100 protein-coding genes and 1 tRNA gene (1 of these 101 running past the window's edge) are annotated in these 112,787 nt (G+C 70.3%); 49 read left to right on the forward strand and 52 right to left on the reverse strand.

What is annotated here, in order from left to right; genetic code table 11:
• The first annotated feature begins 517 nt into the window (after positions 1-517).
• Positions 518-1,627 carry a DUF2235 domain-containing protein gene (locus DRV85_RS14745; RefSeq protein ID WP_113290247.1) on the forward strand — a complete coding sequence of 370 codons (1,110 nt, stop codon included), beginning with the start codon at positions 518-520 and terminating at the stop codon, positions 1,625-1,627.
• A 3-nt stretch (positions 1,628-1,630) separates the two neighbouring features.
• On the opposite strand, the gene DRV85_RS14750 is transcribed toward DRV85_RS14745, so the two are convergent.
• Positions 1,631-2,329, reverse strand: coding sequence for a M48 family metalloprotease (locus tag DRV85_RS14750; RefSeq protein ID WP_113290248.1), 699 nt, complete (start codon positions 2,327-2,329; stop codon positions 1,631-1,633).
• A gap of 137 nt (positions 2,330-2,466) precedes the next feature.
• Between DRV85_RS14750 and DRV85_RS14755 the strand changes: the two genes are divergently transcribed.
• Positions 2,467-2,934 carry a GyrI-like domain-containing protein gene (locus tag DRV85_RS14755; RefSeq protein ID WP_113290249.1) on the forward strand — a complete coding sequence of 156 codons (468 nt, stop codon included), beginning with the start codon at positions 2,467-2,469 and terminating at the stop codon, positions 2,932-2,934.
• A 1-nt stretch (position 2,935) separates the two neighbouring features.
• Here DRV85_RS14755 and DRV85_RS14760 read toward each other — a convergent pair whose 3' ends face one another.
• From DRV85_RS14760 to DRV85_RS14785, 6 genes are all read right to left on the reverse strand, one after another.
• Positions 2,936-3,538, reverse strand: a complete 603-nt coding sequence (locus DRV85_RS14760) for a DedA family protein (RefSeq protein ID WP_113290250.1) — start codon at positions 3,536-3,538, stop codon at positions 2,936-2,938.
• A complete protein-coding gene (locus DRV85_RS14765) occupies positions 3,535-3,882 on the reverse strand; it encodes a hypothetical protein (RefSeq protein ID WP_113290251.1) in 348 nt (115 codons plus the stop codon). The genes DRV85_RS14760 and DRV85_RS14765 overlap by 4 nt, the downstream gene beginning before the upstream one ends.
• Positions 3,883-3,905: 23 nt before the next feature.
• The gene (locus DRV85_RS14770; RefSeq protein WP_113290252.1) at positions 3,906-5,090 is read right to left on the reverse strand and encodes a vWA domain-containing protein; all 1,185 of its coding nucleotides are present in this window, start codon (positions 5,088-5,090) and stop codon (positions 3,906-3,908) included.
• A gap of 4 nt (positions 5,091-5,094) precedes the next feature.
• The gene (locus DRV85_RS14775) at positions 5,095-5,262 is read right to left on the reverse strand and encodes an apolipoprotein acyltransferase (RefSeq protein WP_113290253.1); all 168 of its coding nucleotides are present in this window, start codon (positions 5,260-5,262) and stop codon (positions 5,095-5,097) included.
• 5 nt (positions 5,263-5,267) lie between these two features.
• Complete coding sequence (locus DRV85_RS14780; protein WP_113290254.1) at positions 5,268-6,680, reverse strand: DUF2927 domain-containing protein; 1,413 nt, start codon at positions 6,678-6,680, stop codon at positions 5,268-5,270.
• 192 nt (positions 6,681-6,872) lie between these two features.
• Positions 6,873-7,712 carry an AAA family ATPase gene (locus DRV85_RS14785; RefSeq protein ID WP_113290255.1) on the reverse strand — a complete coding sequence of 280 codons (840 nt, stop codon included), beginning with the start codon at positions 7,710-7,712 and terminating at the stop codon, positions 6,873-6,875.
• Between the two features lie 275 nt (positions 7,713-7,987).
• Here DRV85_RS14785 and dksA point away from each other — a divergent pair, with 275 nt between their 5' ends.
• Both dksA and DRV85_RS14795 read left to right on the forward strand, forming a co-directional pair.
• The gene (dksA, locus tag DRV85_RS14790; protein WP_113290365.1) at positions 7,988-8,410 is read left to right on the forward strand and encodes an RNA polymerase-binding protein DksA; all 423 of its coding nucleotides are present in this window, start codon (positions 7,988-7,990) and stop codon (positions 8,408-8,410) included.
• 79 nt (positions 8,411-8,489) lie between these two features.
• A complete protein-coding gene (locus DRV85_RS14795; protein ID WP_113290256.1) occupies positions 8,490-9,665 on the forward strand; it encodes an FAD-dependent monooxygenase in 1,176 nt (391 codons plus the stop codon).
• A gap of 22 nt (positions 9,666-9,687) precedes the next feature.
• Here the strand turns inward: DRV85_RS14795 and DRV85_RS14800 are convergent, their stop codons facing one another.
• From DRV85_RS14800 to DRV85_RS14825, 6 genes are all read right to left on the reverse strand, one after another.
• Complete coding sequence (locus DRV85_RS14800) at positions 9,688-10,920, reverse strand: efflux RND transporter periplasmic adaptor subunit (protein ID WP_113290257.1); 1,233 nt, start codon at positions 10,918-10,920, stop codon at positions 9,688-9,690.
• A 4-nt stretch (positions 10,921-10,924) separates the two neighbouring features.
• Positions 10,925-13,288, reverse strand: a complete 2,364-nt coding sequence (locus DRV85_RS14805) for an ABC transporter permease (protein ID WP_233495534.1) — start codon at positions 13,286-13,288, stop codon at positions 10,925-10,927.
• A complete protein-coding gene (locus tag DRV85_RS14810; RefSeq protein WP_113290258.1) occupies positions 13,285-13,473 on the reverse strand; it encodes a hypothetical protein in 189 nt (62 codons plus the stop codon). The genes DRV85_RS14805 and DRV85_RS14810 overlap by 4 nt, the downstream gene beginning before the upstream one ends.
• On the reverse strand, positions 13,467-14,174 hold the full coding sequence (locus DRV85_RS14815) for an ABC transporter ATP-binding protein (RefSeq protein ID WP_113290259.1): 708 nt from the start codon (positions 14,172-14,174) through the stop codon (positions 13,467-13,469). Before DRV85_RS14815 ends, DRV85_RS14810 begins: the two co-directional genes overlap by 7 nt.
• A gap of 67 nt (positions 14,175-14,241) precedes the next feature.
• Entirely contained in the window at positions 14,242-15,024 is a 783-nt protein-coding gene (gene xth, locus DRV85_RS14820; RefSeq protein ID WP_113290260.1) for an exodeoxyribonuclease III, read from the reverse strand.
• Between the two features lie 9 nt (positions 15,025-15,033).
• Positions 15,034-16,710, reverse strand: a complete 1,677-nt coding sequence (locus DRV85_RS14825; protein WP_113290261.1) for an NAD+ synthase — start codon at positions 16,708-16,710, stop codon at positions 15,034-15,036.
• A 152-nt stretch (positions 16,711-16,862) separates the two neighbouring features.
• Here DRV85_RS14825 and DRV85_RS14830 point away from each other — a divergent pair, with 152 nt between their 5' ends.
• From DRV85_RS14830 to DRV85_RS14840, 3 genes are all read left to right on the forward strand, one after another.
• The gene (locus tag DRV85_RS14830; protein WP_113290367.1) at positions 16,863-18,335 is read left to right on the forward strand and encodes an MORN repeat-containing protein; all 1,473 of its coding nucleotides are present in this window, start codon (positions 16,863-16,865) and stop codon (positions 18,333-18,335) included.
• A gap of 56 nt (positions 18,336-18,391) precedes the next feature.
• Positions 18,392-19,612 carry a PhnD/SsuA/transferrin family substrate-binding protein gene (locus tag DRV85_RS19710; RefSeq protein WP_275401726.1) on the forward strand — a complete coding sequence of 407 codons (1,221 nt, stop codon included), beginning with the start codon at positions 18,392-18,394 and terminating at the stop codon, positions 19,610-19,612.
• Between the two features lie 140 nt (positions 19,613-19,752).
• Complete coding sequence (locus DRV85_RS14840; protein ID WP_113290262.1) at positions 19,753-20,223, forward strand: DsrE family protein; 471 nt, start codon at positions 19,753-19,755, stop codon at positions 20,221-20,223.
• 36 nt (positions 20,224-20,259) lie between these two features.
• Here the strand turns inward: DRV85_RS14840 and DRV85_RS14845 are convergent, their stop codons facing one another.
• Both DRV85_RS14845 and DRV85_RS14850 read right to left on the reverse strand, forming a co-directional pair.
• A complete protein-coding gene (locus tag DRV85_RS14845; RefSeq protein ID WP_199525961.1) occupies positions 20,260-21,786 on the reverse strand; it encodes a cryptochrome/photolyase family protein in 1,527 nt (508 codons plus the stop codon).
• On the reverse strand, positions 21,783-22,448 hold the full coding sequence (locus DRV85_RS14850; protein WP_113290368.1) for an SDR family NAD(P)-dependent oxidoreductase: 666 nt from the start codon (positions 22,446-22,448) through the stop codon (positions 21,783-21,785). The genes DRV85_RS14845 and DRV85_RS14850 overlap by 4 nt, the downstream gene beginning before the upstream one ends.
• 279 nt (positions 22,449-22,727) lie before the next feature.
• Between DRV85_RS14850 and DRV85_RS14855 the strand changes: the two genes are divergently transcribed.
• The gene (locus DRV85_RS14855; protein WP_113290264.1) at positions 22,728-24,296 is read left to right on the forward strand and encodes a 2-isopropylmalate synthase; all 1,569 of its coding nucleotides are present in this window, start codon (positions 22,728-22,730) and stop codon (positions 24,294-24,296) included.
• 233 nt (positions 24,297-24,529) lie between these two features.
• Here the strand turns inward: DRV85_RS14855 and DRV85_RS14860 are convergent, their stop codons facing one another.
• Positions 24,530-25,003, reverse strand: a complete 474-nt coding sequence (locus DRV85_RS14860; RefSeq protein ID WP_113290265.1) for an RrF2 family transcriptional regulator — start codon at positions 25,001-25,003, stop codon at positions 24,530-24,532.
• 163 nt (positions 25,004-25,166) lie between these two features.
• Here DRV85_RS14860 and DRV85_RS14865 point away from each other — a divergent pair, with 163 nt between their 5' ends.
• The 7 genes from DRV85_RS14865 to DRV85_RS14890 are packed head-to-tail and all read left to right on the forward strand — an operon-like array spanning position 25,167 to position 33,821.
• Positions 25,167-27,383 (forward strand): NosR/NirI family protein, encoded by a 2,217-nt coding sequence (locus DRV85_RS14865; RefSeq protein ID WP_113290266.1) that lies wholly within the window; start codon positions 25,167-25,169, stop codon positions 27,381-27,383.
• A complete protein-coding gene (nosZ, locus tag DRV85_RS19225; protein ID WP_158540170.1) occupies positions 27,376-29,319 on the forward strand; it encodes a TAT-dependent nitrous-oxide reductase in 1,944 nt (647 codons plus the stop codon). The genes DRV85_RS14865 and nosZ overlap by 8 nt, the downstream gene beginning before the upstream one ends.
• A gap of 2 nt (positions 29,320-29,321) precedes the next feature.
• On the forward strand, positions 29,322-30,659 hold the full coding sequence (locus DRV85_RS14870) for a nitrous oxide reductase family maturation protein NosD (protein WP_199525963.1): 1,338 nt from the start codon (positions 29,322-29,324) through the stop codon (positions 30,657-30,659).
• Positions 30,628-31,521 carry an ABC transporter ATP-binding protein gene (locus DRV85_RS14875; RefSeq protein ID WP_113290268.1) on the forward strand — a complete coding sequence of 298 codons (894 nt, stop codon included), beginning with the start codon at positions 30,628-30,630 and terminating at the stop codon, positions 31,519-31,521. The genes DRV85_RS14870 and DRV85_RS14875 overlap by 32 nt, the downstream gene beginning before the upstream one ends.
• A complete protein-coding gene (locus tag DRV85_RS14880; RefSeq protein WP_113290269.1) occupies positions 31,518-32,339 on the forward strand; it encodes an ABC transporter permease in 822 nt (273 codons plus the stop codon). Before DRV85_RS14875 ends, DRV85_RS14880 begins: the two co-directional genes overlap by 4 nt.
• Entirely contained in the window at positions 32,336-32,905 is a 570-nt protein-coding gene (locus DRV85_RS14885; RefSeq protein WP_113290270.1) for a nitrous oxide reductase accessory protein NosL, read from the forward strand. Before DRV85_RS14880 ends, DRV85_RS14885 begins: the two co-directional genes overlap by 4 nt.
• A gap of 1 nt (position 32,906) precedes the next feature.
• Positions 32,907-33,821, forward strand: a complete 915-nt coding sequence (locus tag DRV85_RS14890) for an FAD:protein FMN transferase (RefSeq protein WP_199525965.1) — start codon at positions 32,907-32,909, stop codon at positions 33,819-33,821.
• Between the two features lie 27 nt (positions 33,822-33,848).
• On the opposite strand, the gene cydX is transcribed toward DRV85_RS14890, so the two are convergent.
• The 7 genes from cydX to DRV85_RS14925 form a co-directional block, all read right to left on the reverse strand.
• Complete coding sequence (gene cydX, locus DRV85_RS14895; protein ID WP_113290271.1) at positions 33,849-33,977, reverse strand: cytochrome bd-I oxidase subunit CydX; 129 nt, start codon at positions 33,975-33,977, stop codon at positions 33,849-33,851.
• Positions 33,978-33,989: 12 nt separating this feature from the next.
• Positions 33,990-35,150 carry a cytochrome d ubiquinol oxidase subunit II gene (gene cydB / locus DRV85_RS14900; RefSeq protein WP_113290272.1) on the reverse strand — a complete coding sequence of 387 codons (1,161 nt, stop codon included), beginning with the start codon at positions 35,148-35,150 and terminating at the stop codon, positions 33,990-33,992.
• A 5-nt stretch (positions 35,151-35,155) separates the two neighbouring features.
• Positions 35,156-36,766: a cytochrome ubiquinol oxidase subunit I gene (locus tag DRV85_RS14905; RefSeq protein ID WP_113290273.1), complete on the reverse strand. Its 1,611-nt coding sequence runs from the start codon at positions 36,764-36,766 to the stop codon at positions 35,156-35,158.
• Between the two features lie 96 nt (positions 36,767-36,862).
• A complete protein-coding gene (gene cydC / locus DRV85_RS14910) occupies positions 36,863-38,536 on the reverse strand; it encodes a thiol reductant ABC exporter subunit CydC (protein WP_113290274.1) in 1,674 nt (557 codons plus the stop codon).
• Positions 38,533-40,188 carry a thiol reductant ABC exporter subunit CydD gene (cydD, locus tag DRV85_RS14915; protein WP_113290275.1) on the reverse strand — a complete coding sequence of 552 codons (1,656 nt, stop codon included), beginning with the start codon at positions 40,186-40,188 and terminating at the stop codon, positions 38,533-38,535. Before cydD ends, cydC begins: the two co-directional genes overlap by 4 nt.
• An 84-nt stretch (positions 40,189-40,272) precedes the next feature.
• Positions 40,273-43,323 carry an efflux RND transporter permease subunit gene (locus DRV85_RS14920; RefSeq protein WP_158540171.1) on the reverse strand — a complete coding sequence of 1,017 codons (3,051 nt, stop codon included), beginning with the start codon at positions 43,321-43,323 and terminating at the stop codon, positions 40,273-40,275.
• Entirely contained in the window at positions 43,320-44,408 is a 1,089-nt protein-coding gene (locus DRV85_RS14925) for an efflux RND transporter periplasmic adaptor subunit (protein WP_113290277.1), read from the reverse strand. Before DRV85_RS14925 ends, DRV85_RS14920 begins: the two co-directional genes overlap by 4 nt.
• A 280-nt stretch (positions 44,409-44,688) precedes the next feature.
• Between DRV85_RS14925 and DRV85_RS14930 the strand changes: the two genes are divergently transcribed.
• On the forward strand, positions 44,689-45,504 hold the full coding sequence (locus tag DRV85_RS14930) for a formate/nitrite transporter family protein (protein WP_113290278.1): 816 nt from the start codon (positions 44,689-44,691) through the stop codon (positions 45,502-45,504).
• Between the two features lie 100 nt (positions 45,505-45,604).
• On the opposite strand, the gene DRV85_RS14935 is transcribed toward DRV85_RS14930, so the two are convergent.
• The 4 genes from DRV85_RS14935 to DRV85_RS14950 all read right to left on the reverse strand — a co-directional run bounded on the left by DRV85_RS14935 (position 45,605) and on the right by DRV85_RS14950 (position 47,821).
• The gene (locus DRV85_RS14935) at positions 45,605-46,348 is read right to left on the reverse strand and encodes a ZIP family metal transporter (RefSeq protein ID WP_113290279.1); all 744 of its coding nucleotides are present in this window, start codon (positions 46,346-46,348) and stop codon (positions 45,605-45,607) included.
• A gap of 72 nt (positions 46,349-46,420) precedes the next feature.
• Complete coding sequence (locus DRV85_RS14940) at positions 46,421-46,885, reverse strand: sll1863 family stress response protein (RefSeq protein WP_113290280.1); 465 nt, start codon at positions 46,883-46,885, stop codon at positions 46,421-46,423.
• 14 nt (positions 46,886-46,899) lie between these two features.
• Positions 46,900-47,202, reverse strand: a complete 303-nt coding sequence (locus tag DRV85_RS14945; protein WP_113290281.1) for a sll1863 family stress response protein — start codon at positions 47,200-47,202, stop codon at positions 46,900-46,902.
• Between the two features lie 118 nt (positions 47,203-47,320).
• A complete protein-coding gene (locus tag DRV85_RS14950) occupies positions 47,321-47,821 on the reverse strand; it encodes an alpha/beta fold hydrolase (RefSeq protein WP_113290282.1) in 501 nt (166 codons plus the stop codon).
• A 383-nt stretch (positions 47,822-48,204) separates the two neighbouring features.
• On the opposite strand from DRV85_RS14950, the gene atpD reads away from it, so the two are divergent.
• Genes atpD through DRV85_RS15000 form a run of 9 tightly spaced genes read left to right on the forward strand, consistent with a single transcriptional unit; the run spans position 48,205 to position 54,795 of the window.
• Positions 48,205-49,620, forward strand: a complete 1,416-nt coding sequence (gene atpD, locus DRV85_RS14960) for a F0F1 ATP synthase subunit beta (protein ID WP_113290284.1) — start codon at positions 48,205-48,207, stop codon at positions 49,618-49,620.
• A complete protein-coding gene (locus DRV85_RS14965) occupies positions 49,617-50,006 on the forward strand; it encodes a F0F1 ATP synthase subunit epsilon (protein WP_113290285.1) in 390 nt (129 codons plus the stop codon). The genes atpD and DRV85_RS14965 overlap by 4 nt, the downstream gene beginning before the upstream one ends.
• Complete coding sequence (locus DRV85_RS14970; protein ID WP_113290286.1) at positions 50,003-50,302, forward strand: AtpZ/AtpI family protein; 300 nt, start codon at positions 50,003-50,005, stop codon at positions 50,300-50,302. Before DRV85_RS14965 ends, DRV85_RS14970 begins: the two co-directional genes overlap by 4 nt.
• Positions 50,295-50,585 carry an N-ATPase subunit AtpR gene (locus tag DRV85_RS14975; protein WP_113290287.1) on the forward strand — a complete coding sequence of 97 codons (291 nt, stop codon included), beginning with the start codon at positions 50,295-50,297 and terminating at the stop codon, positions 50,583-50,585. The genes DRV85_RS14970 and DRV85_RS14975 overlap by 8 nt, the downstream gene beginning before the upstream one ends.
• 4 nt (positions 50,586-50,589) lie before the next feature.
• Complete coding sequence (locus DRV85_RS14980; protein ID WP_113290288.1) at positions 50,590-51,282, forward strand: F0F1 ATP synthase subunit A; 693 nt, start codon at positions 50,590-50,592, stop codon at positions 51,280-51,282.
• 3 nt (positions 51,283-51,285) lie between these two features.
• Positions 51,286-51,570: a F0F1 ATP synthase subunit C gene (locus tag DRV85_RS14985; RefSeq protein WP_113290289.1), complete on the forward strand. Its 285-nt coding sequence runs from the start codon at positions 51,286-51,288 to the stop codon at positions 51,568-51,570.
• A gap of 3 nt (positions 51,571-51,573) precedes the next feature.
• The gene (locus DRV85_RS14990) at positions 51,574-52,350 is read left to right on the forward strand and encodes a F0F1 ATP synthase subunit delta (protein ID WP_113290290.1); all 777 of its coding nucleotides are present in this window, start codon (positions 51,574-51,576) and stop codon (positions 52,348-52,350) included.
• 2 nt (positions 52,351-52,352) lie between these two features.
• The gene (locus DRV85_RS14995; RefSeq protein WP_113290291.1) at positions 52,353-53,918 is read left to right on the forward strand and encodes a F0F1 ATP synthase subunit alpha; all 1,566 of its coding nucleotides are present in this window, start codon (positions 52,353-52,355) and stop codon (positions 53,916-53,918) included.
• Positions 53,905-54,795 (forward strand): F0F1 ATP synthase subunit gamma, encoded by an 891-nt coding sequence (locus DRV85_RS15000; protein ID WP_113290292.1) that lies wholly within the window; start codon positions 53,905-53,907, stop codon positions 54,793-54,795. Before DRV85_RS14995 ends, DRV85_RS15000 begins: the two co-directional genes overlap by 14 nt.
• Positions 54,796-54,858: 63 nt before the next feature.
• Here the strand turns inward: DRV85_RS15000 and DRV85_RS15005 are convergent, their stop codons facing one another.
• The 6 genes from DRV85_RS15005 to DRV85_RS15030 are packed head-to-tail and all read right to left on the reverse strand — an operon-like array spanning position 54,859 to position 62,061.
• Positions 54,859-55,797 (reverse strand): tripartite tricarboxylate transporter substrate-binding protein, encoded by a 939-nt coding sequence (locus DRV85_RS15005; RefSeq protein WP_113290293.1) that lies wholly within the window; start codon positions 55,795-55,797, stop codon positions 54,859-54,861.
• Between the two features lie 55 nt (positions 55,798-55,852).
• Complete coding sequence (locus DRV85_RS15010; RefSeq protein ID WP_199525967.1) at positions 55,853-56,344, reverse strand: flavin reductase family protein; 492 nt, start codon at positions 56,342-56,344, stop codon at positions 55,853-55,855.
• A 5-nt stretch (positions 56,345-56,349) separates the two neighbouring features.
• The gene (locus DRV85_RS15015; protein WP_113290295.1) at positions 56,350-57,684 is read right to left on the reverse strand and encodes a glutamine synthetase family protein; all 1,335 of its coding nucleotides are present in this window, start codon (positions 57,682-57,684) and stop codon (positions 56,350-56,352) included.
• Complete coding sequence (locus tag DRV85_RS15020) at positions 57,681-59,681, reverse strand: alpha/beta fold hydrolase (protein WP_147238862.1); 2,001 nt, start codon at positions 59,679-59,681, stop codon at positions 57,681-57,683. The genes DRV85_RS15015 and DRV85_RS15020 overlap by 4 nt, the downstream gene beginning before the upstream one ends.
• Positions 59,681-60,976, reverse strand: coding sequence for an acyl-CoA dehydrogenase family protein (locus DRV85_RS15025; RefSeq protein WP_113290297.1), 1,296 nt, complete (start codon positions 60,974-60,976; stop codon positions 59,681-59,683). Before DRV85_RS15025 ends, DRV85_RS15020 begins: the two co-directional genes overlap by 1 nt.
• A gap of 38 nt (positions 60,977-61,014) precedes the next feature.
• Positions 61,015-62,061 carry a 2,5-dihydroxypyridine 5,6-dioxygenase NicX family protein gene (locus DRV85_RS15030; protein WP_113290298.1) on the reverse strand — a complete coding sequence of 349 codons (1,047 nt, stop codon included), beginning with the start codon at positions 62,059-62,061 and terminating at the stop codon, positions 61,015-61,017.
• 206 nt (positions 62,062-62,267) lie between these two features.
• Here DRV85_RS15030 and DRV85_RS15035 point away from each other — a divergent pair, with 206 nt between their 5' ends.
• On the forward strand, positions 62,268-62,603 hold the full coding sequence (locus DRV85_RS15035; RefSeq protein ID WP_147238863.1) for a hypothetical protein: 336 nt from the start codon (positions 62,268-62,270) through the stop codon (positions 62,601-62,603).
• A gap of 27 nt (positions 62,604-62,630) precedes the next feature.
• Here the strand turns inward: DRV85_RS15035 and DRV85_RS15040 are convergent, their stop codons facing one another.
• From DRV85_RS15040 to DRV85_RS15050, 3 genes are all read right to left on the reverse strand, one after another.
• Entirely contained in the window at positions 62,631-64,259 is a 1,629-nt protein-coding gene (locus DRV85_RS15040) for a hypothetical protein (protein ID WP_113290300.1), read from the reverse strand.
• 81 nt (positions 64,260-64,340) lie between these two features.
• Positions 64,341-64,886 (reverse strand): hypothetical protein, encoded by a 546-nt coding sequence (locus tag DRV85_RS15045; RefSeq protein WP_113290301.1) that lies wholly within the window; start codon positions 64,884-64,886, stop codon positions 64,341-64,343.
• A 125-nt stretch (positions 64,887-65,011) separates the two neighbouring features.
• Positions 65,012-65,587 (reverse strand): hypothetical protein, encoded by a 576-nt coding sequence (locus tag DRV85_RS15050; protein WP_113290302.1) that lies wholly within the window; start codon positions 65,585-65,587, stop codon positions 65,012-65,014.
• A 595-nt stretch (positions 65,588-66,182) separates the two neighbouring features.
• Between DRV85_RS15050 and DRV85_RS15055 the strand changes: the two genes are divergently transcribed.
• From DRV85_RS15055 to DRV85_RS15070, 4 genes are all read left to right on the forward strand, one after another.
• Positions 66,183-67,880, forward strand: coding sequence for a hypothetical protein (locus DRV85_RS15055; RefSeq protein WP_113290303.1), 1,698 nt, complete (start codon positions 66,183-66,185; stop codon positions 67,878-67,880).
• 11 nt (positions 67,881-67,891) lie between these two features.
• The gene (locus DRV85_RS15060) at positions 67,892-68,224 is read left to right on the forward strand and encodes a hypothetical protein (protein WP_113290304.1); all 333 of its coding nucleotides are present in this window, start codon (positions 67,892-67,894) and stop codon (positions 68,222-68,224) included.
• An 80-nt stretch (positions 68,225-68,304) separates the two neighbouring features.
• Complete coding sequence (locus DRV85_RS15065; RefSeq protein ID WP_113290305.1) at positions 68,305-70,479, forward strand: malate synthase G; 2,175 nt, start codon at positions 68,305-68,307, stop codon at positions 70,477-70,479.
• A gap of 190 nt (positions 70,480-70,669) precedes the next feature.
• The gene (locus DRV85_RS15070; RefSeq protein ID WP_113290306.1) at positions 70,670-71,701 is read left to right on the forward strand and encodes an AI-2E family transporter; all 1,032 of its coding nucleotides are present in this window, start codon (positions 70,670-70,672) and stop codon (positions 71,699-71,701) included.
• A 6-nt stretch (positions 71,702-71,707) separates the two neighbouring features.
• Here DRV85_RS15070 and DRV85_RS15075 read toward each other — a convergent pair whose 3' ends face one another.
• The gene (locus DRV85_RS15075) at positions 71,708-72,979 is read right to left on the reverse strand and encodes a hemolysin family protein (protein WP_113290307.1); all 1,272 of its coding nucleotides are present in this window, start codon (positions 72,977-72,979) and stop codon (positions 71,708-71,710) included.
• Between the two features lie 231 nt (positions 72,980-73,210).
• Between DRV85_RS15075 and DRV85_RS15080 the strand changes: the two genes are divergently transcribed.
• Genes DRV85_RS15080 through DRV85_RS15095 form a run of 4 tightly spaced genes read left to right on the forward strand, consistent with a single transcriptional unit; the run spans position 73,211 to position 80,664 of the window.
• A complete protein-coding gene (locus tag DRV85_RS15080) occupies positions 73,211-75,457 on the forward strand; it encodes an acyl-CoA dehydrogenase (RefSeq protein ID WP_113290308.1) in 2,247 nt (748 codons plus the stop codon).
• Positions 75,454-76,737 (forward strand): acetyl-CoA C-acetyltransferase, encoded by a 1,284-nt coding sequence (locus DRV85_RS15085; RefSeq protein ID WP_113290309.1) that lies wholly within the window; start codon positions 75,454-75,456, stop codon positions 76,735-76,737. The genes DRV85_RS15080 and DRV85_RS15085 overlap by 4 nt, the downstream gene beginning before the upstream one ends.
• Positions 76,734-78,812 (forward strand): 3-hydroxyacyl-CoA dehydrogenase NAD-binding domain-containing protein, encoded by a 2,079-nt coding sequence (locus tag DRV85_RS15090; protein ID WP_113290310.1) that lies wholly within the window; start codon positions 76,734-76,736, stop codon positions 78,810-78,812. The genes DRV85_RS15085 and DRV85_RS15090 overlap by 4 nt, the downstream gene beginning before the upstream one ends.
• The gene (locus DRV85_RS15095) at positions 78,805-80,664 is read left to right on the forward strand and encodes an acetyl-CoA hydrolase/transferase C-terminal domain-containing protein (RefSeq protein WP_233495536.1); all 1,860 of its coding nucleotides are present in this window, start codon (positions 78,805-78,807) and stop codon (positions 80,662-80,664) included. Before DRV85_RS15090 ends, DRV85_RS15095 begins: the two co-directional genes overlap by 8 nt.
• Positions 80,665-80,933: 269 nt before the next feature.
• Here the strand turns inward: DRV85_RS15095 and DRV85_RS15100 are convergent.
• The 6 genes from DRV85_RS15100 to DRV85_RS15125 form a co-directional block, all read right to left on the reverse strand.
• Positions 80,934-81,008 (reverse strand) — tRNA-Glu (locus DRV85_RS15100).
• 87 nt (positions 81,009-81,095) lie between these two features.
• The gene (gene recJ, locus DRV85_RS15105; RefSeq protein WP_113290312.1) at positions 81,096-82,859 is read right to left on the reverse strand and encodes a single-stranded-DNA-specific exonuclease RecJ; all 1,764 of its coding nucleotides are present in this window, start codon (positions 82,857-82,859) and stop codon (positions 81,096-81,098) included.
• Between the two features lie 90 nt (positions 82,860-82,949).
• On the reverse strand, positions 82,950-83,918 hold the full coding sequence (gene glpX, locus DRV85_RS15110) for a class II fructose-bisphosphatase (RefSeq protein WP_113290313.1): 969 nt from the start codon (positions 83,916-83,918) through the stop codon (positions 82,950-82,952).
• A 145-nt stretch (positions 83,919-84,063) separates the two neighbouring features.
• A complete protein-coding gene (locus tag DRV85_RS15115; protein ID WP_113290314.1) occupies positions 84,064-85,377 on the reverse strand; it encodes a TRAP transporter large permease in 1,314 nt (437 codons plus the stop codon).
• Complete coding sequence (locus DRV85_RS15120) at positions 85,374-85,883, reverse strand: TRAP transporter small permease (protein WP_113290315.1); 510 nt, start codon at positions 85,881-85,883, stop codon at positions 85,374-85,376. Before DRV85_RS15120 ends, DRV85_RS15115 begins: the two co-directional genes overlap by 4 nt.
• An 83-nt stretch (positions 85,884-85,966) precedes the next feature.
• A complete protein-coding gene (locus DRV85_RS15125) occupies positions 85,967-86,986 on the reverse strand; it encodes a TRAP transporter substrate-binding protein (RefSeq protein ID WP_113290316.1) in 1,020 nt (339 codons plus the stop codon).
• Positions 86,987-87,185: 199 nt separating this feature from the next.
• On the opposite strand from DRV85_RS15125, the gene DRV85_RS15130 reads away from it, so the two are divergent.
• Entirely contained in the window at positions 87,186-88,451 is a 1,266-nt protein-coding gene (locus DRV85_RS15130; protein ID WP_113290317.1) for a cytochrome P450, read from the forward strand.
• A gap of 73 nt (positions 88,452-88,524) precedes the next feature.
• Here the strand turns inward: DRV85_RS15130 and DRV85_RS15135 are convergent, their stop codons facing one another.
• Positions 88,525-89,037, reverse strand: coding sequence for a MarR family winged helix-turn-helix transcriptional regulator (locus DRV85_RS15135; RefSeq protein WP_113290318.1), 513 nt, complete (start codon positions 89,035-89,037; stop codon positions 88,525-88,527).
• A gap of 73 nt (positions 89,038-89,110) precedes the next feature.
• Between DRV85_RS15135 and DRV85_RS15140 the strand changes: the two genes are divergently transcribed.
• From DRV85_RS15140 to DRV85_RS15175, 8 genes are all read left to right on the forward strand, one after another.
• A complete protein-coding gene (locus DRV85_RS15140) occupies positions 89,111-90,070 on the forward strand; it encodes a PDR/VanB family oxidoreductase (RefSeq protein ID WP_113290319.1) in 960 nt (319 codons plus the stop codon).
• A 103-nt stretch (positions 90,071-90,173) separates the two neighbouring features.
• A complete protein-coding gene (locus DRV85_RS15145) occupies positions 90,174-91,523 on the forward strand; it encodes an aromatic ring-hydroxylating dioxygenase subunit alpha (protein WP_199525974.1) in 1,350 nt (449 codons plus the stop codon).
• The gene (locus tag DRV85_RS15150) at positions 91,520-91,999 is read left to right on the forward strand and encodes an aromatic-ring-hydroxylating dioxygenase subunit beta (protein WP_113290320.1); all 480 of its coding nucleotides are present in this window, start codon (positions 91,520-91,522) and stop codon (positions 91,997-91,999) included. The genes DRV85_RS15145 and DRV85_RS15150 overlap by 4 nt, the downstream gene beginning before the upstream one ends.
• Positions 91,996-93,624 (forward strand): AMP-binding protein, encoded by a 1,629-nt coding sequence (locus DRV85_RS15155; protein WP_113290321.1) that lies wholly within the window; start codon positions 91,996-91,998, stop codon positions 93,622-93,624. The genes DRV85_RS15150 and DRV85_RS15155 overlap by 4 nt, the downstream gene beginning before the upstream one ends.
• Positions 93,621-94,784, forward strand: coding sequence for a thiolase family protein (locus tag DRV85_RS15160; RefSeq protein ID WP_113290322.1), 1,164 nt, complete (start codon positions 93,621-93,623; stop codon positions 94,782-94,784). Before DRV85_RS15155 ends, DRV85_RS15160 begins: the two co-directional genes overlap by 4 nt.
• Positions 94,781-96,028, forward strand: a complete 1,248-nt coding sequence (locus DRV85_RS15165) for an SDR family NAD(P)-dependent oxidoreductase (RefSeq protein WP_113290323.1) — start codon at positions 94,781-94,783, stop codon at positions 96,026-96,028. The genes DRV85_RS15160 and DRV85_RS15165 overlap by 4 nt, the downstream gene beginning before the upstream one ends.
• Positions 96,029-96,125: 97 nt before the next feature.
• Entirely contained in the window at positions 96,126-96,905 is a 780-nt protein-coding gene (locus DRV85_RS15170) for a cyclase family protein (protein WP_113290324.1), read from the forward strand.
• Complete coding sequence (locus DRV85_RS15175) at positions 96,902-97,627, forward strand: SDR family NAD(P)-dependent oxidoreductase (RefSeq protein WP_113290325.1); 726 nt, start codon at positions 96,902-96,904, stop codon at positions 97,625-97,627. The genes DRV85_RS15170 and DRV85_RS15175 overlap by 4 nt, the downstream gene beginning before the upstream one ends.
• Positions 97,628-97,916: 289 nt before the next feature.
• Here the strand turns inward: DRV85_RS15175 and DRV85_RS15180 are convergent, their stop codons facing one another.
• Positions 97,917-98,426, reverse strand: coding sequence for a flavin reductase family protein (locus DRV85_RS15180; protein ID WP_113290326.1), 510 nt, complete (start codon positions 98,424-98,426; stop codon positions 97,917-97,919).
• Positions 98,427-98,493: 67 nt separating this feature from the next.
• On the reverse strand, positions 98,494-98,931 hold the full coding sequence (gene dtd, locus DRV85_RS15185) for a D-aminoacyl-tRNA deacylase (RefSeq protein WP_113290327.1): 438 nt from the start codon (positions 98,929-98,931) through the stop codon (positions 98,494-98,496).
• A gap of 150 nt (positions 98,932-99,081) precedes the next feature.
• Here dtd and DRV85_RS15190 point away from each other — a divergent pair, with 150 nt between their 5' ends.
• Positions 99,082-99,501, forward strand: coding sequence for an Hsp20/alpha crystallin family protein (locus DRV85_RS15190; RefSeq protein ID WP_113290328.1), 420 nt, complete (start codon positions 99,082-99,084; stop codon positions 99,499-99,501).
• A 33-nt stretch (positions 99,502-99,534) separates the two neighbouring features.
• On the opposite strand, the gene DRV85_RS15195 is transcribed toward DRV85_RS15190, so the two are convergent.
• The 3 genes from DRV85_RS15195 to DRV85_RS15205 all read right to left on the reverse strand — a co-directional run bounded on the left by DRV85_RS15195 (position 99,535) and on the right by DRV85_RS15205 (position 102,952).
• Positions 99,535-100,710, reverse strand: coding sequence for a TFIIB-type zinc finger domain-containing protein (locus DRV85_RS15195; RefSeq protein ID WP_113290329.1), 1,176 nt, complete (start codon positions 100,708-100,710; stop codon positions 99,535-99,537).
• 52 nt (positions 100,711-100,762) lie between these two features.
• A complete protein-coding gene (locus DRV85_RS15200) occupies positions 100,763-101,875 on the reverse strand; it encodes an SPFH domain-containing protein (protein ID WP_113290330.1) in 1,113 nt (370 codons plus the stop codon).
• An 84-nt stretch (positions 101,876-101,959) separates the two neighbouring features.
• Positions 101,960-102,952, reverse strand: coding sequence for a zinc-binding alcohol dehydrogenase family protein (locus DRV85_RS15205; RefSeq protein ID WP_158540172.1), 993 nt, complete (start codon positions 102,950-102,952; stop codon positions 101,960-101,962).
• A gap of 253 nt (positions 102,953-103,205) precedes the next feature.
• Here DRV85_RS15205 and DRV85_RS15210 point away from each other — a divergent pair, with 253 nt between their 5' ends.
• From DRV85_RS15210 to DRV85_RS15230, 5 genes are all read left to right on the forward strand, one after another.
• Positions 103,206-104,279, forward strand: coding sequence for an ABC transporter ATP-binding protein (locus tag DRV85_RS15210; protein ID WP_113290332.1), 1,074 nt, complete (start codon positions 103,206-103,208; stop codon positions 104,277-104,279).
• Between the two features lie 37 nt (positions 104,280-104,316).
• Complete coding sequence (locus DRV85_RS15215; protein WP_233495540.1) at positions 104,317-105,231, forward strand: ABC transporter permease; 915 nt, start codon at positions 104,317-104,319, stop codon at positions 105,229-105,231.
• The gene (locus tag DRV85_RS15220) at positions 105,224-106,030 is read left to right on the forward strand and encodes an ABC transporter permease (RefSeq protein WP_113290334.1); all 807 of its coding nucleotides are present in this window, start codon (positions 105,224-105,226) and stop codon (positions 106,028-106,030) included. The genes DRV85_RS15215 and DRV85_RS15220 overlap by 8 nt, the downstream gene beginning before the upstream one ends.
• Before the next feature lie 18 nt (positions 106,031-106,048).
• Positions 106,049-107,068 carry an ABC transporter substrate-binding protein gene (locus DRV85_RS15225; protein ID WP_113290335.1) on the forward strand — a complete coding sequence of 340 codons (1,020 nt, stop codon included), beginning with the start codon at positions 106,049-106,051 and terminating at the stop codon, positions 107,066-107,068.
• 78 nt (positions 107,069-107,146) lie between these two features.
• Entirely contained in the window at positions 107,147-108,811 is a 1,665-nt protein-coding gene (locus DRV85_RS15230) for an amidohydrolase (protein ID WP_113290336.1), read from the forward strand.
• A gap of 73 nt (positions 108,812-108,884) precedes the next feature.
• On the opposite strand, the gene DRV85_RS15235 is transcribed toward DRV85_RS15230, so the two are convergent.
• The 3 genes from DRV85_RS15235 to DRV85_RS15245 form a co-directional block, all read right to left on the reverse strand.
• Entirely contained in the window at positions 108,885-110,114 is a 1,230-nt protein-coding gene (locus tag DRV85_RS15235) for a lytic murein transglycosylase (protein ID WP_113290337.1), read from the reverse strand.
• Between the two features lie 130 nt (positions 110,115-110,244).
• The gene (locus DRV85_RS15240; RefSeq protein ID WP_113290338.1) at positions 110,245-111,672 is read right to left on the reverse strand and encodes a pyridoxal phosphate-dependent decarboxylase family protein; all 1,428 of its coding nucleotides are present in this window, start codon (positions 111,670-111,672) and stop codon (positions 110,245-110,247) included.
• Between the two features lie 72 nt (positions 111,673-111,744).
• On the reverse strand, positions 111,745-112,787 hold the 3' portion of the coding sequence (locus DRV85_RS15245; protein WP_113290339.1) for an ABC1 kinase family protein. The gene runs 295 nt beyond the window's last position; 1,043 of the gene's 1,338 nt are visible here — the last part of the coding sequence; the start codon falls outside the window, past its right edge; its stop codon occupies positions 111,745-111,747.

A 112,787-nucleotide genomic window follows, 5' to 3' on the forward strand; every position in this document is an offset into this window, starting at 1 on the left:
CCGCTCATACGCCGCCGCATCCACATGCGCGCGCGCGACCGTCTCGGCGCCGGGCGGGCGCCCCCGGACGGGTGTCTGATCGGTTTCGGTGCTGTCCCTCATGCGAGCCTCCTCTCCGTCGCCATCCGGCCTGTGTCGCCGGGTCGGACCGTTGGTGCGGACTCTAGCAGAAATGGAAAATCAACAAACAACCAATTGAAATAAATCAATTTTGCTGAAAAGTAATTTGCGAGTAATTGCCGTTCTTGTAAATTTTCCGGGGCAGGCAGACCGGTGCGCCTTGCGTTGGTGGATCCGCCTGTCAATTCGCGTCTCGCCGCGCGCCGTGCCGCGGTGTGCGACGGCATACCGAGCGCTGCGCGCCCACGGGCCTGATGATGCGACAAAAGCGCACGCCCCGCGCCGGGACGTGACGCAGCGTCACGGCGCCCGAGCGTCAGACGCGAAGCGATTCGAGGCCGATTGCCGGGCGTGCCGCCGCCGCGCTATCCTCTCGGCCGCGCGGGGAGGCGCCGGGATGAAGCGCATCGCGATCCTCTGCGACGGCACCTGGAACCGGCTCGACGCGCGCCGGCCCACCAACGTCGTGCGCCTGGCCCGCGCGATCCCGCCCACGGCGGCCGACGGCGTGCCGCAGCTGACCTTCTACCTGCCGGGCGTGGGCACCGGCGCGGGCTCGAGCGCCGCGGCGCGCTGGCTCGACGTGCTGCTGGGCGGGGCCTTCGGCTGGGGCCTCGACGGGATCATGGCAAAGGCCTATCGTGACCTCGTCTTCGCCTACGAGCCGGGCGACGCGCTCTACATCTTCGGGTTTTCGCGGGGCGCCTACACCGCCCGGTCCTTCGCGGGACTGCTGCGCTCGGCGGGCATTCCGGACCGCGCGCGCACGGACATGATTCCGCAGGCGCTGAAGCTCTACCGTGCCCGCGGCGCCAGAACCCATCCGAACAGCGAAACCAGCATGGCCGCGCGCGTCGCCATGGGGTCGGTGGTGGCGACGAGTCCCGAAGAGCGCGCCTGGCGCCGCGCGCGGGGGCATCCCGAGGTGCCGCTCCTCTCGGTCGCCTATCTGGGGGTCTGGGATACCGTGGGCGCGCTCGGCCTGCCGGGCGTGCTGGGCAGCCTCGCGCGGGCGGTGAACGCGCATTATGCCTTTCACGACACCGACCTTTCGCGGATGGTCGCCGCCGCGCGGCATGCCGTGGCGCTCGACGAGCGGCGGCGGCTCTTCCCGCCCACGCTCTGGAGCAATCTGGACGCGCTGAGCGCCCGCGCCGGGGCGGCGCGCTATCGCCAGCACTGGTTCGCCGGCGATCACGGGATGATCGGCGGCGGCAGCGAGCGGGTGCCGGACCTTGGCCCGCTTACCCTGCGCTGGATCGCGGAAGGCGCCGCCGATGCGGGCCTCGACATCGACACGGATCAGTTCGCAGAGGGCGATGCGCTGGCGGGGCCGGTGAATCTCGGCACGCCGCCGGGGCCGGCCAACGCCTTCGGCCTCCTGCTCTCGGACCGCGCGGGGCCGGAGCGCGCGCAGGATGTGGCGCCGGAGGTCGTCACCCGCATCCGCGAACGCGGCGACTATCAGCCCGGCAGCCTGCTGCGGATCTGGGACTCGCTGATCTGAGTCTCAGGTCGGGGCGCCCAGCCGGGCCCAGCGCGCCTCGAGCCGTTCGAGCGCGGCGATCCGGTCGCTCGTCTTGGGGTGGCTCATCAGCCAGGCGGGCAGGACGCCCGCGCGCGCCTCGGTCAGCTTTTCGAGCTTCTCGAACATGGCCTTCTGCGGCCCGATTCCGATGCCCGCCTTGGTGAGCAGCGCGGCTGCGTAGGCGTCGGCCTCGTATTCGTCCGAGCGCGAGAGCCGCGCGGCCAGCAGCGTGGCCACCCCGTTGGCGATCCAGACGCCGATGCCAGGCAGAAAGCGCGACAGAACCATCGCGAGCGCCGTGCGCAGCGCGTTCTGCCCGGAGAAGTCGATCATGCGCCGCCGCGCGTGGCCAAGGGCGACGTGGCCCAGCTCGTGCGCGATCACGCTGGCCATCTCTTCGGCCGAGACCTCTCCGGTCTGGTATTTCCGGTAGAAGCCCCGGGTAATGAAGATGCGGCCGTCCGGCGCGGCGAGGCCGTTGACCGGGTCGATCTCGTAGATGTTCACCCGGATACGGTCCACGTCGAGCGCCTGCGCCATGCGATCGGTCAGCCGCTTGAGCCGCGGATCGGCCAGCTCGGTCGAGCGCTCGTCGAGTTCGCGCTTCGTCCGCCAGACGGAGAAGCGATACATCACCAGCGCGTAGAGCACGGCGAGCAGGATCGGCGTGACCTTGATCATGGCGATCAATATGGGGCGGCACGGCGAGCCGGGCAATGGCGCCGCAGGCCCGCGGGCGTCTTGACGCAGAACAATGACACCGCACGCGCCGCGGCCTAGGCTGCGCATCGAAACGGGCCGCGATTGGAGGCGCAGCGATGCCTGACTACGATGTGACCGAGGCCGTGCCGCGGCCCTATCTCTACGTCGAACGCAGCTGCGGCATGGACCCTTCCGAGATCTCGGCCGCGATGGGCAGCGCCTTCGGCGAGGTGATGGGGGTCATGCAGCGCGAAGGTATCGCGCCCGCGGGTCCGCCCCTGTCGGTCTACTATGACTACGACCCCGCGCGCCTGTCCTTCCGCGCCGGAGTCTTCGTCTCGGAGGAGGATGCGGCGCGGCCGGCCGAGGGCGTCTCGTCCGACCGGACGCCGGGCGGCAAGGCGCTGCATTTCACCCATGTCGGCCCCTACGCGACGCTGCGCGACGACTACGGCGAGATGATGGCCTGGGTGGAGCGGCAGGGCCTCACGCTCGTCGCGCCGACCTGGGAGGTCTATGTGGACGACCCGGAGACCGTGCCGGAGGCGGAGCTTCGAACCGAGGTCTGGTCGGCGCTGGGCTGAGTCACTTGCGCCGCTGATCCCGGCGCAGCGCCGCGCGCAGCCAGAGGCCGAGGCCGATCGCGACGACGGCGCCGGCGATGATGCCGCTCACGTCCGCCGCGATCTCTGCCACCGCGTCGAGGTATTCGGCGAAGGCGCGGCCGAGGCCGACGTAGATCGCGACCCAGATGATTTCGCCGGCCACGGACCAGAGGGTGAATCGTCCGCGGTGCATCTCGGCCGCGCCGGCGGCGAGGTTGACCCACGGCCCCAGCGGGCTGACGAGCCAGCGGCTGAAGAACACGCCTGCGCCGCCGCGCTCCTCGATCAGGCCACGGGCCCGGGCGAGCGCGGCCGCGCGGCGCGGTTTCGCGGCGATGCGCGGCGCGAGCGCCGCCCCCGCCCGCCAGCCCAGCGAATAGCCCGCCTGATCGCCCAGCACCGCGCCGGCCAGCGCGCCCGCCGCCACCGCCCAGAGTGCCAGATCGCCCGTCGCGGTGAAGGCCCCGCCGGTTAGCATCACCAGCGAGGCGGGCACCGGGAGCGCGAGGCAACTCAGGAAGGTGGTGAGCGCGATCACCGCCACGCCCCAGTCCGCGACCAGCCCGGGAAGCCAATCGGTCATCGCGCTACGCCCTGCGCCTCGATCAGCGCGCGCGCCTCTTCCAGAACCACCTCGACCGGAACGCCGCGCTGCCGCGCGATTTCCTTCAGTGTCGGGCGCGCATCCGGGCGTTCCGGTGCGCCCAGCGCATCCATCACCACGTCGGGGGGAATCTCCCAAGCGTGAGCGATGTAGCGCGGCGTCATCCACGGCTCCAGCGGTTGCTGCCGGTGCGCGGGATCGGCCCAGTAGAGCGAGAAGGCGACGAAGCGCGCGGCGAAGAAGGCGATGACCGCCAACGCGATCACGAAGCCCGCGCAGGCCAGCGGATGGCGCCTCCAGAGATGTCGGATCTTGGTGCGCATGTGCGGGCTCCCTGTCGGGGATGTTAGCGGGCGAGTTCCCGCACGCCGCGCTCGATCCCTTCGAGCGTCATGGGCACCATCCGATCCTCGAAGATCTCGCGGATCATCTGGATCGACTGCGTGTATGGCCAGTGCTTCTCCGGCACCGGGTTGATCCAAAGGTTGTCGGGCCACTGCTCGCGCGCGCGGGTGAGCCAGACCTGCCCTGCCTCGGCGTTCCAGTGCTCGTTCGCGCCGCCGGGAAAGGCGATCTCGTAGGGCGACATGCTGGCGTCGCCCACGAAGATGCACTTGTAGTCCGGCCCGTAGGTGTGCAGCACGTCCCAGGTGGGCGTCACCTCGTCCCACCGCCTGCGGTTGTCGCGCCAGACGCCTTCGTAGAGGCAGTTGTGGAAGTAGTAGTATTCGAGGTGCTTGAACTCCGCCCGCGCGGCGGAAAAGAGCTCTTCCACGACCTTCACATGCGGGTCCATGCTGCCGCCCACGTCGAGAAAGAGCAGCACCTTCACCGCGTTGCGCCGCTCCGGCCGGGTCTTCACGTCGAGATAGCCGTGCTCGGCGGTGGAACGGATCGTGCCGTCGAGGTCGAGCTCCTCGTGCGCGCCGTCGCGCGCCCATTGCCGCAGCCGCTTGAGCGCGAGCTTGATGTTGCGCGTGCCGAGCTCCACCGAGTCGTCGAGGTTGCGGAACTCGCGCTTGTCCCAGACCTTCACGGCGCGCTGGTGACGGCTTTCGTCCTGCCCGATGCGCACGCCCTCGGGGTTGTAGCCGTAGGCGCCGAAGGGCGAGGTGCCCGCGGTGCCGATCCATTTCGAGCCGCCCTGGTGGCGCTTTTCCTGCTCCTTCAGCCGCTCGCGCAGCGTCTCCATGAGCTTGTCGAAGCCGCCGAGGGACTCGATCTCGGCCTTTTCCGCTTCGGAGAGGTGCTTTTCGGCCATCTTCTCAAGCCACTCGCGCGGGAGCTCCATCCGCTCCAGCATCTCGCCCACGCTGACCTGTTCGAGTCCCGAGAAGGCCTGCGCGAAGGCGCGGTCGAACTTGTCGAGATTGCGCTCGTCCTTCACCATCGCCGCACGTGCGAGGTAGTAGAAGCCGTCCACGTCGTAGGTGACGAGGTCGGCGCGCATGGCCTCGAGAAAGCTCAGATACTCCCGGAGCGAAACCGGAACGCCCGTCTGCCGCAGCGCGTCGAAGAAGGGCAGGAACATCGCGCTACACCGTCAGCCGATCGATCGCGAGCGTCGCGATCAGTCCCAGAAGCGCGAAGGCGATGCCGTAGATCGCGCCATAATGCAGCAGGTCCGCGGTCGACCCCTTGCGGCGGCGCGCGGTGAGCACGCCGAGAGTGATTCCCAACAGGGCGCCGGCAAGGACGATCATGCGCTTCAACCTCTCGGATCCGTCGGGTCGAGGGCGGCGATCTCGCGCAGCTTGGCCCGCACCGCCCATTCCGGCCCGAAGCCGTAGCGCGCCCATCCGAGGCTGTCCAGCCGCACCGCCCGTGCATCGGCACGATGCCCCTGCATCTCCAGCGCCTCTGCACGGAGCATCATCAGCGTGGCGAGCAGCATCGCGTTCTCGTGCCGCTTGGCGACCGGAAGATGCATCTCGGTCAGTCTGCGGACCTGCGCCGCGTCGCCCTCGGCCAGGGCGTAGGCGGCGAGCTGCGCGCCGACAAAGGCGCGGTGCAGCGCGCCGCCCGGGACATCGGCGTAGATCCGGTCGGCGCGTTCGAAGGCGCGCCGCGCGAGCTGCGGGTCGGCGTGCTGCGCGATCCGGCCGAGTGCAAAATGCGAGAAGGCGAGGCGATGGTCGCGCCACCCTTCGGCGGCTGCGATCTGCACGGCCCGCACGGCGGCGGCCTGGCGTTGCGGCTGACGGGCGCCGGGACCCAGGGCGGTCTGGATCGCCTCGACCCAGGCGCCCGGCGTGGGGCCGAGCGGTCGCCGCAGCAATCGCTCGCCGGCGGGGTTCAACCGCGCGAGCACCTCGGGCAAGCGTGCCGCCACCGCCTCGCGGGTCATGCCGTTGGCTAGCGCGGGGTCGTAATGCGTGCGCAGCACGAGCATGTCGAAGCCGGTGAGCACCGTGTGGATGTTGTCGTCATTGAAGACGCTGTCGGAAAGCCGGTAGAGGTCGTTGAGCGGCCCGAGCGCCTGGGCGAGTTCCTCGTGCAGGCAGTCGCGCGCCTCCTGCGGGCTCACGTCCATGGGCAGGAAGATCGCGACAGTCTCGCGCCGGGTCAGTTCCGACCAGCTGGTCAGCCCGGTGCGGCGCTGCGAGAGATAGTCCGACAGGCTCGAGACGTTCGGAACGACGAAGCAGGCGGCCTGCGGCAGCACGCGGCGGATGCGCGCGCCCGGCACCGCCTCGACCGTGATCGCGGCCGGCCCGGAGGCGGCGCGGCGGATGTCGATATCGGCCTCTGCGCGCAACCGCGCGAGCAGCCGGTCGAGATCGGCCTCGAGCCCCGGCGAAGGCCGGCCCGTCAGCCGCACGGTGATCGGCTGCTCGAAGCGGGTGAAGACGGGTAGCGGCTTGCCGCTCTCGAGGCGGAAGGCCAGGTCGAGGAAGTCGCGCGCGATGTCCGCGTTGGCGCGCGACGGCGCGGCGGCCGGCGCGCCGGAAAAGCCCTTGGCCGGCGGCAGCGAGGGGGTCTCGACCGCGAGGCGCTGCGCCGGGCTCGGGCGATCGCCGACCGGCGCGCAGGCCGCAAGCCCCAGCGCCGCGACCGCCAGTGGCGTGCAGAACACGGAGAGGACGCGGTGCGCCCTGGGCTTCGTCAAGCGGCGGTTCATCCCGTGCGCCTCGCTCGCCTCTCTGGCCGCCGCTCCTTCCGGCGCCCGTCGTGCCGCGCGAGTATGGCTCAAGGGTTACGTCCGTGCAAATGCGCGCGACAGCGCGGCCGCCTGGGCCGAGAAGATTCTTCATACGAAAAATCTTCGGATCCGGCCCGGGTCGGGCGATTTGTCGGACGAAAGGTCGCCGCTCTACCGCTGCCGGCGCGCCATGAAGGCGAGCCGTTCGAAGAGGTGCACGTCCTGCTCGTTCTTGAGGAGCGCGCCGTGCAGCTTGGGCAGCGCGTTCGCGCCCTCGCGCCGCAGATCCTCGGGGCTCAGATCCTCGGCCAGAAGCAGCTTGAGCCAGTCCAGCACTTCCGAGGTGGAGGGCTTCTTCTTGAGCCCCGGCTGCTCGCGCAGCTCGTAGAACTGGGTCAGCGCGGTGGCCAGAAGCTCCTGCTTGATGCCGGGGTGATGCACCTCGACGATGCGCTTCATCGTCTCGGGATCGGGGAAGCGGATGTAGTGGAAGAAGCAGCGCCGCAGAAAGGCGTCGGGCAGCTCCTTCTCGTTGTTCGAGGTGATCACGACGATCGGGCGATGCTTCGCCTTCACGGTCTCGCCGGTCTCGTAGACGAAGAACTCCATCCGATCGAGTTCCTGCAGAAGATCGTTCGGAAACTCGATGTCGGCCTTGTCGATCTCGTCGATCAGCAGGACGGTCTTCGTCTCCGCCTCGAAGGCCTGCCAGAGCTTGCCCTTGCGGATGTAGTTGCGCACATCGTTCACGCGTTCGTCGCCCAACTGGCTGTCGCGGAGCCGGCTCACGGCGTCATATTCGTAGAGACCCTGCTGCGCGCGCGTCGTGGACTTGATCGTCCACTCGATGATCGGCAGGTCCAGCGCGCCGGCGACCTGGCGTGCCAGCTCCGTCTTGCCCGTGCCGGGCTCTCCCTTCACCAAAAGCGGGCGCTCGAGCGTGACGGCGGCGTTGACGGCCACCGTCAGATCCTCCGTCGCGACGTAGCTCTCGGTTCCGGTAAATCGCATCCTGCCCTCTCCATCGGCCCGCACCGCGCTGCAACCTATCATCCGCGGCGGCCGCCGCAACGGCTTTCGCCGCGCCGCGGCGGAGCCGCGCGCGGGCCGCGCGCGGGGCGAATCGCACGCGCGCGCCGCGATGCCGGCCCTGCGGGACAGGCAAGCGAATTCGTGACGTGACTCCAAGCCTGTATTCGGCTAAGCGAAGGCTCGGGGGTGGCCGGATGGGCACGATGCACGACAACCAGATCCAGCTCGAGACCGGCCCCGAAAAGGGGAACACGATGAAAGCCGAGACCTTTCTGCCGGAAGACTATCGTCCCGCCGAAGACGAGCCTTTCATGAACGAGCGTCAGCTCGAGTATTTCCGAAGAAAGCTTCTGGCCTGGAAGGCCGAGCTTCTCGCCGAGAGCAAGGAGACGATCGAGGGGCTGCAGGACAGCAGCCGCAACATCCCCGACATCGCGGACCGCGCCAGCGAAGAGACCGACCGCGCGATCGAGCTGCGCACGCGTGACCGTCAGCGAAAGCTCGTGGCCAAGATCGACGCCGCGTTGCGCCGCATCGAGGAGGGCGAATACGGCTACTGCGAGGTGACCGGCGAGCCCATCAGCCTCAAGCGCCTCGACGCGCGGCCGATCGCGACCATGAGCCTCGAGGCGCAGGAGCGTCACGAGCGCCGCGAGCGCGTGCACCGCGACGACTGACGCCGCGCCCGCGCGGCGAAGGCTTTCGGGCGCCGGGCCGTCGGGTCCGGCGCCCTTTGCTTGACGATCGAGGGATGTGATGCGGCTCGACAGCCTGGAGGTGGCCGTCGCAGGCGGCGGGATCGGCGGTCTCGCGTCGGCCCTCGCCCTGCGCCGCCAGGGGGCGCAGGTCACGCTGCTGGAGCAGGCGCCCGAGATCGCCGAGGTCGGCGCCGGCCTGCAGATCAGCCCCAACGGTTTCGCCGTGCTGGCCGCGCTCGGGCTGGGCGCGCAGGCCGAGGCGCGCGGCGTCGCGGCGCAGGCGGTCCGGCTGCGGCGTCATCAGGATGGCGCCGAGGTGACCTGCCTCGATCTCGCCCGGCTCGCGCCGCACCGGCGCTATCTGTTCCTGCACAGGGCCGATCTGATCGATGCGCTGGCCGAGGCTGCGCGCGAGGCGGGCGTTCGGATCCGGCTTCTCCAGAAGGTGACGCAGGTCGAGGACGGCGCCCGCCCCGCGCTTCTGACCGCGCAGGGGGCGCGGATCGAGGCGGACCTCGTCGTGGCGGCGGACGGACTGCGCTCCTGTCTGCGGCCGCGTCTCAACGGCGATGCCGCGCCGCGCTTCACCGGGCAGGTGGCCTGGCGCGCGCTGGTGCCGGGGCCGACCGGCCACCCGTCCGAGGCCTGGGTGCACATGGGGCCGGGGCGGCACATGGTCACCTACCCGCTGCGGGGCGGCGCGCTTCTGAACGTGGTCGCGGTCGAGGAGCGCAGCGCCTGGGCCGAGGAGGGCTGGCACCACCCGGACGATCCCGAGGCGCTGCGCGCGGCCTTCGCGGGCTTCGGGGGCGAGGTGCCGCGCTTGCTGTCGGCGGTCGAGGACGTGCATCTCTGGGGGCTCTTCCGGCATCCGGTCGCGCGGTGCTGGCACGGCGAAGCGGTCGCGCTCGCGGGGGATGCGGCGCATCCGACGCTCCCCTTCCTCGCACAGGGCGCCAATCTCGCGCTCGAGGATGCCTGGGTTCTGGCGCAGGCGCTGGCGCAGGAAGAGACCCTGGCCGAGGGCCTCGCGACCTATCAGCGCCGGCGCCGGCCGCGGGCCGAGCGGGTCGTCGCGGCCGCGAGCCGCAACGCCTGGAAATACCATTTCCCGCCCGGCCCGCTGCGCTTCGCCGGGCACAGCGCGTTGCGGCTCGCAGGCCGCGTCGCACCGGCCAGAATGCTGTCGAGCTTCGACTGGCTCTACGGCCACGACGTGACCGCCGGGGCGTGACCGGCGCGCGGCGGGGGCGGTCCTATTCCAGTTCGCGCTGCGCGATCCGATCGCCGTCCGCGATGGCGGGCGAGGGGTAGAGAATCACCCGCTCGCCGGGAGACAGGCCGGCTCGGACCTCGGCCGTCACGCCGTTCTGTCGGCCGATCTCGACCGGGCGAAGGCGTGCGGTGCCATCCGCCGCGACGAAGACGGCCCAGCCGTCGCCCGCGCGGAACAGCGCGCTGGCCGGTACGCGCACCACGTCGTCGGCCTCCCACACGACGATGCGCGCCTCGACGCGGTAGCCGTGGCCCAGCCCCGCGCGCGCTTCCGCCGGGCTGGTCAGGCCCACGGTCACGGGCACGCGCTGTTCCTCGACGCCCAGCGCCGAGACACGGGTGACGGCGAAGGGATCGACGCGCTCCACCACGCCCTCGAGCGCCCGCGGGCCGCCCCAGTCCTCCACGATCACCCGGTCGCCGGGCGAGACCTGCACCGCATCCGTCGAGATGAGCTCCACCATCACCTCGAGCTGTCCCTCGACATCGCCGATCTCCATGATCGGCGCGCCGGCGGGCAGGGTGGTCTCGCTCTGCTGCATGACGCGCAGGATGCGGCCGTCTGCCGGCGCGTGAAGCGGTATGTCCTCGCCCTCCGCCGATATCGCCGAGGCCAGCCCCTGATCCTCGAAGCCGATGAGCTGCGCGCGGGCGTTCGCGAGTTCCGCCTCGCGCATGGCGATGGCGGCTTCGGCGGTCTCGACCGCGGCCTGGGCGACGCGGCGGTTCTGTTCGGCGCGCTCCAGCGCGGCGGGGCTGACGATGTCCTCCTGCGCCAGCCGCTGCGCGCGGGCGAGTTCCTGCAGCGCGAGGTCGCGGCTTGCAACGGCCGCCGCGCGGTCGGCCTCGGCGACGCGGAGCGCCGCCTCGGCGGCCTGCACCGCCGCGCGCGCCTGTTCGCGGGTGCGCACGTCGAGCGCGGCCGGGTTGGCCGGGCGCATGTGCGCGACGATCGTCTCGCCCTGCACCACCCGCTCGCCCGGATCGACCTCGACCCGTTGCAGGCGGCCGGCGACGGGGGTGCTGACGACATAGGGCTCGGCCACCTGCGTGCGCCCTTCCTCGTCGATGGTCACGCGCATCGGTCCTTGCGTCACCTCGCCCAGATCGACGAGTTCCGGTCGCGGCCAGAAGGCGGCGGCGAGCCCGGCGGCGATCAGGAGCAGCGCGGCGAGCGACAGGATCAGGCGCGAGCGTTTGCGGGTACGGGCCATGCTCTCAATCCCTCGTCTTGAGCGCCGCGACCAGGTCGGCGCGCGCCAGGTCGCGGCGGACCAGCCAGCCGGAGAAGAGCGCGGCACCCAGGATTACCAGCGCCGCGATGCCGAAACTCGCCGGGTCGAAGACCACCGGGATCTGGTAGATCTCCGAGGCGAACCCCGCCGCGATGGCGTGCGCCAGATACCAGGCCATGAGCGCGCCCAGCGGGATCGCGGCCAGCGTCACGACGGCGAGTTCCCCCAACAGGACGAAGCCCGCCTCGCCGGTGGTGAAGCCCAGCACGCGCAGGCTGGCCAGATCGCGCGCCCGCTCGGCGAAGGCGATGCGCGCGGCGTTGTAGACGATGCCGAAGGCGATGACGAAGGCGATTCCGCCCATCACGAAGCGCTGCATGCCGACCCCCTGGTTCATCATCTCCACAAGCGAATCGCGCGCGGCCTGCTTGCGGCCGATGCCCGCCACCGCGGGACGCGACTCGAGGTCGGCGAAGAGCGCCTCGGCCTGCGCCTCGTCCACCATCAGATGCGCGCCCGAGACGCGGCCGGGCTCGCCCAACGCCCGGTTGAGCGCGGCGAGCTCCATGTAGGCGGGCGCGCCCAGCAGAGTCTCGGCGACGCCGGCGACCGGCAGGCGCAGCACCGGCTGCGCGCCCTCGCGCACCTCGACCGTCAGCGTGTCGCCTGCCGAAAGATCGAGGATCGAGGCCAGGGTGCGCGACAACAGCACGCCGTCCTGCGGCAGCGCGAGCGGGGCGGTCCGCGCGTCGAGCGCACGAAACAGGGCAGGGTTGCGGGGCAGGGCGGTCAGCGCGCCCTGATGGGTCTTGCGCCCCGCGCGGAAGATCACGGGCACGTGGCGGACCCCCTCCACCCGCTGCACGCCGGGCAGGCGGGCGATCTCGTGCAGGGTGCGCGCGCCCACGGCGTGGGTGAAGGTCACGCTCACGTCGCTGCGGTCGGTCAGGTCGAAGGTCATGTCCACCGTGCGCACGAAGCCCGCCATGACAGTCAGCATCGCCGCCGAGAGCGCGAAGCCGCAGGCGATGCCCACCGCCGCGCCCGCCATGCGCCAGGGCTGGCGCGTGACGCGGCGGATCACCATGCGCGTGGGCTGGTCGAGCAGACGCGCGGCCCGCCCGCCGATCCGGCTGGCGCGGCTGTAGTCGGGCGGCGCGGGCGGTCGCATCGCCTCGGCCGGGGCGAGCGCGAAGACCTTTCGCAGGACGAAGAGCGCGCCGGTCGCCGCCGCGAGCAGCGCAAAGATCACCGCGATCGCGAAGGCCGCGTAATCGAGCCGGAAGACGAGAAACGGGAACTTGTAGAACTGCTGATAGATGTCCACCGTCCAGCGCCCGGCAATGATGCCCAGCACGCAGCCCAGCGCCGCGCCCAGCGCCCCGATCACGAGTACGAACTTAAGGTAATGCCCCGCCACCTCGCGCCCGGTGTAGCCGAAGGCCTTGAGCAGACCGATCTCCTCGCGCTCGGACTGCACCATGCGACCGATCACGATGTAGGTGAGAAAGGCCACCACGGCGAGAAAGATGGGCGGCACCGCGACCGAGACGGCACGCAGCCCGTCGATCTCCTCGCTCACGAAGATGTCGGAAGGCAGGTCGTCGCGCGCATAGGCGCCGCGCCCGCCCCAGGGGGCGAGCAGCCGGTCGGCGGCGGCGAGCACCGCCTCCGGCCGGGCATCGCGCGTCAGCGTCATCAGCGCCTCGTTGAAGGCCCCGCGCATGTCGTAGGCCGCGGCCAGCGCGTCGCGCCCCATCCAGATCACGCCGAAGCGCGCGGCGTCGGGGACCATCTCGCCGGGCGCGGTCGTATAGATGAACTCGGGCGCGAGCGCGAGGCCGGTGATGCGGAAGGCGTGGCGCCGGCCGTTCATCGTGGCCTCGATGCTGTCGCCCGGGCGCAGGCCATGCGCCTCGGCGAAGCTTTCGAGCAGCAGGATCTCCTCTGCCCGCTCCGGCGCCGGGCGCCGGCCGTCGGTGAGGAAGATGTCGTTGAGCGCGGCTTCGCCCGCGCCGGGCAGCGAGACGGCCTGCGCCTGCACCGGCAGCGCCATGCCGGCCACGTCGATCAGCGCGCGGCCGGTCACGCGGCCCTGCGCGGAGGCCACGCCGGGGATCGCGGCCAGCCGGTCCACCAGCCGCTCGGGCGCACGGGCCACCGGGGCGAAGACCTCGGCCAGCCGGTAGCGCTCGTAGTAGGCGTCGCGCGTCTCGGTCAACGTCACGACGAGGCCGCGCATCATCACCAGCAGCATGACCGAGACGGCGAGCACCGCCGCGATCGCCGCGACCTGTCCCTTCATGCGCCAGAGGTCGCGCAGGAGCTTGGCGTCGAGCGGGCTCACGACACCGTCTCCGCGGTGCGCGGGGCAAAAACCTTGGAAGGTTTTTGCAAGGTTCTTGCAAGAACCTTGCCCGCGCCCGGCCGCGCGGAGCCTTGGGCGCGTCCAGGCGCCGCGACCACGAGCGCGGCCCGCCCCGTGCTGCGCCAGAGGTCGCGCAGCAACTTGGCGTCGAGCGGGCTCACCATTCGATCTCCTCTGCCGGCAGGCGGGTCGCGTTCTCGACCACCTCGCGGATGCGCCCGTCGGCGAAATGGATCACCCGGTGCGCCATCGCGGCGGTCGCCGCGGCATGGGTGACCATCAGCACGGTGGAGCCGAGTTCGGCATTCACGTCCGAAAGCACGCCCAGCACGGCGCGCCCGGTCTTGCTGTCCAGCGCGCCCGTGGGCTCGTCGCAGAAGAGCACGTCGGGCTGCTTGGCCACGGCGCGGGCGATCGCCACCCGCTGCTGTTCGCCGCCCGAAAGCTGCGCTGGGAAATGATCCGCCCGCTCGCCGAGGCCTACCAGCGCGAGCGCCTCGCCCGGGTCCATCGGGTTCGCGGCGATCTCGGTGACGAGCTCCACGTTCTCGCGCGCGGTGAGACTGGGCATCAGGTTGTAGAACTGAAAGACGAAGCCCACGTGATCCCGACGGTAGCGGGTGAGCGCCGCGTCGGACATGGTGGTGAGCTCCTGTCCGCGGAATCGGGCCGAGCCCTCGGTCGCGCGGTCGAGCCCGCCGATGATGTTCAGCAGCGTGGACTTGCCCGACCCCGACGGGCCAAGCAGCACGACCAGCTCGCCCTCGGGAATCGTCAGGTCCACGCCGCGCAGCGCGTGCACGGCGGCGTGCCCCTCGCCGTAGACGCGGGTCAGCCCCTCGGTGACGAAGGCGGGGTGGCGCATGGCGTTCCTCGACCGTCGACTCGCGCGCAGTCTAGCAGCTTCGCGCCGCGGCGCAGCAGCCCGCGGCTCAGGCGTCGAGGTCGATCCAGACAGGGACGTGGTCGGAGGGCTTCTCGCGCCCGCGCAGGGCCGTCTCGATGCCGGCGCCGGTCATCAGGTCCGCCGCTTCGGGCGAGAGCAGCAGGTGGTCGATGCGAATGCCGTTGTTCCGGCCCCAGGCGTTACCCTGATAGTCCCAGAAGGAATAGTGCCCGCCGCCTTGCACCCGCGCGCGGAAAGCTTCCGTATAGCCCAGATGCAGGATGCGCCGGAAGGCGGCGCGCGTCTCGGGCAGGGCGAGGGCGTCGTCCTTCCACGCCTCGGGCTTCGCCGCGTCCTCGTCTTGCGGGATCACGTTGTAGTCGCCGCCCAGCACGACCGGTTCCTCCAGCTCCAGAAGTTCGGCCGCGCGCGCCTTCATCCGCTCCATCCAGGCGAGCTTGTAGTCGTATTTCGGACCCGGCGCCGGATTGCCGTTGGGCAGGTAGAGGCCAGCGACCCGCACGGCCGTCCTGTCGCCGATCACGGTCGCCTCGATCCAGCGCGCCTGATCGTCGCTCTCGTCGCCGGGCAGGCCGCGAGCCACGTCCTCGAGCGGCAGGCGCGACAGGATCGCCACGCCGTTGAAGCTCTTCTGCCCGTGCGTCTCCACGCGGTAGCCGCGCTCTTCGAAGAGTTCGCGCGGGAAGTTCTCGTCGAGCGACTTGATCTCCTGCAGCAGCACGACCTCCGGCGTCGCCTCGTCCAGCCAGTCGCAGAGCGACTGATGCCGCGCCTTGATGCCGTTGATGTTGAAGGTGGCGATGCGCATGGGCTGTCCTCAGGGCGTGCCGCGGTTCGTGGCGCCGTCGCGCCAGCGGTTGACGATCGGATAGCGCCGGTCGAGCCAGAACGCCCGCTTCGACAGCCGCGTGCCCGGGGCGGACTGGAAGCGCTTGTACTCGCTGACGTAGATCAGATGCTCGATGCGCGAGGCTTCGGCCCGGTCGAAGCCCGCCGCCACGCAGTCCTCGATGGAGCCGTCGCGGTCCACGAGGATTTCCAGCATCGCGTCGAGATGTTCGTAGTCAGGCAGCGAGTCGCTGTCGCGCTGGTCGGCGCGCAGCTCGGCCGAGGGCGGCTTGGAGATCACGCGCGACGGGATCACCTCGCCCGCGGGGCCCTTCATCCAGGCGCGGTGGTTGGCGTTGCGCCAGCGCGCGGCGGCGAAGACGCGGGTCTTGTAGAGATCCTTGAGCGGGTTGTAGCCGCCCGCCATGTCGCCGTAGATCGTGGCGTAGCCGACCGCGACCTCTGACTTGTTGCCAGTGGTGAGCAGCATCTCGCCGAACTTGTTCGAGAGCGCCATCAGCAGGAGCCCGCGCAGGCGCGACTGCAGGTTCTCCTCGGTGATGTCGGGCGGCAGGTCGCCCATGAGCGGCGCCAGCGCCTCGGTCACCGCGGCGCGCGGGCCGGAGATCGGCAGCTCGTCGAGCCGCGTGCCGAGCCGTTTCGCCACGCCGGCGGCGTCCTCGAGCGAGACGGGCGAGGTGTATTCCGACGGCAGCATCACGCAGCGCAGGTTCTCGGGTCCGAGCGCGTCGGCGGCCACCGCCGCGACCATCGCGCTGTCGATCCCGCCCGAGAGGCCGAGGAGCGCCTTCCCGAACCCGGATTTGCGCATGTAGTCGCGCAGGGAGACGACCATCGCGTGATAGTCCTGTTCGAGCGACTCCGGCACATGCGCCCGCGCGCCCGGCTCCGCCCGCCAGCCTTCCGGCCCGCGCTCGAAGTCGACATGCGCGAGCGCCTCCTCCATCACCGGGAGCTGCAGCGCCACGGAGCAGTCGGGGTTGAGCACGAAACTGCCCCCGTCGAAGACTTGGTCGTCCTGACCGCCCACCATGTTGAGATAGACCAGCGGCAGCCCGGTCTCCACCACGCGGGCGACCATGTGGTTGAAGCGCACCTCGAGCTTGTCGCGGTAGTAGGGCGAGCCGTTTGGCACCAGAAGCACCTCGGCGCCGGTCTCCGCGAGGGTCTCGGCCACGTCGGGATACCAGGCGTCCTCGCAGACCGGGGTACCGAGGCGCATCGGCCCCACCGCGTAGGGCCCCGAGATCGGGCCGGCGGTGAAGGTGCGCATCTCGTCGAAGACGAGGTAGTTGGGCAGGTGGTGCTTGAGCGCGGTGGCCGCGATGCGGCCCTCCTTCAGCACGAACCAGGCATTGTGCAGCTGCGTGCCCTCGAGCCAGAGGCCCCCGATGCCCAGCGCCGGTCCGTCGGCGCAGTCCCGCGCCAGCGCCTCGATCTCGCGCAGGCAGGCGGCCTGGAACGCCGGCCGCAGCACCAGATCCTGCGGGTTGTAGCCGGTCAGGAACATCTCCGGCAGCGCGACCATGTCCGCTCCGGCCGTGCGGCCCTGCGCCCAGGCCTCGCGCGCGCGGGCGGCGTTGCCCGCGAGATCGCCCATCACCGGGTTGAACTGCGCGAGCGTGAGGCGGAAACGGTCGGTCATGGCTTTGGCCGGGCTCCTCGGAATGCGCCCTGATCTAGCAGATCGGCGGCCGAGGGAAAGCGGGTTGCGGCAAAAGGCGTTGTCTCGCGCGGGGCGGTCCTTTAGGTTTTCGGAACCGAGGCAGACCAATGCGCGCAGGGCGGATTCCGATCATGACCGAGACAAGCAGGCGCCTTGCGGCGCTTCTGGCGGGTATGCTCCTTATGGCGGGCGCGGCGGCGGCGCAGGAGGGCGCGGCCGACGCGGACCCCGAGGCCGAGGGCGCGGTCCGCACCAAGCAATACGACGACGGCGGCGTCTACGAGGGCACCTTCCGCGACGGCCTGCAGCACGGGCGCGGCACCTACCGGCTGCCCAACGGCTACGAGTATACCGGCGAATGGGTCGACGGCGAGATCCGCGGCGAGGGTGTCGCGCGCTTTCCAAACGGCTCGGTCTACGAGGGCACCTTCGCCAAGGGCAAGCCCGACGGCGTCGGCAAGATCACCTTCGCCGACGGCTCGACCTACGAGGGCACCTGGGTCGACGGCAAGATCACCGGACAGGGGGTCGCGGTCTATGCCAACGGTACCCGCTACGAGGGCGGCTTCCGCAACGCCATGCACCACGGCCGCGGCACCATGACGGCGCCCAACGGCTACGTGTACCAGGGCGACTGGGTGAACGGCGTCAAGGAAGGGCAGGGCAAGATCACCTATCCCGACGGCGCCGTCTACGAGGGATCGGTCGTGCGCGGCGCGCGCGAAGGGATGGGCACGCTCACCATGCCCGACGGCCTGATCTACGAGGGTCTCTGGCAGGACGGCCAGATTCACGGCGAGGGCAAGCTCGTCCAGCCCAACGGCGACGTCTACGAAGGCGAACTGGTCAACGGCCGGCGCGAGGGCGAGGGCAAGGTCACCTACGCCAACGGCGACGTCTACGAGGGCGAGTTCGAGAACGACCAGCGGCAGGGGCAGGGCACCTTCATCGGCGCCGACGGCTACCGCTACGAAGGCTCCTGGGTCGCGGGACAGATCGAGGGCGAGGGCGAGGTCACCTATCCCGACGGCTCGGTCTACACGGGCGAGTTCCGCGAGGGCCTGGCGAACGGGCAGGGCAGGATCACCTACCCGGACGGGTCCACCTACGAAGGCGAATGGGTGGACGGCGTCATTCAGGGCGAGGGGCGCGCGACCTATCCCAACGGGCTGGTTTACGAGGGCGAGTTCGAGAACGCCCGCAACCACGGGCAGGGGGTGATGACCTATCCCGACGGCTACCGCTACGAGGGCGAGTGGCAGGACGGCCAGCGCCACGGTCAGGGCACGGCCACCTATCCCGACGGCACCGTCTACGTCGGCCAGTTCGTCGACGGCCAGCGCCACGGCGAGGGCCGGATCGAGATGCCCGACGGCTTCACCTACGAGGGCGAGTGGACCGAAGGCCGCATCGAGGGCGAGGGTGTCGCCCGCTACCCGCGCCGCGACGACGCCGGCGAGATCACCGGCTACGACGTCTATGAGGGGCAGTTCGTCGATGGCCGGCGCCAGGGCGAGGGCACGATGCGCTACGCCAGCGGGGAGGAGGAGAGCGGCGAATGGGTCAACGGCGCGCTGAGCCGGGAGGAGGCGGTGGCCGACTGACGGAGTCTCGGAAGCGCCGTCGCCGGTCTGGAGGAGGCTGGCTGCGCGCGATAGCGGTGGCACTTTGCCTGGCGTCCGGCGGGACGGTCGCAAAGACCCAGGCGCCCGAGTTCGGAGCCGGCACAATCCCGGCGGAGGAAGTGCGCATCGGCGTGCTCGCGCATCGCGGCTGGGGCAGCGAAGCCGCGCCCTGGGAGCCGCTTGCGGACTATCTGGACGCACGTCTGCCCGGACGCTCCGTGCGCCTCGTTCCCGTCACGCTCAGCTCCGCCGGCCCGCTGATCGACCGGGGCGGGCTGCACTTCCTCGTCACCAATCCGGGCCATTACATCGCGCTGTCCGCCGAGCGCCGGCTCAGCGTCATCGCCACTCGGGCACGGCGCCTCTCGGACGGAAGCTTCGCCACGGAGTTCGGCAGCGCGATCGTCGTGCGTGCCGACAGCGCGCTCGCCACGCTCGAGGACGCGGCCGGCGCACGCGCCGCGGCGGTGGACCCGCGCGCCTTCGGCGGCTACCGGCTGGCGTGGCAGGCCTTCATGGAACGCGGGATCGACCCGGCGAAGGACTTCGCCGAGCTTGCCTTCATGGGCTTCCCGCAGGACCGGATCGTCGAGGCGGTGCTGGCGGGCGAGGCGGACCTCGGTATCGTGCGCAGCGGCCTGCTCGAGCGCATGGAGGCCGAGGGGGCGGTGCCCGAGGGCGCGCTGCGCGTGCTGAACGCCAATGTCACCTACACCTACCCGGAACGGGTGAGCACGCGGCTCTATCCGGAGTGGCCGTTCCTCGCCATGGGCGGCACCGAGCGCGCGCTGCGCGATCGGGTGGCGCTCGCCCTGCTCTCGGCGGAGGCGGCGGCGCCGGACCTGGCCTTTCGCTGGAGCGCGCCGGTCAGCTACCGGGACGCCCGGCAACTGCACGAGAGTTTTCTTTCGCATCGCTCCGCGGCGGCGGCCTCGCCCCGGAGCCTCTGGATCGCCGGCGCCGGAGCGCTGGCGGCGCTTGTCGGGCTCGCCCTGCTCTGGCGCATCCGGCGTGCGCGCACGGCCGCGCCAGCCGTGCCGGCGGAATCGGCCGCCGACCCGATGGCCGGCCTCACCCGGCGCGAACGGCAGGTGCTGGAGCGCATCGCAGAGGGCGGCTCGACCAAGGAGATTGCCAACGCGCTGGGCATCAGCCCGAAGACGGTGGAGTTCCATCGCTCCAACCTTCTGCGCAAGTTCGACGCCCGCAACGCCGCGCAGCTCGTCGCCGCGCTCAAGGGGCGCGAGGCCTCCTGACCGGGCCACCTGGGGAAAACCCGGGGCGTTTTCAGAGGCAAAACGAGGGAGTCTCCGAAGCGGCGAAGCGTCGCAGGTGGGCCTAGGCTGACCTTCACCGGAGCCGGCTCCGGCCGATATCAGAAGAGGGAGGAGGACCGATGACACGTTTTGCAACCCTGCTCGGGAGCCTGCGCGCCGCCGCGCTGGCGCTCGCCGCGCTGGTGCTGATGACGGGCGGCGCGGCCGCCGAGGGCTACGCGCAGCAGAAGGTGGTCTATCACGTCAACTACAACGGCGGGGAAGATTACCGCGCCTATCGCGGCGCGATGCGCAACATCCAGAACCACATCAACGCGGTGGGCGCGGAGAATCTCGAAACCCGCGTAATTCTGCACGGCAACGGGGTGGGGCTTCTGAAGGCGGCCAGGACGGACGACCGTCTGCAGACCACCGTGGCCTCGCTCAAGTCGCAGGGCGTGAGCTTCAATGTCTGCGCCAACACGCTGCGCGGACGCGACATCGACCACGAAGCGGATCTCTACGATGTCTGGGAGGAGGACATCGTGCCCTCGGGTGTCGCGCATCTGTCGCATCTGCAGGCGCAGGGCTACACCTACATCAAGCCCTGATGCCCGGGCCGCGGGCGGCTCCGCGCCGCCCGCGGGCTACACCGTTTCGCCCGCGTCAATGCGATCGAGGAAATCCCGAGCCTCGGCCAGCACCGTCGCCCGGCGGTCTTCGTCCATCCGGTCCCAGGTGCGATACATCTGCGCCATGCGCGGATTGCCCTCGAAGCGCGCGCGGTGCCGGTCGAGGAAATGCCAGTAGAGCAGGTTGAAGGGGCAGGCCCCCTTGCCCGTCTTCTTCGTCACCGAATAGGCGCAGGACCGGCAGTAGTCCGACATCCGGCTGATGTAGGCGCCCGAACTCACATAGGGCTTCGAGGCGATGATCCCGCCGTCGGCGAACTGGCTCATGCCGATGACGTTGGGCGCCTCGACCCACTCGTAGGCGTCGGCGTAGACCTCCAGATACCATTCGTGCACCTGGTGCGGCTCCACGCCCGCCAGCAGCGCGAAGTTGCCGGTCACCATGAGGCGCTGGATGTGGTGGGCATAGGCCTCGTCCCGGGTCTGCTCGACGGCCTTCGCCAAGCAGCGCATCCGCGTCTCGGCGCCCCAGTAGAAGGCCGGCAGGGCGCGGGCGTGTCCGAGCACGTTGCGCGTGACGTAGTCCGGCCCCTCGCGGAAGTAGATCCCGCGCACGTATTCGCGCCAGCCCAGGATCTGACGGATGAACCCCTCGACCGCGTTGATAGGGGCGTGGCCCTCGCGCCAGGCCGCTTCGGCCGCCTCGCAGACCTCGCGCGGCTCCAGAAGCCCCGCGTTGAGATAGAGCGAGATCACCGCGTGATAGAGGAAGCGGTGGTTGTCCAGCATCGCGTCCTGATAGTCGCCGAAGCGGGGCAGGGCGTCGGCCACGAAGCGGTCGAGCGCCTGCAGGGCCTGCGCGCGGTCCGTGGCGAACCAGAAGGGTCGCAGACGCCCGAAGTTCGACGGAAACGCCCGCTCCACCAGGTCGAGCACCTCGGACACCGTCTCGTCGGGCTCGAAGCGCAGCGGCCCCTCGATCGCCACCTCGTCGGGGGCGGGCTTGCGGTTTTCGTGATCGAAATTCCACTGCCCGCCCGCGGGATTCGCCCCCTCCATCAGCAGGCCCGTCGCGCGCCGCATCTCGCGGTAGAAGTATTCCATCCGCAGCGACTTGCGCCCCTCGGCCCAACGGTCGAAGTCGGCGTGGCTGGCCAGAAAGCGCCGGTCCTCCAGCAGATGAACCTTGAGCGGGCAGTGCTGCAGCGCGCGGATCAGCCGCCATTCGCCCGGCTCGGTGGCCAGCACCTCCTGCGCGCCGGTTTCCTCCGCGCGCCGCAGCAGCTCGCCGCAGATGCTGCCGGCGTTCGCCGGGTCGTCCAGCCGGGTGTAACGCACGTCCCATCCCGCGTCGCGCAGCGTATCGGCGAACTTGCGCATCGCCGCGAAGAGGAAGGCGATCTTCTTCGGATGGTGGCGCACATAGGTCGCCTCGTCGCGGACCTCGGCCATCACCACCACGTCACGGGTTCGATCGGCCGCGTCGAGCGCCGCGAGCCCTTCGCAGAGCTGATCGCCCAGGACAAGGACGAGCCGTCTCACCACGGGATCTCGCGCCCCGCGTAGTCGAAGAATCCGCCCGATTGCGCAGGCTTCAGCCCCTCGACTACCTCCAAGAGCCGCCCTGCGGCCTCTGCCGGCGACACGGTGGGATGATCGCCCACGAATTTCTCGGTGAGTGGCGTCGCCACCGTGCCGGGATGCAGGGCTGCGACGATCGCCTCGCGGTGGGTGCGCGCAAGTTCGATCGCGGCGGTGTGCAGCATCTGGTTCAGCGCAGCCTTGGCCACCCGGTAGGAGTACCAGCCGCCCTTGCCGTTGTCGCCGATCGAGCCCACACGCGCCGAGAGCGCGGCGAAGACCGCCCGCTCGCGCCGCGGCATCAGGTGGCGCGCGTGCTTGAGCACCAGGGCGGGTCCGAGGCAGTTGACCGCGAACTGATCCACCAGCGCCCTGGGCTCCAGCTCCTTGAGGCTCTTTTCGGGGCCCTTGCCGTTGAGCTCGAGCGCGCCGGTCGCCACGAAGATCAGATCGAAGGGGCCGTCGAGCCGCGCGAGGCCCGCCTCGACCGCGTTCTCGTTGGTCACGTCGAAGCCGTCACGCGCGCGCGACAGCGCGGTGACGCCTGCGCCGCGCCGCGCGAGTTCTTCGGCGAGCGCCGCGCCGATCCCGCCGGTCGCGCCGACGACGAGTGCCTGTCGAATTGCCATGCGCGGCAGCTAAGCCGGCGCCTCGAGCGGTCAATGCCGCCGGTCTGCGGCGGTGCAGCGTAACTCGGGGGTTTTCTCGCATCGCAAAACGCGTATAACGGCGGCATGTGGACCGAAGGCCATACCGCTCCCCAGCCGCGTGCCGCCCTGGCGCCCGCGCTCGGCCTTCTGCTGCTCCTTAGCCGCCTCTGAGCGTGCCCTTCGGCGCGACCGCTCAGAGGAATCCGTGCCGCGCCGGACAGAGCTAAGGACAAAACCGAAGAGACCAGAGCAATGACCGACAAGACCGGACAGGACCGCGTCCTGATCTTCGACACGACGTTGCGCGACGGCGAGCAGAGCCCCGGCGCCACCATGAGCCACGCCGAGAAACTGGAAATCGCCGAGCTCCTCGACGAGATGGGCGTGGACATCATCGAGGCCGGCTTTCCGATCGCCTCCGAGGGGGATTTCCGCGCCGTGAAGGAAATCGCCGAGCGCTCCCGCGACGCGGTGATCTGCGGCCTCGCGCGTGCCAACCTCCAGGATATCGACCGCTGCTGGGAGGCGGTGCGACACGCCGAGCGGCCGCGCATCCACACCTTCATCGGCACCTCGCCCCTGCACCGGGACATCCCCAAGCTCAGCAAGGACGAGATGGCCGAGCGCATCCACGAGACGGTGACGCACGCCCGGAACCTCTGCGACAACGTGCAGTGGTCGCCGATGGACGCCACGCGGACCGAATGGGACTACCTCAAGCGCGTGGTCGAGATCGCGATCAAGGCCGGCGCCACCACGATCAACATCCCCGACACCGTGGGCTACACCGCTCCGGTCGAATCGGCCGACCTGATCCGCCGGCTGATCGCCGAGGTGCCGGGCGCCGACGAGATCGTCTTCGCCACGCACTGCCACAACGACCTCGGCATGGCGACGGCGAATGCGCTGGCCGCCGTGGCGGGCGGCGCGCGGCAGATCGAGTGCACGATCAACGGCCTGGGCGAGCGCGCGGGCAACACCGCGCTCGAAGAGGTCGTGATGGCGCTGAAGGTGCGCAACGACATCATGCCGTGGAGCACCGGCGTGGACAGCACCAAGATCATGAACATCTCGCGCAAGGTCGCCACGGTCTCGGGCTTTCCGGTGCAGTACAACAAGGCGATCGTCGGCAAGAACGCCTTCGCGCACGAATCGGGCATCCACCAGGACGGGATGCTCAAGAACGCCGAGACCTTCGAGATCATGCGCCCCGAGGATATCGGGCTGGCCTCCACGAGCCTCGTGCTGGGCAAGCATTCGGGCCGCGCGGCGCTGCGCGCCAAGCTGGAGGAACTCGGCTACAAGCTGGCCGAGAACCAGCTCAAGGATGTCTTCGTGCGCTTCAAGGAGCTGGCCGACCGCAAGAAGGAGGTCTACGACGAGGACATCGTCGCGCTGATGCGCGCGGGCGAGGACGCCGCCAACGATCACCTCGTGATCCAGTCGCTGCGTGTGGTCTGCGGCACGGGCGGGCCGGCAGAGGCCGAGCTCGCGATGACCGTCGGCGGCGCCGAGAAGCAGGCGACGGCCCGCGGCGACGGCCCGGTGGATGCCACCTTCAAGGCCGTGCGCGAGATCTGGCCCAACGATGCGCGGCTCGAGCTCTACCAGGTGCATGCCGTGACCGAAGGCACCGACGCGCAGGCCACCGTCAGCGTGCGGCTGGAAGAGGAGGGCAACATCGCCACCGGCCAGTCGGCCGATACCGACACGGTCGTGGCCTCCGCCAAGGCCTACGTCAACGCGCTCAACCGGCTCATCGTGCGCCGCGGACGGCTGGGGCAGGACCAGAAGGAGATCAGCTACAAGGATGTGAGCTGACCTCCGTTCGGCCGGACGAAAAGGGGAAGGCGCCGTCTCCGGCGACAGCGGCCGCCTTCCCTGTTCGATGGACGCGAGCCGTGGCGGTTCGGACGGGGTGCGGACGGCCACGCAGTCAGTGCGCGCGAGCTGGGCTGTCCTGCGGCGTCGCCCATGTCGGGTGATTGATGTGTCAGATCGTTACGTCGGTCTGAGGCCATCCTGAACCAGAGGCTCGGGAGTGCCGTGGCGCGTCACGCCTGCGGGCCGGGGCGGTCGGTCTGCCGAGGAGGCGGGACGCTGATGCCGAGGCGGGCGGCGACCTGGTCGGGGCCGATCACGATGTCGGCCAGCGTATGGCGGTCCAGTACCTCGAGCATCGCGTCGATCGACTCGCGCAGGATCGGCGGAAGCTGACAGATGCCCGTGATGCGGCAGGCGTTGTCGGGGCGGAAGCATTCCACGAGCGCGAAATCAGGCTCGGTCTGACGGATCACGTCCCCAAGGCCGATGTCCTCGGGCGGACGAGCCAGCCGGAAGCCGCCGCCGCGCCCGCGCGTGCCCTCCAGAAACTTCGCCCGCGTGAGCGCGCGCACCACCTTCTTCAGATGCGCGGCCGAGATGCCGTAGAGCCGGGCCGCGTCCTCGACCGTCACGTTCCGGCCCGGCGTGCTGGCCGCCAGGATCAGCACCCTGATCGCGTAGTCGGAGAAGGTCGTGAGGCGCATGAGGGCCTCCTTTTCTTCTTTCCGCAGCGTCGCATCGGACCCAAGCGCCCGGCGCGATGACGCCCCTGCGTAACGAGGAAAAAGAACATTCTCGTTGATCCTGATCAAAGTCGCCGGGGCGGGGGTCTGCGATGTGGATGTCCGAGAATTAAGGGTATCCAAGATGATCTTTACTGCCCGCCCGGTCCGACGCACGATCCGCAGCGCCGTCCTCGCGGCCGCCTTCCTCTGTATGGCGGCGCTCTCGGCCGTCGCGCAGGCGCCCGTGCTGGCCCGCTTTCTCGACGAGGTGCCGCCGGCCGAGCTCGTGGCGGGCGCCGATGCCTATGGCCCGCTGCACGAGGATCTGCCAGTGGCTCCCGTGCTCGACGACGGGGAAACCGTCGCCTGGGCCTTCGTCACTTCCGACTTCGTGGGCACCACCGGATATTCCGGCAAGCCCATCCACGTCATGGCCGCGGTGAACGACGCGGCGCAGGTGACTGGCGTCAAGCTCGTCGAGCATGCCGAGCCCATCGTGCTGATCGGCATCCCCGAGGCCAGGATGGCCCGTCTCACGGAGGATTACGCGGGCCTCGACCTCGTGGCCGAAGCGGAGACGGGTGGCGAGGCGCACGACCTCGAGATCATCTCCGGCGCCACCGTCACCATCATGGTGATCGACGACTCCATCGTGCGCGCAGGCCTCAAGGTCGCCCGCGCGCTGGGCCTCGGCGGGCTCGCGCCGCGGGTGGATACCGGCCCGCAGGCCGAGATCGATCCCGATGCCGCGCCGCCGCAGGACTGGGCCGAGGCCGAGGGCGACGGCACGATCCGCCGCCTGACGCTGGACGCAGGCCAGGTGAACGCGGCCTTCGAGGCGCTCGGCGACCCGCGCGCCACCGAACGGCCCGTGGGCGACAGCCCCGAAGAGACCTTCATCGACATGCATGCGGCGCTGGTCAGCGTGCCCGCGATCGGCCAGGCGCTGCTGGGCGAGCGGGAATACGCCAACCTGCAGGACTGGCTGGAAGAGGGCGAGCACGCGATCCTCGTCGCGGGCCGGGGGCTCTATTCCTTCAAGGGCTCGGGCTATGTGCGCGGCGGCATCTTCGACCGGATCGTTCTGGTGCAGGACGATGCCTCGGTGCGCTTCCGCGACCGCGGGCACCGGCGGCTGGGCGGCATCGCGCTCTCCGGTGCGCCGTCCTTCGAGGAGGTGGACCTCTTCAAGATCCCCGCCGACGCGGAGTTCGACCCGACCGAGCCGTGGCGGCTGCAACTGCTGGTGCAGCGCGAGGTCGCGGCGCTGGAACGGCTCTTCGTGACCTTCGACCTGGGCTACGACCTGCCCGAGCGGTTCGAGCAGCCCGTCGCGTCGCCCGCCGAGCCTTCGCAGGTGGCGCTCGCCAAGGCGGGTGCAGAGGAAAGCGCGGCGCAGGCCGAGCTCTGGAAGCGGATCTGGCGCGACAAGACGGTCGAGATCGCGGGCGTGATCGCCATGCTCACCGTGCTGACCGGCGCCTTCTTCTTCCAGAACCTGCTCACCCGTAGCGCCCGCGCCGTCGACCTCTTCCGCCTCGGGTTCCTGACTGTCACGCTGGTCTTCCTCGGCTGGTATGCCAACGCGCAGCTTTCGGTCGTCAACCTGATGGCGCTGGCCGGTTCGCTCGCGTCCGGCTTCAGCTGGCAGGCCTTCCTGCTCGACCCGCTGACCTTCATCCTGTGGTTCTCGGTTGCCGCCGCGCTGATCTTCTGGGGGCGGGGGGCCTATTGCGGCTGGCTCTGCCCCTTCGGCGCGCTGCAGGAGCTGACCAACCGCATCGCCCGCAGGCTGCGCGTGCCCCAATGGGAGCTTCCCTGGGGCCTGCACGAGCGGCTCTGGCCGATCAAGTACATGATCTTCCTGGGGCTCTTCGCGGTCACGCTGGTGTCGATCGAGACCGCCGAGAAGCTGGCCGAGGTCGAGCCCTTCAAGACGGCGATCATCCTCAACTTCATGCGCGCCTGGCCCTTCGTGCTCTACGCGCTGGTGCTGCTCTTCATCGGGCTCTTCGTCGAGCGCTTCTTCTGCCGCTACCTCTGCCCGCTGGGCGCAGGCCTGGCGATCCCGGCGCGGCTGCGGATGTTCGACTGGCTCAAGCGCTACCGCGAGTGCGGCAACCCCTGCCAGACCTGCGCCAACGAATGCCCGGTGCAGGCCATCCACCCCGAGGGTCAGATCAACCCGAACGAGTGCATCAACTGCATGCACTGCCAGGTGCTCTACCACTCGGAAACGAAATGTCCGGTCGTCATCCGCCAGCTCAAGCGGCGGGAGAAGGCCGCGGCCGGCGCGGCGGACCTCGACCGCGCGATCCAGAACCATCCCAACCAGAAGAAAGGGAAAGTCCATGTCTGATCGGGACAAGAAGACCGGCGTCAGCCGCCGCGGCCTGCTGGGCGCGACGGCGGGGGGCGCCGCACTGCTGGGGGCGGGCGGCGCACGCCTTGCGATGATGGGCGGCGCGGCCGCGGGCGTCACGGCGGCCACCGCCGGCAGCGCAAGTGCCGCGACCGACGCCGTGTCGCTCGCGCCGGGCGAGCTCGACGAATACTACGGCTTCTGGTCCTCGGGCCAGACCGGCGAGCTGCGCATCCTGGGCTTCCCGTCCATGCGCGAGCTGATGCGCGTGCCGGTGTTCAACCGCTGCTCGGCCACCGGCTGGGGCCAGACCAACGAGAGCCTCGCGGTCCTCGAAGAGGGGATGCTGCCCGAAACCAAGGCCTTCCTCGCCGCGCAGGGCAAGCGGGTGCACGACAACGGCGACCTGCACCACCCGCACATGTCGTTCACCGACGGCACCTACGACGGCCGCTACCTCTTCATGAACGACAAGGCGAACACGCGCGTGGCGCGGGTGCGCTGCGACGTGATGAAGTGCGACAAGATCATCGAGATCCCGAACGCCAAGGCGATCCACGGCCTGCGCCCGCAGAAGGTCCCGCGCACCGGCTACATCTTCGCCAACGGCGAGGACGAGGTGCCGATGGTCAACGACGGCTCGGTGCTCGACGAGCCCGACAAGTACGTCAACTTCTTTACCGCCATCGACGGCGACACGATGGAGATCGCCTGGCAGGTGATCGTGTCGGGCAACCTCGACAACACCGACTGCGACTATCAGGGCAAATACGCCTTCTCGACCTCCTACAACTCGGAAATGGGCATGACCCTGGCCGAGATGACGGCGAACGAGATGGACCACGTGGTCATCTTCAACCTCGCCGAGATCGAGAAGGGCATCGCGGCCGGCGACTACACCGAGATGAACGGCGTCAAGGTGATCGACGGGCGCAAGGGGCAGAACAAGAAGTACACCCGTTACGTGCCCATCCCCAACAGCCCGCACGGCATCAACACCGCGCCGGACGAGCGCCACGTCTGCGTGGCGGGCAAGCTGTCGCCCACCGTCTCGGTGCTCGACGTGACCAAGTTCGACGCGCTTTTCGACAGCGACGCCGACCCGCGCTCGGTCGTGGTGGCGGAGCCGGAACTGGGCCTCGGGCCGCTTCACACCGCCTTCGACGGGCAGGGCAACGCCTTCACCACGCTCTTCCTCGACAGCCAGGTGGCGAAGTGGAACATCGAGAAGGCGATCCGCGCCTACAACGGCGAGGACGTCAACCCGCTCATCTCAAAGGTGGACGTGCACTATCAGCCCGGCCACAACAGCACCACGATGGGCGAGACGAAGGAGGCCGACGGTCGCTGGCTGCTGTCGCTCAACAAGTTCTCGAAGGACCGCTTCCTCAACGTCGGCCCGCTCAAGCCCGAGAACGAGCAGATCATCGACATCTCGTCCGACGAGATGCAGGTGGTGCACGACGGCCCGACCTTCGCCGAGCCGCATGACGCGATCCTCGTGCGGCGCGACATCGTGAACCCGGTCAACGTCTGGGACCGCAACGACCCGATGTGGGCCGCCACCCGCGCCCAGGCCGAGGCCGACGGCGTGAACATCGACGAATGGGCCGACACGGTGATCCGCGACGGCAACAAGGTGCGGGTCTACATGACCTCGCAGGCGCCGATGTTCTCGCTCGACAAGTTCGAGGTGACCGAGGGCGACGAGGTCACGGTGATCATCACCAACCTCGACGACATCGACGACCTGAGCCACGGCTTCACGCTGAACAACCACGGCGTCGCCATGGAGCTTTCGCCGCAGCAGACGGCGTCGGTGACCTTCACGGCCGCCAAGCCGGGCGTCTACTGGTACTACTGCCAGTGGTTCTGCCACGCGCTCCACATGGAGATGCGCGGCCGGATGCTGGTGCGGCCGCGGGGAACCTGACCGTGGCGCGCGTCCGCATCCTCATCGCGGGCCTCCTCGTCCTCGTTGCCTGTGCGGCGGGGGCGGCGGAGCGCGTCGTGCAGCCGGGCGCGGGCGCGCTGGTCCAGGCCGTCGCCGGGGCCGCCCCCGGCGACGTGCTGATCCTTGCGCCGGGCCGTCACGACGGCCCGGTGACTCTCAACAAACCGCTGACCCTCGACGGTCGCGGCGCGGCGATCGTCGACGCCGGCGGCGAGGGCAGCGTGATCACCGTGACCGCGCCTGACGTGACCGTGCGCGGCCTCGAACTCGTGGGCTCGGGCTCGTCGCACGAAGGCATCGACTCTGGCGTGCAGCTCACGCAGGACGCCACCGGCGCCCGCGTGCTGGACAACCGCATCCTCGGCAACCTCTACGGCGTGGACATCCACGGCGCGAAGGGCAGCCTCGTGCAGGGCAACACCATCGTCGGGCGCCGCGACCACCGGATGAACGACCGCGGCAACGGGGTCTATGTCTGGAACGCGCCGGGCGCCGAGGTGGCGGAGAACGACATCCGCTACGGCCGCGACGGCATCTTCACCAATGTCTCGCGCGACAACGTCTTTCGCGACAACCTCTTCCGCGACCTGCGCTTCGCGGTGCACTACATGTACACCCACGGCGGCGAGGTGACGGGCAACGTCTCGATCGGCAATCACCTCGGCTACGCGCTGATGTTCTCCGACCGGATCACGGTGCGCGGCAACCTCTCGCTGGGCGACCGCGACCACGGGCTGATGCTGAACTACGCCAACAGTGCGGACGTCGTGGGCAACCTCGTGCGCGGCGGGCAGGAGAAGTGCACCTTCATCTACAACGCGCACAAGAACCTGATCGCGAACAACCGCTTCGAGGGCTGCGGCATCGGCGTGCATTTCACCGCCGGGTCCGAGCGCAACGCGCTCACCGGCAACGCCTTCGTCGGCAACCGCACGCAGGTGAAATACGTGGGCTCCCGCCATGTCGAGTGGAGCCTGGAGGGGCGCGGCAACTACTGGTCGGATCACCCGGCCTTCGACCTCGACAGCGACGGCATCGCCGACAGCCCGTTCCGCCCGAACGACCTGATGGATCACATCCTGTGGTCGCAGCCGGCGGCGGCGCTGCTCACCGGCGCGCCGGCCGTGCAGCTCATCCGCTGGAGCCAGGCGAGCTTCCCGGCGACCCTGCCGGGCGGCGTGCTGGACAGCCACCCGCTCACCCGCCCCGTCGAGATCCCGGTGCCCCCGGAGATCGCGGCGCTGGAGGCGGACTCCCGTCCCGACGGGGGCGACAAAGGACAGGACGATGACGAGTTTGATCCTCTCGCGGCTCACTAAGACCTTCGGGCGCGAGACTGCGCTGGACGACGTGAGCCTGAGCGTCGCACCGGGCGAGCGCGTGGCGCTGCTGGGCCATAACGGTGCGGGCAAGTCCACGCTGATGAAGATCGTGCTGGGCCTGATCCCGGCCGACGCAGGCACCGTCGAGGTGCTGGGCGAGGCGCCGGGCAGCACGCGCGCCCGCACGCAGGTGGCCTATCTGCCCGAGAACGCGGCGTTTCACCCCTCGCTCACGGGCGAGGAGCAGATGGGCCTCTACCTCCGGCTCAGGGGCGAGTCGCCGCGCGAGGCGCGACCGCTGCTCGACCGTGTGGGGCTGGGGGCCGCCGCGACGCGGCGGATCGGCACCTATTCCAAGGGGATGCGGCAGCGTGTGGGGCTTGCGCAGGCGCTGATCGGGCGGCCCCGCCTGCTGATCCTCGACGAACCGACCAGCGGCCTCGACCCCGTCTCGCGGCGCGAGTTCTATGCGATCCTCGACGATCTGGCGGCCGACGGTGCGGGCATCCTCCTTTCGAGCCACGCGCTCACGGAAGTGGAGGCACGGACCGACCGCATTGTGATCCTGTCGAAGGGCGTGGTCGTGGCGGACGACACGCTGGCCGGCCTGCGCCGCAACGCGGCCCTGCCCACGCGGCTGCAGATCGCCGCGCGCCCCGGCGCCGCCGACGAGGTGGCCGCGGCGCTGCAGGCCGGGCGGCGCAACGGCGTCACCGTCGATCTGGTCTGCGAGGCCGACGAAAAGCTGGACCGCCTGGGCCGCATCGCCGCGCTGGGACCCCTCGTCGAGGACGTGGAGATCATCCCGCCCAGCCTCGAGGACATCTACGACCACTACAGCCGGAGGGAGAGCCGATGACCGCCGCACTCGGACTTGCGGGCTGCGAGTTCCGCATCGCGCTCAGGAACCGCTGGGTCGCCATCGTCATCGCCATGATGGCGCTCTTCGCGCTCGTGCTCTCTGCCGCGGGCAGCGCGCCCACCGGCGAGTTGGGCGCCGACAGCCTGTCCGTCACGGTGGCGAGCCTGACGAGCCTTGCCGTCTACCTCGTGCCGCTCGTGGCGCTGCTGATGTCCTTCGACGCCATCGCGGGCGAGGTCGAGCGGGGCACGCTGCCGCTCCTGCTGACCTATCCGGTCTCGCGCGGTCGCGTGCTCCTCGGCAAGGCGGCGGCGCATCTCGCCACGCTCGCCATCGCGCTGGCCGTGGGCTACGGGCTGGCCGCCGGGGCGGCCTTCGCGGTGGACGCCGACGCGGCGCAGGGGCTTCCCGCGCTCTGGCGGCTCTTCTGGTCCTCGCTGCTGCTGGGTGCGAGCTTTCTCGGGATCGGCTATGCCCTCTCGGCGGTCGCGCGCCGCCCCGGTGCGGCGGCCGGGCTCGCCATCGGGCTCTGGTTGGTGCTGATCGTGCTCTACGACCTGGGGCTTCTGGCGGCGGTGGTCGCGGACGGGGGCGGGGCCTTTACGACCGAGGTCTTCCCCTGGCTGCTGCTGGCCAATCCGGCCGACGCCTTCCGCCTCTTCAACCTCGCCTCCTCCGAGGCCACCGCGGCCGCCGCGGGCATCAGCGGCGCGGCCAACGCCATCCCGGCGTGGCAGGCGCTGGTGTCGATCGGGCTCTGGCCGGCCGCGGCCTTCGCTCTCGCCCTTCTCGCCTTTCGCAAGGTCACGCCATGAAACGCCTTCTCCTTCTTTCCGTCCTTCCGCTCGCCCTGCTCGCGGGCTGCAAGGAAGAACAGGTCGCCACGCCCCAGCCCGTCGCGATGACCGACGAGGCGCTGGGCCACTACTGCCAGATGAACCTGACCGAGCACGCCGGACCCAAGGCGCAGGTGCATCTGGCCGGTGCGCCCGCGCCGCTCTTCTTCTCGCAGGTGCGCGACGCGATCTCGTATCAGCGGATGCCCGAGCAGAGTCACGCGATCACCGCGATCTACGTCAACGACATGGCCCGCGCGCCAAGCTGGAAGAACCCCGGCACCGAGAACTGGATCGCCGCCGAGGATGCGCATTTCGTCGTCGGCTCGCAGCGCGTGGGCGGGATGGGGGCGGCTGAACTGGTGCCCTTCTCCGACCCACAGGCCGCGGCGGATTTCGCCGAACTGCACGGCGGGCGCGTCCTGCGGCTGGCCGAGATCGCGGACGACGCGGTGCTCGCGCCGGAGGACAAGCCGGCCGCCGAGCCGGAGACACAGGATTACCGGGAGCGGCTGCGCCAGCTCTCCGCGGGACGGGAGGGCTGAGATGCCGGGACTGACACGACGCCGCTTTCTTTCGATCAGCGCGGCGACGGCTGCATTGACGACGGCCGGGGTGGCACCGGCCGCGCCGCTGCGCCACTGGCAGGGCAGCGCCTTGGGCGCGCGGGCGACGATCACCCTCGCGCACCCGGACGGCGCGCGCATCGCCGCCCGCGCCTTTGCCGAGATCGACCGCCTGGAGGACATCTTCAGCCTCTACCGCGCCGGTTCCGCACTCTCGCGCCTCAACCGGGAGGGCCGGCTCGACGCGCCGCCCCTCGAGTTGCTGGAGTGCCTCGGCCTCAGCGGTGCGGTGCATCGTGCGACGGGCGGGCGCTTCGACCCGACAGTGCAGCCGCTCTGGGATCTGCACGCTCGCGCCCATGCCGCCGGCGGCCCGCCCGCGGCAGAGGACATCGCCAGCACGCTCACGAATGTCGGCTGGGACGGGGTGACGCTCGCACCCGAGGCCGTGACGCTCCGCCCCGGCATGGCGCTCACGCTGAACGGGATCGCGCAGGGCTACATCGCCGACCGCATCGCCGCGCTGCTGCGCGCGGAAGGGCTGTCCGAGGTGCTGGTCGATACCGGCGAACACCACGGCGTCGGCGGCGACTGGCCGGTGACGCTCACCTCGGACGCGGGCGCCGAGGGGCAGGTGAGGCTGCGGGACCGGGCGCTGGCAAGCTCCGCGCCCCTTGGCACCGTGTTCGACCGAGCCGGCGCGGCGGGCCATATCCTCGACCCGCGCACCGGGCGGCCGGCGGCGCCGCGCTGGCGGCTGGTCAGCGTGACGGCGCCGCAGGCGGCGCTTGCCGACGCGCTCAGCACCGCGATGGTGCTGATGGACCGCGACGGCATGCGCCAGGCGTTCGCCGCCTTTCCGCAGGCGCGGCTCGCGGCGGCGAAGCCTGCCTGAGCCGCGGCCGACGCGGCGGCGGGCGCGTCAGCCGCGCGTGCCCTCCTCGCCGTCCTCGGTAAGCCGCGCGTCCTCGCGCAGCTCCAGCCACATTGCATTGAGCACGGCGAACATCGCCGCGAGGGGCAGGCCGAGAAGCCAGGCGAAATACCACATGGCGCGTCTCCTTCAGTAGCTGTGGCCGGGGCCGGTGACGTCCTCTTCGGTCACCTTGCCCCAGAGGACTTTGTAGACCCACGCCGTGTAGGCGAGGATCAGCGGCATGAAGATCGCCGTCGCCACCAGCATCACGAAGAGCGTCAGATGCGACGACGAGCTGTCCCAGACGGTCAGCGAGCTCGACGGGTCCACGGTCGAGGGCAGGATGAAGGGAAACATCGTCAGCCCCACCGAGGCGATGATCCCGGTGATCGCCATCTTCGACCAGAGGAGCGTCGAGACCTCGCGCCCGGCGCGCAGCCCCGCAACGGCGAGGAGGATGCCGAGGAAGCCCATCACCGGCGCCACGACGATCCAGGGCCGCTCGGTGTAGGCCGAGAGCCAGCTGCCGCTGCGCTCGACCTCGGAGAAGAGCGGGTTGGAGGGGCCGTCGCGCACGATCTCGCCCACTATCCGGTAGCCATCGATCCCGAAGCCGAGCCAGACCCCGGCGAGCGCATAGCCCACGAGGGCGACCAGCCCGGCGACCGTGCCGTAGCGCCGTGCCCGCTCCGCCACCGCGCCCTCGGCCTTGAGCGAGAGCCACGCCGCGCCGTGCATCAGCAGCATGGCGAGCGAGACGACCCCCGCGAGCAGCGCGAAGGGCCGCAGCAGGCCGAGGAACTTGCCGTAGAAGCTGCCGTCGTAAACCGAGAAGAGATCCTCGGTCAGGTAGAAGGGCACGCCGAGCAGCACGTTGCCCACGGCCACGCCGAACAGCAGCGCCGGCACCGCACCGCCCACGAAGAGCGCCCAGTCCCAGCCGTTGCGCCAGCGCGCGTCCTCGCGCTTGGAGCGGTACTTGAAGGCGACGGGCCGCAGGATGAGCGCCGCGAGCACCGCGAACATCGCCAGGTAGAAGCCCGAGAAGCTCACCGCGTAGAGCGGCGGCCAGGCGGCGAAGATCGCGCCGCCGCCCAGGATGAACCAGACCTGGTTGCCCTCCCAGACGGGGCCGACGGTGTTGATGGCGATGCGGCGCTCCACATCCGTCCGGGCGACGAAGGGCAGGAGCGCGCCCACCCCCATGTCGAAGCCGTCGGTGAGCGCGAAGCCGATCAGCAGCACGCCCAGAAGCGCCCACCAGATCACGCGCAGGATCTCGAAATCGATCAGTTCATGCAGGATCATGGCCGTCACTCCGCAGGGGTCGCGAACGGGCCCTGGCCGTCATGCGTGCGCAGACGGTGGGCATGCCGTTCCATCCATCTTTCCGTTTCCTCCACGTCCTCGACCGGGCCGCGGCGGATGTATTTCAGCATCAAGGCCATCTCGATCACGAAGAGGACCGAGTAGAAGAGCACGAAGCCCGCCAGCGTGATCAGCAGGTCCTGAACGCTCAGGTGGCTGGCCGAGAGCGCGGTGGGCAGCACCCCGTCCACGGTCCAGGGCTGGCGGCCGTATTCCGCCACGAACCAGCCGAGCTCCGCCGCGATCCAGGGCGTCGGGATGATCGCCACCGCCAGCCAGAGCGCGGGCCGCGGGAAGCGCATGCCGCGGAAGTTGGCCTGCACGAAGAAGTAGCCCATCACCGCGATGAAGGCGAAGCCGAGCCCCACCATGATTCGGAACGCCCAGAAGAGCGGCGCGACGCCCGGGATCGTGTCCTCGGCGGCCATGGCGATCTGGGCGTCGGTCGCCTCGCGCGGGTCCTCGACGTACTGCTTGAGCAGGAAGGCGTAGCCGAGGTCGTCGGAATGCGCCTCGAACCGCTCGCGCAGCTCGGGCGTGACCGCGCCGCGGTTCTCGCGGATCTCCATGAGCGCGTCGTAGGCGATAAGGCCGTTGCGGATGCGCTCGGCCGATTCCGCCTCGAGCTCGTTGATGCCGGGGATCTCCTGGGTGAGCGAGCGGGTGCCGATCAGCCCCATCGCCCAGGGGATCTCCACCTTGTAGTGGGTCTCGCGCGCCTCCTTGTCGGGCAGGCCGACGGCGGTGAAGGGCGCGGGCGCCTCGTGGGTCTCCCACATCGCCTCGATGGCGGCGAGCTTCATCTTCTGTGTGTGGGTGGCTGAGTAGCCCGACTCGTCGCCCAGCACGACGACCGAGAGCGCCGAGGCGAGGCCGAAGGACGCCGCCACAGTGATCGAGCGCCGGGCGAGCTCCACGTGCCGGCCCTTCAGCAGGTACCAGGCCGAGACGCCGAGCACGAAGACCGCCGCGGTGACGTAGCCCGCCGAGACGGTGTGGACGAACTTCGCCTGCGCGACCTCGTTGAAGACGACCTCGAAGAAATTCGTCATCTCCATGCGCATCGTCTCGGGGTTGAAGACGGCGCCCACAGGGTTCTGCATCCAGCCGTTGGCGATCAGGATCCACAGCGCCGAGAAGTTGGAGCCGAGCGCGACGAGCCAGGCGACGACCATGTGCTGCACCTTGGTCAGCTTGTCCCAGCCGAAGAAGAACAGCCCCACGAAGGTCGCCTCGAGGAAGAAGGCCATCAGCCCCTCGACCGCGAGCGGCGCGCCGAAGATGTCGCCGACGTAGTGGCTGTAGTAGCTCCAGTTCATCCCGAACTGGAACTCCATGGTGATGCCGGTGGCGACGCCGAGCACGAAGTTGATGCCGAAGAGCGTGCCCCAGAACTTGGTCATCTGCCGCCAGATGGGACGGTTCGTCATGACATAGACCGTCTCCATGATCGCCACGATCACCGAGAGGCCGAGCGTCAGGGGCACGAAGAGAAAGTGGAACATCGCTGTCGCCGCGAATTGCAGGCGCGACAGCTCCACCACATCGAGTTCCATCGCCGACTCCTCTTTGCTGTCGCGGGAAAGGTATCCCGCAGATGCCGGTTTGCGGTCTCGCTACACCCGGGGCCCGAGTCGCCGGTTTGATGTGGGTCAAACGGATGCTGTTTTTGAGATGTATCTTCCCAGTTCCAGGGTGCGGTCTGCTGTCGCAAGCTCCTCGGCGCGGTGCGAGGCGGTGAGGATCGCCGCCTCTGGCAGTACGGCGCGCAGGCCGCGCATCACACGCGCGGCGGTCGGGCCGTCGAGCCCTTCCGTCGGTTCGTCGAGCAGCAGCACCGAGGGCCGCCGCAGCACGGCGCGGGCCAGCGCCAGCCGCCGCGCCTCGCCGCCCGATAGCCCCGCGCCGCCCTCGCCGAGGCGCGCATCGAGCCCGCCCTTCGCGGCGATCACGGGCCAGAGCGCCACCGCCTCCAGCGCCGCGCGCATTTCGGCGTCGTCCGCCTCCGGCGCGGCGAGGGCGAGGTTGTCGCGGATCGTGCCCGCCACCAGCGCTGCGCGCTGCAGCACCAACGTCAGCCGCGCGCGCAGCGCCGCCTCCGGCCAGTCGTCCACCGGGTGCCCGTCGAGCAGGACGCGCCCCGCCGCCGGCGGCTCGAGCCCTGCGGCCACGGCGAGGAGCGTGGACTTGCCCGAGCCGGACGGCCCGGAGAGCGCCACCGTCTCCCCCGGCGCCACGCGGAGGTCGAGCCCGGCGAGAAGCGGCGCGCCGCCCCCCGGCCGCGCCACCGCGACCCCCTCGAAGATGAGGCCGCGCGGCGCCTCGGGCCGGGGCGTCGCCTGCGCGCCGCGGGTCGCGGCGGGCGCGGTCGCCATCACGCGGCGGGCGGCGTCGTGCATCCGCCCGATCTCGGCCAGTCCCTTGCGCAGCGGCAGCACCGTCTCCGAGAGCGCGAGCGCCACGAAGAAGCCGATCGCCGCCGGCGCGGGCTCGACCGCGCCGCCCGCGACCAGCCAGCCGCCGAGGGCGAGCGCCACGCCCGCGACGCCGGCCACGACGGCGGCGAGGGCGAAGCCCGACGCCCGGTCGATCCGGTCCAGCCGGTCCTCCGCCCGCCGCGCGCGGGTCTCGAGCGCCTCCAGCTCCTCGAGCCGCGCGCCCATGCGCCCCTGCACCAGTAGGTCGCGCTGCCCGCGGAAGGCGTCGATCACGCCCCGGCGCAGCGCCTGCGTCGCCGCCTCTGCCTCGGCCGAGGGCGCGCGGCTTGCCGCCGCCACCCGCGCGAGGATCGCCGCCGCACCCAGCAGGTAGCCGGCCGCCACCGCCACGGCGACCGCCGGCGCCACCAGCCACCAGAGCGCGGCGAAGGCGGCGGCGTGGGTCACGCCCCCCGCGAGCACCGGCAGCGCGAGGCGCAGCACCACCCCGTCGAGCGCGTCGACGTCGGCCGTGATCCGCGTGAGCTCCGGCCCCCCGCGCAGCCGCTGCAGCGCCGTCACCGGCCGCGCCGCCAGCCGCCGCATCAGCTCGAGGCGCAGCGCCGCCAGCGCCCGCAGCGTCGCGTCGTGGGTGAGCAGCCGCTCGCCGTAGCGGCTCGCCGCGCGGCCCAGCGCGAGGAAGCGGATGCCGGCCGAGGGGCGGAACACGTCGAAGGCGATGCCGATGCCGGCGAGCCCGGCGAGTCCCGTGGCCACGATGAACCATCCCGAGAGGCCCAGCAGCGCGACGCCCATCGCGAGCACCGCGACCGAGAGCGCCGCGCCGCGCCACATCGCCCAGGGCGCCGCGCCCCAGGTCAGGCGCAGAACCGCGACCAGCCGCCTCATGCCGCGCCCTCCGTCGCCGTGCCGGGTATCGTCACAGTCCGGTCCATCGCCGCGATCAGCCGCGGGTCATGAGTCGCGACCAGCAGGGTCGCGCCCCGCTCCGCCAGGGCCCGCAGGCCGGCAATCACATGGCGCGCCGTCTCGGAGTCGAGATCGGCGGTGGGCTCGTCGGCCAGCACCACGTCGGCCCCGGACAGATAGGCGCGCGCCACGAGCAGGCGCCGCGCCTCGCCGCCCGAGACGCCCGCGCCGGTCTCGCCCAGGCGCGTCGCCATCCCCTCGGGAAGGCGGGCGACGACATCCTCGGCGCCTGCCGTTCGCAGCGCCTGGCCGGGGTCACCGCCCCTGCCATGAGGGTCGAGAAACGCGTGCAGCGTCACGTCCGGTATGTGCACCGTTTGCGGCACCAGCGTGAGGCGCGCGCGCCACGCGTCGGCGGTGTCGTCTGCGAGCGGCACGCCGGCGACCTCTATGCGCCCAGTGCCCGCCGGAAGGAGCCCGGCCACCGCCATCAGCGCCGAGGTCTTGCCCGAACCGGAGGGCCCGGTGAGCGCCACCGCGTCGCCGGGCGCGAGCGCCACGTCCGGCAGCGCGACGAGCGCGCCGCCGCGGGACACCGAGACACCCGACAGCCGGATCGAGGCCGGGCCGGGCAGGGGGTCGGCCTTCACCCCTTCGCCTAGGATCGCGGGGCGGCGGTCGTCCTCCAGCGCCATCAGTTCGGCCGCCACCGCCCGGGCCGAGGCACGATCGTGCCAGGCGGCGGCCATGTCGCGCAGCGGCTGGAAGAACTCGGGCGCGAGCAGCAGCACGAAGAGCCCCTCCGCCAGCGTGAGCCCGCCCCAGTGGCCGATCCCGATCTCGCCCAGCAGGGTGAAGCCCACGTATACGGCGACGAGCGCCACGCCCAGCGCCGAAAAGAGTTCGAGCACCGTGGAGGACAGGAAGGCCACGCGCAGCACCGCCATCGTCCGTGCGCGCAGCCCCTCGGCGCGGGCCGCGAAATCCGCCTCGGCGCGCGCCGTGGCGTCGAGCAGGCGGATGTCCGGCAGCGCCGCGATTCGGTCGATCAGGAGCGCGTTCATGTCGCCGATCTCGGCCATCTGCTTCTCGCTCGCCTCGCGCGCGGCCATGCCGACGAGCGCCATGAAGACCGGGATGAGCGGCCCGGCGACCAGCAGCACCACCGCCACCGCCCATGACACGACGAGGCTCGCGGCGAGAATCAGCGGCGGGAGGAGGCGCACCCGCAGCATCGCGGGCCTGAAGCGGGCGAGATAGGGTCTGAGCAGCGCCAGTTTCTGCGTGGCGAGCGCGGCGATCTCGGCGGAGGCCGGCCCGCCCTCGGGCCGCCGCGCCTCGCGGTCCAGCAGCGCCTGCCGCTCCTCGGCGACGGCGCGGTCCGCCGCCCTGTGGATCTGGCCGCCGCCCAGATGCTCGAGCGCCGCGCGCACGAGCGCGGCGGCGGTGAAGCCCGCGGCCCAGGCCAACCCGGTGCCGCCCTCGGCCTGCACCCAGGCGGCGATCGCCTGGGCGGCCGCGAAGGCCTGCACCAGCCACAGCGCGCCCGCCCCGGCCGTCAGCCACGCGCCCAGGCTGAGCGGCCGTCCGGCCCGCGCTTCCAGTTTCCGAAGCCTGTCGTCGGCGGTCATCCCGGCACCCGAATCCTCTGCCGCGGGCGTAGCCCTATGCGACCTTGCCTTGCAATGTGACCGCCTGTCCGCCGCCGGCCGCCGTCAGGCCGGCTGCGCAGCGGGTTCGGGGCGGTCGCGCTGCAGCAGGTCATAGAGCACCGGCGTCAGGAACAGGGTGAGGATCGAGGCGCTCAGGAAGCCGCCGATGATGACGATGCCGATCGCGAAGCGGCTCTCGGCGCCCGCGCCGGTCGAGAGCACGAGCGGCACCGCCCCCAGCACGGTCGAGAGCACCGTCATCAAGATCGGCCGCAGGCGCACCGCCGCAGCCTCGATCGCGGCCTCGCGCACGGCGTGGCCCCGCTCGCGAAGCTGGTTGGCGAACTCGACGATCAGGATGCCGTTCTTGGCCATCAGCCCGATCAGCATGACCATGCCCACCTGCGAGTAGACGTTCATCGTCTCGCCGAGAACGAAGAGCGTCGCCAGAGCGCCCGCGACGGCGAGCGGCACCGAGAGCAGGATCACCACGGGCTGCACGAAGCTCTCGAACTGTGCCGAGAGAACCAGATAGACGATCAGGAGCGCGAGCCCGAAGGTGGCGAAGAGCCCGCCGGAGGTCTCCTGAAAGCTCTCGGCCTGTCCGGACCAGGCGAGGCCGAGGCCGGCCGGCAGGTCCTCTGCAAGCTCCTCGACCGTCGCGATCGCGCTGCCGATGTCGGTGCCTTCGGCCAGCGCGGCCGAGATCTCGACGGTCGGCTGGCGGTCGAGGCGTTCGTAGGCGCGCACCGAGGCGCGGCGCTCGACCTCGACCAGCCCGTCGAGCGGCACGAGCGCGCCCGCCTCGGTGCGCACCTGCAGCCCGAGAAGATCCTCGGCGCTGGCGCGCGCGGCATCGGGCGCCTGCAGGATCACGGGATACTGGCGGTCGCGGTCGATGAACTCGGTCACCTCCGCCGAGGCGAAGAAGGTGCGCACGCTCTCGGCGATCATCCGGGCTTCGACCCCGATCTCGCGGGCGCGCGCGCGGTTCACGGTGATGTCGTAGCCCGGCGTGTTGACGTCGTAGGCGCGGCGGATGTTCACGATGCCGTCGGCCGTGCGCATGCCCTCGGCGAGCTGGCGTGACCAGTCGGCGGCGTTCTCGAAGGACGGCGCGGTCACGTTGACCTCGAGCGGCGAGCCGCCGCCGGCGCCGAAGCCGGAAGGCGCGAAGGCGCGCACGCTCGCGCGCGTGATCTCGCCGAAGGCGGGGCGCAGCGCGTTGACGACCTCGCGCGGCTCCTTCGTGCGCTCGCCCCAGGGCGCCATGACCGCCACGAGAAAGGCGCGGTTCGCTTCGCCGTACTGCCCGGTGATCGAGATCACGTCCTCCACCACACCGTCCTCGCGATATTGGGCGATCAGCGCCTCGACCTCCCGCACGGCGGCGTCGGTGTAGTCGAGCGCGGCGCCGGTCGGGGACGAGACGCTGACGAAGAAGATGCCGCGATCTTCCTGCGGCGTGAGCGCGGCGGGCAGCGTCTGATAGAGTGTCCACGACATGCCGGTGAGAAAGGCGGCGATGCCCAGCACGCCCATGGGCCAACCGATCGCGCGCGAGAGCGCCGCGCGGTATCCGTCCGACAGCCGCCGCGTCGCGCCGTAGACGGCGCGGGCGAAGCGCGTCTCCTTCCGGTCCGCGCGGATCAGCTTCCAGGCGATGACGGGACAGAGCGAGAGCGCGACGAAGGTGGAGACCGCCACGGCGATCGCCAGCGTGATCCCGAATTCGGTGAACAGCTTGCCGATCTCGCCCTGCAGGAAGGACAGGGGCAGAAAGACCGCGATCAGCGCGGCCGACGTGGAGACCACGGCGAAGAAGACCTCCCGCGCGCCGGTCATCGCGGCAGTGTAGGGATCGTCGCCCTCTTCCACGCGGCGCTCGATGTTTTCCAGCACAACGATGGCGTCGTCCACCACCAGCCCGATGGCCAGGATCAGCGCGAAGAGCGTGAGCGTGTTCACGGAGAATCCGGCCAGCGCGATGCCCGCGCAGGCGCCCAGCAGGGCCACCGGAATCGTGACCGCGGGCACCAGTGTCGCGCGGGCCGAGGTGAGAAAGAGGAAGATCACGCCGACGACGATCGCCACGGCGAAGGCCAGCGTGAGCAGAACCTGCCGGATCGAGTTCTCGATGAAATCCGCGTCGTCGCTGGTGATCTCCAGCGCGGTCTTCCCGGGCAGGCCGGCGGAGATGTCCTCGACGGTGCGCGCGATGTCGCGGCTGATCTCGATGGTGTTGGCGGCCGACTGCCGCAGCACGCCCAGGCCGATCGCCGTCTCGCCGTTCGCGCGAAAGCGCGAGTCGTCGGATTCCACCCCGAGGCTCACGCGCGCGATCTCGCCAAGCGAGATCTGCACGCCGTCCCGCTCCGTCACGGTCAGATCCTCGAACGCTTCCGGCTCCGCGAGGCGTGTCTCGGCACGCAGCAGGTAGCTGCGGCTGTCGGTCTCGATCTGGCCCGTGGGCAGCGCCAGGTTGTTGTCGCGCAGCGCCGCGCGCACGTCGTTCACGGTGACCCGGCGCGCCGCCATCGCCTGGGGGTCGAGCCAGACGCGCATGGCGTAGGGCCGGTCGCCGTAGACGTTGACCGAGGCCACGCCCTGCACCGTCTCCAGCCGGTCGGTCACGTTGCGCTCGGCGTAGTCGGTGAGCTCCGAGGCGGACAGCCGGTCGCTCGTCATCGTCATCCAGATGATCGGATCGCTCTGGCTGTCGTTCTTCTCGACTTCGGGGGCGTCCGCCGGCTCGGGAAGGTTGGGGGCCGCGGCCTGCACCGCCGCGCGGACGTCGGCCGCCGCTTCGTCGATGTCGCGGCCCGGGCGGAAGGTGACGACCGTGCGCGAGCCCGAAAGCTCGGCCTCCGACGAGATGCGCTCGATGCCTGGCACTGTCGCGATGGCCCCCTCCATCAGGGTGGTCACTTCGCTGTCCACGACCTCCGGGCTGGCGCCCGTGTAGGTCACGCTCACCGTCACCTCGGCGGTGTCGACGTTGGGCAATTCGCGCACGGGCATGCGTGTGAGCCCGGCGATGCCCAGGATCACGATCAGCATCGACATTACCGTGGCGAGAACGGGGCGGCGCAGGCAGAGCTCCGAAAGGGTCAATTCGCCACCTCGTCGGTCGGGGACGCGGCGACGCTGACGGCGGCGCCGTCGGAGAGCGAGTCCCATCCCGTCACGACGACGCGCGCCCCCTCGCGCAGCCCCCGCGTCACCTCCGTGCGCGGGCCGAGGCTGCTGCCCGTCTCGATCTCGGTGCGGCGGGCGGTGTCGTCCTCGACGGTGAAGACATAGGTCGCCGCGCCTTCGCTCACGACCGCCTCTTCCGGGATCGTCAGCGCCCGACCGCTGCCGAGCACGACTTCGACCTCAGCGAACATGCCGCCGACGAGGCGGCGTCCGGGGTTGTCGAGGCGCGCGCGCACCTCGAAGCTGCGCGTCGCCGGATCGACCGAGGCGGCCCGCACGACGATCTCGCCGGTGAACACGCGATCGGGATACACGGCGCTGTGCAAGCGGATGGTCTGCCCGGGCGAAATGCGCGCGTAGCGCTCCTCCGGCAACGCGAAGGAAACCTCGACCGCCGACAGGTCGTCGAGCGCGGCGATGCGGGTGGTGGGGTCGACATAACCGCCGCGATCGACCGCCACGATCCCCAGGGTGCCCGCGAAGGGCGCCTTGAGCCGCCGGTCCTCCAGCGCGGCGCGCGCCGCCTCGAGTTCTGCCTCCGCGCGGGCCGCTGCGGCCTCCGCCTCCTCGAGGCGGGCCTGCGCGGCCACGTTCTCGGCGCTCAGTTCCCGCACGCGGTGCAGCTCCTGGCGCGCGGCGTCACGCGTTGCCTCGGCCCGGGCGACGGCGGCGCGCGCGGCGCGCGCGTCGAGCGCGAGGATCGGCTGCCCCTCCTCGACCCGCGCGCCCGAGTCGACGAAGACCTCCGTGACGCGCCCTGCGGCGAGCGGGCGCAATTCGATCGCGCGGGTCGGGTGGATCGTGCCGACAGCGCTGACGCTGTCGGAAACCTCGCGGCGCTCGGGGGCGGCAACCGTGACGCGCGTGGCCTGCGGCTCGCGCGCGGGGCTCTCGCTTTCCGTCGCGGTCCGCGCGAGCAGAAACTCGGTGCCCCAGAGCCCGGCCGCGCCTGCGGCGGCCAGGAGCAGGATCGCAGCGCCGACCTTGGCAAATCGTCTCAACGTGTCCCTCCTTCCACGGCGACACCCCGCAAAGACTGCCGAGCGCGGCCACGTTCCGCCCGATCACGGATTGATGATGTCGCGTGTGCGGCCGTTCGGGATCCCGCTCCGGCACACGATACCGCGCGGTCGCGCGACAGCGGCGGGCCCGGCGGGCGCGACGAGACGCCCATGGCCGGCGAAATCGGCGGGCCGGGCGCCGAGGCGTTGCATTTCGGAGGATTCGCGCGTCCACTGCGTGGCCTGCCCGCAGCTTTTGCCGCAAGCCCGGAATGGACAGATGTCGGACAAGGCCGAACTCGATCGAAAGGAAGAGGAGAAGGCGGAGGAATTCTCGAAGGTTCCTTCCTCCGTCATTTTCGAAGCCATCCGGCGGGACGGCGAGCACGAACTGTCCCGGCCGGTGAGCGCGCTTTGGTGGTCGGGCGTGGCCGCAGGGCTCGCGATCAGCACGTCGGTGGTGGGTAAGGGGATCATGGCGTCGCTCCTGCCCGCGGCGGACTGGGCGCCGGGCGTCTCCAATCTAGGCTACACCATCGGGTTCCTGATCGTGATCCTCGGACGCATGCAACTCTTCACCGAGAACACGATCACGCCGATCCTGCCGCTCTTCCTCGCGCCGAGCTGGCCGAAGTTCCATCAGATCGCGCGGCTCTGGGGCGTCGTTCTGGCGGCGAACCTCGTCGGCTGCGCCGCGGCCGCGCTCGTGCTCGCCCACGGTCAGATCCTGCCTGGCGCGCGCTTCGAAGGTATCCTCGCCGCGTCGCGCCACTATGCCGAGGCGACGGCGCTCCAGCACTTCGCCTGGGGCGTCCCGGCCGGCTTCATCATAGCGGCCCTGGTCTGGATCCTGCCGCGGATGGAGAGCGCGGGCGAGGTGCTGATGATCGTCCTGCTGACATATCTGATCGGTGTCGGAGGCATGTCGCACGTCGTGGCGGGCTCGACGGAGCTGTTCCTGCTCGTCGCGCTGGGCGAGCTGGGGCCGGTCGCCGCGGTGCTCGAAGGCGTCCTGCCGACCCTGGCGGGCAACGTGCTCGGCGGGACGGGCATATTCGCGGCCCTGGCCTACGCCCAGGTGCGCGAAGAGATCTGAGACGCCGCGCGGCGAGCAGTCGCCGCAGGCATGGAGGCCGGGTGCGCCGATACGAGGCATCTCCGGGTCCGGTCTTGCACCGGCCGGCCTTCGCGCGCGTTCAATGAGCCAGGACGAGCATCTGGAAGGCCAGCATCGCCGCGAAGGCCAGCGTCACGGCGGTCGCTGCCGACCCGCTCTCGACCTTCTCCAGTGCATCGGGGAAGAGTTCCGAGAAGACCATCCAGATCATCGCGCCGGCGGCGAGGCCCAGCCCCACCGGAAGAAACGGCCGGAACGTCTCGACGAAGAGGTAGGACGGCGCGGCCATGATCGGCTGCGGCAGGCTGGTAAAGATGGCCCAGAGGCCGGCTTTCCAGACGGGAGAGCCGCGCGGCACCAGCACCAGCGCGATCGCCAGTCCTTCCGGCACGTTGTGGAAGGCGATCGCGGTCGTGATGAAGGCGCCGAGGCCCTCCGATCCCGCGAAGGACACGCCGACGCCCACCCCTTCCGCGAAGGAATGCGCGGTCATGATCCCCAGGATCAGCAGCGCCTTCGTCGCGCTCGCGCCCTGCAGATCAGCGACCTGAACCTCGCCCGCGCCCGAGAGCAGACGGTCGGCGAGCACGATGGCGCCAAGCCCCGCGAGCACACCGGCGAGGGTGAGCGAGATGTCGATCGATACGCCTTCGTCGATCAGGCTGTGGCTTGCCGCGAGCATCAGCCCTGCCGCGGCCGCGTTCGACCAGCCCAGGGTGCGCCGGCCGAGATCCTTCACGAACAGGAAAGGCAGTGCGCCCACGCCGGTCATGATCGCGGTCAGAAGCGCCGCAGCGACGACGACCCACAAAGCTGTGTCCATATGATGCTCCGGTTCGGGCGCGAAGAATCGATGCGGCGGCCTGCGCCGGGCGCAGGCCGCCGCATCGTCCGCTCAGTTCGCGGCGGTGGTCCCGTCGGCAGCCGTCCAGGCGCCGGAGAAGGCGTCCCAGGCGTCCGAGAATCCGGTCTTCAGCTCGTCCCAGGCATCGCTCGCGCCGGCACGGAGCGCGCCGTAGCGTTCGCCCATCCGGTTGCGTGCCTCGCGCAACGCGCGCAGCTGGGCGCTTGCGTTCTCGCGGGCCTCCTCGGACATCTCCGACCAGTTCTCGCGCAAGGCCTGCTCGCGGCGCTCGATCACGGCGTCGATCCGGTTCAGAGCCTCGCGGGCCGTGCTGAGCGCCTGATCGCGCTCCTGCGCCGAATAGTCGGCGATGGCTTCCATCGCCTGCTGGATTTCGCTGCGCACCTCTTGCGTGGTCGTGAAGGTGTCGCCGTCGTCCTGCGCTCCGGCCGGCAAGGCCGCGGAGAGAAAGGCCGCCGCGGCCACGGCCCGGCGGAGCGTCGATCGAATGCTCATTGCGAAGCCTTTCCTCAATCGAAGCGCGACCTGGCGTTCCTGAAGGCGCTGGAAAGACTGTCCCAGGCCTTGTCGAAGCCGGCCTTCATGTCGTCCCAGGCAGCGTCGCTGGCGCCGCGCAGCTCCTTCAGTTTCGCTTCCGCCTCGTCGCGCTGCTCCCGCATCTCTTCGAGCTGCTTCTGATACTCGATCTTCGCGTCAGCCTGCGCCGCGTCGGCCTTTGCCTGCAGCTTGTCGATCTCGGCGTTCCATTCGTCCAGCTTCGCCTTGGTCTTCTCCACGTAGGCGTCGCGCGCCGACCGGCTTTCGTCGCTCATCCTGATCCACTCCCTGTTCGGATATTGCAAAGCGTTCCACGATAGAAAACCATGACACGGACGGCCGCGCATTGACACGCGTCAACCGCGCCCGAGGTGGCGCATCTCTTTGCGCCGGTCACCCGGGGCAGAGCCTCGACGCCGACCGAGGACGCATCTTGCGTGCGATCTCTGTGTCGTTCAGGGCCTCGGCCGGGCTGCCGGCCCGCGGCGCCGGCCCCGGCTCGGAGGGTCCCGCCGTCCCCGGGATGTGCCGCGCGATCGCTGCGGCCACGCGGTCGGGATGAGACAGGGGGCCCATGTGCGGCGCACCGGCCAGCTCGGCGACGGCGCACCGGGGCGGGAGTGTCGCGAGCCGCTTGGCGGCGAGGCGCGCCGGGTTGTGCGAAAGACCGCCGTGCAGCAGGAGGACGGGACAGCCCGGAGCCGCCGCGCGGCTCGGACGATGGGGCTCGGCCGCCAGCGCGGCGAAGCCGGCGAGCCCCTGCGCCAGTTCCGCGGCGACGCGCCAGCGCGCCTTGTCGGAACGCGCCGCCCAGGGCGCCTCTCCGCCCCAACAGGTGACGAAGCGGCGCGCGCCGCGCTCGGGCCGGCCCTCGGCCAGCGCGCGCCGCACCACGCGGGCGACGTCGGTCAGGTCCCGAAGCGGGCGTTCGCCCGGCTTGCCGCAGCCGCGCAGCAGATGAAGGGCGGCCGGTTCGTAGAGAGCGAGGCTTGCAACCCTTTAGGGACGGCGCAGCGCGAGATGGAGCGCCAGCGCGCGCCGTGCGAGTGTCCGCCCAGGTGAACGGGCGCCGGCATCCGGTCGAGCCAGGCAAGAAGCGTCGCGGCCTGCGCCGCGCGCGTCGGGCGCGCGGTGTCGGGAAAGCGCGGCAGATGCGGCGCGTGCAGGGTGGCCGCGCCAGCTCGCACAGCCGAAGGGCAGGCATGTCCTGCGTCCTGTCCCCTCTTGCAGCCCCGCGCTTGGGGCGCGATGCTTCAGCTCGGCGGCAGGGGGCCGAGATGACCGCAAGCGTGCCAGACAGCGACTGCAGCGATCGCCCCGCGGGCCGCATCGTCGCGATCCGGGGTGCGGTGGTCGAGGTGCGTTTCGAGGGCGCGGCGCCGCTGATCAACACGCAGCTTCTTGCCGGGCCGGAGCGGGACCGGGTGATCGAGGTCGTCAACCTGGTGGACCGGCGCACGGTCCGCGGCCTGCTGCTGAATCCCGCCCGGCGGGTGGCGCTCGGCATGGAGGTCGCGGATACCGGCGGGCCCCTGATGGCGCCGGTCGGGCGCGGCGTGCTGGGCCGGATGATCGACGTCTTCGGCGCGCCGCTGGACGGCAAGGGCCCCCTGGAGGGCGTCGAGCGCCGGCCCATCCATCGCCCGCCCGTGCCGTTGACCCGCAGGCGTCCGGGCGGCGAGATCTTCCAGACCGGAATCAAGGCGATCGACCTGCTCTCTCCCATCGAACGCGGCGGCAAGGCGGGGCTCTTCGGCGGCGCGGGCGTGGGCAAGACCGTGCTGATCACCGAGATCATCCACAACATGGGCGCGGTCTACGAGGGGCTGAGCCTGTTCTGCGGCGTGGGCGAGCGCAGCCGCGAGGCCGAGGAACTCTACCGAGAGATGCAGGAAACCGGGGTGCTGGAGAGCACCGTGCTCGTCTTCGGCCAGATGAGCGAAAGCCCCGGTGCGCGCTTTCGCGTGGCGCATACGGCGCTGACCGTGGCGGAGCATTTCCGCGACGACGAGCATCGCGATGTCATGGTACTGATCGACAACATCTTTCGCTTCGTGCAGGCGGGGGCCGAGGTCTCGGGACTTCTGGGGCACATCCCCTCGCGGGTGGGCTACCAGCCCACGCTCGCCTCCGAGCTCGGCGCGCTGGAGGAGCGCATCTGCAACACCGACACCGGTGCCATCACCTCGATCCAGGCGGTCTACGTGCCGGCGGACGATTTCACCGACCCCGCCGCCACGCATGTCTTCGCGCATCTCTCCTCTTCGGTCGCGCTTTCGCGCAAGCGTGCGAGCGAGGGGCTCTATCCCGCCATCGACCCGCTCAAGTCCGCCTCCAAGATGCTCACGCCGGGCACCGTATCGGACCGGCACTACGAGGTCGCGCGCGAGGTCCGCCGCGTGCTGGCGGAATACGAGGCGCTGTCCGACATCATCGCGATGCTGGGCCTCGAGGAGCTGTCCGAGGCCGACCGTGCCACCGTGGCGCAGGCGCGCAGGCTCGAGCGTTTCCTCACCCAGCCCTTCTTCACCACCGAGCAGTTCACCGGGATGAAGGGACGCGCCGTCTCGCTCGAGGAGACGCTGGAGGGCTGCGAGCGTATCCTGTCGGGGGAGGTGTCGCATCTGCCGGAAAGCGCCTTCTACATGGTGGGCACGATCGACGAGGTGACCGAGGGGGAGGATGCGGCATGAAGCTGGTCGTTCTGGTGCCCGAGGCGCGCCTCTTCGACGGAGCTGTCGCCAAGGTGGTGGCCGAGGCGACGACGGGCAGCTTCGCCCTGCTGCCGCGGCACGCCGATCTCGTCGCCCCGCTCGTGCCCGGGGTGCTCGTCTATGAGACCACGGAAGGCGAGACGGGGTATTTCGGCGTGGACGAGGGGCTTTTGGTGAAATGCGCCGACGAGGTCTCGGTCGCGGTGCGCCGGGCCGTCGGCGGCCGCGATCTGGCCGAGCTGCGCCAGCTGGTGGAGGAGGAGTATCTCGCGCTCGACGAGGAGGAACGCGTGGCGCGCAGCGCGCTCGCCCGGCTCGAGGCCGGCGTGGTTCGGCGCATGCTCGAACTGGATCGCCCGTCATGACCGACGACCGCCGCGAGGATGCCGAGACCGTCGCGGAGATCGCGCGCAAGGCCGAACGCAAGGAGGCGGCGCAGCGGCACGGCAAGCGCAGCGTCTGGTTCGGCCTCGGCATGTTCGGGCTGGTGGGCTGGGCGGTGGCCGTGCCGACGCTGGCCGGTGTCGCGCTCGGCGCCTGGCTCGACCGGGCGGCGCCCGGGGCGTTCTCCTGGACGCTCGCGCTGCTGCTCGGCGGTGTCGCGCTCGGCTGCCTGAACGCATGGTGGTGGGTCAGCCGGGAGAGTCGAGGCGATGACTGAGACGACGGTCCTCGTCGCGCCGCTCGTGCTGGCGCTCGCGGGCGGGGCGGCCTTCGGGCTGATCTATTTCCGCCTGCTCCGGCGCGAGACGGCCCGCCTCGTGCAGCCGGGCGCGGGCGCCGGGCGGCTGCTTCTGGGCCTCGCCGCGCGCATGGCGTTTGCGCTGGGGGCGCTGGCGCTGGCGGTGATCGCCGGGGCCGGCGCGGCGCATCTGCTTGCCGCCGCGCTCGGGTTCACGCTGGCGCGGCAGCTTGTCGTGCGTCACGGTTCGAATGGGAGGTAGCGGCATGGAGATCAGCCCCGACAGCTGGATCCTCTTCACCCTGGGGCCGGTCGAGATCAACGCCACGATCGGTTTCACCTGGCTGGTCATGGCGCTGCTGATCGCCTCGGCGGTCGTGCTGCGGCTGCTGCTGACCGACACGGGCGCGCTCACGCGCTGGCAGAATCTCTGGGAGGCGATCGTCGAGACGGTCCGCGACCAGATCCGCGAGGTGAGCGGGCAGGATCCCGGTCCCTACCTGCCCTTCGTCGCGACGCTGTTCCTGTTCATCGCGGTGTCCAACATCCTGGCGGTGGTGCCGGGCTACCGCCCGCCCACCGGCTCGCTCTCGACCACCGCGGCGCTCGCACTCTGCGTGCTGATCGCGGTGCCGCTCTTCGGCGTCGCGCAGCGCGGGCTGGGGGGCTATCTGCGCAGCTACATCCGGCCCACGCCGCTGATGGCGCCCTTCAACGTGATCGGAGAGCTCTCGCGCACGCTCGCGCTCGCGATCCGGCTCTACGGCAACGTGATGAGCGGCACGGTGATCGCCGGCATCCTGATCTCGATCGCGCCCTTCTTCTTTCCCGTGCTGATGCAGCTGCTGGGGCTGCTGACCGGCGTGATCCAGGCCTACATCTTCGCCATCCTCGCGATGGTCTACATCGCCTCGGCCACGCGCGCCCACGCCGGCGCGGCCGACCCGGAAGGAGACTGAGACATGGACGCGACACTCATCGGGCTCACCTCGATCCTGACCGCGGGGCTGACCATCGCCATCGGCTCGATCGGCCCGGCGCTGGGCGAGGCGCGGGCGGCCGCGCAGGCGCTCGCCTCGATCGCGCAGCAGCCCGACGAGGCGAACACGATCACCCGCACGCTCTTCGTGAGCCTCGCGATGATCGAGTCGACGGCGATCTACTGCTTCGTGGTGGCGATGATCCTGATCTTCGCCAATCCCTTCTGGGACGCGGCGGTGGCGGCGGGGGCCGCAGCCGGGGGCTGAGGCATGGAGCTCGACTGGATCACCGTCGCCGCGCAGATCGTCAATTTTCTCGTTCTGGTCTGGATCCTGCAGCGGCTGCTCTACCGGCCGGTGACGCGCGCCATGGCGCGTCGCCGCGAGGCGATTCGGGACCGCTTCGCCGAGGCCGAGCGCCGCGAGACCGAGGCCGAGGAAGAGGCCGCGCGCCTCGAACGCGAGCGCGCCGAGCTGGACGCGCGGCGCGAGGAGATCCTCGCAGAGGCCCGCGAAGAGGCCGAAGCCCTGCGCCACCGGCTGGAGGAAGAGGCGCGCGAGGCGGTGGCCGAGCGCCGCGAGGAGTGGGAGGCGCAGATCGCGCGCGAGCGCGAGGCCTTCCTCGCGGAGCTGCGGCGCAAGGCGGCCGGCCACGTCGCGCGCCGCACGCGCCGGGTGCTGGACGACCTCGCGGGCGCGCGCCTCGAGCCCGCGATGGCGGAAGCCTTTCTCGCGCGGCTGAAGAGCCTCGACGGCGACGAGCGCGAGGCGCTGCGTGCCGAGGCGGGGACGACGGAGGGAGAAATGACCCTGACAAGCGCCCATGCGCTCGACGACGAGACGCGCGCGCGCCTGCGCGAGGGGCTGCAGGAGGTGCTGGGCGACGCGCCGGGCCTCGCGTTCGCGGAGGATCCGGACCTTGTCTGCGGCATCCGGCTGCGCATCGGCGGGCGGACGCTGCAGTGGAGCGTGGACGCCTATCTGGAGGATCTGGACGCGGAGGTCTCGGCCGCGCTCGGCGGCGACCGGGCGGAGGCGGCGGAGTAGGCATGGGCGTGCTCGACGGCATCGCCGAGGATCTGGTCACTGCGCTCGATGCGCGGCTGGACGGCCACCGCGCCGAGCTGCGCAGCGAGGAGATCGGCACCGTCACCCGCGTCAGCGCCGGTGTCGCGGAAGTGGAGGGGTTCACCGAACTCTTCGCGGATGAACTCATCCTGTTCCCCGGCGGGCTCATGGGCGCCGCCTCGGAGATCGAGGAACGGCGCGCGGGAGTGATCCTCTTCGGTCCGGCCGAGCAGCTGCCGGTCGGTGCCGAGGCACGCCGGACCGGCCGCGTGATCGACGTGCCCGTGGGCGAGGCGCTGTTGGGGCGGATCGTGGACGGGCTGGGCGCGCCGCTCGACGGAGAGGGCCGCCTGCGGCCGGCCGAGCGCTGGCCGGTGGAGCGGCCCGCCCCCGCCATCCTCGACCGCGCGCCGGTCGAGCTGCCCCTGCAGACCGGAGTGAAGGCCGTCGACGCGGCGATCCCGATCGGCCGCGGGCAGCGCGAACTCGTCATCGGCGACCGCCAGACCGGCAAGACCGCGATCGCGCTCAGCGCGATCCTCAGCCACGCCGCGGGCCGGCCCGGCACCGAGGGCCCGCTCGCCGCGCCGGGCGTCTGCGTCTATTGCGCGATCGGGCAGCGCGCGGCCTCGGTCGCGCGGGTGATCGAGACGCTGCGCCGCGAGGGCGCGCTCGAGCGCACCGTCGTCGTCATCGCGGGCAGCGAGGACGCGCCCGGCCTGCAATTCGTCGCGCCCTACGCCGCCACCTCGATCGCGGAATGGTTCATGGCGCGCGGCGACGACGTGCTCGTCGTCTTCGACGATCTCACCCGCCACGCGCGGGCCTATCGCGAGCTGTCGCTGCTCCTGCGCCGGCCCCCGGGGCGCGAGGCCTATCCCGGCGACATCTTCTACATCCACTCGCGGCTGCTGGAGCGGGCGACGCACTTGCGCGACGAGCTCGGCGGCGGCTCGCTCACCGCGCTGCCCATCATCGAGACCCAGGCGCAGAACATCTCGGCCTACATCCCGACCAACCTCATCTCGATCACCGACGGGCAGATCTACCTCTCGCCCGATCTCTTCGAGAAGGGGCAGCTCCCGGCGGTCGATCTCGGGCGTTCGGTGAGCCGCGTGGGCGCCAAGGCGCAACTGCCGGCCTATCGCGCGGTGGCCGGGGATCTGCGGCTCTCCTTCGCGCAGTTCGAGGAGCTCGAGGTTTTCTCGCGCTTCGGCACACGGCTCGACGAGGAGACGCGCGCGAAGCTCGCGCGCGGGCGCCGCGTGCGCGCCGCGCTCAGGCAGCGCGAGAGCGAGCGCCCGCCGCCTCCGGAACAGATCGCCGTCCTGCTCGCCGCGACGCAGGGGATGATGGACGATCTGCCGCTCGAGCGCGTGGCCGAAGCGGAACGCGCCATCGCCGAGGCGATCCGCCGCGAGCGCCCCGAGCTCTGCCGCGAGATCGAGCGCGGGGCCGCCTTCGGAGACGACGATCGCGCGGCGCTCGCCGAGACGGTGCGCGCGGCGATCGAGGGCCTGGGGGAGGGGCGGGATGGAGACGCTTGAGATCCTCCAGCGCCGGATCGAGACGACGCGCGACCTGCAATCCATCGTGCGAACGATGAAGTCGCTCTCGGCCGTCACGATCCGCCGCGCCGAGCGGGCCAGCGAGGCCGTGCGCGCCTACGACGAGACGGTGGACCGCGGCCTTCAGGTCCTGCTGCGCAGGCCGGAGGTGGCGCGCGCCGCCATCGCCGCGAGCGAAGCGGCGGCCGCGGGCGGTCCTCTGGGCCTGATCGTCTTCGGCTCGGACCACGGGCTCTGCGGGCGTTTCAACGACGTCACGGTCGAGGCCGCGCTGGGCGAGATCGGGGACCACGGTGCCGAGGGCGTCACCCTGGCCGCCGTCGGCGCCCGCGCGGCTGATCTGCTCGCGGGCGCCGGCCACCCGCCGGCGACGCTCTTCGCCACGCCGGGGTCCGTGAAGGGCCTGCGCGCGACGACCCGCGCGCTTCTGCGGCTGGTGGACGACTGGCGGCACGCGCAGGGGGTGGAGCGCATCCATCTCGCCCATGCCATGCAGACGCCGGACACCCCGGCGCGGCCGGTGACGACGGCGCTGCTTCCCGTCTCGCCCGGCTATCTCCGCCAACAGGCGACGCGCTCCTGGCCCTCGCGCCGCCTGCCGGTCCATCTCGGGCCGCGCGAGGAGATGCTCGCCCGGCTGATCCGCGAACATGTCTTCGTGCGTCTCTACCGCGCGCTGGCCGAGGCCCAGACCAGCGAGCACGCCTCCCGCCTCGCCGCGATGCAGTCTGCCGAGCGCGGAATCCGTGACCGGCTGTCCGAGATGGACGCAACCTTCCGCCAGCTCAGGCAGAAGGAAATCACGACAGAGATGCTCGACGTCGTGGCGGGCGCCGCGGCATCGGAACGCCGCTAGGGCACCTGCCCGCAGGCAGGGGCCGGAGCCGGCCGCGCGGGGCGCGCGGCCGGGCGCGATGCCTCACTCGAGCATTTCGGCGATACGCGCCACGAGCTCCTTGTCGGCGGCGATGCGCTCGGCCGCTTCCTCCGCGTCGAGCCAGTAGATCAGCGCGCCGGTATCCTCGCCCACCTGCTGGGCGCGGTCGGACATCACCGTCTCGCGGGCGACCGCGGCGATCTTGTCGCGCACCTCCTGCGGCGTGTCTTCATGCACGAAGAGACCGTTCCAGGTGTAGAAGCTCAGATCCGGCTCGATCTCGCTGATGATCGGCACGTCCGGCAGGATCGAGATCCGCTCGTTCGTGAGCGCGGTGAGCACCTTCACGTCATCGAGGCAGGGCTGGATGAGCTGGAGCGTGGTGTTGATCACGTCCGCGTCGCCCGAGGCCAGCGTGTTGCAGTCGAGCGCGTCGAAGGCCGCGTCGGTCGCGTACTCGAAGCCCATCGATTCCGCGAGCGCCAGCGTGACCTGCGTGGGCAGCACCACGGTGCCGAAGTGGCCGAGCGCCACGTCGTTCTCCTGCGCGTGGTCGGCGAGTTCCTGCATCGAGGAATAGGGCGCGTCGCCCGAGGTCGCGATCACGAAGGGATAGGTAAGAAAGATCCCGACGGGCTCGAAGGGCATCGGCTCGAGCGGCTCGATCCCGATCTCGTCGCCCACCACCGGCACGTCCATCACGAAGCTGCCCACGGTATAGCCGTCGGCCGGCTGCATCGCGACCTCGACCGCGCCCGGAAAGGGGCCGCCGCCGCCGCCGGGCTTGTTCACGACCGCCGCGGGCACGCCGTATTCGTCCTGGAAATCCTCGGCGATCATCCGGGTGAGGATGTCCTCGAGGTCGCCCGGCGGGAAGGGCACGACGAATTCCACCGGCTTCTCCGGATACTCGGCGGCCGCCATCGAGGCGCCGAGAGCGAGGGCCGTGCTGGCGGCGAGGAACCTTGTCTTCATCTCCATCTCCTTTTCTGCTGGGGTTCGCGGATCCGTTGGCCGGATCTCGTTATCCGTCTGGCTACTCCTGCGGGACCGCCCGTGCATAGCCCCGATCGTGGTGAATGAGCGGCGCGCGCTCCTCCGAGAGCGTCAGCCCCTCCAGTTCGCCCACGAAGATGCGGTGCGAGCCCACGAGGATGTCGTGGACCAGCCGGCAGTCGAAGGCGGCGAGCGCGCCCTGCAGCACCGGGCAGCCCGTCGCGCCCGTGTCCCATTCCGCGCAGGCGAACTTCTCGACGCCCTTCGCGCCGGTCCGTCCCGCGAAACTTTCCGAGATCGCCGCCTGGCTCTCCGAGAGCAGGTTGGCGCAAAAGACCCGGTTGGTGCGGATCGCGTCGCAGGCCGGCGAAAGGCCGTGGATGCAGACCAGAAGCGAGGGAGCGGGCGTGTCCACCGAGACCGAGGTCATGGCCGAGACGGTGACGCCCGCGCGCCCGCCGATCCCGTCGGTGGTGACGACGCAGACCGAATTGGCCGCGCGCGACATCGCCGTGAGGAAATCGTCCTTCATCGCGCTCATCCCAGTTCGAAGAAGCGGCGCCGCTCGTCGATCAGCGTCGCGCCGGCGAGTTGCGCGCGCTGGCTGGCGCGGGTGGCGCTGAAGGCCTCGACGAAGCGCGGCCCCAGCCATTCGGCCGCGCAGTCCGAGGCGCGCAGCCGCGCGATGGCCTCGTCCATGTCACGGGGGAAGTCCGGCCCGTGGCCGGTGCCCGGCACATAGCCGTTGCCCCGCGTCGCGGCGTGCGGCTCGATCCGGTCGCGGATGCCGGCGAGGCCTGCGGCGAGCGTCGCCGCGGCGACGAAATGCGGGTTGGCATCCGAGCCGGGCAGGCGGTTCTCCACCCGGAGCGCGGAAGGGCCGTGCCCCACGACACGAAAGGCCGTGGTGCGGTTCTCGGGCCCCCAGGTAAGCGCGGGGGGCGCGAAGGTGCCCTCCGCGAAGCGCCGGTAGGCATTCACCGTCGGCGCGAAGACCAGCATCATGTCGCCCATATGCGCCTGCAACCCGCCGATGAAGTGGCGGAAGCGCTCGGACATGCGATGCTCGGCCTCCGCCTCCCAGAAAAGCGGGGTGCCGTTCATGTCGGCGAGCGAGACATGAATGTGCATGGACTGGCTGTCCGCCTCTTCCGACCAGCGCGGCATGAAACAGGCAGACTGGCCGCGCCGCATCGCCAGCACGCGCAGGAAGTTCTTGAGCAGCACGCACTGGTCGGCGGGCTCGAGCCCCGTGCCCGCGCCGATGCAGGCTTCCATGAAGCCGCCGCCGATCTCCTCGTGCAGCTTGGCGAGATCCACGCGCAGCCCCTCGCAGATGTCGGCAAGCGCGCCGTAGAATTCCGACTGCAGCGACTGGTAGATGATCAGGTCGTGGCTGGCGTGCGGCGTGGCCGTCGTCAGCCCGTCGTAGCCCTTCGCGGTCAGCGACTGGTGCGTCTCTTCGAACAGGGTGAACTCCACCTCGAAGCCGAAGCGCGGGCGGATGCCCATCTCGGCCGCGCGGGCGAGCACGCGGCGCAGCACGGCGCGGGGACAGAAGGCCTCGGCGTCGCCGGTGAAATCCGCGAGGTAGAGCGCGGCGTCGCCCGGCGCTTCCCACGGCATATGTCGCAGGCTTTCGGGATCGATGCGGAGCGGGCTGTCGTGGAAGTCGCCCGTCTCGTCGGTCACCCCCGGAAGCTCGAGGATCTCGTCCGTGGGATCGAGGGCGAGCTGCGCGGGCGCCATGCCCATGCCGTGCTCCATCAGCCCCGGCAGCGCCCGCGCCGCCACCTTCTGCCCGCGCAGGAGCCCGTTGGTGTCCACCACGGCGATCGTGGCGAAGCGCTGGCGTTCGCTGTGCTCCGTCATGCCTGCGTCCCTGTCGTTGTCTGTGTGCCGGCCGCCGCGTGGCGTTCCAGCTCGGCGAGGTCGGCGTCGGGGCGCGCGGAATAGACGGTGAGAAACACGCGCAGCCCGTGAGTGATGTGGCGGGCGAGGCTGGCGCGGTCGGGCCGTTCGCGCACGTGGTGCAGGTAATGGTCGCGCGGCCCCGAAAGGATCAGCGACCACAGGTCCTGCGCGGCGAGTTCCGCATCGTCCACCTCGAGCCGGCCGGCGGCCGCCATCTCGCCCACGAAGGTCACGATGCCGGCAAAGGCCCGGCCCGGCCCGCTGCGGTGATAGGCCACCGCGCTTTCGGGGCGGCGCTCCGCCTCGCCCAGGATGAGCCGCGCGAGCGAGAGCATGTCCGGGCGCAGCACGAAATCCGCGTAGGTCCAGGCGAACTGCCAGAGCCGGTCCACCAGATCGCCCTGCGTGGCGCCCAGCGGCGCCAGCAGCACCACGCGCCCCTCGTCCAGCACCGCGTCGAAGAGCCCGTCCTTGTCGCCGAAATACTGGTAGAGCGTGGGCTTCGAGACCCCGGCGCGCTCGGCGATGGCGTTCATGGAGGCGCCGTCGAAGCCCCTGGCGCAGAACTCGGCCAGCGCAGCGTCGAGGATGCGCCGGCTCTTGGCGCGACGGCGGTCCTCCCGGCTCGGCCGCCGCTCCTCGCCCGTGCCGAGCAGACGGGTGAGGAAGGCGTCGGCGAGACGGTTGAATGCCTCCGGCGCCTCGAGATTGCACAGATGCCCCGCACCCTCGAGCACCTCGAAGCGCACGTCGGGCCAGCCGCCGCGGGCCGCGATCGCATCGTGGATGCGGTAGCTCACGGCGCGGATTTCCTCGGGCGGCGCGAGCCGGTCGTGCTCGCCCGTCACCATGAGCACGGGGCAGTCGATGCGCGCGAAGTCGAAGCGCTCCACCGGGTTGCAGAAGCAGTTGAGCGCGTCGCGGTAGCTCGCAGCCGGGATCGCGGCCATGGACTCCAGCAGCGCGCGCCGCACCTCCGGACCGGCATCGGGACCGGCGATCACATCGACCACGGCGGGGGCGAAGTCCGCGGGTGACTGGCCCTGCGACAGCGGCACCTCGCGCGAGACGCGGAAGGTCTCGCGCTCGTCGGGGTCGGCCTCGGACATGCCCGTGCAGCCACCGGCCAGGATCAGCCCGGCCAGCTTCTCGGGGTGGCGCATGGCGAAGCTGGTGGCGATCCAGCTTCCCATGCTCAGCCCGCAGAGCAGCAGCTTGCGCGCGCGGAAGGCGCGGGCGAGTTGCAGGAGATCCTCGCAATAGTCGTCGATCTGGCTGGGCAGGAACCCCAGCGTGCTCTCGCCGTAGCCCCGCATGTCGAGCGCGGCGACCGGGTGGCGCGCGCCGAGGGTCTCGAGCTGCGGGGTCCAGTTCGTGGCGTTGCCGCCGATTCCGTGCAGGAAGACGATGAGCGCCTCGGGCGGCGTATCGGGCTGGCCGGTGGTGAGATACGAGAGCCTGGGCGTGCCGCCGATGTGGTGGCGCAGCACCTCCGCGCCGCCCTGCGGCGGGGCATCAGCGGCGGGCGGCGCGACCTCGCGCGCCAGGGCGGGCAGGGCCTCCAGCCCGCGGCGCAGGATCGCCTCGGTGCCGGCCCGGACGGGCTCCAGCCGTGCCGCCGTGGCGATGATGCGCGCGGACCAGGAGACCGCCGCGCCGCCCTCGGCCGCTTCGACCCGGACGCGCGCGCGGTAGTCCTGCGCGCCCTCGATGCCCTCGGTCAGAACGTAGGAGAGGCTGCGCTCGGCGTCGCTGAAATAGGTCAGCCGTTCGCGATAGCGCCCGTCCTCGTCCGTCATGGCGAAGACGCGCTCTCGCGCGCCGTCGGCCGCGATTTCTTCGCGGCACCATGCCATGTCGGGGTGCCACGGCGCGGCGAAGTCGCGCAACACCGCCCAGACCCGCGCGGGCGGGGCGGCGATCTTCGCGGTCTGCTGCACCGTGGCCTGCGGCATCAGGCGGCGTCCGAGGCCGGGCGCCACATCGACACGCGGGCCGAGACGGTGTCGGCGGGGGCGCTGTCCACCTCGTCCATGTCGTAGACGGTCATCATGCTGAGGTAGTCCTCCATGATCTCGGAGGTGTAGGGCAGCATCAGCGCCCCGCAGCGGCTGTCGCGGTAGATCCGCTCGAGCGGCAGGGACTTGAGCATCGACTGCCCGCCGCAGGTGCGGATGGCCAGCGCGGCGAGCTCCTGCACGCCCTCCATGACCGCGTATTGCGCGGCGTAGAGGCGCATGACCTCCGCTTTCGCCGGGAAGGGGCGCGCCTCCCTGAACGCAGTGGTCCAGAGCGCCCGCATCTCCGCGAGGCGCTGGAACATGCGCGCCACCGCCGCGCGCTTGGTCGGATAGACGCGGCGGTCGATGGGCGGTTGCCCCTCCACTTCGCCGCGCAGGTATTTCACCGTGAAGTCGTAGGCCGATTGCGCCACGCCCATGTAGGCGGGCGTCAGCGTCGCCATCATCGCGGGCCATTGCGGCAGCGTCTTGGGAAAGACCCCCGCCGGCATCATCAGGTCGTCCTCGGAGACGAAGACATCCTCGAGCACCAGGTCGAGCGAGGTGGTGCCCCGCATCCCCATCGGATCCCACTCGCCCACGATCTTCAGCCCGGGGCTGTCCTTGTGCACGGCGAAATCCATCGTGTCCTCGTGGCGCGGCGCGACGCCCTCGAAATGCTCGGTGCAGACGATGGAGTAATAGTCGCAGTGCCCGGCCAGCGAGGCGAATTTCTTGAACCCGTTGATGACCCAGCCGCCGTCCACCTTGCGGCAGTTGGTCTTGATCGGCTCGGAGGTCCAGTTGACGCCGCCTTCCGAGATCGGCTGGGAAAAGATCGCGCCGCCCTCGACCACCTTCGGAAACTGGATGTCGCGCATCCGCGCGAAGGCCTGCTTCTCCTCGGGCGTGAGATTGGGCATCTCGTACATGAACCGCAGCCAGAGCATCGAGCTGGTGTGCATGTTGAAGGTGAGCGCCGTCGCGCCGCAGTACTTGCCGATCTCGGCGCCGATCGTGGCGTATTCGAACAGCGACAGGCCGTAGCCGCCGTAGTCCTCGGGGATCACCAGCTTGAGAAAGCCGTTCTCGGCCAGCTCGCGGTAGTTCTCGGTCGGGAAGGCCGCGGCGCGGTCCACCTCGGCGGCGCGCGTGGCGAAACGGGGACCCAGCTCCTCGATGCGGCGCAGCAGATCCAGATGCCCGTCGCGGAAGCCGGAGGTGTCGTAGTAGTCCTCGAAGCTGCTCATGCCGGCAGTCTCCTATCGTCTCGGGGTGGATCGGCGGCTCAGGCGAGCTCTCCCTGCAGGGCGCCGCGCACCACGACGGGCGTGCCGTCGAGCGTGATCGTGCAGCCGCGCATCGGCAGGTCGAAATGACCAAGGGTGAAGCGGCCCGCATACTGGTTCGAGCCTGTGGACCAGAGGAAGTTGCCCGCCCAGGCACGGAACTCGGTCGCCTGCACGTCGCGCTTGTCGTAGAGCGCCATGCTCTCCCAGCGCGCGGCCGGGTTCATGCCCCACCCCACATGGCTGAAGCCGTAGGCCACGGGGTCGTCCCAGGCGGCAAGATACGAGCGGAAGAGATCGGCGTCGAGCCCGTCGCCCTCGATGCCGGTGACGTAGTCGTTCTCGACCGTCAGGCGGATCGGCGCGCGCAGATAATCCTTGAAGGTCAGGTTCATGTCGCCCGGCGCCATGACGATGGTGCCGTTGACGCAGTTCTCGCCCGGAAAGGCGAGGCAGAGGCCGCCGGGCCAGTGCGCCACCCCGCCCGGCCTGGTGGTGAACCCCGGCGTTCCCCCGCAGGGCGCGTCACGGATGTCGATGTGCAGGTCCGTGCCGGCCTCGGAGGTCACATGCATCGTAGAGGCCGCCTCGAGCATCTCGATCCCGCGCGCGACCTTGGGGCCGAGTTCGGCGCGCGGCTCGGTGCGCTCGAGGATTTCTGGGTGCTCGTTGCACACGGTCAGCAGGCGCGCGCCGGCCTCCTCGATCTCGGGCCATTCCTCGGCGTGAATGAGCCCTTCGACCGTCACGTCCACCACGACCTCGACCCGCTTGAGCGCCTCGACGACGTGGCGAACGCCCTGGATCGCGTTGGAGGCTCCGGTGGACTTCACCGGCACGGGCGCCGTCTGCGGCGGCGTCGGCATCACGATCGTGGCATGGGCCGCGCCGAGCTCGTGCAGCGCGAGCCCCGAGAGATCCATGAGCACCGGCCGAGACTGCGTCTCGGCGACGACGGCCACCGCCGTGCCGCGGCCGATCCCGTTGAGTTCGAAGACCCGGCGGAAGCAGTCGAGCCACTTCCCCTCGATGCGTTCGCGCAGCATGTGCGCTCTCCCTGTCGTTCGCGTCCGGGTTCTGCGACCCGTTTCTTTGCGATTTACCACACGGTTTAGTAAAATTTCAATCCTGCTTTCGGCGAGAAGCCTGCGGGGCCGATGCGGAAGGGCTGGCGCAGGGCTGTCGCCTACGCTACCGTCATGCCACTAGGGGGATATACGACATGTGGCGCTTTGCTTTCGCATTGGGTCTGATGACGCTTCCGGCCGTCGCGGCGGCGGAGAGCGGAACGACCGTTGCCGGAACCTGGACGCTGGAGCACGGTCCGCCCGCGGCGGACTACCGGCTCGCCTCTCGCGGTGCGTCCGGGGATTATCTGATCTGCTTCGACTCGGGCAACGTGCGCCGGGTCGCCGTGTCTGTCGGCGAGGAACGCAGCGTGCTCGCCCGCGGCTCCTGCACCGTCTTCGCGCCCACCGCCGAGGACGGGATCGTGCTGCGCTTCGCCGGCGCCGGCGGCGAGGGGGCCGCGCGCAGCGTCGCGGTCGGCACCTTCCGGATGATCCTGCCGCCCGCGACGGAAGGGTAGGGCGCGCGCCCCGCAGGGCGCAGGGCCTCAACGGCGGGTTTCGAGCGTCAGGCTCCCGTCCTCGGCCTTGCCGAGCTGCTGGACGACCTCGCCCACCTCGACGCCGCCGTCCCGCACGATCGTGAGCAGCGTAAGTTCGCCCTCGGGCAATTCCTGGACCGAAAGCGTGCCGCCGAAGGTCCGCGCGGCCAGCGGCATCATCGTCCCGGCGATCTCGCTCGTCAGCGGGCCCGAGACGATCTCGCGGCCCCCCGCGTCGAGCACGCGGAACTCCACCTCGGGCCGCAACAGCACATTGCCCACGTTCGTCGCCCGCAGCCCGAGCGCCATGTCGTCCTGCGACTCGGTCGTGGCGACGCGCACCGCCTCGAGCGCGATCTCGCGCCGGTCCTCGCCCGCGGCGCGCGAGACCTCGACGAGGCCGGTGGCCGATCCGGCCCGCTGCCCGTCCAGATACGCCGCCGACAGCGTCAGCTGGGCATAGTAGTTCTGCTGCCTGGGTGCGGAGTCTGGGAACCGCGCGAGCAGGCGCAGGTTGCGCGTCTGCCCGGGCCGCAGCACGAACTGCGCCGGCTGCACCTCGATCCAGCCCGCCGCGGAGAGGTCCGTGTCCCGCACCGTGGCGCTGGCGCGGCCGGCCATCTCGTCCGGGATGGCGACCTCGACCCTGACCTCGACCGGGTCGATCGCCGGGTTGGTCACCGCGATGCGCCCGCTGCGCGCCGCGCCGGGACGGTAGTCGTATTCGAAGACCGCGGGTTCGACGCCGAGGTCGATGTCGGTGACGAGCGCCTGCACCTCCGGATGCCCCTCGAAGGCGACCTCGCGCCGCAGCGGCCTCGTGCGGCGACCGTCCACGTAGAGCTCGCCGCGAATGCGATAGTCGCCGGTGGGCAGCAGCCGGCCAAGATCGACCGGCATCGAGATCGCGCTTTCCGGCAGCAGCCGCGTCGCGGGGATCGCGGCGCGGCGGACCTGGCGCCACTCGCCGCTCTCGTCCTTCGCGTCCACCCAGACGTCGCCGCGCAGGCTCGAGAAGGTGCCCCCGTTGTTCTCGATCAGCGCGTCGACCAGCGTCGTCTCGGGGAAGCTGTCGGGGTCCGGCAGGCTGCCCGGCGTATCGGGCTCGGGCAGCCGGTAGCGCAGCTGCGCATCGGCGAGACGCACGTCCTGCCGCGCGGGCCGGCCCTCGGTCCCGAGGATGATCGGGATCAGCACGCGCAGGGTCAGGCGCAGCCCCTCCGCGCCCTCGGGCGGCGGCGCGCTCAGCAGCAGGCCGGCGGCGTGGGTGCCGCGCGCGGCGAGCGGCACGCGCATGCCGACTTCGAGCACGGTCGTCTCGCGCGGCTCCAGCAGCACCTCCGAAGGCGCGGTGATCCAGGAGGCGGCCGAGCGCGGCAGCTCGCTGCCGGGCTCGTAGGGAATGGCGATGAAGCCTCCGGTCTCGGCATGCCCCAGCTGCACGACCTCCACTTCGAGCGTGCGCCCCTCGAGCTGCGAGGTCGGCGTGACCTCGATCGGGATCAGCACGTCGGTCCCCGGCGGCACCTCGCCGTCCACCACGAGCGGGCGGACCTGAAACCCCTGCGCGCCGGCGCCGGGCGCGAAGGTGAAAACGGACAGGGCGGCCAGAAGGAAAAGCGCCAGGAGTCGCACGGAAATTCCCTTTCGAATAGCGGCGGGATCGAGGCCCGGTACTGGAAATAGCCGCCGCCGTCCGCCCCGTAAAGCGCGCCGTCACCAGGGCTGAATGGTGATCTCGGCGTCGAGGCTGTAGACGCCTGGCGCTGCGAGGCCGGCGGGGCTGTCGTTGAAGCGCGCGCTGATGTCCGCACCAAGCCCCCAGCGGGTCATTCCGCGCCTGCCATCGGTGCGCAGCACGCCCTCCGGCGTCTGGAAGATCGTGTCGCCGTTGCCGGGGTCATCCGGCGTCGGGTCGAGGTAGATCCGCCCGCCGATGCGATTGTCGCCGTTGGAGAAGGCCGGCTGCCGGTAGTCGGGCGGCGCGGGCGGATCGGGCTGCCAGGTCGGAAAGGTGATGTCGAGCGAATAGGGCACGTTCGCGAGAATGCGGAAGCGCGCGCTCTGCGGGGTGTTCGAGTGGATGTCGTCGCCCGTCGGATCGGTGACCGTGTAGCTGATCTGGGGCGTGACGACCCAGAGCACCACGAAGCCGCGGCCGCGGCCGGGCAGGATCACGAAATCGCCGGACGGCTGGCTCGGCGCCTCCGTGGCCACGAGCGCCGCGACAAGGGCGGCCCCCAGCCCGCTGATCAGCTTCATGCGCTCCCCCGATACGGCTTGCCGCGCCGCGCACCGGCGCCGCCGAAGTCTGACCACGTCACGGCAAAGAGCGAAAGGGCCTCGCGGCCCTTTCGCGTGGTCGTGTGTCTTGCGGGGGGCGTCGGTCAGGACGGGGAGACGGTAATCGCCACCTCGAGCGAGTAGGTGCCTTGAGCAGCGACATCGTTGTCGCAGGTGGTAAGATCGGGCGAGGCGCCAGTGCCGATGCCGTAGATCTTGTCGAATCCGGGAGTGAAGCTGCCGACAGACCACGGATTCGCGCCGGACGGAGGATAGCTCACACCAGTGCCATCCTGACCGGGCGTCTCGTCGAAGTGGATCGAGCCGCCGATCGAGCAGTCGGCGACGGCGTTATAGAAGTTGGCCTGAGGGTAGCCGGGCGTGGGGTCGCCGAGCCCAGCTTCGTTCCAGGTCTCCCAGTCGAGTATGATGTCGAAGTCCACGTTCGCCGTAACCGTCATCGTTGCTTTTTCGTCACCTGCCGTATTGTTGTTGACGTTGTTGTTGGCGCCGTTGCCGCTCCCTTCCGCGATGTCCAGATCGCCGATGGTGGAGTTGCTAGTATCGGTGATCGAGAGGTAGTCGCCGACGGTCGCGTTGAGGGTGACGGTGGCCGTGTCGGCCAGTGCGCTGGTGGCGAGGAGGGCCAGAGCGCCGGTGGTTGCAAAAAGTGCCTTCATGACTGTTCTCCGAGTTCGAGTCGCTTGCATGTCCCTGGCCCGGGCGGGGGACGCATCCGGTGACGTCCGAGCCGTGCCGATTTCGGATAATCGAGAAACAAATTGTCAGAACTTGGGTCACGACGCGCCCAAAGCGGTACCATTTCGCGGGCAGGATGCGCCGAAACTCGGCGTGAAGACGTGGTAAGTGCTTATGAAAGATGTTAAAACAATTCAGGGTTGTTTAAGGTATTTCGCATGATCTTTTATTTGCGGTATCATTCCCTGTTCACGGGGAAGGCCTCGTCGCTTCGTCGGAGTCCCGCGAATTCCCCCGCACTGCATGCAGCACACTCGCCATTCTGCCGCCGCCTTTCCGCGCGATACAACCTTTAATTGATATGGCGGTCGCTGCACATTCGCATAGATGGAGGGTGGCAAAATGACGACAGTCCCCGCCAGCCTTCACCGGCCTTGATTCGGAATTGCTTCCGCGATGGTCGCTCGCGTGCTATCGAAGCCAAAAGCCCCGTCCCGCACGAGCAGGCGACCAGGCAAGGCGCGCGGCGGAGGAGACGGCCGGACAGCACCGGCGCAATAAGTTGAGGCAGATAAAATGCAACTGAGGCAGACGCTTGTCGCGCTCGTTGCGGGAGTCTTCTGCACGGCGGGCGCGATTTTCGCGCAACCGGCGTCGGCGCAGAACGACCCGCTCGTTGACAATGTATTCTTCCAGACGGATCTGCGCACCGCGCTCGACGATATCGCCGCCCAGACGGGCGAGAATATCGTCGCCGACCCCAGCGTTCAGGGCCTCGTGACGGCCACGATCGAGAACCGGCCGATCGCGGAGTCGCTCGACATCCTTCTCGCGGGCACGCCCTATCGGGTGGTGCGGCGGCCGACCTATTATCTCGTCTACAATCCCGACATCCGCACCGATCTCTTCGCCGAGGTGGCGCGGACCGAGATCATCGACCTGCGCAGCGTGCCGGCCGAGACCGCGCGCGAGCTTCTTGTCGAGCCGCTGCGCAAATACGTCCGCGCCGATGCGGCGAACGGCCGCCTGGTCGCCACCGCCCCGCCGGCGCTGCTGCAGGTCATCGCCGAGGACGTCGCGACCATCGACCGGCCGAACACCGAGCAGACCGTCTTCATGGCGCTCACCTATGTCTCGGCCCAGAGCGCGCGCGAGCTGCTGCCGTCGCGGCTGCAGCAACACGTGCGCGTGGACGCCGAGCGCAACAGCCTCTCGGTCTCGGGGCCGGTCTCGTCCCGGCAGGAGGCGATCGAGCTCATACGCCGGCTGGACCGGCCGCTGCCGCCCAAGAACGTGGACACGCGCAACGTCTACAACACGATGCTGGTCAAGCTGGACCACATCACCGCCGAGGCGGTGATGAACCTGCTGCCGCAGAGCCTGTCGGAGTTCGTGCGCGCCGACGCCACATCGAACACGCTGTCGATCAACGCACCGCCCGCGGTGGCGCGTCAAATTCACGCCGACATCTCCGAATTCGATCAGCCGCGGCAGCACATCATGCTGGAAGCGCGCGTCGTGGTGCTGGACACCAGCGCCTTTCTCGACATCGGCACGGAGTTCCAGCCCCCCGGCCTGACCGCCGGCGCCAACCGCACGGACGGGACCAACGACATCTCGGAGATCGCGCTCGGCTACACCAGCGGCCGCGCCTTCACCAATGCGCTCAACCTGACGCTCAACCTGCTGTCGGAGAACAACCAGGCCTCGATCGTGGCCAGCCCGCAGGTTCTGGCGCAGGACGGGCTGGAGTCGGTGATCCGCGTCACCACCGCCGAGTTCTTCCAGATCCTCTCGGAGAACGACGCCTTCATCCGCTCCGATCTCGAGGAGATCGAAACAGGAACCATCCTGCGCATCACGCCGCAGGTCGGCCGCGACGACACGCTGACGCTCGACATGGAGCTGGAGGTGTCCGACGTGGTCGCGCGGGGCGAGCAGAACCTGCCCGTCGTGAACCGCCGCACCGTGCAGAACACGGTGCAGATCGAGACCGGCGGCACGGCGGCCGTGGCCGGCCTGTCGGACATGCGCAACCAGCAGATCAAGCGGGGCGTGCCGGGCCTGCGCTTCCTGCCCTTCGTGGGCCGCACCGACATCGCCAGCAGCAAGTCGCAGCAGGTGGCGATCTTCGTGACCGCGACGCTCGTCGATCCCGAGGAACGCCGCTTCGAGACGGGCCGGCCCCGGCCGCCCTCGCTCGGCACCGTGGACGAGGAGATCTTCCGCGCGGAGCTCGCCGCGACCCTCGATGCGCTGGGCTATCACGAATGAGGGCGGGCGCGATGAGAAAGACGGCGCTCACCCTGGCCCTCGCCGTTCTGGCGGGCTGCGGCGACATGAACGTCACGCGGAACTTCAGCGCCGTGGTCCCCATGACGGGGCGCGAGACGGTGCGTATCTCGGCGCAGGAACTTGTCGCCGCGATGGCGCGCACCGGCTTCACCCGGCAGGAGATCCTCGACCACGGGCCGGCCATACGCAACGCGCTGGCCGTCCAGGGCGGCGCCGAGTTCCGCCGCGACGGCAATGTGGCGGCGATCTTCTCGGTCATGGACGGCAGCCTCTACGTCGTCAGCCAGCGCGGCGGAACATACGTGCAGGAACTCTCGGTCTGACGCTGCAGGCCACGGCGGCCTCTCGTGGCTGGCCAGCGACCATCGTCCGTGCTTAGTCTGGTGCGAGCGATGGAGGCGGCATGGCGGATGACGACGTGAGCGCGAATTATCTGGAGCGCGCCGGGCTGCAGGTGGCGGCGGAGCTTGCCGGGTTCGTCGAGGAAGAGGCGCTTCCCGGCACCGGGGTCACGGCTGCGGATTTCTGGGCCGGGCTCGCGGCGCTCGTGGCCGATTTCTCGCCCCGCAACCGCGAGCTACTGGCGATCCGCGAGGAGATGCAGGCGAAGATCGACGCCTGGCACAAGGCGCGGCGCGGTCAGCCGCACGACCACGAGGCCTACAAGGCCTTTCTGTACGAGATCGGATACATCGTACCCGAGGGCGCGGCCTTCGAGATCGAGACCTCGAAGGTGGATCCCGAGATCGCCGAGGTGCCGGGCCCGCAGCTCGTGGTGCCGATCACCAACGCCCGCTATGCGCTCAACGCCGCCAACGCCCGCTGGGGCAGCCTCTACGACGCGCTCTACGGCACCGACGCGATGGGCAGCCCGCCGCCGCCGGGCGGCTACGAGCGCGGCCGCGGCGCGCGTGTGGTGGCGCGCGCCCGGGTGTTCCTCGACGAGGCCTTCCCGGTTCAGGGGCTCAGCCACGCGGACGCGCGACGCTATCACGTCAAGGGCGGGCAGTTGCTGGTGGACGACCATCCGCTCGAGATGCCGGAAAAATTCGTCGGCTGGCGCGGTCATCCGAGGGCGCCCGAGGCGGTGCTGCTGCGCAATCACGGCCTGCACGTCGAACTCGTCTTCGACCGGACGCATCCCGTGGGCGCCCGCGATCAGGCCGGGCTCGCCGACGTGCGGCTCGAGGCGGCGGTCTCGGCGATCATGGATTGCGAGGATTCGGTGGCCTGCGTCGACGCCGAGGACAAGGTGATGGCCTACCGCAACTGGCTGGGCCTGATGACGGGCAACCTCGAGGCGCGCTTCGAGAAGGGCGGCGAGACGCTGACGCGCCGCATGGCGCCCGATGTCGACTATTCCGCGCCCGACGGCGGGACCGTCACGGTCAAGGGCCGCGCGCTGATGCTGGTGCGCAACGTGGGCCATCTGATGACCAACCCCGCGATCCGCGACGCCGAGGGGCAGGAGGTCTTCGAGGGGCTTATGGACGCGGCGGTGACGACGCTGATCGCGATGCACGACCTGAAGAAGTCCGAAGGCCCCCGGAACTCGGCCGAAGGATCGGTCTATGTCGTCAAGCCCAAGATGCACGGGCCTGACGAGGTGGCGTTCTCCGACGCGATCTTCACCCGCGTGGAGGAGATGCTGGGCCTGCCGCGCCACACCGTGAAGCTCGGCGTCATGGACGAGGAGCGGCGCACCTCGGTCAACCTCAAGGAATGCATCCGCGCCGCGCGGCATCGCGTCTGCTTCATCAATACCGGCTTTCTCGACCGCACGGGCGACGAGATCCACACCTCGATGGAGGCAGGCCCCTTCAGCCGCAAGGATTTCATCAAGCGCAAGTCGTGGATCACGGCCTACGAGAACCTCAACGTCGACATCGGCCTCGAATGCGGGCTCTCTGGCCGGGCGCAGATCGGCAAGGGCATGTGGGCGATGCCCGACCGCATGGCCGCGATGCTGGAGGCCAAGATCGAGCACCCTAAGGCCGGCGCCACCTGCGCCTGGGTGCCCTCGCCCACGGCCGCCACGCTGCACGCGCTGCACTACCACAAGGTGGATGTCTTCGCGGTGCAGGCGGCGCTGAAGACGGGCGGGCGCCGCGCGCATCTCGACGGGCTGCTCGACATCCCGCTCGCCGCCTTCCGCAAGTGGACGCCCGAGCAGATCGCGCGCGAGGTCGAGAACAACGCGCAGGGCATCCTCGGCTACGTCGTGCGCTGGGTCGATCAGGGCGTCGGCTGCTCCAAGGTACCCGACATCCACGACATCGGCCTGATGGAGGACCGCGCGACCTGCCGCATCTCGGCGCAGCATATCGCCAACTGGCTGCATCACGGCGTGATCGGAGAGCAGGAACTGCATGCGATCCTGCGCCAGATGGCCGAGGTCGTGGACCGGCAGAACGCCGGCGACCCCGCCTATACGCCGATGGCGCCCGGTTTCGACGGCCCGGCCTTCCGCGCCGCCTGCGAGCTGATCTTCGAGGGGCGCGCGCTGCCCTCGGGCTACACCGAGCCCGTGCTTCACGCGCGTCGGCTGGAGCGCAAGGCGGAGCTGGCGGGCGGCTAGATCGCGGCCCGGCGCGGCGCCCGGGGCAGTCCGCCGCGAAGGCGCATCGCCGAGCGCCGCGGCGGACGGCCGAGCCGCCCGCGCGTCCGGGCGCTTCGGGCGGCCTCGCGGGCTCGCCCGTTGACACCCGCCGCCGCGCTTTCCAAGACATAACGGACAGGCGAGATCCGCCGGGGCGTTCGGTTCGAAGATGCGGAACACGACATACGGATTGGCCCTGGCCCTGATGCTCGGCTGGCTTCTGTGGATCGGCAAGCCCGTGCTGCTGCCTGTGCTGGCGGCGGTGATCTCGGTCTATGTGCTGTCCACGGCAGCGGCGAGCATGGAAGGGCTGCCCGTTCTGGGCCGCCTGCCCGGATGGGCGCGACGCAGCCTGATCCTGATCGGCTTCGCGGTCGCGGTCGTGCTGCTCTTCGTCCTCGTCATCAACAATCTCGCGCAGGTGCTCGCGGCCCTGCCGCGCTACGAATCCAATCTCGACGCGCTGGTCACGCGCGCCGCGAACCTCATGGGGATCGAGGACGAACCCACATGGGAGAACGTGCGCCGCGCCACGATCGACCGGATCGACGCGGGCTCGCTGGTGACGCCCGCGCTGCTCTCGCTCCAGGGCTTCGGCACGACGCTCTTTCTCGTGGTGCTCTATGCCAGCTTCTTCATGGCCGAGCGCGGCGTGATGGCGCGCAAGCTCGTCATCGCGATGGGCGGCGAGGAGGCCGGCAACCGCGCGCTGTCGCTGCTCGCGCGGATCAACGACCGGATCGGCGGCTACCTCTTCGTCAAGACTGTGGTCAACGTGATCCTGGGCGCGATGTCCTATGCGATCATGCTGGTCCTCGGCATCGAGTTCGCGCTGTTCTGGGCCGTGCTGATCGCCTTTCTCAACTACATTCCCTACATCGGGTCGATCGTCGGCGTTATCTTTCCGGTTCTTCTTAGTCTCGCGCAGTTCGGCACGCTCTGGATGGCCAGCGTGGTGCTGGTGACGCTGACCGCCGCGCAGATGTTCGTCGGCGGCTGGCTGGAGCCGCGCATGATGGGGCGCGCCTTCAATCTCAGCCCCTTCGTCGTGCTGCTCGCGCTTGCGTTCTGGAGCACGCTTTGGGGGCTTCCGGGCGCGCTTCTGGCGGTGCCGATGACCGCGAGCCTCGTGCTCGTCCTGGCCGAGATCCAGGCGACGCGGCCGCTGGCCGTCATGCTGTCGGCAAGCGGGCGTATCTGAGCCCGCTCACTCGGGCGCGCGTTCGACGAGCAGCCGGTCGATGCGCGCGCCGTCCATGTCCACCACCTCGAGGCGCCAGTCGCCCAGCCGGACATGCCGCCCCTCGGCCGGTGCACCGTCGAGATGCGCGCGCACGAAGCCCGCCGCCGTGGCCGCGCCCCAGTCCCCGCCGACGAGGCCGATGCGGTCGGCGAGCTCGTCCATCGGCACCGCGCCCGCGACCAGCAGCGAGCCGTCGTCGCGCTCGACGACCTCGGGCGGGGCGTGCGGGCTCTCGTCGAAGCCGCCCGCGATCGCGCCGAGGATGTCCATCGGCGTGATGATGCCCGCGAACCGTCCGCGCGCCTCGCGCACCAGCAGAATGTGCCCCGGCGAGTCGCGCAGCCGCTCGATCACGTCGAGTGCCGGCAGCGTCGCGGGCACGACCGGCGCGGGCCGCGCCGCCCGCTCCGCGTCGAATCCCTCCGCCTGCGCGGTCAGCAGGTCGTGGCCGTGCAGCACGCCCAGGATATCCTCCGACCCGCCGCGGCGCAGCGGCAGTCGGGAGTGCCCCGAACTGCGGAAGCGCGCGAGGATCGCGCCGAGATCCTCGCCCGCCTCGGCCGTCTCGACCTCGGCTCGCGGCGTCATCAAGGCACGCGCGCGCCGGTCCGCGAGCCGCATGACGCCGCCCATCATCTCGCGTTCGCGCTTGTGGATCACGCCCGCGCCTGCCGCTTCGGCGAGCATCATCCGTATGTCCTCGTCGCTGATCTGCGGCGCCGGCTGCCCCCCTTGACCCAGCACCCGCAGCAGAAGCCGCCCCGAACGGTCGAGCAGCCAGACGACGGGCGCGGCGATCCGCGACAGCGCGAGCATCGCGGGGGCGACGCGGGCGGCCACGCGCTCCGGCGCAGCGAGTGCGATCTGCTTGGGCACGAGCTCTCCGACGATGAGCGAGAGATAGGTGATCGCGACGACCACGATGCCGACGCCCACTTCCTGCGCGATCGTCTCCGGCACTCCCAGCGCGGGGAGCGCGGCCGCGAGGCGCAGGCCCACCGTCGCGCCGGAGAAGGCGCCGGCCAGCACGCCTACGAGTGTGATCCCGATCTGCACGGTCGAGAGGAAGCGCCCCGGCGCCTCGGCGAGCCCGAGCGCGATGCGCGCGCCCCGATCGCCGCGCTCCGCTTGCGCTCGCAGCCGACCACGGCGTGACGAGACGATGGCGATCTCCGACATGGCGAGAGCGCCGTTGGCGAGGATCAGAAGGAGGACGAAGGCAAGTTCGAGAAGCATGACTGGTCCGGTTGCATCGGCGGGTCAGCGACCCGCGGGGAAGGCGAGAGACACGTCCTCTATAGGGCGGCCCGCCGCGGCGGGCGAGGACGCCGTCCGCGCGCGCCGCGCGTTCTGGCACCCGGCCGTAATGAACAAGGCGTCGGGTGAAACTGGGATCGGGCGCGCCGTCTTGCGGTCTTTCCGGAACCATCCGCCCATGGCGGCCATTCCCTACCGAAGGAGGGTTCCATGAGGTGGCGTGATTTCCGGCGTGAGCGGCTCACTCGACCGATCTTCGGCTGGGCCAGGGGCGTGCTTCCCGCGCTCTCCGATACCGAGCGCGAGGCGCTCGACGCGGGCGAGGCCTGGTGGGAGGCGGAGCTTTTCGCCGGCAATCCGGACTGGAGAAATCTGGGTCACGTCGCGACGCCTCGGCTGACCGAAGCCGAACAGGCCTTCCTCGACGGGCCGTGCCAGGAGCTTTGCGCCCTGGTCGACGACTGGACGATCAACCACGAGACGGGCGACCTGCCGCAGGAGGCGTGGGACTATCTCAAGGAACACCGCTTCTTCGGCATGATCATCCCCGAAGAACATGGCGGCCTGGGATTTTCGGCCTTCGCGCATTCGGAAGTCGTCAAGACGATCTCGACCCGCTCGCTCACGGCGGGCGTGACGGTGATGGTGCCCAACTCCCTCGGCCCCGGTGAATTGCTGCTGCAATTCGGCACGAAGGAGCAGCAGGAGCGCTGGCTCCCCCTCCTTGCGCGCGGCGAGGCGATCCCCGCCTTCGCCCTGACCTCCGAAGAGGCCGGCTCCGACGCCGCGAGCATGGTGGATGAAGGTGTGATCGAGCATGGAACCTACGACGGCGAAGAGGTGATCGGTCTGCGGCTCAACTGGGCCAAGCGCTACATCACGCTGGGGCCGATCGCGACGGTGCTCGGGCTCGCGGTGAAGATCCGCGATCCCGGGGGCGTGCTGGGCGGCGATCCCGACCTCGGCATCACCTGCGTCCTGGTGCCGACCGACCTCCCGGGGGTCGAGACCGGAGATCGGCACATCCCCTGCGGTCATTTCTTCCAGAACGGGCCGACCGAAGGCCGTGATGTCTTCGTGCCGCTCGACAACGTGATCGGCGGCCGCGACGGTATCGGGCACGGCTGGAAGATGCTGATGAGCGCGCTCGCCGCCGGGCGGGGCATCTCGCTGCCGTCGCAGTCGGCCGGCGCCGCCGCGATCGCGGCGCATACCTCCGGCGCTTATGCGCGGGTGCGGCGGCAGTTCGGCCTGCCTGTCGGGAAGTTCGAAGGCGTTCAGGCCCGGCTCGGACGGCTCGCCTCCGAAGCCTATGCGCTCGACGCCGCGCGGCGGCTGACCTGCGCCGGTCTGGACGAGGGGCGCGCGCTGGCCGTGGTCTCGGGCATCATGAAGGCGCATGCCACCTACCGGATGCGCGACGCGCTCAACGACGCGATGGACGTCCACGGCGGCAAGACAGTGATCGACGGGCCGCGCAACTACCTGGGCGCGCTCCACCGCGGCGTGCCCATCGGCATCACGGTCGAGGGGGCGAACATCCTCACGCGCAATCTGATCATCTACGGGCAGGGCGCGATCCGCTGCCACCCCTATCTGCTCGACGAGATGCTGGCGCTCGAAGCGGAGGACGACACGGAGGCGCTCGACCAGTTCGACCGCGCCTTCTGGGCGCATGTGCGACATGCGATGGCAACCTTCGGCCGCGCGGTCGGCCGCGCGTGGACGGGCGCGGCGCTCGCGCCTGCGCCGAAGAACGCGGGGCCGGTGGCCCGGCACTACCGCCGGATGTCGCGCTACGCCGCCGCCTTCGCGCTCTCGTCGGAGCTGGCGCTGCTGGCGCTGGGCGGCAGTCTGAAGCGGCGCGAGATGATCTCGGCCCGGCTCGGCGACATGCTCTCCGAGCTCTACTTCCTGTCGGCGCTTCTGAAGCGCTGGGAGGACGAGGGCCGCCAGAAGGCCGACCTGCCTCTGGTGCATCATGCCGCCGAAGCGGGTTTCGCACGTTTGCACACCGCGCTCGACGAGATCGCGGCGAACTTCCCCGCTCGATGGGTCCGGGCGGTGCTGCGGGGCGCGACGCTCGCCGGCGGCAGCCCGGGCGGGCCGCCGGACGAACTGACGAGGGAATGCGCGGAGCTGCTTCTCGCCCCGTCGGAGACACGCGACCGCATCGTGGCCGGCATCCACCGCGGCTGCGAGGGCGATGCCATGCGAACGCTCGACGACGCCTTCGAGCGGGTGATCGCCACGGAGGATCTGCGCCGCAGGCTGAAGAAAACCGGCGAATCCCTGGCCGAGGCGCGCGAGAGCGGCACCCTGACGCCCGATCAGGCCGACGCGCTCGACGCGGCAGAGTCGGCCGTGGCCGAGGTCGTCGCCGTCGATTCCTTCCCGCCGGAGCGGGTGATGCGCGGCGGCGCCATCCCGCCCAAGCCGAAGGAGGCCGCGGAATGACCGACGTCCCCGTCTATATCGTCGACGGCGCGCGCACGCCCTTCCTGCGCGCCCGCGGTGAGCCCGGGCCCTTCACGCCCGTGGACCTTGCCGTGCAGTGCGGGCGGCCCCTGCTGCTGCGCCAGCCCGTCGCGCCAGAGGATTTCGACCTGGTGACGCTGGGCTGCGTCAACGTGATCGCGGACGAGATGAACCCGGCGCGGGTCGCGGCGCTGCGGCTGGGAATGGGGCCCGGCATTGTGGCCTTCACCGAGCAGATCAACTGCGGCTCGGGCATGCTGACCGTGGACACCGGCGCGCGCCGCATCCGTGAGGGGCGTGCCGACCTGGTGCTGGCCGGCGGGACGGAGGCGCTGAGCCATTCGCCGCTCGTTTTCCGGCAGGAGGCTGTGGAGTGGTTCGCAGGGCTGCAGAAGGCCGACGGCATGGGCGACCGCCTCCGCAAGGCCGCAGAGCTGCGTCCTGAGTTCTTCAAGCCTGTGATCGGGCTGGAGCGCGGCCTGACCGACCCGATCAGCGAGCTTAACATGGGCCAGACGGCCGAGGTGCTGGCCTACCGCTTCGGCATTTCCCGGGAGGCGGCAGATGCCTATGCCCTCGAAAGCCATCAGCGCCTTGCGGCCGCGCAGGAGGAAGGGCGTCTGAACGAGATCGCGCCGGCCTACGACCGCGACGGCGGCTTTCACGATCACGACGACGGCGTGCGCCCCGACACGAGCCTCGAGAAGCTGGCCGGCCTGAAACCTGCCTTCGAGAAGCCCTTCGGCAAGGTCACGCCGGGCAATTCCTCGCAGATCACCGACGGCGCCTGCTGGCTGGTGCTCGCCTCCGAGGCCGCGGTGGAGCGGCACGGGCTGACGCCCATCGCCGCGATCCGCGACGCGGAGTGGTCGGCGCTCGACCCCTCGGTGATGGGGCTGGGCCCGACGCTCTGCGTGACCGAGATGCTGAAGCGGCGCGGCATGGGGGAGGCCGAAGTCGATCTATGGGAGATCAACGAGGCTTTCGCGGCGCAGGTGCTGGCCTGTCTGGCGGCCTGGGAGGACGCGGAATACTGCCGCGACGTGCTTGGGCTCGACGAGCCCTTCGGCACGGTGCCGCGCGAGCGGCTCAACGTCGACGGCGGCGCCGTGGCGATCGGGCATCCCGTGGGCACCAGCGGTGCCCGCATCGTGCTGCACCTCGCGCAGGAGATGGCGCGCCGAGGGTCAAACCGCGGCGTGGCCACGGAGTGCATCGGAGGCGGGCAGGGCGGCGCGATGCTGCTGGAGGCGGCATGAGGGTTCTGGAGCATCTCGGGGAGACGCGGCTGGAACTGGGCCCGGCGCATGACGCGCCGGCGGAAGGTCCGTGGCGGCTGGCGCGCGACGAGGACGGCATCGCCTGGCTGGTGCTCGACCGCGGGGACGGGTCGACCAACGCCATCGGCCGCGACGTGCTGGAAGGGCTGGACCGGGCTCTGGAGGATCTGGAAGCTGACCCTCCCACGGCACTGGCCATCCGCTCTGCCAAGCCTGCGGGCTTCGCGGCCGGGGCGGACATCCGCGAACTCAAGACCATGACGGGCGAGGAAGAGATCGCCCAGCTGCTCGCGGGCGGCCTGCGGGTACTCGACCGGCTCGAGGCGCAGGACTACCCCACCGTCGCGGTGATCCACGGTCACGCCCTCGGCGCGGGGCTGGAACTGGCGCTTGCCTGCGATCACCGCATCTTCGTCGGCAACGCGCATGCGGGGCTTCCCGAGGTGAAACTCGGCCTGCATCCGGGGCTCGGCGGTACGGTGCGGCTGCCTGCGCTGATCGACCCGGTCGAGGCGATGACGATGATGCTGACCGGCAAGCCCGCCTACGCCAGCAAGGCCAGGCGCCTGGGCCTTGCCGACGCCGTGACCGAGGAGCGGCATGTTCGCGCCGCCGTGCAGGCGGCCGCGAAGGGCCAGCTCGAGAAAAACGGGCGCGGCTGGACGGAGCGGGCGAAGGCGAGCTATCCGGGGCGCACCCTGGCGGCGCAGCAGATGCGGTCGAAGACCGAGCAGAAGGCTCCGAAAGAGCACTACCCCGCGCCGCACGCCCTTATCGACCTCTGGCTGAAAGCGGGCGACGATCCGAAGGAGATGCAGAAGGGCGAGACCGCCTCCTTCGTGCGGCTTCTTGGATCGGACACGGCCCGCAACCTGATGCGCGTCTTCGAGTTGCGCGAGGGGCTCAAGAAAGCCGCGAAGGGCGCGCAGGACGTGCGCCACGTCCATGTCGTCGGCGCGGGCGAGATGGGCGGCGACATCGCCGCCTGGTGCGCGCTCAAGGGCTTTCGCGTGACGCTCTTCGACATCGCGCCCGAGGGGATCGCGCCCGTTGTCCCGCGCGCAGCGGAGGTCTGCAAGCGCGCCCACCTCGGCGGGGCCGAGACGCGCGACGCGCTCGACCGGCTGATCCCGGATCCGGATGCGCACGGAGTGCCGCACGCCGATCTGGTGATCGAGGCGGCGCCCGAGACGGAGGAGATCAAGCGCGACATCTACGCGACGCTCGAGCCGCGCATGAAGGAGGGCGCGCTGCTCGCCTCCAACACCTCCAGCCTGTCGCTTGCCACGCTGGCGGATGGTCTGGACCGGCCCGACCGCTTCGGGGGGCTGCACTTCTTCAATCCTGTGGACAGGATGGAGCTGGTTGAAGTGGTGCAGCACGACCGGAGTTCGGATGCGACGGGCGAGAGGCTGGCCGCCTTTGCCGCAGCCCTCGACAGGCTGCCTGCGCCGGTCGCGGACTCGCCCGGATTTCTCGTGAACCGCGCGCTCACGCCCTACCTGATGGAGACGCTGCTGCTGCTCGGCGAGGGGGCGGAGAAGGAGGCGCTGGACCGCGAAGCCGAAGGCTTCGGGATGCCGGTCGGGCCGGTGGAACTGGCCGACCGCGTCGGGCTCGACATCTGCCTCAGCGTGGCCGACAGCCTGAAGCACGACGTCGACAGGCCGATGGCCGAGATACCCGGCTGGTTCCGCGAGAAGGTGGAGAAGGGCGATCTGGGGCAGAAGTCCGGAACGGGGTTCTACGAGTGGTCCGACGGTGCCCCGCAGAAGGGCAATCGCGCGGGCGATGCGCCGCAGGAGGCGCTGGACCGGATGATCCTGCCCATGCTCGACGCCTGTGTTGAATGCCTGCGCCGGTGCGTCGCCCGCGACGAGGACGAGATCGACGCCGCGATGATCTTCGGCACCGGCTTCGCGCCCTTCCGCGGCGGGCCGATGGCCTACCTGCGTCACCGCGGCGTGAAGGACGCGCGGGCCTCGCTCGAACGACTGGCAGAGGCGCACGGGCCGCGATTCACCCCGGATGACGGCTGGAGCGGCCTTGACTGACGCGGCTTTGCGGACCGGGGATCCCGAGGGTGCGGCGCAAAGGATTCTGGAGCGCACGGGCGGTCAGGTGCGCCTCGCCCTGCCGCTGGGGCTCGGCAAGAGCGTGGCGCTGGCAAATGCGCTGACCCATGCCGCGGAAGAGGATCGCTCGATAAGTCTCTCGATCTTCACGGCGCTGACGCTCGAGTCTCCCGGGGCCTCGAGCGACATGGAACGCCGCTTCATCGACCCGGCGAAGGCGCGGCTCTTCGGCGAAGTGCCGGGGGTCCGCTACGCGGAGCTTCTGCGGGCAGGCGACGTGCCGCCCAATATCGAGGTCAGCGAATTCTTCCTGATGGCCGGCCGCTGGCTGACGGTCGACGCGGCGCAGCGGCGCTACGTGCCGGTGAACTATTCCGACGCCTTTCCCCTCCTGCTGGAGCGGCGACCCAATGTGATCGCGCAGCTCGTCGCGCGCGCGGGCGATCGCCTCAGCCTGAGCTGCAACCCGGATCTGACCCTGGACCTGCTGGCGGCACGCTGCGAGGGCAAGCTGGCGTTCACCTTCGCCGCCGAGGTCACGGACGAGCTGCCCTTCATGGGCGGGGCCGCCGACATCTCCGCCGGGGAAGCGCAGGTGCTCCTGGAACGGGATGAAAGCGATCCGCTCTTCTCGCTGCCGCAACGCCCTGTGTCGCTGGCCGATCAGGCCGTAGGGCTGCACGCCTCCCGTCTGGTTCCCGACGGCGGCACGCTGCAGATCGGCATCGGCTCCATCGGCGACGGCGTGTGCCAGGCCCTGCGGCTCCGGCACGGGCGCAACGAGACCTACCGCGAACTGATCGCGCGCTGCCCTTTCGGCCGGGACGCCTTCGACGAGACAGCGCCCTTCCGCGCGGGGCTGCATGCCTCGAGCGAGATGCTGGCCTACGGCATGCTGCCGCTGCTCGAAGACGGCGTCATCGCCCGCGAAGCCGAGGGCGCGCTGATCCGCGCGGCCTTCTTCATCGGCTCGCGCGGGATGCGCGCGCGGCTGCGCGACATGCCGCCGGAAGACCGCGCGAAAATCGCGATGGTCAGCGTGCGCGAGACCAACCTTTCGCAGGGGGGTGCCACCCCGCGCGCCGCCCGCTTCATCAACAACGCGATGAAGGCCTCGCTCCTTGGCTCCGTCTTCTCCGACGCGACGCCGGATGGCCGAGAGGTCAGCGGCGTGGGCGGACAGTTCGACTTCATCGCGCAGGCCTTCAGCCTGCCGGACGCACGCGCGGTGACGACCCTCGCCGCCACACGGGATTCGAAGGGCGAGACCGGGTCCAACATTGTCTGGGAGGCCGCGCACGAGACCGCGCCGCGCCAGTTCCGCGACATCGTGGCGACCGAGTACGGCATAGCCGACCTGCGCTGGCGCAGCGACGAGGAGGCGGTCCGCGCGATGATCGCCATCGCCGACAGCCGCTTCCAGCCCGAGCTTCTGGACGCTGCAAAGCGCGCAGGCAAGTTGCCCCGCGACGCCCGGGTGCCGACCGATCGGCAAGACAACACCCCAGAGGCGCTGCACGATTGGCTGGCGCCCGCGCGCGAGCGCGGCGATCTTCCGACATTTCCGTTCGGCACGGATTTCACGCCGGTCGAGCAGCGGCTGCTGCCGGCGCTCGGCCACCTTCGCAATGCTTTTGCCAGGCGCCGGGGCCTCGCAGCGCTGATCTGGCGGGGCGTCTCGTCCGGTGCGCCTTGCCCTGCGCATCGCGCCTGTCTGGAGCGAATGGAACTCGCCCGGCCGCGCGGCCTGCGCCAACACGCGGCGCGGGCGGCCCTCCTCGGCGCGCTCGCCGCCACCCGGGACGAACCGGGCCTCCCGCATGGGCTCTGACAGGGAGAGGCCGCCGCAGCCTCTGCCGATGTTGCGCGCCCGAGATGTCCCGCACCGGAGCCACGCAAACCGGATCGCTCCCGTCGGCGGTGCAAGGCGACCGACCATCCGCCCCGCACGGCTCGGAAAGGAAAGGACAGCAGATGTCGCGAACGACTTGCCGCCGATCACAGCGAAGGGAAGCTAAGCTCGACTGCCGCGTGGCCCGTCCAGGCAACCGCAGCGACGCAAGGCGTTGCACCGCCAACACTTTCAAAAGGCCGGAGAATTGGCAGCCCGTAGGGGAATCGAACCCCTCTTTCCAGGTTGAAAACCTGGCGTCCTAACCGATAGACGAACGGGCCGTGCCGGTATCCGCAGGGGTCTTAGAAAATGCGCGCCGGCACTGCAAGAGGAAATTTCCGGCGCTGACGCCGGGGAGGCGGGCGCTTTCAGCCTGCTTCGGCCGCGTCGTCCACGCGCAGCTCCACCCGGCTGCGGCCCTGCCAGTGGTTGATCTCGAGCCGACCGGCGATGTGGAATCGGGCGCCGCCGTGGCTCTCGAGACGCGAGCCGAGCGCGCTCTCGAAGGCGCCGAAGGCGATGCCGCCGATCCGGCCGCCGGCGCCGTCGTCGAGGTCGAGCTTGAGATGCGCCTCGCCCACGCGGCGCGCGTGGCGGATGGCGAGCGCGGGGAAGGCGAAGCGCGGGGCAGGGGCGCCGGCGCCGAACGGGCCGGCGGTCTCCAGCGCCTCGACCAATTCCGGCGTGGCGGCGCGCGGCATCAGCATCCCGTCCAGCCTGAGCGCGGCCCTGTGTTCGGCCCCGGCGCCCTGCCGCGCGAGCAGTTCGGCGAGCCGCTCCATCGCCGGCTCCAGCCGGTCGCGCCTCACGGTGAGACCGGCGGCCATCCGGTGCCCGCCCCCCTTGACGAGCAGCCCCTCGGCCGCGAGCCGCTGGACCGCTGCACCGAGATCCACGCCCGAGACGGACCGGCCAGAGCCCTTGCCCTCCGCGCCCTCAAGGCCGATCACGAGGGCCGGGCGATGCGCCGTCTCCTTGAGGCGCGAGGCGACGATGCCCACCACGCCCGGGTGCCAGCCCTCGCCGGCCGCCCAGACCAGCGGGCCGCCCAGCCCGCGCGCCTCGGCCTGGGCGAGCGCCGCGTCGCGGACCCCGGCCTCGATCGCGCGTCGCTCCGCGTTGAGCGCGTCGAGTTGCGCCGCGATCGCCTGCGCCTCGTCCACATCCTGTGTCGCCAGCAGCCGCGCGCCGAGATCGGCCTTGCCGACCCGGCCGCCGGCGTTGACCCGGGGGCCAAGCGCGAAGCCCAGGGCGGCCGCGTCCGGTGGGCGGGTGAGCCGCGCGGCGTCGGCCAGCGCCACGAGGCCCGGCCGGTCGCGCATCGACATGCGGTGCAGCCCGGCGCGCACCAGCGCCCGGTTCACCCCCTTGAGCGGGGCCACGTCCGCCACCGTGGCGAGCGCCACGAGGTCGAGCATCGCCATCAGGTCGGGGCCGGCCGCGCCCGTGCCGCGCAGCTGCCGCCCGGCCTCGACCAGCGCCAGAAAGACCACCGCGGCGGCGCAGAGATGACCCAGGCCGCTGTCCTCGTCCTGCCGGTTCGGGTTGACCACGGCGAAGGCCTCGGGAAGCGTCTCCCCTGCCAGGTGGTGGTCGAGCACGACGACGTCGGCGCCCCGCGCCGCCGCGATGGGCTCGTGGCTGAGCGTGCCGCAATCCACGCAGAGGATCAGGTCGTGCTCGGCCGCCAGAGCGCGCATCGCCGGCACGTTCGGCCCGTACCCCTCGTCGATGCGGTCGGGGACGTAGAGCGTGGCCGCGCGCCCCATCTGCCGCAGCCAGTCGATGAGCAGCGCGGCGCTCGCGCCCCCGTCCACGTCGTAGTCGGCGAAGATCGCGATGCGTTCGCGGCGGGCGACGGCGTCCAGCAGGCGGGCCGCGGCGCGCTCCATGTCGTGCAGGCGGCGCGGATCGGGCAGCAGATCGCGCAGCTTCGGCTCGAGATAGGCGTCGCAGTCGAAAGGCGCCACCCCTGCGCGCGCGAGCACGGCGCAGAGCGCAAGCGGATGGCCTGTCTGCTGGGCGAGCGCCTCGGCCGCGCGCGCGAGATCGGGGGCCGGGCCGTCCCAGCGGCGTCCGGTCAGCGACTGCTCGACGCCAAGATAGGCCCGCTCGTCCCCCACGGCTTCCATAGCAGGGCGCTGGCCCGCGCCCTGTCCTTCTTCCTGATCCCGTTGTCGCCGCGCGGCAGGCGCCGCGGCGGTCCGGCCGGGCGCGGCGTCTCAGCCCTGCGGCACCGGCGTGCGGTAGCGCATCCGTCGGACCGAGCCCGTCTTGGAGCGCATCAGCAGCGTCTCGGTGGTCAGCCAGCCCACGTCGCGCTTGATGCCCGGCAGGAGCGAGCCGCCCGTCACCCCCGTCGCGGCGAAGATCACGTCGCCCGCCACCATGTCGTCGCGGGCGTAGATGCGGTCGAGATCGGCGATCCCGGCCTTCTCCGCGCGGCCCTTCTCGTCGTCGTCGCGAAACAGCAGCCGCCCCTGGATCTGTCCGCCCATGCATTTGAGCGCCGCCGCGGCCAGCACCCCTTCGGGCGCGCCGCCCTGGCCCATGTACATGTCGATGCCGGTGACATCTGCCTCGGCGCAGTGCATCACCCCCGCCACGTCGCCGTCGGTGATGAGCCGGATGGCGGCGCCGGTGGAGCGCACTTCGGCGATCATCGCCTCATGGCGCGGGCGCTCCAGGATGCAGACGGTGATGTCGGAGGGGTCGCAGCCCTTGGCCGTCGCCAGTGCCGAGACGCGCGTCGCGGGCGGCATGTCGAGATCGACGATGCCCTCGGGATAGCCCGGCCCGATGGCGAGCTTGTCCATGTAGACATCGGGCGCGTGCAGCATGCTGCCGCGCGGGCCCATCGCGATCACGGTGAGCGCATTGGGCATGTCCTTGGCGGTGAGCGTCGTGCCCTCCAGCGGGTCGAGGGCGATGTCGACGGCCGGACCCTTGCCGGTGCCAACCTCCTCGCCGATGAAGAGCATCGGCGCCTCGTCGCGCTCGCCCTCGCCGATGACGACGACACCCGAGATGTCGAGCCGGTTGAGCTGCTCGCGCATGGCGTTGACGGCGGCCTGGTCGGCGGCCTTCTCGTCGCCGCGGCCGACGAGGCGGGCCGAGGCGATGGCGGCCTGTTCCGCCACGCGCGCCAGCCCCAGGGAAAGCATGCGGTCGTCGAAGTCGGGGGCGCTCATGTCACTGTCCTGCTCGTTCTCGAAAAGGCCCGCGTCCGGGTGTAGCCGCCGCCGCTCGGGCTGGCAAGCGACGGGGCGCTCGTCGGCCCCTTCCGGGGCCTCCTCGCGAGGAGCGCCCGGAGAGGGGCGCGATCGAGCGCGTGCCTCACATCATCGACGGCAGGAAGAGCACCACGCCCGGCGCGGCGAGCAGGATCGCGAGCCGCACGATGTCCATCAGCCAGAAGGGCGTCACGCCGCGAAAGATCGTGCCGGTCGAGACATCGCCCACCACGCCCCGCAGGATGAAGACGTTGAGCCCCACCGGCGGCGTGATCAGACTGATCTCGACCACGACGACCACCACGATGCCGAACCAGACGGGATCGAAGCCGAGGCTCGTGACCAGCGGAAAGAAGATCGGCACGGTGAGCAGCAGCATCGACAGGCTCTCGAAGACCATGCCGAGCAGGATGTAGATGGCGAGAATCATCGCCATCACCATCCAGGGCGAGAGGCCCATGTCCGCGACGAGGCTGCGCAGCGCTTCCGGCAGCCCGGCGATGTTGACGAAGTTGGAGAAGATCCAGGCGCCGATCAGCACCGCGAAGAGGGAGGCGGTGGTCAGCGTCGTCTCGGTCAGCACCTCGCGGATGTCCTTGAGCGACAGCCGTCCGCGGAAGACAGCGATCAGGAAGGCGCCCATCGCGCCCATGCCGGCCGCCTCGGTCGGCGAGAAGGTCAGGTAGATCGGCCAGACGTCGAGCACGCCGTAGAGCCCGCCGATCACCAGGAAGAAGAGCAGCAGTACCGCCCAGACGCCCTTGAGCGCCGCGATCCGCTCGGGCCAGTCGGTGCGGGGGCCGGCCGGCCCTGCGGCCGGGTTGCGCCAGATCGACAGCTGCACCGCGACCATGTAGAGCAGGATGCCCAGCGCGCCGGGCACGATCCCGGCGATGAAGAGCTGGCCGATCGAGGTCTCGGTCAAAAGCCCGTAGATCACCAGGATCACAGAGGGCGGGATCAGGATACCCAGCGTGCCGCCCGCCGCGATCGAGGCGGTGGAGAGGCTGTCGGAATAGCCGTATTTCCGCATCTCCGGCATCGCCACCTTGGACATGGTCGCGGCGGTGGCCAGCGAAGAGCCCGAGATCGCCGCGAAGCCGCCGCAGGCCACGATGGTCGCCATCGCGAGCCCGCCCTTCATGTGTCCCAGGAAGGCGTTCGAGACCTGATAGAGCTCGCGGCTGATGCCGCCCTTGTTCACGAAGAGCCCCATCAGGATGAAGAGCGGCACGATCGAAAGCCCATAGTCCTGCGCGGTGTCGATGACCAGCCGGCCGGCCATGCTGATCGCGGCGCGCCAGTTGGTCTCCATCATGAAGCCCAGAAGACCCACGAGCCCCATCGCGAAGGCGATGGGCATGCGCAGCAGCACGAGCACCAGGACGGCGCCGAATCCGATCAGGGATGCAGTCATTTGTTCGAGAACTCGGAAAGGAGCGAGGGGCGGAAGAGCGTGACCAGCCCGCGCAGCACCATCACGGCGGCGGCGGCGAAGGTCATGATCGCGATGAACCAGGCGACGTAGAAGGTCGGGATGGCGAGATATTCGGTCAGATCGCCGAAGCTGCGCGCGCGCTCGGCGAGATCGACGATCCGGTCGGCCGGGAAGAAGAGGATGACGCCGCAGACGATCTGGATCACCCCGTCGCGGATGCGCGCGAGCCGCAGCCGCTGAAAGACCCCGTCAAGCAGGTCCACGGAGATGTGCTCGTCGCGCCAGCCGAGCATGGGCAGGGCCGAAAAGACGATGATCGCCATGGCGATGCGGATGAGTTCGGTCGCCGCCTCGATGGGCGCGTTGAAGGCCGAGCGCATCACCACGTCGGCGAAGGTCAGCACCATGAGCGCGAAGAGCCCGACGGAGGCGAGGGCGACCGGGATCCAGAGCGCCTGCCGGAAGATCTGAAGAATCGCTGTCATGAAAGGACTGTCCCCGCCCCGAAAGGTCGCGCGGGCCGCACCCGGCCCGCGCCCATCTCTCGCGCCCCTGGGGGCGTGCCGCGTCAGTTGGTGACGGCGGCGTCCATTTCCTGCTGAACCATCTCGTGGGCCGCCTGCGCGTCCACGCCCGCTTCCTCGAGCTCGGCCAGCACGTTGCCGATCACCATCTCGGCGATCTCGGCGAAGCGCGCCTGATCCTCTTCCGAGGCGGTGACGATCACGTTGTCCTCGGCGGCCATGGTCGCTTCGGTCGCGCGCGCGTCGGAGGCGTCCCAGGCCTGGCCCATCATGCGGGAGGCCGGCTCGCCGAAGACGTTCTCCTCGAGCGCGGCCTGCACGTCCTCCGGCAGGCTGTCGAAGCGCTCCTGGCTCATGATGACGGCGAAGGAGCCGCGGTAGAAGCCGCCGGGCATCTCGTAGACGTTCTTCGCGACCTCGTTGAGCTTGAAGCCGATGCGCTCGCCCATGTTCATGGTCACGGCGTCGGCCGCGCCCGAATCGAGCGTCTCGTAGACCTTGGGCGCGGGCACCTGGATGCCGACCATGCCGAGTTCGTTGGCCACGTCGGTCGCCACGCCGCCGGGCAGGCGCGTCTTGAGCCCGTCGAGATCGTCGAGCGTCTTGACCTCTTGGTTCGAATGCACCTGCGCGGGTCCGTGTGTCGTCAGCGCGATCACCTTGACCCCGCGGTGCTCGTTGAGATCCGCCAGATGCTCCTCGAACACGCGCCAATAGGCGACGCTCGCCGCCTCCGCGCTGCCCTCGTAGCCCGGCAGCTCGATCAGCTTCGTGCCTACGAAACGCCCCGGCTGGTAGCCGTGGAAGATGATTGAGAGATCCGCGGCGCCGTCCATGATCAGGTCCATCTGCGCCGGCGGCGGCGCGAGGCCCATGACGAGTTCGCCCGTCACCGCGCCGTCGGTGGCCTCTTCCATCATCTCGACCAGCCCGCCGAACATGTCGACGTTGATCGGGTGGTTGGGCGGCAGCCAGGTGGAGATGTTGAGCGTCTCCTGCGCCTGCGCGGCGGTGGCCAGGCCGACGGCCAGCGCCGTCCCGGTCATGATCTTCGTGAGTTGCATCGGATCGTGCCTCCCTACACGTCGCCGGGGCTCCGGTTCCGCTTGCGCCCGGCAGAAATATGAAATGTCATATATTCACAGATTCGCTCGCGTGTGAACCGGATTCTTTCCAAAATCGACCACACGGTCGGTTTTGTTGTCAAGAGCGCAGCGGGCTGCCATACTGCGCGCTCACGCGATGGCGAGGGAGGAGCGAGCCATGACCGACGTCACCGAGCTGGACCGCGACAGCGCGCGCGCCGCCGAGGTCGCGCGCGAATTCGACCTGGCGAATCCGCCGGACGGCTTCGTCGAGAATCCCTTTCCGGTCTATGCCGCGCTGCTCGCGCACGCCCCGGTGCTGCGCCAGCCGGACGGCTCGGTGCTGCTGTCGCGCTACGCCGATCTCGACCGTGTCTACCGTGACACGAAGCGCTTCTCGTCGGACAAGCACGAGGCCTTCGCGCCGAAGTTCGGCCGCGGGAGCCCGCTTTACGAGCATCATACGACCTCGCTTGTCTTCTCCGACCCGCCGCTGCACACCCGCGTGCGCAAGATCATGACCTCGGCGCTCACGCCCCGCGCGATCCAGCGCATGGAGCCCGGGCTGATCGAGACGGTGGAGCATCTGCTCGACGCGATGGCGGAAAAGGAGCGCGCCGGCGGCACCGTCGATCTCATCGAGGATTTCGCCAGCACGATTCCCATCCAGATCATCGGCAACCTGCTCGATGTGCCGATGGAGGAGCGCGGGCCGCTGCGCGACTGGTCGCTCGCGATCCTGGGCGCGCTGGAACCGGTCCTGTCGGCCGAGGAACTCGCCCGCGGCAACCGCGCGGTCGAGGAGTTCAAGATCTATCTCGAGGATCTCGTCGCCCGCCGCCGCGCCGCGCCGGGCGACCCCGAGACGGACGTGCTCACCCGCCTGATCCGGGGCGAGGGGGCGGATGCGCAGCTTTCCGAGACCGAGCTTCTGCAGAACTGCATCTTCATCCTGAACGCGGGCCACGAGACGACCACGAACCTGATCGGCAACGGCCTCGCGGCCCTTCACGATTTCCCCGAGGCGCGGGCGCAGCTTCTGGAAAATCCCGATCTGATCCAGCCGGCGGTGGAAGAGATTCTGCGCTTCTACTCGCCGAACCAGCTGGGCAACCGCGAAACGACCGAGGAGGTCGAGTTCGGGGGCATGACCATTCCCGCCGGAACCAATCTTCATCTGTGCATCGGCGCGGCGAATCGCGACCCCGCGCAGTTTCCGGAGCCGGAGCGCTTCGACATCGCGCGCAAGCCGAACAAGCATCTGGCCTTCGCGGGCGGCCCGCATGTCTGCGTGGGCCTGACTCTCGCACGACTCGAGGGACGCATCGCCATCGGACGGCTGCTCGCCCGTTTCCCGCGCTACGAGATCCTGGCGGGCCGGGAACTGGGCGGCCGGATGCGGTTTCGCGGCTATGCGCGCCTCCCCGCGCAGCTCATGCCGTGAGCGCGGGGCGAAAATTCTTCGAACGAAGAATTTTCTTTTCGGAGCAGCTGTCTGTTGAGGCCGGACGAGAAGGTTATTCGTTCGAAAAATCTTCGGCGCCCGGGGTGCGATGCTGTGCCGCGCCGAGTTCGTCGATCAGCGTCGCAAGAGCCTGCTTGATCCGGGCGGCGTCGCCGCCCTCGAGTTTCGCCAGAAGTTGCGCTTCGTGCGCTCTTGCATCCTGCACCAGCCGCTCGGCAAGCGCCCGGCCCGCCTCGGTCAGAAAGACGCGCACGCGCCGCCGGTCCTGCGAATCGCCGCGGCGCGTGACCCAGCCCTTCGCGTCCATCTGCGCGATGATCTTGGTCAGGCGTGACTGCTCGATCAGCGCGTAGCCGGCCAGCCGGGTCACCATCTCGCCGTCGCGGTCGGCGAGACAGGCGAGCACGCGCCATTCCGGCACCCGCACGCCCTGCGCGCGGACATGGGCATGAAACTGCGCGCTCGCGGCCTCGCTCGCCGCGGCCAGCAGGTAGAGGAGGTAGTTGGGGACGAAGCTCTCGCCCTGCCGATCTTCGTTCGTGGATCCGCCCGGCTGTCCGTCCATGCCTGTCCCCCGCGAAAAAGGCTCTTGACGGTCAATATATGAAATTTCATGTTTATGGCAAAGGGAGATTGTCGTGACGACCCACCGCCTGCGAATCGTGGCCAGGACGCCGCTCACCGACCGGATCGCCGAGTTCACGCTCGCGCCGGCCGAAGGCGGCACGCTGCCCGCATGGGAGCCCGGCGCGCATCTTCGGGTCGCACTGGACGAGGGTGGCGACCGCGCCTATTCGCTGGTGACCTTCGGGCCCGTGCCCGAGGCGCCCGAGCGCTACACGATCGCCGTGCAGCGCGAGGACGACGGCTTGGGCGGGTCGCGCTTCATGCACGGTCTGGGCGAGGGCGACGAGGTCGAGATCACCGCTCCGAAATGCGATTTCCCGGTCGCGGCCGGCAAGCCGGCGCTGCTGCTCGCCGGCGGCATCGGAATCACCCCCATGATCTCGATGGCGCACGCGCTGAAGGCGGCGGGGACGCCCTTCACGCTGCATTACGCCGCCCGCTCGCAGGACGTCATGGCCTACCGTGAAGAGCTGGCGGAGAGCCTCGGCGACTCCCTCGCGCTGCATTTCGACGACGTGGCGGGCGGGCCCATCGACCTCGACGGGCTGATCGCGGCGATGGGGTCCGACCAGCATCTCTACGTCTGCGGCCCGCGCCCGATGATCGACGCGGCGCTCGCCAAGGCCGAGGCGGCGGGCATCCCGCGCGAGCGGGTGCATGTCGAACTCTTCGACAATGCCTCGGCCGGGGCGGACGAAGGCGACGACAGCTTCGAGGTCGAGCTCGCCTCGAGCGGCGAGGTTTTCACCATCCCGCCCGGCAAGAGCATCATCGAGGTGCTCGAGGAGGCCGGGCACGACCTGATCTACGATTGCCAGCGCGGCGATTGCGGCATCTGTCAGACCGAGGTTCTGGAGGGGGTGCCGGACCACCGCGACGTGGTGCTCTCCGAGGCGGAGAGGGCGGAGGGCAAGCTCATGCAGATCTGCGTCAGCCGCGCGAAGACGCCGCGGCTGAAGCTCGACCTGTGACGCGCGTGCCCAAGGCGTTTGCAAACGCCTTGGGCCACGCGGTTTGAAAACCGCGTGGAAGCCGCTTCCAAGCGGCTTCCCGGACCCCGAAGGGAGGTGCCTGATGGGACGCTACACCGACAACCCCGAGGCCGTCGCAGGCCTCTTTCGCGGCGGCGAGGTGCACCGCGACGTCTACATCGACGACGAGGTCTACCGGCTGGAGATGAAGCATCTCTTCCGCAACGCCTGGGTCTTCGTGGGCCACGACAGCCAGACGCCGAACAAGGGCGACTATTTCACCACGCAGGTCGCGGATCAGCCGGTGATCATGGTGCGGCACTCGGACGGCGAGATAAAGGTGCTCTACAACCGCTGCCCCCACAAGGGCACCAAGATCGCGATCGACCGCACCGGCAACACCGGCAAGTTCTTCCGCTGCCCCTATCACGCCTGGTCGTTCAAGACCGACGGCTGCCTGCTCGCGATCCCGCTCAAGAAGGGCTACCAGGACACGGGCTTCGACAAGACCGAAGGCGCGAAGGGCATGACCGCCGTGGGCGCCGTGAAGAACTATCGCGGCTTCGTCTTCGCCCGTCTGGCCGAGGAAGGCATCTCCTTCGAGGAGTTCTTCGGCGAGAGCCTGAGCTCGCTCGACAACATGATCGACCGCTCGCCCGAGGGCCGGCTCGAGGTCGTGGGCCCGCCCCTGCGCTACATGCACAAGTGCAACTGGAAGATGCTGGTGGAGAACCAGACCGACACCTGCCACCCCATGGTGGCGCATGAGTCCTCCGCCGGCACCGCGGTGCAGATCTGGAAGGAGCTGGGCTATACCGAGGACGATCCCAAGCCGCCGGCGATGGAGATCATCGCGCCCTTCATGTCCCCTTACGAGTTCTTCGAGGAGATGGGCATCCGCACCTGGCCCAACGGCCACGGCCACACCGGCGTCACGCAGTCGATCCACTCGAAATATTCGCAGATCCCCGGCTACTGGGAGGCGATGGTCGAGGGCCACGGCGAGGAGAAGGCCGCGCAGATCCTTGGCGAGAACCGGCACAACACGGTCTATTTCCCCAACATCATGATCAAGGGCCCGATCCAGCAGCTGCGCGTCTTCATCCCGCTGGCCGCGGACAAGACGCTTGTGGAAAGCTACATCTATCGCCCCGTCGGTGCGCCCGACGAGCTGGTGGCGCGCAACGCGATGTACAACCGCATGATCAACGCGCCCACCTCGATCGTGGGCCACGACGACCTCGAGATGTACGAGCGCGCGCAGGAGGGCCTGCACGCGGACGGCAACGAATGGGTCAACGTCCAGCGCCTCTACACCGGGGAAGAGGACTACGACCAGGAGCAGGTCGAGAACGGCACCACCGAGCGCCAGATGCGCAACCAGTTTCACGCCTGGGTGAAGTTCATGACCTGGGACATGGGCAAGGAACCGGCGCGGGAGGCCGCGGAATGAGCGTGACGCGCGACGATCTGATCGACTTCGTCTACGACGAGGCGCGGATGCTGGACGAGGGCCGCTTCGACGAGTGGCTCGACCTCTGGCTGCCCGACGGGCACTACTGGATGCCGCTCGACTGGAAGCAGGAGGATCCGGTCCACGTCACCTCGCTGATGTACGAGGACATCTTCATGCTCAAGCTCCGGGTCGAGCGGCTGAACGGCGCGCGCACCTTCAGCCAGAAGCCCAAGAGCCGCTGCCACCATGTCCTGCAGCGCCCCTTCGTGGACGAGATGAACGAGGAAGAGGGCTGCTACGTCACCACCACCTCGATGCACTACGTCGAGACGCGGCAGGACGAGCAGCAGTTGCTGGCATTGACCGCGCGGCACGAGCTCCGGCAGGTCGACGGCCGGCTGCGCATCGCCAACAAGCGCGTCGATCTGCTCAACTGCGACGCGGCCTTCGGCAACATCCAGCTTCTGCCATGATCGACTCAGGCGCAGAGACGGTGCACGGCGCCTTCGCCGCGGCCGCCGCACGTTGGCCGGAGCGGGGATTCCTGCACGTGGTGCCCGAGACCGCCGACGTCTACGGGATCGAACCCGGCGAGATCACCTATGCCGAGGCCGCGGCGGAGGTGGATCGTCTGACCTCGGCGCTCGAGGCCGCGGGCTACGGCGAAGGGCATCGCGTGATGCTGCTGCTGGAGAACCGGCCGGTCTTCTTCTTCTGGTTCCTCGCGCTCAACCGCCTGGGCGCCTCGATCGTGCCGCTCAACCCCGATCTGCGCACGGGCGAGCAGGCCTACATGATCGGCCACGCCGAGCCCGCGCTGGCGGTGGCGCTGCCGTCGCGCTGCAACGAGCTGCGCGAAGCCGCTCTCGAAGCCGGCGTGCAAATGCCGGTGATCGCGCCGGGAGAGCCGGTGCCCGCGCCGCGCGAGGGGGCCCGGGTGGCCGCGCGGGCCGGCGGCCCGGCAGAGCGCGAAGCGGCGCTGCTCTACACCTCCGGCACCACCGGGCAGCCGAAGGGCTGCGTGCTCACCAACACCTATTTCCTGCTATCGGGCGACTGGTATGCAGGCGCGGGCGGTCTCTGCGAGATAACCGAGGACGGCGAGCGCATGATCACGCCGCTGCCGCTCTTCCACATGAACGCGCTCGCGGTTTCCTTCATGGCGATGATCGCCGTGGGCGGCTGCCTGATCCCGCTCGACCGCTTTCACCCGAAGAGCTGGTGGAAGAGCGTGCGCGAGAGCGGGGCGACGTGCCTTCACTATCTCGGCGTGATGCCGTCGATCCTCATGGGGATGCCGGAGTCGCCCGACGATCGCGCGCACCGCGTCCGCTTCGGCTTCGGCGCGGGGATCGACCCGAAGCTGCACGCGCCCTTCGAGGCGCGCTTCGGCTTCCCGCTGGTGGAGGCCTGGGCGATGACGGAAACCGGCTCCGCCGCCACCATCGCCGCCAACCGCGAGCCGCGGCGCGTCGGCGAGAACTGCCTCGGCAGGCCCGAGCCCTACATGGAGATGCGGATCGTGGACGACGCAGGGAAGGACGTCGCAACGGGCGAGCCTGGGGAACTGCTCGTCCGCCGTGCCGGGGACGATCCGCGCCACGGCTTCTTCGCCGAATACTACAAGAACCCGGAGGCCACCGCCGAGGTCTGGGAGGGCGGCTGGTTCCACACGGGCGACATTGTCCGGCAGGAGGCGGACGGCTCCGTCTTCTTCGTGGACCGCAAGAAGAACGTCATCCGCCGCTCGGGCGAGAACATCGCCGCCGTCGAGGTCGAGAGCGCGCTGATGCGCCACCCGAAGGTCCGGGCGGCGGGCGTGGCCGCGGTGCCCGACGCGATCCGCGGCGACGAGGTCTTCGCCATGCTGGTGGTGGAGGGCGAGGGCGATGCGGCGCTCGCCGAGGAGATCACCCGCTGGTGCCTCACGCGGCTGGCCTACTACAAGGCGCCCGGCTACATCGCCTTCGTGGATGCGCTGCCGCTGACGGCCACGCAGAAGATCCAGCGCGGCACGCTCAAGACGCAAGCCGCCGGGCTGCTGAATGATCCCGCCACCCACGACCTGCGCCCGCTCAAGAAGCGGACCGCGGCATGAGGCGCGCGCCCTACGACGGCGTGGCGCTCTGCGCGCCCGTCACCGTGCGGTATGTCCGCTACAGCCAGGAAACAGCGCACTGGTGGATCGCGCGGGGGCTGAAGGCGGCGCTCGACGCCGCGGGGCTCAGGAAGGAAGAGGTGGACGGGCTGTCGGTGTCGTCCTTCACGCTCTTTCCCGACACGCCGGTGGGGCTGGCGCAGCACTTGGGCTTCACCGTCCGGTGGCTCGACACGATCCCGATGGGCGGGGCCTCCGGCGTGGTGGCCGCGCGCCGCGCCGCGCGGGCGGTGCAGGCGGGCGATGCCGACATCGTGGCCTGCGTCGCGGGCGACATGAACCGCATCGACAGCTTCCGGCGGCTGCTCTCGTCCTTCTCGCGCTTCTCACAGGACGCGGGCTACCCCTACGGCTACGGCGGGCCCAACGCCAATTTCGCGCTCATCATGGATGCCTACATGGCGGAATACGGCGCCACGCGCGAGGATTTCGGCCGCATCGCCGTGGCGCAGCGCGACAACGCCCTGCGCAACCCCGACGCGCTGATGAAGAAGCCGCTGACGCTCGACGACTACATGGGCGCGCGCCCCATCGCCGAGCCCATCGCGCTCTTCGACTGCGTGATGCCCTGCGCGGGGGCAGAGGCCTTTCTCGTCATGCGCGAGGACGAGGCAGCGCGCCGCGGCCTGCCCTTCGCGCGCCTGCGCTCAACCATCGAGCGGCACAACGCCTTTCCCGACGACCCCGTGCAACTGCGCGGCGGCTGGGCTGCGGACATCGACGAGTTCTGGGAAATGGCGGGGCTGGGGCCGGAGGACATGGACCTGCTCCAGACCTACGACGACTATCCGGTGATCTCGATGATGCAGATCGAGGACCTCGGATTCTGCGACAAGGGCGCGGGGGCCGAGTTCGTGCGCTCCCGCGACCTGACCGTGACGGGCGACTTCCCGCACAACACCTCGGGCGGGCAGCTCTCGGTCGGGCAGGCGGGCGCCGCGGGCGGCTACCTCGGCCTCGTCGAGGCGCTGCGGCAGGTGACCGGGCAGGCGGGACCGACACAGGTGGCGGAGGCCCGCCGCGCCTGCGTCTCGGGCTTCGGCATGGTGAATTATGACCGCGGCATCTGCTCCGCCGCCGCGGTGCTGGAGGGCGCATGACCCAGCCGCTCCCGACGCCGCGCAAGAAGGACCCGCAGAAGCGCAGCCGCGTGCCCACGCTGCCGCCGCTGCCGCGCTCGCGCGCCGCACTCGGGCTGGCCGTGGCCGCGGCGGAGGGGCGCTTCATGCTCCAGCACTGCCGAGACTGCGGCGCGGTGCAGTATCCGCCGCGCGACGCCTGCCATGCCTGCCTCTCGGTGCGGCTGGACTGGCGCGAGACCGACCCGGGCGCGCAGATCATCGCCGAGACGCGCATCCATGCCTCGCCGGATCCCTATTTCCGCGAGCGGATGCCCTGGCGCACCGGCACCGCGAAGCTGGATGCCGGGCCGGTCGCGGTGGTGCACCTGCATGGCGAGGTTGTGCGCGGCGACCGGGTGCGCCTGTCGCTCCGCCTCGACCGGGCGGGGCAGGGGGTGCTGCTCGCCCTGCCGGAACGCGGCAGCCCTGCGATGGAGGAGGATCCGATGACCCGCGCGATGGGTACCCATGTGAAGCACCGCCGCGTGCTGGTCACCGACGCACGGTCCGAGGTCGCCGCCCCGCTGGTCGAGGCGCTACTGGCGGCAGGCGCCGCGCATGTGTTCCTGGGCGAGCCGGAACCCTGGCGGCGCTGGCCTGGCCGCGCGCGCTTCGAGGGGCGCGAGGACGTCACCCTGATGAAGCTCGACGTGACCGATCCCGACAGCCTGAAGACGCTGGCGGGCGAGATCGGCGGCAAGACCGACATCCTGATCAACACCGCCCGCTTCCTGCGCCCGGGCGGCATCCTGGGACAGGACACGATCCACGCCCGCGACGAGATGGAGGTCAACGCGCTGGGGCTGATGCGGCTGGCGCAGGCCTTCGGCCCGGGGATGGCCGCGCGCACGGCGGACGGGATCAATTCCTCGGCCGCCTTGGTGACGCTGCTCTCGGCCTATGCGCTCTCGCCCGACCCGCGCATGGGCGCCTTCTGCGCCAGCCAGGCCGCGGCGCGTTCGGTCGCGCAGACCCTGCGCGCCGAGTTCGCGGAATCCGGCCTTCGGGTCATGTGCGTCTATTCGGGCCATACCGAGGACGACTGGCACCAGGGCCTGCCGCCGCCCAAGGTCGCGCCCAAGGCGCTGGCGCGCAGCGTCGTGGACGGCCTCGAGCGCGGGCTGGAGGAGGTCTACTGCGGCGACGTGGCGAAGGATCTGGCCGAACGCTGGCGCCGCGACCCGGCCGTGCTGGACCGCGAGATCAGGGGGGAAGGGGCATGAGCATCTTGCACGCAATGCTCGGCGCGCCCTTGCGGGCGCGTCTCGCGCAGAGGCCCGCGAGGGCCGATGAGCGCCACGGCGCTCCGCGGAGGCTTGCATGACCGTTCTGAACGAGCTTGCCCATGCCCTCACATCTGGCGCCGTCGAGGTGGTGGACCTCACCCATCGGCTCGACCCGGATTTCCCGGTCATCGTCCTGCCGCCGGAGTTCGGGCAGTGCGCACGCTTCCGGATGGAGGAAGTTTCCGCCTACGACCACCGCGGCCCGGCCTGGAAGTGGCACCACATCTCGATGAACGAGCACACCGGCACCCATTTCGACGCGCCGGTGCACTGGGTCTCGGGCCGCGACATCCCCCACGGCCACGTCGACGAGATCCCGCCCGATGCGCTGATCGGTCCCGTGGTGGTGATCGACTGTTCCGAGGGTGCGGCGCGCGACGACGACTTCGAGCTCACGCCCGAGATCATCGAGGCCTGGGAGGCGCAGCACGGCCCGATCCCGGCCGGGTCATGGGTGCTGATGCGCACCGACTGGTCGAAGCGGACGGGCGCCGACTACCTCAACATGCGCGAGGACGGCGCGCATTCGCCCGGTCCGACACCGGAGGCGGTGCAGGCGCTCGTCGCGCGCGACATCCGCGGCTTCGGGACCGAGACGGTGGGCACCGACGCAGGGCAGGGGTCTCACTACGACCCGCCCTTCCCGGCGCATTTCTACCTGCACGGGGCGGGGAAATACGGCCTGCAATGCCTCGCCAACCTCGACCGGCTCCCGCCCACGGGGGCGATGCTCATCGCGCCGCCGCTCAAGATCAAGGGCGGCACCGGCAGCCCGCTCCGCGTGCTGGCCCTGATCCCGAAGGAGGCGACATGACCGACTACACCGCGCTGATCACCGGTGGTTCGAAGGGCATCGGCGCCGATCTGGCGCAGGCGCTGCTCGACCGGGGCTACACCGTCATCTCGATGGCCCGCCACAAGGGCGACTGGCGCCACGACCGGCTGGAGCAGGTGGAGGTCGACCTGCTGGACCCGAAGGCGGTCGAGGAGGCCGCGGCCGAGGTGACCGCCCGCCACGAGATCACCCATCTTGTCCACAACGCCGGGCTGATCTGGCCGAACCTCGTGGAGGAGGCGAAGCCCGAGGACATCGCGGGTCTCGCGCAGCTTCATCTCGGCGCGGCGCTCACGCTCCTGCAGGCGGCCTTGCCCGCGATGAAGGCGCGCGGCTTCGGGCGCGTGCTCTTCAACGGCTCGCGCGCGGCAATGGGTGTGCCGACGCGCACCGCCTATTCGGCGACGAAGGCGGGGATGGTGGGCATGGCGCGGACCTGGGCGCTGGAGCTCGCGCCGCACGGCATCACCGTCAACGTCGTGGCCCCCGGCCCGATCCAGACCGACAACTTCTGGGGCATCGTCGAGAAGGGATCGGAGCGCGAGGCGAAGCTCGCGCAGACCATTCCGGTGCGGCGACTGGGCCAGCCCGCGGACGTGACGAACGCCTTCCTTTTCTTCTGCGATCCGGCGTCCGGCTTCGTGACGGGGCAGGTGCTCTACGTCTGCGGCGGCGCGAGCGTGGGAACCATCTCGCTCTGACGGCGCGGCGTGGAAGGGGGCGCTGCCCCCTCTGGCCTGACGGCCAATTCACCCCCGGGATACTTGGGCCAAGAAGAAGGACCGCGGCGCGCCCGTCGAGATGGACTGTCCGCGCGGCCGCTCGGAGGAGACGAGCCGGTTTCCGTCACCTCGGCTCGGACGTTCCTGGGTCCGACAGCAGAAAGCGGACCGGCGTCCGGGTCATGGTCACCGGCGGACGGAACCTCGCTCGCACGCAGTGCCAGAGAGCGTCACGCCGAAGGCGTGGCCGCCTGGAGATCGCGGCGTTTCAGCCTTCCGCGAAACCGCCGTAGCGGCCCGAGTAGAACAGCAGCGGCGGGCCGTCGCGCGCCTCGGCGCGCAGCACCCGGGCGACCACGATCAGGTGGTCTCCGCCCTCGTGCTCGGCCACCTTTTCGCAGTCGAAGCGCGCGAGGCATCCGGCGATGACCGGCACGCCCTCCGCGTTCTCGGACCAGTCGATGCCATCGAAGGCGTCGCCCGACCGGGCGAAGCCCTGGCTGATCGCGGACTGCTCCGCGCCCATGACATGCACGGCGAAATGCCGGGCCGCCGCGTAGAAGGGATAGCGGCTCGAATTCTTCGCCGGCGACCAGAGCACCAGCGGCGGGTCCAGCGAGACGCTGGCGAAGCTGTTGGCCGTGATGCCGAGCGGGCCGGTCGCGGTCGCGCAGGTCACGACCGTGACGCCGGTGCCGAAGCGCCCCAGCGCGTCGCGCAGGGCCCGTTCCTGGCCGGGGCCGGGGGTGAAAGACTCGTTCGCTGCCGTGTCGGGCATGCCTCGCCCTGCCTCCTTCGCGATTCCGGCGAAACCTAGCCTCGCCGCGCGGCGCGCCAAGACCCTCTCAGACCTCGAGAGGGATCGTCACCGGCCCGTCGTTGACGAGCGCCACCTGCATCTCGGCGCCGAAGCGGCCGGTCGCCACCGGCACGCCTTCGCGCTGCAGAGCCGCGGCGAAGCGTTCGTAGAGCCGTCGCCCCTCCTCGGGGTCGGCCGCCGCCGAAAACCCCGGCCGGTTGCCGCGCGCGGTGTCGGCGGCCAGCGTGAACTGGCTGACGACGAGCGCGCCGCCGCCCGCGTCGAGGACCGAGCGATTCATCCGTCCCTCGGCGTCGCGGAAGATGCGCAGCCGCGCCACCTTGGACGCCAGCTTGTCGGCGGCCGCCTCGGTGTCGCCCTGCATCGCGCAGACGAGCACCATGAGGCCCGGGCCGATCTCGCCCAGCACGGCCCCCTCGACGCTTACCCGCGCCTCGCTCACCCGCTGGATAACTGCCCGCATCGCCTCGCCTCGCCTCCGCCGTGCGGCCGAAGACTGCCCCGGCCCTCCCGGCGATGCAACCGGCGCGCTTGCGTTTGATGCGTGTCAATCACATCTCGCCAAGGCCGCGCAAAATGCGCGCATAGGGTACCGAGAGAAAGGAGACTCGTCATGGTCGAGAAATCGCAGCTTTCGGGCCTCTGGCCCGCGCTCTACGATCCCTTCCGCAATCTCGGCGCGCGCGTGGCCGAGATGCTCGCCCCGGCCTCCGACGCCAGCGGCGGCGAGGACGCCTACACCATCACGATGGAGCTTCCCGGCGTGTCGGAGGACGACATCGAGGTGAGCGTCGATGCCGGCGTCGTGACCGTGAAGGGCGAGAAGAAATCCGAGCGCGAGGAGAGCGGCGACACCTGGTTCTTCACCGAGCGTCAGTACGGCAGCTTCACCCGGTCCTTCCGCCTGCCCGCCGACGCGGTTCAGGAGAAGGTCGAGGGGCACATGAAGGACGGGGTGCTCACCATCACCGTGCCGCGCAAGCGCCCCGAGCCCGAGGGCGGCAAGAAGAAGGTCGAGATCCGCAAGGGGTGACGGCCGCGCGGGGCGCGGTCCGTCCGCGCCCCGTCAGTAGAAGCTGGGCTCGAAGCTCACGCCGTCGGCCCAGAGCTCGGGGTTCTGCGCCAGCCAGTAGCCCAGCGCGCCGGCGATCAGCAGCCCAGTCACGATCGCGAAGGCGAGCTTCACGGCCGACCAGGGGCGTTCGCCCTGCACCCGCCCGGTGCGGCCGTTGACGACGAAGCGGTAGGTCTTGCCGCGATACTTGTAGGCAGCAAGCCACACGGGCAGCAGCACGTGCTTGAACGTCACGTCGCTCACCGCGGTGTCGATGGAATGGATGCGCTGCGCGTCGCCGCCGATGTCGAAGGCCACGTCGCGACGGATCACCTGATCCATCTTGGCCCTTGCCTCCTCGTAGCCCTCGGGCAGCGCGACCTGATACCCTTCCGCCCGGAAGCCCGCCAGGAACTCGGGGCGGTAGGGTTCGAGCGCGGCAAGGTCCCAGGGTTCCAGCGCGTCGGTGAAGGTCTTGGGCAGCGAGCGCGAGGCCAGCACCAGCACGTCGTCGAAGAACCGCGCGACGCGCCCCGACACGGGCGTCCAGCGGATCTTGCGCACGCGTTTCTGCGCGGGCTTGCCGTCGCGCATCACGGTCACGGTGACGTAGTAGGCGGTGCCGCGCATGCCCGAATAGCGGCTCGCGGTCTGCGCGTCGAAGGTCCAGTAGGGCACGTAGATGCCCTGCATCCGCCGGCCGCGGCGCGCGTATTGCTGCAGCCCGTTCGGCGCGAACCAGAGCCGGCCCAGCCAGTCGCGCATCGCCCGCCTCGCCGCCGACTCGTCGAGCGCGAAGGGCAGCACGCCGCGCGGCTTGATGTGGCGATGCGTGCCGGTGTCCGTCACCACCGGCGTCGCGCAGAAGGGACACTCCTTGGCGTGGATGTCCGGGTCGAATTCCACCTCCGCGCCGCAGTTGGGGCAGCGCGAGACGCGCGTCTCCTCCATCTCGGCCGCGGGCAGCTGCGCGTCGAGCGCGGCGCGGAAGTCGAGCTCGCGGATCGCGGGGACCGGGGCGCCCTCCACCTCTTCCGTGTGCCCGCAGTGATCGCAGACGAGCCGCCCCTTCGCCGGCTCGAAGCGCAGGTCGGCGCCGCATTGCTCGCAGGGAAAGCGGTGCTCCTCGGTCGCGTCGCGCGGCGGCGGCGCGGGCGCCTCAGGGGCGGGCGGCGTCGGGGGCTGCATGCGTCGGGACGGCTCCGGCGGGGGTATTTATGGCAAGAGGAAGGACCGGGCGTCAGCGCCCCGGCGGCGGTGGTGGCGGCGGGGGCATCACGGTGAAGAGCTGCGCGAGCTCGGCCACGTCCTCGGCGCGTTTCCAGCCGTCCTGTCCGGCGGTCCAGACGAAGGTGTCGCGGGTGAGCTCTCCGGAGGTCGCCATCCGGCCCAGCGCGGCCTTGGAGAAGGGGCCCTTCGTCTGCCCGTTCTCGGCGATGTGCCAGACGTGCTCGACGGGCGGGGGCGGCGGGGCGGCCTGGGCGGGCTGCGCGCCCCATGGGCCCTGGCGGGCCATCTGCGCGCCCATGGCCATGCCCATGCCCGCGCCCAGTCCCGCCGCCATGCCGCCCCCGGCGGGGTTGTCGGCCGCGCGGCTCATCGCCTCGGCCGCGGAATACTGCGCGAAGCGGTCCAGATCGCCCACGAGGCCCATCGAGGTGCGCTTGTCGAGCGCGGCCTCGACGGCCGGCGGCAGCGAGATGTTCTCGATGTAGAGCTCGGGGATCTCGAGGCCGTAGTCGGCCATCACCGGCGCGATCTCGCGCGCCACGAGCTTGCCGAGGTCGGCGGTGTTGGCCGCCATGTCGAGCACCGGGATGCCCGAGCCGGCCAGCACGCGGCTCACCTCCTGCACGATCACGTTGCGGATCTGGAAGCTGATCTCGTCCATGGTGAACTCGCCGTCGGTGCCCACGATCTCCTGCAGGAAGCGGGCGGGATCGGCCACCCGGATGGCATAGGTGCCGAAGGCGCGCAGCCGGACGGGGCCGAACTCGGGATCGCGGGCGATCACCGGGTTCTTGGTGCCCCACTTGAGGTTCGGAAAGCGCGTGGTCGAGACGAAGTAGATCTCGGACTTGAAGGGCGAGCGAAAGCCGTGATCCCAGTGCTGGAGCGTCGTCAGGATCGGCATGTTGTTGGTCTCGAGCATGTAGAGACCGGGGGTGAAGACATCCGCGAGCTGCCCCTCGTGCACGAAGACCGCCGCCTGCCCCTCGCGCACGGTGAGCTTGGCGCCGTACTTGATCTCGTGCCCGTGCCGCTCGAAGCGCCAGACCAGGGTGTCACGGGTGTCGTTCGTCCATTCGATGACGTCGATGAACTGGCCGGAGAGGAAATCGAAGATCGGCATGGGCGCACTCGCTCTGTCACAGGCTGCTGTCGCCATATACGCGCATGCGGCGCGCTTGGCCAACGGCAAGCGCGCCTGCGCGCCTCACCAGAGGAAGGCGATCTTGCCGATCTGGCGGCCTTCGGCGAGGCGGGCCTGCGCCGCCTCGATCGTCTCGACCGTCAGCCCCTCGAAAGTGGCCGTGCGCGTGGGGTGCAGCCGGCCCTCGTCGAAGAGCCGCGCCACGGTGGCGAGGATCTCGCCCTGGCGGGCCATGTCCGGAGTGCGCTGCACGGGGCGGGTGAACATGAACTCCCAGCCGAAGCTCGCGCTCTTCTGGAACAGCGGCGCGAGGTCGTGCTTCTCCTGGGTGCCCACGATCGACACGATCCGCCCCTGCGGGGCTACGAGCCGCGCCATCGTGTCGAAATAGCGGTCGGTGTCGTGGGCGCAGAGGATTCGGCCGAAGCTCGCGTCGCCCAGATCCGGCAGGGCGGCGTGATCGATCACCTCCGCCGCGCCCATGCGCGCGCACCAGTCGCGGGTTTCGGCGCGCGAGGCGGTGGCCGTGGCCGCGATCCCGGACAGCTTCGCCAGCTGAAGCGCGACGGAGCCCACGCCGCCCGCGCCGTTGATCAACAGCAGTCGCTCGGACTGGCCGCCCTCGGCGAGGGGGGCGTAGCCCAGCCTGTCGAAGAGCGCCTCCCATGCGGTGATCGCCGTGAGCGGGATCGCGGCGGCGTCGGCGTCCTCCAGGCCGTCCGGGGCGCGCGCGACCAGGCGGTGATCGACGAGTTGATGCGTGGCGAAGCTGCCCGGCCGGTCGGCCGCGCCCGCGTACCAGACCCTGTCGCCGGGGGCGAAGCCGCCCACGGCGGCGCCCACGGCGAGAACCTCCCCGCAGGCGTCGTAGCCCAGCGCGCGCGGTGGTGCGTCGGCGGGGATGCGCCCCTGCATCTTGCCGTCGACCGGATTGAGCGCGGCCGCCGCCACCCTGACCAGGATGTCCTCCGGGCCCGGCTCGGGCACCGGCGCGGAGGTCGCCTCGTAGGCCCGCGCCGCGGGGTTCCAGACCACGGCCTGCATCGTTTCGGTCATTGTGCCCTCCCTCGATCTCGCGCTGCCCGTTCTGCGCCGAAGCGGCCCGCTTGCCAAGGGGTGGAGGCTGCGGAGTGCGCGGTCAGGGGGCGTGGAGGGTCGCGCGCGGTCGCAGCCGGGGAAGGTGCCCGAAACGCGGGCGGCGGGGCAGCGGCGCCGCGTGGCCGTCGCCATACTCGGTTGCAGCGCCGCCCGAGCGGTGGTTGTCTGGCAGCGTGGCGCACGAGCGTCAGCGACGGAGGGGCCTGACAGCATGATCGAGATCGACCGCGTGACCAAGGTCTTCGGCTCCGCCGCAGACGCCTTCCGCGCGCTGGATACGGTCAGCGTCACGATTCGGCAGAACGAGTTCTTCACGCTCTTGGGGCCGTCGGGCTGTGGCAAGACCACGCTTCTGCGGGTGATCGCGGGCTTCGTCGATCCCACCGAGGGCAGCGTGACGCTGGAAGGGCAGGATCTTCTGCGGCTCGCGCCCTACGAGCGGCCCGTCAACACCGTCTTCCAGTCCTACGCGCTTTTCCCCCACATGACGGTGGCGCAGAACATCGGCTTCGGTCTCGAGATGCAGGGCAAGCCGGGCGAAGAGGTGCGGCGCACCGTGGGCGAGATGCTGGACCTCGTGCGCATGTCGGAGCTCGCCGACCGGCGCACCAGCGAGATCTCGGGCGGTCAGCAGCAGCGCGTGGCGCTCGCCCGCGCACTGGCGCCGCGGCCGCGGGTGCTGCTTCTGGACGAGCCGCTCTCGGCGCTGGATTTCAAGCTCAGGAAGGACATGCAGCTCGAACTCAAGCGGCTCCAGTCCGAGACCGGGATCACCTTCGTCTTCGTCACCCACGATCAGGAAGAGGCGCTGACCATGTCCGACCGGATCGCGGTGATGAACGCGGGCGCCATCCGCCAGATCGGCAGCCCGCGCGACATCTACGACCATCCGGCCGAGCGCTTCGTGGCCGACTTCATCGGCGACACCAACTTCCTCGAGGCCGAGCTGCTGACGGTCGAGGGCGAGCGCGCCGAGGTGCGCCTCGCCTCCGGCCGCGAGATCGCGGCGCGCGCGGCCGAGGGCGGTGCGGGGCAGGGGCCGGTGACGGTCGCGGTCCGGCCCGAACATGCCGATCTCGCCCCCGAGGGCGAGGGGCTGCTGCCCGGGCGTCTGGGCGATGTCGTCTATTTCGGCACCGATACCCATTTCCACGTCGATCTCGACGCCGGCGGGCGCTTCGTCGTGCGCCGGCAGAACCAGCCCGACCAGGCCGAGGCGCGCGGCAGGGGTGACCGGGTCTCGGTGCGCTTCGGCCCCGGCGTGGGCCAGGTGCTGAGGGACTGAGGCCATGACCGATATCGCCTCCACCCGCCCGACCTCGATGCGTGACCTCGCCGCGGCCCGCAAGCGCGAGGAGCGGCGCACCCGCGCCTTTCTGCTCGCGCCGGCGATGGCGATCCTGATCTTCGCAGCCTCCGGGCCGCTGCTGATCGTGCTGGTCTATTCCTTCCTCACGCCCGGCGACTATGGCGGCGTGGTCTGGGAATTCTCGCTCAAGGCGTGGTTCAACGTCTTCGCAGAGCGCGACTTCTTCACCGAGGAGATTGAGCTCGCCGACGCGCATCTGTCGATCATGTGGCGTTCGATCAAGCTGTCGCTGATGACGACGGTGATCTGCCTGATCATCGGGTTTCCGACCGCCTATTTCATCGCGACGCGCCCGCGCGGCACGCGCGATTTCTGGATGCTGCTGGTCATCATCCCGTTCTGGACGAACCTGCTGATCCGCACCTTCGCGATCATGGAGCTGATCCGCAACGAGGGCACGTTCAACAGCTTCCTGGTGGGCATCGGGGTGATCGACACCCCCATCCAGATGATGTTCACCGAGTTCGCGGTGCTGGTCGGCATGGCCTATGTCTATCTGCCGCTGATGATCCTGCCGATCTACGCCTCCATGGAGCGGTTCGACTTCTCCCTCGTGGAGGCGGGATACGACCTTTACGCGACACGGTTTCAGGTGCTGCGCCGGATCATCCTGCCGCTGGTCAAGCCCGGCGTCGTCGCGGGCTCGATCCTCGTCTTCGTGCCCTGCCTCGGCGCCTATGTCACGCCGCGGGTGCTGGGCGGCGGCAAGAACATGATGCTGGGCAACTTCATCGAGCTGCAGTTCGGACAGGGCCGCAACTGGCCGCTGGGCGCCGCGCTGGCGCTGACGCTGCTGGTGATCGTGATGGTGGCGCTGATCTTCTACGTCCGCGCCGTGGGCCGCGAGGAGGTGCGCGGGCATGGCTAGGGGCAAGGGGTTCGACGTCACCCGCCAGCCGGGGTTCACCACGGTGGCGCTGCTGTGCTTCGTGATGCTCTACCTGCCGATCGTGCTGCTGGTGGTCTTTTCCTTCAACGACAGCACCTCGGTGGCCGAATGGGGCGGCTTCTCGCTCCGCTGGTATCAGTCGGCGCTGGAGAACGAGCGCGTTCAGGAGGCGACGATCCGCTCCGTCATCATCGCGACGGCAGCCTCGATCCTGGCCACCGGCGCGGCGGTGGGCGCCGCGCTCGCCACCACGCGGACGCGGCCCTGGCGCGGGCAGACGGTGGTCTTCGCGATCGTGAACCAGCCGCTCATGGTGCCCGAGATCGTGACCGCGGTGGCGCTGCTGATCTTCTTCGCGATGATCAAGGTCGCCACCGGCTATACCGGGCTGTGGTATCTCATAATCGCGCATACCGCCTTCTGCATCCCCTTCGCCTTCCTGCCCATCCGGGCGCGGCTGCAGGGGATGGACCTCACGCTGGAGCAGGCGGCGGCCGATCTCTACGCCACGCCCTGGCAGGCGTTCCGGCGGGTGACGCTGCCGCAGCTCTGGCCCGGGATTCTCGCCGGCGCGATGCTCGCCTTCGTGATTTCGCTCGACGACGTGGTGATCACCGAGTTCGTGAAATCCGCCGGGCAGGATACCCTGCCCACCTACATGCTGGGCCAGCTGCGCCGGGTGGTGACGCCAGAGATCAACGCGATCTCGACCGCGCTTCTCGCCGTCTCGGTGCTGCTGGTGATGGCGTTCTTCTTCCTCAGCCGAAGCAGGAAGTGACCAAGGAGGTATGAAAAGATGAAACGACTGCTGATGACGACGGCGGCGCTGACGCTCTCGGGGCCCGCGCTGGCGCAGGAGCTGCAGCTCTACAACTGGGGCAACTACACCAGCCCCGAGATGATCGAGAAGTTCGAGGAAGAGACCGGCATCGACGTCACGATCACCGACTACGACAGCAACGACACCGCGCTGGCCAAGATCAAGGCGGGCGGGCACGGCTTCGACATGGTGGTGCCCTCGGCGACCTACGTGCCGATCTTCATCGAGGAGGGCCTGCTGATGGAGGCGCGGCCCGACCAGATGGAGAACTTCGAGCATGTGGCCGAGCGCTGGCGCGATCCCGAGTTCGATCCCGGCCGCCGCTATACCGTGCCGTGGCAGTGGGGCACGGTCGGCATGGTCGTGGACACCTCCGTCTACGAGGGCGACATCAACACCGCCGCCCTCTTCCTCGAGCCGCCCGAGGAGCTTCAGGGCAAGATCAACGTGATCCCCGAGATGATGGATGTCATGTCCATCGCGATCTACTACGAGGGCGGCGAGCAGTGCACGCAGGACCGCGAGGTGCTGCAGAAGGTGCGCGACCGTCTGCTCGCGGCCAAGCCGCACTGGCTGTCGATCGACTACGGCACCATCGAGAAATACGCCGAGGGCGACCTGTCGGCGGGCCTCTACTGGAACGGCGCCGCGCTGCGCGTGCGCCTGCAGAACCCCGACTACGCCTTCGGCTACCCCCAGACCGGCTATCCGGTCTGGTCGGACAACCTCGCCATTCTCGCCGATGCGGAGAACGTCGAGGAGGCCAAGACCTTCATGAACTTCGTGATGGAGCCTGAGAACGCCGCGATGCTGTCGAACTTCGCGCGTTACGCGAACGGCATCGCGGGCTCCGAGGAATACATGGACGAGGTCATGGCCACGGCGCCGGAGGTCAACGTGCCCGAGGAGCTCGCCGGGGCCGGCGTCGATTCCAAGATTTGCCCGCCCGAGGCGCAGCAGATCTACCGCGCGATCTGGACCGAAGTCCTGAAGTGATCCGCGCCTGAGCGCTAAAAAAGGCAGGTGCGCCATGCGTGGCGCCCCTGCCCCCGTGTCCCGAGGAGACGCACCGCAATGCCCGCCACGCCCGATCTCGTCATCCTGAACGGCAAGCTCATCACCTTCGACGACGCCCGGCCCAGGGCCGAGGCGCTCGCGCTGACCGGCGGCAAGATCGCCGCCGTCGGCTCGACGGAGGAGATCCGCGCGCTCGCCGGATCCGGCACCCGAGTCTTCGACGCGCAGGGCTGCACAGTGCTGCCGGGCTTCATCGACAGCCACGTGCACCTCTTCGGCGGGTCGGTCGAACTGGACTACCTCAACCTCTACGACGTGCAGGGCCTCGACGCGCTGCGCGAGGCCGTGCGCGCCGAGGCGGCCCGCTCGGACGACACGGTGGTCTTCGCCGTGCAAGCCGCCTACGACATCATGGGGCCGGGGCGGCAGACGACCCGGCAGGATCTGGACGAGGTGCTGCCCGACCGCCCCTTCGCCATGTTCGCGGCGGATCATCACACGATCTGGGCCAACACGAAGGCGCTTGAACTGGGCGGCATCCTCCACGGCGGGGAGACCGACGCAGGCAGCGAGATCGTGATGGCGCCCGACGGCACGGCGACGGGCGAGTTGCGCGAGCCCGGCGCCTACAAGCCCGTGCTCCGGCACACGCGCTACGGCGGGCGCGACATGGAGGGGCTGGTGACCGGCGCGAACCCGGTGCCGATGCCGGGGCCGCAGGACCGCGCCCGCGACCGCGACGCCATCGCCGCGGGGCTCAGGCACTGCGCGAGCCACGGCATCACCGGCCTGCACAACATGGACGGCAATTTCTACACCGCCGAACTGCTGGAAGAGCTCGACGCCGAGGGCAAGCTGCTCTGCCGGACCGAGATCCCCTTCCACCTGAAGAGCTTCGACCCCCTCGACCGTCTGGAAGAGGCGGGCGAGATGCGCCGCCGCTTCGCCGGCGACAAGCTCTGGACCAACCGGGTCAAGATGTTCATGGACGGCGTGGTGGAGAGCCGCACGGCGCTGATGATCCGTCCCTATCCGGGGACCGACCACATCGGCGATCCCGTCTTCGAGCCCGACCACTACACCGAGGCCTGCGTGCGCATCGACGCGATGGGGCTGCAGATCGCCACCCATGCCATCGGCGACCTGGCGATCCGCCGCACGCTCGACGGCTACGAGGCAGCGCAGCGGGCGAACGGCATCCGCGACAGCCGCCACCGGGTAGAGCATATCGAGGTGTTGCACCCCGACGATCTGCCGCGCTTCGCCGAGCTCGGCGTCGTCGCCTCGATCCAGCCCGGCCACGCGCCGCGCGGCCACATCTTCCCGGCGCATGGCCTCGACGCGGTGCTGCACGCGGACCAGATCCCGATGGCCTTCGCCTGGCAGACGATCCGCGAGACCGGTGCGCGCGTGTGTTTCTCGACCGACTGGCCGGTGATCCAGGTGGACGTGATGGACAGCGTCAAGGCGGCCGCCGCGCCGCTCGAGATGCCCGCGCCCTGGGTCGACCAGCGGCAGAGCCTGATGGACACGCTGCGCTCCTATACCTTCGACAATGCCTGGGTTGAGTTCGCAGAGGATCGGAAGGGGCAGTTGAAGGAAGGCTACCTCGCCGACGTTGCGGTGATGGACCACGACCTCGAGGCGATGACGCCGGACCGGCTGAACACGGCCCGCGCGGCGCTCACGGTGATGGGCGGCGGCGTGACCTGGGAGGCGTGAAAGGGCCTTGAGAAAAGGCCCTTGCAAGCCGCTTCGAAGCGGCTTGCAAGCGGTTTTCAAACCGCTTGCCCGCTCAGCCCCGAAGCCGCGCCAGAAGCGCGCGGGACGGCTCCCCTGTCACGGTCAGACCCTGTGCGCGCTGGTAGCCCTCGATCGCTGCACGTGTGCCCGACCCGATCACCCCGTCAGGCGCGCCCGCGTCGAAGCCTGCCGCGGTCAGCCGGCTTTGCAGCTCCTTGCGGTCGTCGATGGTCAGGCCGAACTCGTCCGGAGGAAAGCCGGCGCGCAGCGGACCCGCCCCCGCCAGCCGGTCGGCAAGGTGCCCCACGCCGATCACGTAATTCACCGCGTTGTTGTAGCGCGCCAGCACCTCGAAGTTGCCGAAGGCGAGGAACGCGGGCCCCGCCGCGCCCTCGGGCCGGATCAGCGCCGCGGGTCCGTGATCCGGCAGCGCGCCGCCGTGGGCGGCCGTGACACCGGCCGCGCGCCAGTCCGGGACGGACCGCTTGGCCCGGCGCGCCCCGGCCAGCGCTGCCGGCGCCCGCACCTCCAGCCCCCAGGGACGCCCTTGCCGCCAGCCCATCCGGTCGAGATAGGCGGCGGCGGAGGCCAGCGCGTCGGTCGGATCCTCGGACCAGATGTCGCGCCGCCCGTCGCCGCGGAAGTCCACGGCATAGGCCTGATAGGTGGTCGGGATGAACTGCGTGTGCCCCATCGCGCCGGCCCAGCTGCCCACCAGCCGCTCTGGCGTGGTGTCGCCGCGGTCTAGGATGCGCAGCGCGGCCAGCAGCTGCCGCTCGAAGAAGGGGCCGCGCCGACCGTCGAAGGCCAGCGTCGCCGTGGCCGAGACGACGGGAATGTCGCCGCGCCGTTCGCCGTAGCGGCTCTCCACCCCCCAGATCGCGGTGACCACCTCCGGCGGCACGCCGTAGCGCGCCTCGATCTCCGACAGAAGCCCGGCGTGGCGGCGCAGCATCTGCCGCCCGGTGGCGATGCGTTCGTCGGAGGCGGTGATGGCGAGGTAATCCTCGAGCGTGCGGGTGAACTCGGTCTGGTTGCGGTCGCGCTCGATCACGCCGGGCAGGTAACCCGCCGCGCGCAGGCCCCGCGCCAGCGTCGCCTCGCCGACGCCTGCGCCGGCCGCGCGGGCGCGGAACCCCGCGAGCCAGGCATCGAAGGCCGGGTTGGCCACGGGCCGCATCTCGGGGGCCGGGCGGGGGGCAAGGGCCGGGCCCGTCCCGGCACATCCCGCCAGAGCGAGGGCGCCAAGGCCTGCCATCAGGTTTCGTCGTGTGGTCGTCATCCCTGCGCCCCTTTGCCGGCCTCGCGGCAACCCTAGCGCAACCGTTCCGGGCGGGCCACGTCCGGCGGTTTCGATGATCCGAAACCTGTTGGGCGGAGAGGCCCGCTGCGGCGATGCAGACAGCGCGCCGTCAGACGGCCGCCAGCCGTTCCAGCGTGCCGCGGATGTCGTCCTCGGTCGTCAGCGGGTTTATCGTGCAGAGCCGGAGCACGCTGCGCCCGCCGAGCGACGTGGTGGTGACGCAGGCATAGCCGCTTTCCGAGACCGCGCGCGCAGCCGCCTCGTGCTTGCCGGCGTCCGCGCCGCGCAGCGCGAAGCAGACGATGCCGAGCTGCGCGGGCGTGACCACTTCCCAGGTGCCGGGGCGCTCGCGCAGCACCCGCTCGGCAAGTTCGGCCAGTTCCATGCCCCGGCGCACGGCCGCGCGGAAGCGGTCCGCGCCATAGGTCCGCAGCGACATCCAGAGCTTGAGCGCGCGCGAGCGCCGCGAGAGCTCGAGGCTGCGGTTGCCGAAGTTCACCGCATCGCCCGCCTGCCGCACATCGCGCAGGTATTCCGGCGAAATGGCGAAGGCGGCCTCCAGCGCGCCGGGCCGGGTGACGAGGCAGACGCCGAGGTCGTAGGGCTGGAAGAGCCATTTGTGCGGGTCGAGCGCGAGCGAATCGGCGCGTTCCATGCCGGCGAGCGCCGCGCGGCCCTCCGGCGTGATCGCCGCAGGCGCGCCGTAGGCACCGTCGACGTGCAGCCACAGGCCTTCCGCCGCGCAGATCTCGGCGATCTCGGGCAGGGGGTCGACGGCGCCGGTGTTGGTCGAGCCCGCCGTCGCCACGACCATCATCGGGCGCCGCCCCGCCGCACGGTCCCGGGCGATCGCCGCGCGCAGGGTGTCGGCCGACATGCGCCAGTCCGCCTCCGCGGGCAGCTTCGCGATCTCCTCCTGCGCGAAGCCCAGGGTGCGCAGGTTGCGGGGCAGCGAAGCGTGGGTCTGATCCGTGAGATAGGCCACGCCGGGGCCGAGGGCCGCGCGCGCGGCGGCGAAGCCGGTGAGGTTGCCCATCGAGCCGCCCGAGAGCAGCACGCCCTCGGTCTCCGCCGGCATCCCCAGCATCTCGGCCAGCCAGTCGATCACAACCAGCTCCACCATGGCCGGGCCGGAGGCGCCGCCCCAGCTGGCGCAGATCGTGTTGAAGCCGGTACCCATCCACTCGCCCAGGATCGCGGCGAAGGCGGCAGGCCCCGGCACGCGGGCGAAGTAGCGCGGGTGGTCTCCATGCTGCTGATGCGCGAGCGCGACCTCCGCCATGAGGTCCAGCGAAGCCTCGGGGTCAATGGGCGCCTCGGGGAGCGGCCCGCCCAGCGCCGCGCGCAGATCTTCCGGCGCGCCCGTCAGGATCGCGGGCTCCTGCCCGCGGCGCATGGCGCGATCCACCACCATGTCGACGACCCTGTAGCCCAGGCGCCGCATCTCTTCGGCCTCCAGCCCGAGCGTGTCGGCCGGCACGTCGGGCAGGTCGGCCAGCGCGTCGAAGCGCGGCGGGCGGCGGGCGGGATCGGACATTGGCGCCTCCTCGGGTCCGGTCGAGTGATCCCGCGGATCGGCGGCGGAGGCAAGGCCGCCCGCGCGCACCGTTCAGGCGGCGGCCCGCGCCCCGAGCGCCGGCGCCATCAGCCGGTCGAGGTCGATCCGGGCGCCGAGCCGCGTGGCCATCAGATACATTCCGCCGAGCTTGCGCTGCACGAAGAGGGCGTCCACGGGCGGCACATGCGAGGCCTCCTGCCGGCGCGACAGCGCCTCGCCGGCTTCGGTCACGCGGCGGGCCATGTCCGAGCTGCCGAAGTCGAAGACGCCGCCGCGGCGCAGCGGCTCCAGCGACAGGCGCATGAGATCGACGAGATCGGCGCGCTGGGCGGCCGGCATCCCGGTGGTCAGATAGCCGAGGTCGAGCGCCGCGCGTTCGAGCGCCGCCCGGTCGTCCGCCCGCCCGGCGGCGAGGAGGCTGAGGAAGCCCTCCGACAGCCAGGCGGGAATCTCCCGCACCGCCCCGAAGTCGAGCAGCACGAGGCGGCCCGTGACCGGATCGTGCCTGTAGTTGGCGAGATTGGGGTCGGTCTGCATCACCCGAAAGTCGAAAAGCTCCCGCAAGGCGAGCGCGAGCAGCCGCCCGACCACCTGGTCGCGGGTCTCCTGCGGGGCCTGCTCGAGCGATTCGAGCGGCTGGCTGTCTGCGTAGTCCATGACGAGCACGTTGTCGGTGGTCAGCTCGTCGTGCACGGCCGGGACGTGGAAGTCCTCCCGCCCCACCAGCATCGCGGCGTAGGCGGTCATGCGCGCGCCCTCGCCGCGATAGTCCGCCTCTTCGTGAAGCTGAGTGCGCGCGGCCTCGAGCAGAGGGGCGAGATCGACGCCGCGCGGTACCACGCCCGACATCCGCAGCAGCCCGCCGAGATTGGCCACGTCGCTGTCGATGCTGCGCCGGACCCCGGGATACTGCACCTTGACGGCCAGCCGCCGGCCGTCGGGAAGCGTGGCGCGGTGGACCTGCCCGATCGAGGCGGCCGCGATCGGGCGCACCTCGAACTGCGCGAAGCGGCGCTGCCAGCCCACACCCCATTCCGCGTCCAGAACCTCGCGGAGCTGGCGCGGCGGCATGTGGTGCGCCTCGGCGCGCAGGC

The sequence above is a fragment of the Rhodosalinus halophilus genome, from assembly GCF_003298775.1.
GTDB lineage: Bacteria > Pseudomonadota > Alphaproteobacteria > Rhodobacterales > Rhodobacteraceae > Rhodosalinus > Rhodosalinus halophilus.

Coding starts and splice junctions, on each gene's coding strand:
- DRV85_RS15175 (WP_113290325.1), top strand. CDS start 96,902: ATGACCGACTACACCGCGCTGATCACCGGTGGTTCGAAGGGCATCGGC.
- glpX (WP_113290313.1), bottom strand. CDS start 83,918: ATGAGCGCCCCCGACTTCGACGACCGCATGCTTTCCCTGGGGCTGGCG.
- DRV85_RS14985 (WP_113290289.1), top strand. CDS start 51,286: ATGGACGCGACACTCATCGGGCTCACCTCGATCCTGACCGCGGGGCTG.
- DRV85_RS14760 (WP_113290250.1), bottom strand. CDS start 3,538: ATGACCGATTGGCTTCCCGGGCTGGTCGCGGACTGGGGCGTGGCGGTG.
- DRV85_RS14840 (WP_113290262.1), top strand. CDS start 19,753: ATGACACGTTTTGCAACCCTGCTCGGGAGCCTGCGCGCCGCCGCGCTG.
- DRV85_RS14930 (WP_113290278.1), top strand. CDS start 44,689: ATGTCGGACAAGGCCGAACTCGATCGAAAGGAAGAGGAGAAGGCGGAG.
- DRV85_RS14815 (WP_113290259.1), bottom strand. CDS start 14,174: ATGCGCCACCCCGCCTTCGTCACCGAGGGGCTGACCCGCGTCTACGGC.
- atpD (WP_113290284.1), top strand. CDS start 48,205: ATGACCGCAAGCGTGCCAGACAGCGACTGCAGCGATCGCCCCGCGGGC.
- DRV85_RS15115 (WP_113290314.1), bottom strand. CDS start 85,377: ATGACTGCATCCCTGATCGGATTCGGCGCCGTCCTGGTGCTCGTGCTG.
- DRV85_RS14905 (WP_113290273.1), bottom strand. CDS start 36,766: ATGGAACTCGATGTGGTGGAGCTGTCGCGCCTGCAATTCGCGGCGACA.
- nosZ (WP_158540170.1), top strand. CDS start 27,376: ATGTCTGATCGGGACAAGAAGACCGGCGTCAGCCGCCGCGGCCTGCTG.
- DRV85_RS15075 (WP_113290307.1), bottom strand. CDS start 72,979: ATGCTTCTCGAACTTGCCTTCGTCCTCCTTCTGATCCTCGCCAACGGC.
- DRV85_RS15090 (WP_113290310.1), top strand. CDS start 76,734: ATGAGGGTTCTGGAGCATCTCGGGGAGACGCGGCTGGAACTGGGCCCG.
- DRV85_RS14890 (WP_199525965.1), top strand. CDS start 32,907: ATGCCGGGACTGACACGACGCCGCTTTCTTTCGATCAGCGCGGCGACG.
- dksA (WP_113290365.1), top strand. CDS start 7,988: ATGAAAGCCGAGACCTTTCTGCCGGAAGACTATCGTCCCGCCGAAGAC.
- DRV85_RS15165 (WP_113290323.1), top strand. CDS start 94,781: ATGACCCAGCCGCTCCCGACGCCGCGCAAGAAGGACCCGCAGAAGCGC.
- DRV85_RS15160 (WP_113290322.1), top strand. CDS start 93,621: ATGAGGCGCGCGCCCTACGACGGCGTGGCGCTCTGCGCGCCCGTCACC.
- DRV85_RS14750 (WP_113290248.1), bottom strand. CDS start 2,329: ATGATCAAGGTCACGCCGATCCTGCTCGCCGTGCTCTACGCGCTGGTG.
- DRV85_RS14875 (WP_113290268.1), top strand. CDS start 30,628: ATGACGAGTTTGATCCTCTCGCGGCTCACTAAGACCTTCGGGCGCGAG.
- xth (WP_113290260.1), bottom strand. CDS start 15,024: ATGCGCATCGCCACCTTCAACATCAACGGCATCAAGGCGCGGCATCAG.
- DRV85_RS14810 (WP_113290258.1), bottom strand. CDS start 13,473: ATGGTGAGCCCGCTCGACGCCAAGTTGCTGCGCGACCTCTGGCGCAGC.
- DRV85_RS15230 (WP_113290336.1), top strand. CDS start 107,147: ATGCCCGCCACGCCCGATCTCGTCATCCTGAACGGCAAGCTCATCACC.
- DRV85_RS14860 (WP_113290265.1), bottom strand. CDS start 25,003: ATGCGCCTCACGACCTTCTCCGACTACGCGATCAGGGTGCTGATCCTG.
- DRV85_RS14775 (WP_113290253.1), bottom strand. CDS start 5,262: ATGATCGTCCTTGCCGGCGCCCTGTTGGGAATCACTCTCGGCGTGCTC.
- DRV85_RS15025 (WP_113290297.1), bottom strand. CDS start 60,976: ATGAGCAGCTTCGAGGACTACTACGACACCTCCGGCTTCCGCGACGGG.
- DRV85_RS14880 (WP_113290269.1), top strand. CDS start 31,518: ATGACCGCCGCACTCGGACTTGCGGGCTGCGAGTTCCGCATCGCGCTC.
- DRV85_RS14935 (WP_113290279.1), bottom strand. CDS start 46,348: ATGGACACAGCTTTGTGGGTCGTCGTCGCTGCGGCGCTTCTGACCGCG.
- DRV85_RS15150 (WP_113290320.1), top strand. CDS start 91,520: ATGAGCGTGACGCGCGACGATCTGATCGACTTCGTCTACGACGAGGCG.
- DRV85_RS15120 (WP_113290315.1), bottom strand. CDS start 85,883: ATGACAGCGATTCTTCAGATCTTCCGGCAGGCGCTCTGGATCCCGGTC.
- DRV85_RS15065 (WP_113290305.1), top strand. CDS start 68,305: ATGGCGGATGACGACGTGAGCGCGAATTATCTGGAGCGCGCCGGGCTG.
- DRV85_RS15135 (WP_113290318.1), bottom strand. CDS start 89,037: ATGGACGGACAGCCGGGCGGATCCACGAACGAAGATCGGCAGGGCGAG.
- DRV85_RS15205 (WP_158540172.1), bottom strand. CDS start 102,952: ATGACCGAAACGATGCAGGCCGTGGTCTGGAACCCCGCGGCGCGGGCC.
- DRV85_RS15000 (WP_113290292.1), top strand. CDS start 53,905: ATGGAGACGCTTGAGATCCTCCAGCGCCGGATCGAGACGACGCGCGAC.
- DRV85_RS15045 (WP_113290301.1), bottom strand. CDS start 64,886: ATGAAGCTGATCAGCGGGCTGGGGGCCGCCCTTGTCGCGGCGCTCGTG.
- DRV85_RS15020 (WP_147238862.1), bottom strand. CDS start 59,681: ATGCCGCAGGCCACGGTGCAGCAGACCGCGAAGATCGCCGCCCCGCCC.
- DRV85_RS14745 (WP_113290247.1), top strand. CDS start 518: ATGAAGCGCATCGCGATCCTCTGCGACGGCACCTGGAACCGGCTCGAC.
- DRV85_RS14855 (WP_113290264.1), top strand. CDS start 22,728: ATGACCGACAAGACCGGACAGGACCGCGTCCTGATCTTCGACACGACG.
- DRV85_RS15050 (WP_113290302.1), bottom strand. CDS start 65,587: ATGAAGGCACTTTTTGCAACCACCGGCGCTCTGGCCCTCCTCGCCACC.
- DRV85_RS14975 (WP_113290287.1), top strand. CDS start 50,295: ATGACTGAGACGACGGTCCTCGTCGCGCCGCTCGTGCTGGCGCTCGCG.
- DRV85_RS14995 (WP_113290291.1), top strand. CDS start 52,353: ATGGGCGTGCTCGACGGCATCGCCGAGGATCTGGTCACTGCGCTCGAT.
- DRV85_RS15145 (WP_199525974.1), top strand. CDS start 90,174: ATGGGACGCTACACCGACAACCCCGAGGCCGTCGCAGGCCTCTTTCGC.
- DRV85_RS14885 (WP_113290270.1), top strand. CDS start 32,336: ATGAAACGCCTTCTCCTTCTTTCCGTCCTTCCGCTCGCCCTGCTCGCG.
- DRV85_RS15125 (WP_113290316.1), bottom strand. CDS start 86,986: ATGCAACTCACGAAGATCATGACCGGGACGGCGCTGGCCGTCGGCCTG.
- DRV85_RS14990 (WP_113290290.1), top strand. CDS start 51,574: ATGGAGCTCGACTGGATCACCGTCGCCGCGCAGATCGTCAATTTTCTC.
- DRV85_RS14800 (WP_113290257.1), bottom strand. CDS start 10,920: ATGGCCCGTACCCGCAAACGCTCGCGCCTGATCCTGTCGCTCGCCGCG.
- DRV85_RS15005 (WP_113290293.1), bottom strand. CDS start 55,797: ATGGAGATGAAGACAAGGTTCCTCGCCGCCAGCACGGCCCTCGCTCTC.
- DRV85_RS14755 (WP_113290249.1), top strand. CDS start 2,467: ATGCCTGACTACGATGTGACCGAGGCCGTGCCGCGGCCCTATCTCTAC.
- cydD (WP_113290275.1), bottom strand. CDS start 40,188: ATGACCGCCGACGACAGGCTTCGGAAACTGGAAGCGCGGGCCGGACGG.
- DRV85_RS15015 (WP_113290295.1), bottom strand. CDS start 57,684: ATGACGGAGCACAGCGAACGCCAGCGCTTCGCCACGATCGCCGTGGTG.
- DRV85_RS15240 (WP_113290338.1), bottom strand. CDS start 111,672: ATGTCCGATCCCGCCCGCCGCCCGCCGCGCTTCGACGCGCTGGCCGAC.
- cydX (WP_113290271.1), bottom strand. CDS start 33,977: ATGTGGTATTTCGCCTGGCTTCTCGGCCTGCCCCTCGCGGCGATGTTC.
- DRV85_RS15210 (WP_113290332.1), top strand. CDS start 103,206: ATGATCGAGATCGACCGCGTGACCAAGGTCTTCGGCTCCGCCGCAGAC.
- DRV85_RS14770 (WP_113290252.1), bottom strand. CDS start 5,090: ATGTTCCTGCCCTTCTTCGACGCGCTGCGGCAGACGGGCGTTCCGGTT.
- DRV85_RS14970 (WP_113290286.1), top strand. CDS start 50,003: ATGACCGACGACCGCCGCGAGGATGCCGAGACCGTCGCGGAGATCGCG.
- DRV85_RS14785 (WP_113290255.1), bottom strand. CDS start 7,712: ATGCGATTTACCGGAACCGAGAGCTACGTCGCGACGGAGGATCTGACG.
- DRV85_RS15130 (WP_113290317.1), top strand. CDS start 87,186: ATGACCGACGTCACCGAGCTGGACCGCGACAGCGCGCGCGCCGCCGAG.
- DRV85_RS15235 (WP_113290337.1), bottom strand. CDS start 110,114: ATGACGACCACACGACGAAACCTGATGGCAGGCCTTGGCGCCCTCGCT.
- DRV85_RS15055 (WP_113290303.1), top strand. CDS start 66,183: ATGCAACTGAGGCAGACGCTTGTCGCGCTCGTTGCGGGAGTCTTCTGC.
- DRV85_RS14965 (WP_113290285.1), top strand. CDS start 49,617: ATGAAGCTGGTCGTTCTGGTGCCCGAGGCGCGCCTCTTCGACGGAGCT.
- DRV85_RS15180 (WP_113290326.1), bottom strand. CDS start 98,426: ATGCCCGACACGGCAGCGAACGAGTCTTTCACCCCCGGCCCCGGCCAG.
- DRV85_RS14765 (WP_113290251.1), bottom strand. CDS start 3,882: ATGCGCACCAAGATCCGACATCTCTGGAGGCGCCATCCGCTGGCCTGC.
- DRV85_RS15080 (WP_113290308.1), top strand. CDS start 73,211: ATGAGGTGGCGTGATTTCCGGCGTGAGCGGCTCACTCGACCGATCTTC.
- DRV85_RS14795 (WP_113290256.1), top strand. CDS start 8,490: ATGCGGCTCGACAGCCTGGAGGTGGCCGTCGCAGGCGGCGGGATCGGC.
- DRV85_RS15010 (WP_199525967.1), bottom strand. CDS start 56,344: ATGAAGGACGATTTCCTCACGGCGATGTCGCGCGCGGCCAATTCGGTC.
- cydB (WP_113290272.1), bottom strand. CDS start 35,150: ATGATCCTGCATGAACTGATCGATTTCGAGATCCTGCGCGTGATCTGG.
- DRV85_RS14980 (WP_113290288.1), top strand. CDS start 50,590: ATGGAGATCAGCCCCGACAGCTGGATCCTCTTCACCCTGGGGCCGGTC.
- DRV85_RS15035 (WP_147238863.1), top strand. CDS start 62,268: ATGACGCTTCCGGCCGTCGCGGCGGCGGAGAGCGGAACGACCGTTGCC.
- DRV85_RS15170 (WP_113290324.1), top strand. CDS start 96,126: ATGACCGTTCTGAACGAGCTTGCCCATGCCCTCACATCTGGCGCCGTC.
- DRV85_RS15215 (WP_233495540.1), top strand. CDS start 104,317: ATGCGTGACCTCGCCGCGGCCCGCAAGCGCGAGGAGCGGCGCACCCGC.
- DRV85_RS15225 (WP_113290335.1), top strand. CDS start 106,049: ATGAAACGACTGCTGATGACGACGGCGGCGCTGACGCTCTCGGGGCCC.
- DRV85_RS15030 (WP_113290298.1), bottom strand. CDS start 62,061: ATGCTGCGCGAACGCATCGAGGGGAAGTGGCTCGACTGCTTCCGCCGG.
- DRV85_RS15195 (WP_113290329.1), bottom strand. CDS start 100,710: ATGCAGCCCCCGACGCCGCCCGCCCCTGAGGCGCCCGCGCCGCCGCCG.
- cydC (WP_113290274.1), bottom strand. CDS start 38,536: ATGAGGCGGCTGGTCGCGGTTCTGCGCCTGACCTGGGGCGCGGCGCCC.
- DRV85_RS15060 (WP_113290304.1), top strand. CDS start 67,892: ATGAGAAAGACGGCGCTCACCCTGGCCCTCGCCGTTCTGGCGGGCTGC.
- DRV85_RS15085 (WP_113290309.1), top strand. CDS start 75,454: ATGACCGACGTCCCCGTCTATATCGTCGACGGCGCGCGCACGCCCTTC.
- DRV85_RS14780 (WP_113290254.1), bottom strand. CDS start 6,680: ATGAACCGCCGCTTGACGAAGCCCAGGGCGCACCGCGTCCTCTCCGTG.
- DRV85_RS14825 (WP_113290261.1), bottom strand. CDS start 16,710: ATGACCGACCGTTTCCGCCTCACGCTCGCGCAGTTCAACCCGGTGATG.
- DRV85_RS15155 (WP_113290321.1), top strand. CDS start 91,996: ATGATCGACTCAGGCGCAGAGACGGTGCACGGCGCCTTCGCCGCGGCC.
- DRV85_RS14865 (WP_113290266.1), top strand. CDS start 25,167: ATGATCTTTACTGCCCGCCCGGTCCGACGCACGATCCGCAGCGCCGTC.
- recJ (WP_113290312.1), bottom strand. CDS start 82,859: ATGGAAGCCGTGGGGGACGAGCGGGCCTATCTTGGCGTCGAGCAGTCG.
- DRV85_RS15220 (WP_113290334.1), top strand. CDS start 105,224: ATGGCTAGGGGCAAGGGGTTCGACGTCACCCGCCAGCCGGGGTTCACC.
- dtd (WP_113290327.1), bottom strand. CDS start 98,931: ATGCGGGCAGTTATCCAGCGGGTGAGCGAGGCGCGGGTAAGCGTCGAG.
- DRV85_RS15070 (WP_113290306.1), top strand. CDS start 70,670: ATGCGGAACACGACATACGGATTGGCCCTGGCCCTGATGCTCGGCTGG.
- DRV85_RS15200 (WP_113290330.1), bottom strand. CDS start 101,875: ATGCCGATCTTCGATTTCCTCTCCGGCCAGTTCATCGACGTCATCGAA.
- DRV85_RS15190 (WP_113290328.1), top strand. CDS start 99,082: ATGGTCGAGAAATCGCAGCTTTCGGGCCTCTGGCCCGCGCTCTACGAT.
- DRV85_RS14940 (WP_113290280.1), bottom strand. CDS start 46,885: ATGAGCATTCGATCGACGCTCCGCCGGGCCGTGGCCGCGGCGGCCTTT.
- DRV85_RS14945 (WP_113290281.1), bottom strand. CDS start 47,202: ATGAGCGACGAAAGCCGGTCGGCGCGCGACGCCTACGTGGAGAAGACC.
- DRV85_RS14830 (WP_113290367.1), top strand. CDS start 16,863: ATGACCGAGACAAGCAGGCGCCTTGCGGCGCTTCTGGCGGGTATGCTC.